The organism is Cupriavidus necator (assembly GCF_016127575.1).
Classification (GTDB): Bacteria; Pseudomonadota; Gammaproteobacteria; order Burkholderiales; family Burkholderiaceae; genus Cupriavidus; species Cupriavidus necator_D.
Genome location: NZ_CP066018.1, coordinates 1,124,674 through 1,235,927, shown reverse-complemented (window position 1 = coordinate 1,235,927; position 111,254 = coordinate 1,124,674). Strand labels below are relative to the sequence as shown.

The window sequence follows — 111,254 nt, the reverse complement described above, 5'->3', positions numbered from 1 at the left end:
GGGTCCATCGGTTTTGAGGGGGCGTTGGGGGCAGTCATGAAAAGCGACAAGAAGGTGATCCAGTTGCTCAATGGCCAGCTACGCCATGAGTTGACTGCAATCAACCAGTATTTCCTGCATGCCCGCATGTACCGGCATTGGGGGCTCGGTGCGCTGGGCAAGCACGAGTACGAGGAATCGATCGAGGAAATGAAGCACGCGGACAAGCTGATCGAGCGCATCCTGCTGCTCGATGGCCTGCCCAACCTGCAGGACCTGGACAAGCTGCTGCTCGGCGAGAACACCGAGGAGATGCTCGGCTGCGACCTGAAGCTCGAACAGGTGTCGCAGGCCAGCTGCAAGGAAGCGATCAAGTTCTTCGAGTCAGTCGGCGATTATGTCTCGCGCGAGATCGTGGTCGATATCCTTGCCGACACCGAGGAACATATCGACTGGCTCGAGGCGCAGCTGGAACTGGTGAACAAGGTCGGGTTGCAGAACTACATCCAGTCCGCGATGGGCGGCATCGGCTAGCCTTGCCGTCTCCTGCAAAGATTTCCATTTCCCGCTACACTGCGGCCCGCAGCACGTAGCGTCGCACAGACGCGGCGTCAGCGGCGGGGTGGCAGAGTGGTGATGCAACGGCCTGCAAAGCCGTATACGACGGTTCGATTCCGTATCCCCGCCTCCAGTTTTCTTTGCCTGGCACAAGTTGCCGGGCAGTCTTGCGTGCGCCCGCGCAATTTCCCCCATTTTCATACGCGTGTCACAGGGACCTTTCATGCACGGCAGCCATGTCGTGGTGCGCGTAGTTGCCGTGATCGCGAGGGCCATTTCGGACACCTCTGTTCCGTTACTTCCCCAATAGAACAACGCCACTGAATCGGGTAATGTTGCCTGCCAGGCCACATGGCCTGCGTGCAACCCGTGCCGCCGGATGGCGGCACAACCATGTCCGGGCTTCCATGGTGTCCCCGTCGCGAGGTGATGTGAGAAAGAGAGGCTCCAGATGATCAAGGACTTGCGGATCCGGGCGGCCATGCCCTCGGACGCGCCAGCCGTGGGCAGCGTGCTGGAACGCTGCGGCCTGCCCGTGGACGATGTGGCCCGCTTGCTCGAGCACTTCCACGTCGCCATCCTTGGATCGCAGATCATTGCTTGCGCTGCCGGCGAGCGTTTCGGCGAGACCGTGGTGATCCGCAGCGTTGCCGTATTGCCGGAACACCGCGACCAGGGCGTGGCCACGCATGTGGTGCGCGCCGCGCTGATGCGCGCACGCGCCAACGGCGCGCGGCGCGCGGTGCTGCTGGCCTCAAGCTGCCCGAGCTATTTCTCGCGTTACGGTTTTACGCTGGTGCCGGCCGCGAAGCTGCCGGCCGAGGTCATGTCATCGAGCGAATTCCACCGCCATACCGATACGCCGCCGCTATGCATGTGGTGCGAGTTGGACTGAACCCGCAAGCACCGCTGGCACGCCTCAGTGCGCGCCCTCGCAGCGGCTGATCTCCACCGTCACGTGCACCAGTTCCTCATGCACGGATAGCGCCTCGCGCACGCGCTGCGGGGTCAGCGCCGGATCGTGCGTGACCAGGCAGGCGATGCAGGCAAACTGCTGCCGGCCCACGCGCCAGACATGCAGGTCGGTCACACTGGTGCGCTCCTCGCCGTTGGCGTCGGCAGGGTCCAGGCCCGCCAGCACCTCGCGCACTTCTTCCACCACCGGGTGGTCCATCTCGCGGTCCAGCAGCACGGCGCCGCTCTGGCGCAGGAGGCAGACGGCCCACCTGCCGACCAGCGCGGCGCCCACCAGACCCATCACCGGATCCAGCCACGCCCAGCCCAGCCACCAGCCGCCGGCCAGCGCGACCAGCGCCAGCACCGAGGTCGCGGCGTCGGCCAGCACATGCATGTAGGCGGCGCGCAGGTTGATGTCGTGGTGGTGGCTGTGGCCGTGATCATGGTCGTGGCCGTGGTGATGGTGGCCATGGTCGTGCCCGTGGTCGTGGCCGTGCGCATGGCCGCCCAGGATCAGCGCGCAGCCCAGGTTGACCAGCAGGCCGAGCGCGGTCACGGCCATGGCCTCGCGGTAGTGGATGTCCTGCGGGCTGAGCAGCCGCTCGACCGAGCCGGCCGCCATCAGCGCCGCGATGCCAAGCAGGAACACCGCGCTGGCAAAGCCGGCCAGCACCTCGATCTTCCACGTGCCGAAGGCAAAGCGCCGGTCACCGGCGTAGCGGCGCGCGGCGGCGTAAGCGAAGGCCGACAGGCCGATGGCCAGCGCGTGCGAGCTCATGTGCCAGCCATCGGCCAGCAGCGCCATCGAGTTGAACCAAAGGCCGGCAGCGATCTCTACCACCATAGTGGCGGCGGTGATCGCCATCACCAGGCGTGTGCCGCGTTCGGCGGCGCGGTTGCCGGCGTCGAAGGCGTGGCTGTGGGTCCAGGCGGACAGGTCGTGGCTATGCATGGTCTGGTTCTGCTGCGCTGGAGAGCTGAAATCGTCACCCCGTGTGGGGCAATGCAGGCTCAAGGGTAGCAGAGCCCCGGCGCTTCGGCGGCCGCGTCCCTGACGGCTGCAGGGACAGCTGGCGCGTACTTTGTGTGCTCCCTGCGGTACAAATAGACCCTGGCTGCCAGCGGGGAATCCACGCTGTCCTTACATACATTCATGAATGGATGTATGATTTAACGAAAAATTCACACTGCCTCCACGACTTTGTTGTCCATTCCAAGATGAGTTATCGCTTTATCGCTATCTGCCTGACCGCCTGGCTGGGACTCTGCGCCACCGCGGGCTGGCTCGTCGAGCGCCTCTGGAGCTGACCGCTCCATGCTGCCCGGGTGCTACGCCGCGCGCGGCGCCTGCGCCAGGCGGTCGAAGAACTGCCACAGCTGTGGCGCATCGCCGGTGGCCACGTTGAAGCGGATCCATGGCGAATCGGTCTCGTCCGGCTCGAAATACGACCCTGGCGCGAGCCAGATGCCATACTCCAGCGCCAGCGTGGCGAGGCGGTTGCCGTGTAGCGGCCCGCCGCGGCGGCTGGCCTGCAGCCGCGCCTGCGCCGCCTCGGTCAGGCGCGCCCAGGCGAACATCCCGCCCTCGGGGCGCAGCAGCACTTCCAGCCCGTGGGCTTCCATCTTTTCCGTCACGCGATCCTGCTGCGCACGCAGCCGCTCGGCCAGCGCCGCCACATGGCGGCCGTAGTGGCCGCTGGTCAGCACCGAGTAGACCAGCCGCTCGGTGACTTCCGATGAGGTCAGGCCGACCGCCATCTTGGTGCGCGCGAAGGCCTTGGCCAGGTCGGGGCTGGCGGCCAGATAGCCGACACGCAGCGACGGCGTGATGGTCTTGGAGAAACCATTGATGTAGACCACCTGCGACAGCCCGTCCATGGCCGCCAGCATCGGCGAGCCGGCCGGCGCCAGCTCGCGGTAGATATCGTCCTCGACCACCAGCAGCCGGTGCTGCTCGGCCAGCTGCAGCACGCGGAAGGCGTTCATGCTGCTCAGGCTGGCGCCGGTCGGGTTCTGCAGCACGGTATTGATAAAGAGCGCGCGCGGGGCATGGGCGCGGATGGCATCGTCCAGCGCGTCGGTATCCAGCCCCGCCGCCGAGCGCGGCACGCCCACCACGCGCAGCCCCGCCAGCCGCAGGATCTGCAAGAGGTTGCAGTAGCAGGGCGATTCCACCAGCACCCTGTCGCCGGCACGCAGCAGTGTGCGCACCACCAGGTCCAGCGCCTGCGTGGCGCCCTGCGTCAGTACTACCTGCTGCGCCTGCAGCGGGATGCCGTACTGGCCCAGGCCGGCGGCGATATGCTCGCGCAGCGGAGCAAAGCCATACGGATGGCCGTAGCCCGACAGCTGCGCCGCCGGCACCCGCGCCGAGGCGCGCATGGCCTGGTGCAGCCCTTCCTCGTTGAGCCAGTCGCCGGGCAGCCAGCCGGCGCCGGCCTTGATCGGCACCGAGTGGTCGGCGAACACATCCGACAGCAGCCACGCTGCGTTCAGTCCCGGCGCCTCCCATTGCGGCGCGCGCGCGTGCCCGGCCGGGGCATGGCGATGTGCAACCGTATAGCCCGAGCCCGGGCGCGCCGCCAGGTAGCCCAGCGCCGTCAGCCGGCCGTAGGCCTCGGCCACGGTGAAGGTGCTGACGTGGTGGTGCTGCGCAAAGCGGCGCACCGAGGGCAGGGCGGTGCCGGCGCGCAGCGCGCGCTGCTCGACCAGTGCGGCGATGCCGGCGACGATCTGCTCGGTCAGGGTGTCGCCGTCGCGGCGGGTGCGGGTCAGGTTCAGGGTCAGCATCAGGCACTCGGGCAGGCGTGAACCTGTACAGTTTAGCGGCTGGAGGCAGGCCAGGATGCGGTGGTCTTCCGCAAAGCGAAATTTGCCGCAGTGCAGCGTGGGACGGCGTACCGCGGTCCAGAGCGGTCGTGGCACAGCGGCGGGCTGGCGGCACCCCGATGACGCTTGCCTGTACGGTTTGGCGTGTTCAAACTGCACGGTAAGGCAGTCTTGTCCGGACTGTATATTTTGTCGGCCAGACGCCGCCGGTAGAGTGGCCCTCATTGCCGCCGCGCTGCCAGTCAGCGTGCCACCAGCCAATCCGACCCGATTCCCCCTAGGAGGACGTATGGACGCCGCCAAGACCGTGATTCCCGATCTCGATGCCCTGTGGATGCCCTTCACCGCCAACCGCCAGTACAAGGCGGCGCCGCGCCTGCTGGCGTCGGCCAGCGGCATGTACTACACCACCCACGACGGCCGCCAGATCCTGGACGGTTGCGCCGGCCTGTGGTGCGTGGCCGCCGGCCACTGCCGCACGGAAATCGCCGAGGCGGTAGCGCGCCAGGCCGCCACGCTGGACTATGCGCCGCCGTTCCAGATGGGCCATCCGCTGTCGTTCGAGGCCGCCACCAAGGTGGCCGCGATCATGCCGCAGGGGCTCGACCGCATCTTCTTCACCAACTCTGGCTCGGAGTCGGTCGACACCGCGCTGAAGATCGCGCTGGCCTACCACCGTGCACGCGGCGAAGGCCAGCGCACGCGCTTTATCGGGCGCGAGCGCGGCTATCACGGCGTGGGCTTCGGCGGCATGGCGGTGGGCGGCATCGGCCCCAACCGCAAGGCGTTCTCGGCCAACCTGATGCCGGGCACCGACCACCTGCCGGCCACGCTGAATATCGCCGAGGCCGCCTTCTCCAAGGGCCAGCCGCAATGGGGCGCGCACCTGGCCGATGAGCTGGAGCGCATCCTCGCGCTGCACGACCCGTCCAACGTTGCCGCCGTGATCGTCGAGCCGCTGGCCGGCTCCGCCGGCGTGCTGGTGCCGCCGGTCGGCTACCTGGAAAAGCTGCGTGAAATCACCAGCAAGCACGGCATCCTGTTGATCTTCGACGAGGTCATCACCGCCTTCGGCCGCCTCGGCGCCGCCACCGCGGCCGAGCGCTTCAAGGTCACGCCGGACCTGATCACCATGGCCAAGGCGATCAACAACGCCGCGGTGCCGATGGGCGCCGTCGCCGTGCGCCGCGAAGTGCATGACACCGTGGTCAATTCGGCTGCGCCGGGCGCGATCGAGCTGCTGCATGGCTACACCTACTCCGGCCACCCGCTGGCCGCGGCTGCCGCCATTGCCACCCTCGACCTGTACCAGCGCGAAAACCTGTTCGGCCGCGCCGCCGAACTGGCGCCGGTGTTCGAAGCCGCGGTGCACGGCGTACGCGGCGCGCCGCACGTGAAGGACATCCGCAACTATGGCCTGGTCGCCGGCATCGAGCTGGAGCCGCGTCCCGGCCAGCCCGGCGCGCGCGCGTATGAGGCCTTCCTGAAGTGCCTGGAACTCGGCGTGCTGGTGCGCTACACCGGCGACATCCTGGCGTTCTCGCCGCCGCTGATCATCTCTGAAGCCCAGATCGGGGAACTGTTCGATACGGTGAAGAAGGCGCTGCAGGACATCAAGTAAGCGGCGCGCGCCGCATCGCATTGCCGCCGGACCTGCGGGTCCGGCCTCCCTGATTGCATGCCGGGGGCGCGCTGAATTGCGTGCCGCGGCTATCGAAGGAAATCCCAAGTGAGCATCGCAGAAAACCGGCAACTGGCCGAGATCCACCATTTCATCGGCGGCGCTGTGCGCCGCGCCGGCGGCCAGCGCCTGGCGGACGTGTTCAACCCCGCCACCGGCGAAGTCGCAGCACGCGTGGCGCTCGGCACCACGCAGGACGTGGCCGACGCCGTTGCCGCCGCCCATGCGGCATTCCCCGCCTGGGCCGACACCCCGCCGCTGCGCCGCGCGCGCATCCTGTTCAAGTTCAAGGAGCTGCTCGACCAGCACCACGACGACCTGGCCGCGCTGATCACGCGCGAGCACGGCAAGGTGTTCTCGGACGCCAGGGGCGAAGTCACGCGCGGCATCGAGGTGGTGGAATTCGCTTGCGGCATCCCCAACCTGCTCAAGACCGACTTCACCGACAACATCGGCGGCGGCATCGATAACTGGAACCTGCGCCAGCCTCTGGGCGTGGTGGCCGGCATCACGCCGTTCAACTTCCCGGTGATGGTGCCGATGTGGATGTTCCCGGTGGCGCTGGCGTGCGGCAATACCTTCGTGCTGAAGCCGTCGGAACGTGATCCGTCGCCGAGCCTGCTGATTGCCGACCTGCTGCGCCAGGCTGGTTTGCCCGATGGCGTGTTCAATGTCGTGCAGGGCGACAAGGAAGCGGTCGATGCACTGCTGGCGCATCCGGATGTGCAGGCGCTGTCGTTCGTCGGTTCGACGCCGATTGCCGAGTACATCTATACGGAGGGCACCAAACACGGCAAGCGCGTGCAGGCATTGGGCGGCGCCAAGAACCACCTGGTGGTGATGCCCGATGCGGATCTCGACCAGGCGGTCGATGCGCTGATCGGTGCCGCGTATGGTTCTGCCGGCGAACGCTGCATGGCGATCTCGGTCGCCGTGGCCGTGGGCGATGTCGCTGACAAGCTCGTGCCGCGCCTCGCCGAACGTGCGAGCTCGCTGAAGATCCGCAACGGCATGGAGTCCGATGCCGAAATGGGTCCGCTGGTGACCGCTGCGCACAAGGCGAAGGTGGAGGGCTATATCGCCAAGGGCGTGGAAGAGGGCGCGATGCTGGTGACCGATGGCCGCGGTCATACCGTACCCGGCCATGAGAACGGCTTCTATGTCGGCGGCACGCTGTTCGACCACGTCAAGCCGGACATGACGATCTACAAGGAAGAGATCTTCGGCCCGGTGCTGTCGGTAGTGCGCGTGCATGACTTTGCCGAAGCGGTGGCGCTGATCAATGCGCATGAATACGGCAACGGCGTGTCGTGCTACACCAGCGACGGCGGCATCGCGCGTGCGTTCGCGCGGCAGATCCAGGTCGGCATGGTCGGCATCAACGTGCCGATCCCGGTGCCGATGGCCTGGCATTCGTTCGGTGGCTGGAAGCGATCGCTGTTTGGCGACCATCACGCCTATGGCGAAGAGGGCGTGCGTTTCTACACGCGCTACAAGAGCGTGATGCAGCGCTGGCCGGATTCGATCGCCAAGGGCGCTGAGTTCACCATGCCGGTGGCGAAGTAAGGGGAGAGCGGGCATGAAGGTCAACCGGATCGTTGCCAACATCGCGGTCGCCGACCCGGCCAGTGCCCGCGCTTTCTACCAGGACATCCTGGGCCTGGACGTATTGATGGACCACGGCTGGATCCGGACCTACGGCAGCACCTCGACCATGACCGTCCAGCTCAGTTTCGCCACGGAAGGCGGCAACGGCACGCCGGTGCCGGACCTGTCGATCGAGGTCGATGACGTGGACGAGGCGCATTGCCGCATGCTGGCCGGCGGCTTCGCCATCGAGTACGGTCCCGCCGACGAGCCATGGGGTGTGCGCCGCTTCTACGTGCGCGATCCGTTGGGCCGGCTGGTCAATATCCTGATGCACACCTGAGCGCGGTCATTCCGCGCTGCCGGCGCGGGCTTGCCGGTAGGCCTTCGGCGTGGCCGGCTCTGCCTTGTTCCAGCACGCGCGGAAGGCCTGCACGCTGGCGAAGCCGCTTTTCAGCGCAATCTCTTCCACCGGCAACGATGACGACGCCAGCAGCTTGCGCGCGCGCGCCATGCGTAGCGTGAGCTGGTACTGCTTGGGCGTGAGGCCGGTTTCTTCGTGGAACACGCGGGACAGGTGCCGCACGCTGATGGCAAAGCGGTCGGCAAAGCGCGGGTCGGCAACATTGGTGTCGAGTTCCCGCGAGATCGCGTCCTGTACCGCATGCACCAGCGGGTTGCCGTGCGAGCGCGCGCGCAGCTGCGGGGCGAGCTGCGGATCGCCGCCGAAGCGGCGGAAGGGCACCACGTTGTCGCGCGCCACGGCGATGGCGGCTTCGTCGCCATAGGCATCGGCCACCAGACGCAGCGCCAGATCGATGCCCGAAGCCACGCCGGCTGACGTCCACACATTGCCATCGCGAACGAAGACCCGGTTCTCGATGACCGAGGCGGCGGGGTGCCGCGTGCGCAGGCGGCGGGTATGGGCGTGGTGGGTGGTGCACAGGCGGCCGTCGAGCAGGCCGGCGGCGCCGAGCAGGAAGGCACCGGTGCAGACCGCGGCAACCTGTACGTCGGCGTTCCTGCCGTCGGCGAAAGACCTTTTCAGCCAATTCACGCTATCGTGCCATGCCGGCGAACGGGTCAGTGTGTCCAGAAGTTTGCTGCCGATGGCCAGCACCACATCGCCGGAGGCGAGTCGTGCAGGCAGGCGTTCGACCTGGCTCAGTGCCGGCCCCTGGAACGAAGGGACGCTCGAATGTGGCCCGACGCAGCGCACCTTGAGTGGCCCAATACCCAGTTCCGATACGCTGGCCAGGATCTGCAGCGGACCGCCAAGGTCGAGCATGTGGACGTTGGGAAGCACCAGGAGATAAGCGGTAGTCATCGCGGCAAGGGAAGAGCGAGCGGTACGATGCCGCCATTCTCGCGCGAATCCAGCACAACACAACAGGGATGGCCGAAAAGTTGCTTTTCTGGGCCGGGTGGTTGCCATGGCCGGAGGGCGGGCTGGCTTAGCATGGCACCAGGCCTCGCACGACTGAGAGATCGACATGCCCCGCACACGCATCCCCGCCATCACCCTTGCCCTGGTCGCCATCGGCTTCGCCGCGATGTTTGTCTCGACCGCGGTCAAGGGCCTCTACCAGGTGTACTTCGTCGACCTCGCCACGCACTTCGGGCAGGGCCGTGCGCAGTTTGCCTGGTCCGGCAGTGTCTTTATGCTCGCCACCGGGCTGATGTCGCCGGTGGTCGGCGCGCTCAGCGATCGCGTCGGCCCGCTGCGCACCGCGGCCGCTGGGGCGCTGGCGGCAGGCATTGCGCTGGGTGGCGCGGCGCTGTGGCCGGGATCGCTGACGTTCTTCGTGCTGATGTTCGGCCTCGCCGGTGCGTTCGGGCTGGCGGCCATGACCTTTGTGCCGATGGGCATCCTGGTGGACCGGCTGTTCGAGGAGCGCAAGAAGGGGCTGGCCTATGCGGTGGTTACCAACGGCACCGCGATCGGCTTTATCGTGCTGTCGCCGCTGTGGATCTGGCTGCAGCCGCAGGCGGGCTGGATCACGGCGTTCGGCGTGGCCGGTGCGGTGTTTGCGTTGCCGGTGGCCGGCGCCTTGTGGCTGACTTCGCGCTGGGAGCCGGCGTCCGCACCGGCGCCATGCACGGCCGGGGCCGATGTGCCGGCATGGACGGTGGTGCGGCGTGACCCGGTGTTCTATGCGCTGGCGGCCGGCTTCTTCGGCTGCGGCGCCACCATGGCCTTTATCGACGTGCACCTGATCGCGTACTGGCAGGGGCAGGGCGTGCCGCGGCTGGCGATGGGCTATGCGATGAGCACGCTCGGCGCGCTGGAGCTGGCCAGCGGCCTGGTCTCCGGCGCGCTGGCGCTGCGCTGGGACAAGCACCGGCTGCTGGCCGCGTTCTACGCGCTGCGCTCGGCATCGATGCTGTTGCTGCTGGTGCCGGGCCTGGGCGTGCTGCCGTTTGCGGTCGGCTTTGGCGCCAGCTATCTGGGCACGGTGATCCTGACCTCGATGTTCTGCTTCGAGCGCTACGGCAGCCGGATCAAGGGCAAGGTGTTTGGCCTGCTGTTCCTCGGGCACCAGCTGGGCGCCTTCCTGACGGTGCAGCTGGGGGCGTGGTCGTTCGATGCCACGCGCAGCTACCAGCACAGCATCACGGCGCTGGTGGCGGTGACGCTGTGCTCCGCCGCGTGCTCGTGGCTTGGCCTGCGCCGCGCGGGGCCGTTGCCGGCACTTGCCAAGGGCCCGGCACACGCCGCGGTTCCCGAGGCTGCCAGCCGCTGAAGTGCCGATGCTGCCGCGGCTCCTTCTTGCCTGCGCGGCTCTCGCCCCGCTGGGGCTGGCGGCCCTGGCGGGGCCGTGGCCGCTGCGCGCGAGGATTGCAGCGCTGGCGGCACTGGCCCTTGCCGGCGCTGCACTGCTGGCGCTCGATCCGCTTGCCGCCGCCCTGGCGCGCGTGGACGGCATCCTGTCGGCGCCCGGCTGCGGCGGCTGACTTTGCCTGCGGTCAGTGCCGGCCAGCCTGGCCTTTTCTATCATTCGATGACGTGCCTGCCGCGCGCGGGCGCGCAATGTGACGCCTTCGCGCCGCGGCGGGCGTAAACTACCGCCCTTTTTCCGGGCCCGCGCGGCTTGCCGCCGCGTGCCCGGCCACAGTTGCATGGAGTCTGAATGAGCTTGTTCCGCACCAAGGACATCGACGCGATGCTGGCCGTCGCGCGCGATGACGGCCTGAAGAAGGTGCTGGGTCCAACCGACCTGGTGATGATGGGCATCGGCGCCATCATCGGCACCGGCATTTTCGTGCTGACCGGCACCGGCGCGCTGACCGCGGGGCCGGCGCTGACGGTGTCGTTCGTGATCGCGGCGCTGGCGTGCGGCTTTGCCGCGCTGTGCTACGCGGAGTTTGCCTCGGCGATCCCGGTGTCGGGATCGATCTATACCTACAGCTATGCCACGCTGGGCGAGATCGTCGCGTGGATGATCGGCTGGGACCTGCTGCTGGAATACGGGCTGGCCACGTCCGCCGTGTCGGTGGGGTGGTCGGGCTACTTCCAGTCGCTGATGGCGGGCTTCGGGCTGAAACTGCCGGCGGCGCTGACCGCGGCGCCAGGCTCGGTGCCGGGGGTGAAGTCCATGCTGAACCTGCCGGCGTGCCTGATCATGCTGGCCATCACCTGGGTAGTGTCGTACGGCGTGCGCGAATCCACGCGCATCAACAACCTGATGGTGGCGGTCAAGATCGGCGTGGTGCTGCTGTTTATCGCGGTGGGCGTGTGGCATGTGCAGCCGGCCAACTGGCAGCCGTTCGCGCCATTCGGCTTTGCCGGCATCTTCAATGCGGCGGCGCTGGTGTTCTTTGCCTTTATCGGCTTCGACGCGGTGACCTCTGCCGCGGAAGAGGTGCGCAACCCGCGCCGCGACCTGCCGATCGGCATCATCGGTTCGCTGGCGGTGTGCACGGTGCTGTATGTGGTGGTGGCCGCCATCATGACCGGCATCGTGCCGTTCGCGAAGTTTGCCGGCGTGGACCACCCGGTCTCACTGGCGCTGCAGTTCGCGGGCCAGAACTGGGTGGCGGGCTTTGTCGACCTGGGCGCGATCCTGGGCATGACCACGGTGATCTTGGTGATGACCTACGGCCAGACCCGCGTGATCTTTGCGATGTCGCGCGACGGCCTGCTGCCAGAGCGGCTGTCATCCGTGCACCCGGTGCATGCCACGCCGTATTTCGCCACCTGGATCGTCGGCATCGTGTTTGCCGCGATTGCCGCCTTCGTGCCGCTGAACGTGCTGGCCGAGCTGATCAATATCGGTACGCTGGCGGCCTTCACGCTGATCTCGGTGGCGGTGCTGGTGCTGCGCAAGACGCGCCCGGAACTGCCGCGCGCATTCCGCTGCCCGGGCGTGCCGGTGGTACCGCTGCTGTCGATCGGCTTCTGCCTGTTCCTGATGGCGCATCTGCAGGCGCTGACCTGGATTGCCTTCCTCGTGTGGCTGTCGGTGGGGCTGGTGATCTACTTCGGCTACGCGCGGCGTAATGCCGTGCTGCATAACCACGGCGGCTGAGCGCCTTCAGCCGCCGCGCCCGGCCGCGGCCTTCATGAAGGCCACCGCGCGCGGCTCGTTGGCATAGGCGGCGTTGATCCGGATCCATGCCGAGGTCTCGCCGCCCGGGCGGAAGTAGTTGCCTGGGGCCAGCGTCACGCCGTATTCCTCGCCCAGCGTCACCAGTTCGCGCGAATCCTCGATGCCGGGCGGGCGCGCCCACAGGAAGTTGCCGCCGGACGGCTGGCAGAACACCTCCCAGCCGTTGCCGGTCAGTTGCCGCACGGCATTGGCGCAGGCCTCGCGCACGCGCAGGCGCAGCCGCTCCACATACTTGCGGTAGCCGCCGCGCTCCAGCAGCGCCGCCGTGACTGCTTCCGCGAAGTGCGAACCGGCCACGCTGGTCAGCACCTTCACATCGACCAGGTCCTTGACCAGCGCCTTGTCCGCCACCAGGTAGCCGACCCGCAGCGAGGCCGACACCGTCTTGGAAAAGCCGCCGATGTAGATCACGTGCTCAAGCTGGTCCAGCGTGGCCAGCCGGTCGGTGAAGTGGGTCTGGAAGTCCGAGAAGATATCGTCCTCGACAAAGCGGAAGCCATGCCGGCGCGCCAGCTCCAGCAGCCGGAATGCCACCGGCGGCGCCAGCGTCGATCCGGTCGGGTTCTGCAGCACGCTGTTGGTGAAGAACAGCTTGGGCTTGTGCTGGCGCAGCAGCGCCTCGGTGGCGTCCGGGTCGGGGCCGTTGGCCGTGTGCGGCACGCCCACCAGCTGCACCCCATGCAGCCGCAGCAGGCCGAACAGGTTGTAGTAGCCGGGATCTTCCACGAACACGGTATCGCCGGGCTTGAGCAGATGGCGTACCACCAGGTCCAGCGCCTGGCTGGCACCGGTGGTGATCAGCACTTGCGGCAGTTCGGCGGCGATGCCCAGCTGGCGCACGCGCAGCAACACCTGGCGACGCAGTTCCGGATGCCCCATCGGCGTGGCGTAGTGGATCACGCTGTCGATCTCATTGCGCGAGATCGCGCGGATCGCCTGCGTCAGCCCCTCGACGTCGCGCCAGGTCTCCGGCACGAAGCCCCCGGCCAGCTTGAGCGTGCCGCTGGGGTGGTTGAACTGCTCGAGGATGTGGTCGGAAAGATCCTCGGCCAGGCTCGGATCGGACCATCCGCACGCCGAGCGCCCCGCCAGCGGGCTGTCCGCCACATAGAAGCCCGAACCCTGGCGCGAATCCAGCAGCCCCTGCGATACCAGCCGGTCATAGGCTTCGATCACCGGGAAGCGGCTGATGCCGTTCTCCGCCGCCAACTGCCGGATTGACGGCAGGCGTGCGCCGGGCCGTGCTTCGCGGTTGCCGATCCACGCTTTCACGCCGGCAACGATCTGCTCGGTCAGTGGAATTCCGGTGGAAGCATCTAAGATTAGTTTCATGGGCAGGCAGCCGGGGGAAGCCGGTAGGCGCAGATCGCTACAAGCGACAACTGTCAGGGAAAACTACTGAACAGTTCATCGAAAACTGTTCACAACTGTACATGGGATTGTAGTGAGGGATGCGAATAATGGAAGCGTGGCGGAGGAAGGCGCCGGCTACCGTGATCATTCGGCATCCACGGGGGCCGGCGCCGGACGCGACCGCCGGCTATGAGGAGTGGGACATGCGCGAACTACGGACTTTCGAGCTGGACGAGCCTGGGCTGCCAGTGAGCTGGCGCGCCGGTTACGGGCAGACCGTCTGCGCGGTGGCGGGCAAGTTGTGGGTGACGGTGGAAGGCAGTCCCAACGACATCTGGCTGGAGCCGGGCACTGAGCTGGCGTTGCCGGAGGGCTACCGGGTGTGGCTGTCGGGCGATGGCGCGGGCGCGCGCTTTACGCTGGCACAGGTGCCGGCGCCGTGGTCGCTGCGGCGGCTGGTGGCGTGGCTGCGGGCGATGCGGCACCGGGTGGAGGAGCACAGCACGGATGCGTTCGGGGAGTGCCCCAGGATCTGGGCCTGAGCGGACCACTCAAGCTTTGCCGGAACGGCCACCTGAGGGTGGCCTTTTGTTTGCCCGGATGCTTGCGCGGCGCCTGCCGCGGGCGCCTACTCTATAGGGACAGCCCCGTCCCATGCACGCCGGGCTCGGGGTTCCGCCCCATTGCTTTACGTTAACGTCAACGTCATATAATCGATCGGCCCCGACCCGGGGGCGCAGCCCGCGCGTTTGCGGCCAAGCCGGCACAGAGCGGTACTTCAGGCGCACGCCGCGGTGGCAGCCAACACCACAGACGGTGGAGACAATGACCGACCTTTCCGATGTGCATGATGTGCGCCGCGGTGCGCCCCAGCCCAAGCCCACCGCGCAAGGCCGCGGTCCGGTCAACAAGGTGCGCTTTGTCACGGCGGCGTCGCTGTTCGATGGCCATGACGCCTCGATCAACATCATGCGCCGCATCCTGCAGTCGCATGGCTGCGAGGTGGTCCACCTCGGCCACAACCGCTCGGTCGAGGAAGTGGTGACGGCGGCGCTGCAGGAAGACGCGCAGGGCATCGCGATTTCCAGCTACCAGGGCGGCCATGTCGAATATTTCAAGTACATGGTCGACTTGCTGCGCGAGAAGGGCGGCGAGCACGTGCAGGTCTTTGGCGGCGGTGGCGGCGTGATCGTGCCGGACGAGATCCGCGAGCTGCAGGCCTACGGCGTGGCGCGCATCTTCAGCCCCGAGGACGGCCAGCGCATGGGCCTGGCCGGCATGATTGCAGATATGGTGCAGCGCTGCGACATCGACCTGTCGCGCTATGCGCCGGCCTCGCTCGAACCCGTCACCGGCGGCGACCGCCGCGCGCTGGCCCAGCTGATTACCGCGCTGGAGAACGGCAAGGCCGATCCGGCGCTGGTGCAGGCGATGCATGCGCAAGCGGCAGCGGCATCGATCCCGGTGCTCGGCATCACCGGCACCGGCGGCGCCGGCAAGTCTTCACTGACCGACGAACTGATCCGCCGCTTCCGCCTCGACCAGCAGGATGCGCTGTCGATCGCCGTGATCTCGATCGACCCGTCGCGGCGCAAGTCGGGCGGCGCGCTGCTGGGCGACCGCATCCGCATGAACGCGATCAACCACCCGAACATCTTCATGCGCTCGCTGGCCACGCGCGAGGCTGGCTCCGAGATCTCGCAGGCGCTGCCGGACGTGATCGCCGCGTGCAAGGTGGCGGGCTTCGACCTGGTGATCGTCGAGACCTCGGGCATCGGCCAGGGCGACGCGGCCATCGTGCCGCACGTGGATCTGTCGCTCTATGTGATGACGCCCGAGTTCGGCGCGGCCAGCCAGCTCGAGAAGATCGACATGCTGGACTTTGCCGACTTCGTCGCCATCAACAAGTTCGACCGCAAGGGCGCGCAGGACGCGTGGCGCGACGTGGCCAAGCAGGTGCAGCGCAACCGCGAGCAATGGCACGGCAAGGCCGAGGACATGCCGGTCTACGGCACGCAGGCGTCGCGCTTCAATGACGATGGCGTGACCATGCTGTACCAGGGGCTGCGCGCGGCGCTGGCCGAACGCGGCCTGAAGCTGCAGCCGGGCGTGCTGCCGGCGCAGGCGGGGCGCATCTCCACCGGCCAGAATGTGATCGTGCCGCCGGCGCGCAGCCGCTACCTGGCGGAACTGGCAGACACGGTGCGCGGCTACCACCGCCGCGTGATGGAGCAGAGCCGCATTGCACGCGAGCGCCAGCAACTGCGTGAATCGAGCCGCATGGTGCAGGCCGCGCAAGGCGATGGCGCGGCGCTGGATGCGCTGGCGGCGGAGCGCGACAGCGCCCTCGGTCAGGTCGAGCGCAAGCTGCTGGCGATGTGGCCGCAGATGCGCGAAGCCTACAGCGGCGACGAGTACGTAGTGAAAATCCGCGACCGGGAGATCCGCACCGGGCTGGTTACGACCACGCTGTCCGGCACCAAGGTGCGCAAGGTGGTGCTGCCGCGCTTCGAGGACGACGGCGAGGTGCTGAAGTGGCTGATGCGCGAGAACGTTCCCGGCAGCTTCCCGTACACCGCCGGCGTGTTCGCCTTCAAGCGCGAGAACGAAGACCCCACCCGCATGTTCGCCGGCGAGGGCGATGCCTTCCGCACCAACCGGCGCTTCAAGCTGGTGTCCGAAGGTATGGATGCCAAGCGGCTGTCGACCGCGTTCGACTCGGTCACGCTGTATGGCGAAGACCCGCATGTGCGTCCGGACATCTACGGCAAGGTCGGCAACTCCGGCGTGTCGATCGCCACGCTCGACGACATGAAGGTGCTGTACGACGGCTTCGACCTGACCAGCCCGAGCACCTCGGTGTCGATGACCATCAACGGCCCGGCCCCGACCATTTTGGCGATGTTCATGAACACCGCCATCGACCAGCAGCTCGACAAGTTCCGCGCCGACAACCAGCGCGAGCCCACCGCCGACGAAGAAGCCAAGATCCGCGCCTGGGTGCTGCAGAACGTGCGCGGCACGGTGCAGGCCGACATTCTCAAGGAAGACCAGGGCCAGAACACCTGCATCTTCTCCACCGAGTTCTCGCTCAAGGTGATGGGCGATATCCAGGAGTACTTTGTCCACCACCAGGTGCGCAACTTCTACTCGGTGTCGATCTCCGGCTACCACATCGCCGAGGCCGGCGCGAACCCGATCTCGCAGCTGGCGTTCACGCTGTCCAACGGCTTCACCTATGTGGAGGCGTACCTGGCGCGCGGCATGCATATCGACGATTTCGCGCCCAACCTGTCGTTCTTCTTCTCCAACGGCATGGACCCGGAGTACAGCGTGCTGGGCCGCGTCGCGCGCCGCATCTGGGCCGTGACCATGCGCGACAAATACGGCGCCAACGAGCGCAGCCAGAAGCTGAAGTACCACATCCAGACTTCGGGCCGCTCGCTGCATGCGCAGGAGATCGACTTCAACGATATCCGCACCACGCTGCAGGCGCTGATCGCGATCTACGACAACTGCAATTCGCTGCATACCAATGCCTACGACGAGGCCATCACCACGCCCACCGGCGAGTCGGTGCGCCGCGCGCTGGCGATCCAGCTGATCATCAACCGCGAGTGGGGCGTGGCCAGGTGCGAGAACCCCAACCAGGGCAGCTTCCTGATCGAGGAGCTGACCGACCTCGTGGAAGAGGCGGTGCTGCAGGAGTTCGAGCGCATTGCCGAGCGCGGCGGCGTGCTCGGTGCGATGGAGACCGGCTACCAGCGCGGCAAGATCCAGGAAGAGTCGCTCTACTATGAGCAGCTCAAGCACGACGGCACGCTGCCCATCATCGGCGTGAACACGTTCCGCAACCCGGACGGCGACCCGACCCCGCAGAAGCTGGAGCTGGCGCGCTCCAGCGAGGCCGAGAAGCAGAGCCAGCTCGACCGCCTGCATGCGTTCCAGCAGGCCCACGCGGCCGAGGCGCCGGCCATGCTGGCGCAGTTGCGCCAGGCGGTGATCGACAACCAGAACGTATTTGCGGTGCTGATGGACGCGGTGCGGGTTTGCTCGCTGGGGCAGATCACCCATGCGCTGTTCGAAGTGGGCGGGCAGTACCGGCGCAATATGTAGAGCCGGCGGCACCGCGCAGCAAGCAGTGCCCGATTACCGCGCAGGGCGGCCGCAGTGAGGGGTCGCCCTGCGTTACACTCGAAGGCTGTGCCGGCGGCCGCGCCACGGCAAACGTATTCGAGACAACCGCAAGCCAAAGATCATGGACACCCAGTACAACCCGACCAATATCTTCGCGAAGATCCTGCGCGGCGAGCTGCCGTGCATCAAGGTCTACGAGGACGACGATACCATCGCCTTCATGGACATCATGCCGCAGGCCGACGGCCATACGCTGGTGGTGCCCAAGGAAGCCGCGGTCAACCTGTTCGACCTGTCCGAGCAGGGCGCGCAGGCCGCCATTGTCGCCACGCAGCGCGTGGCGCGCGCGGTGCGCGCGGCGTTTGCGCCCGACGGCATCTCCATCGGCCAGTTCAACGGCGCGGCCGCGGGCCAGACCGTGCCGCACGTCCATTTCCATATCGTGCCGCGCTATGCCGACAGCGCGCTGCGCGGCCATGCGCGCGAGATGCAGGACCCGGAACAGCTCAAGGGCCATGCCCAGCGCATCATCGCCGCGCTGCGCGAGCAGGGCGCCTGAGCCGCGCCTGAACCGATCAATCAGCAATCCAACCAAGCAGAGGAAGACAAGATGAGCATCAGGACAGTGGGCATCGTCGGTGCCGGCACCATGGGCAATGGCATCGCCCAGGCCTGCGCAGTGGTAGGTCTCAACGTGGTGATGGTCGACATCAGCGATGCCGCCGTGCAGAAGGGTGTCGCCACCGTGGCAAGCAGCCTGGACCGTCTGATCAAGAAGGAAAAGCTGACCGAGGCCGACAAGGCCAGCGCGCTGGCGCGCATCAAGGGCAGCACCTCGTATGACGATCTCAAGGCCACCGATATCGTGATCGAGGCCGCCACCGAGAACTACGACCTGAAGGTCAAGATCCTCAAGCAGATCGACGGCATCGTCGGCGAGAACGTGATCATCGCGTCCAACACCTCGTCGATCTCGATCACCAAGCTGGCTGCCGTGACCTCGCGCGCCGACCGCTTTATCGGCATGCACTTCTTCAACCCGGTGCCGGTGATGGCGCTGGTGGAACTGATCCGCGGCCTGCAGACCAGCGACACCACCCACGCCGCCGTCGAGGCCCTGTCGAAGCAGCTCGGCAAATACCCGATCACGGTCAAGAACAGCCCGGGCTTCGTCGTCAACCGCATCCTGTGCCCGATGATCAACGAGGCCTTCTGCGTGCTGGGCGAAGGCCTGGCCTCGCCGGAAGAGATCGACGAAGGCATGAAGCTGGGCTGCAACCACCCGATCGGGCCGCTGGCGCTGGCTGACATGATCGGCCTGGACACCATGCTGGCCGTGATGGAAGTGCTGTACACGGAGTTTGCCGATCCGAAGTACCGCCCGGCGATGCTGATGCGCGAGATGGTCGCTGCCGGCTACCTGGGCCGCAAGACTGGCCGCGGCGTGTACGTCTATAGCAAGTAAGCTGCCCGGCACTTGCCGCGTGGTACAGCGGCCGCCTGCGGGCGGCCGCAGCTTTTTCCGGGGCCGGTTCCGGTTGCCGCCAAATCCCGCTTACACGGCGTTATATGCCGAAACACTCCGCCGCATCCGGTAACAGGAATGCGCGGTAGAGTGCACCCATTCCCATTACGACAAAACAAGCTCCATGGCTCACCCGATTCTCTTTGCTGCGCTGCTCGCGGGCGCAATGTCCCTGCTGGCGGCCCGCTCGGCGATGGCGCATGTGGACGTGGGCGTGCAGATCGGCGCGCCGGTCTATGCGGCGCCGGCCCCGGTCTATGTGGCACCCCCGCCGCACGTGGTGTATGCGCCGCGCCATCACGGCTGGCATGGCGACCGTTATTGGGATGGCCGTCGCTGGTATGGCCGCCATGAGTGGCGCGGCCGCCATCACCACTATCATCGGCATCATCACTATCGCCACCACGGCCATGGGCATCGCGGTCATCACGGTCATCACGGCCATCGCGGTCATCACGGCCACTGACCGCCGCACCGGCTGAAGCGCCGGCCGGCACCACCGCCCGGCCCGGCGTTCAGCGCAGCAGCACCAGCCGCGGCACCGCGTCCGCGCCGCTCCAGACCACCGCGTTCTGTTCGTATTTCTCGCCGAGTGCCCGTGCATCCGCCAGCGACAGCCCCGGCACCAGGAAGCTCGGCTCGGCCGGCCAGCCGTTGCGTGGATGCTCTCCGGCGGCTTCGATTGCGCGCAATCCCATCCTTGCCAAGTCTTGCGCCAGCGCTTGCTGGCGCTTTGCGTTGGTGTCGTCGTCGCAGCGCAGGCTGAACGGGTTGGCGGCGGTAATGAAGGCGCTCGCTGCCACGCCCAGCGCGCGGTGCAGCGCCGCCAGCGGGGCGCTGGGTTGGTCTACCCGCAATACCATCGGCAGGTCGCCCAGCACGCGGTAGTGCGTCTCGCGATAGGCCTGCAGCGTGGCGTCGTCGATGGCGCTGGCCATGTTATTCGCCGTACTGCCGCAACCCCTCCAGGTCCAGCACCTCGATCACGCCGTAGTCCACCCGCACCAGGCCCTGCTGTTCCAGCACCTTGAGCGCCTGGTTGGCGCGCTGGCGCGAGATGCCAGCGAGCAGGCCGATCTCTTCCTGCGAGATCTCCAGCGTCTTGCCGATCCCCGGATACAGGTGCTCATTGAACAGCGACGACACCGCGCGCGCCACGCGCGAATCGATGTCGAGCAGCCGCTCATATTCCACCGCGGCGATGAACTGTCCCAGGCGTTCGTTGAACTGGGTCAGCAGGAAGCGCGTGAACGGCAGGCTGGTATCCAGCAACCACAGAAAAGTGTCGCGCGGCAGGAAGGCGATGGTGGAGCGGCGCAGCGCCATCACGTCGTACTTGCGGATTTCCGACTTGAGCACCGCGCCTTCGCCGAACCAGCCGCCGGTGGGCACGCCGGTGAAGGTGACGGACTTGCCCGAGGGCGACACCGTGGTGATCTTGACGATGCCTTCGAGCACGCCCATCCAGTGCTCGGCCATGTCACCCTTGTGACAGACGTAGTCGCCCTGGGTGTACTCGTGCACGAACATGGCGCGGCGCACGCGCTCGCGCTGCTCGGGACTCAGGTCTGCTGCCCACACGCAGCGGTCGACAAAATCGTTCAGCATGGCCTGAATTTGCTCCGGTAGGGATTAACCCGGAATTGTCACCGGCGTGACAACCCGGGTGGATGGCATGGGCTATCTTACGATCACCACGGAGCCGGGAAGTGCCGCAAAACAAGGCACCACGGGCTTGATGCGCTGCGGCATGACTGCCGCCAGGCAAAACAAGCCAAGTATAACCACCGGACCGACGCTTGACACCGCGCGTGGATCCCCACGCCGGAGGGACAGGAGACAGCGATGCAGGAATCGTCGGCGACGACCTTCCCGCGATGGCTGCTGGCGCACGCCCAGCAGCGGCCGGATCATCCGGCTCACCGCGAGAAGGATCTCGGCATCTGGCAGACATACAGCTGGGCCCAGGCGGCGCAGCAGGTGAGGGCACTGGCTTGCGGGCTGGCCGCACTCGGTTTCAGGCGTGGCATGAATCTGGCGGTGGTGGGCGACAACCGCCCGCGGCTGTACTGGGCCATGACCGCGGCGCAGGCGCTGGGCGGTGTGCCGGTGCCGCTGTACCAGGACGCCATCGCCAACGAGATGGTCTACGTGCTCAACGATGCGGAGATCGAGTTCGCCATCGTCGAGGACCAGGAGCAGGTCGACAAGCTGCTGGAAGTGGAAGCGCAGCTGGCCGAGTCCGGCCGCGCCGTGCGCCACGTCATCTTTGAAGACCCGCGCGGCCTGATGGACTACGACCATCCGTCGCTGATGTCTTATGAACAGCTACAGGAACTGGGCCGCGAGTTCGACCAGGCGCACCCGGGCTTCTATGACGAGGCCATCGCCGCCGGCCAGCCCGACGACACCGCGATCATCCTCTATACCTCCGGCACCACCGGCAAGCCCAAGGGCGTGTGCCATTCGCACTACGGCCTGATCGGCGCGGCGCGCAACGGCTGCGCCTTCGACAAGCTCAGCGCGGACGACGACGTGCTGTCCTACCTGCCGATGGCATGGGTGGGCGACAATCTGTTCTCATACGCGCAGGCGATGGTGGCGGGCTTCACGGTGAACTGCCCGGAATCGCGCGAAACGGTGATGACCGACCTGCGCGAGATCGGCCCCACCTACTACTTTGCGCCGCCGCGCATCTATGAAGGGCTGCTGACGCAGGTGATGATCCGCATGGAGGATGCCGGCTGGATCAAGCGCAAGCTGTTCCACTGGGCCATGGACGTGGCGAAGCGCTGCGGCACCGATATCCTCGACGGCAAGCCGGTATCGCTCGCGGACCGCGCGCGCTACGCCCTTGGCGAAGCGCTGGTCTACGGCCCGTTGCGCAATGTGCTGGGCATGAGCCGCATCCGCGTGGGCTATACCGCGGGCGAGGCGATCGGACCGGACCTGTTCCGCTTCTACCGCTCGATCGGCGTGAACCTGAAGCAGTTCTACGGCCAGACCGAGACCTGCGCCTATGTGTGCCTGCAGCCGGACGGCAAGGTCAAGTTCGATTCAGTCGGCCCGGCGGCGCCCGGCATGGAAATCCGCATCGCCGACAACGGCGAGGTGCTGGTGCGCGGCGTGGGCCTGCTCAAGTCCTACTACAAGCGCGATGACGCCACGCGCGAGGCCATCAACGACGAGGGCTACTTCATGACCGGCGACGCCGGCGTGATCGACGCCGACGGCCACCTGAAGATCATCGACCGCGCCAAGGACGTGGGCAAGCTGGCCGATGGCTCGATGTTCGCGCCAAAGTACATCGAGAACAAGCTCAAGTTCTTCCCGTACATCAAGGAAGCGGTGGCCTTCGGCAATGACCGCGACCAGGTCTGCGCGTTTATCAATATCGACTTCGAGGCCGTGGGCAACTGGGCCGAGCGCCGCCACCTGCCGTACGCCGGCTATGTCGACCTGGCCGCGCAGCCCGAGGTGCTGGAAATGATCGGCGAATGCGTGAACCAGGTGAATGCCGACCTGGCCAACGACCCGATGCTGGCCGGATCGCAGGTGGCACGCTTCCTGGTCCTGCACAAGGAACTGGATCCGGACGACGACGAGCTCACGCGCACGCGCAAGGTGCGCCGCGGCTTTATCGCCGACAAATACGGCGTGCTGGTGGAGGCGCTCTATGCGGGCAAGTCCGAGCAGTTCATCGAGACGCGCGTCAAGTTCGAAGACGGACGCGAGGGCAGCGTGTCGGCCACGCTGAAGCTGGTCAATGCGAAGCGCCTGCCGGTGGCGGCGCGCGCAGCATGAGCGAGGGCAGCAAGATGACGCAAGTAGCCTGGCAAGGCGCGGGGCAGCGCGAATGGGCGGGGACGGCACGCACGGATGCCAGCGGTGCCGGCAGCGGCGGCGCGATCGCACCCACGGGTCCGATGTCTCCTGCGGAACTGACGGATGACAGCGGCGCGCATCCCGGCACGCAGCGCGCGCAGCGCACCGGCGAACAGGCGCGCACCGGCGGCGAGGTGATCCTGGACCTGCAGCATATCTCGCTGTCGTTCGGCGGGGTCAAGGCGCTGACCGATATCTCGTTCGATGTGTGCGAGCACGAGGTGCGCGCCATCATCGGCCCCAACGGCGCCGGCAAGAGTTCGATGCTCAACGTGATCAACGGCGTCTATCACCCGCAGCAGGGACGCATCGTGTTCCGCGGCGAGGAGCGCAAGCAGATGCACCCGACCGCCGCGGCGCGCCAGGGCATTGCGCGTACCTTCCAGAACATCGCGCTGTTCAAGGGCATGACGGTGCTGGACAACATCATGACCGGGCGCAACACGCAGTTCCGCACCGGGCTCTTCGCCCACGCGCTGTGGTGGGGCCCGGCGCGCAACGAAGAGATGCGCCATCGCCAGAAGGTCGAGGAAGTGATCGACTTCCTCGAGATCCAGTCGATCCGCAAGACCCCGGTCGGGCGCCTGCCGTATGGCCTGCAGAAGCGCGTCGAACTGGCGCGCGCACTCGCGGCCGAGCCCTCGATGCTGCTGCTGGACGAGCCCATGGCCGGCATGAACGTGGAAGAGAAGCAGGACATGTGCCGCTTCATCCTGGACGTGAACCGGCAGTTCGGCACCACCATCGTGCTGATCGAGCACGACATGGGCGTGGTGATGGATATCTCCGACCGCGTGGTGGTGCTCGACTACGGCAAGAAGATCGGCGACGGCACGCCGGAAGAGGTCAAGGGCAACCCTGACGTGATCAAGGCGTACCTGGGCACTTCGCACTGAGGCTCTGAACCATGACGTTCTTCTTTGAAATCCTGATCGGCGGCTTGCTCTCTGGCCTGATGTACTCGCTGGTGGCGCTGGGCTTCGTGCTGATCTACAAGGCCTCGGGCGTGTTCAACTTTGCCCAGGGCGCGATGGTGTACTTCGCCGCGCTGGCGGTGGTGGGGCTGATGGACAAGGGCCTGCCGATGTGGGCCGCGGTGATCGGCGCCTTCGTGGTGATGATCCTGGTCGGCATGAGCACCGAGCGCTTCGTGCTGCGCAAGCTGGTCAACCAGCCGCCGATCACGCTGTTCATGGCGACCATCGGGCTGTCGTTCTTCCTCGAGGGCCTGGGGCCGCTGCTGTTCGGCAATGAGGTGCGCCCGATCAACCTGGGCATCGTCGACGAGCCGATCGAGTCGATCATGACCAACTTCAACATCGTGCTGTCCAAGTTCGATATTGCGGCGGCGGCCATTGCCGGCCTGCTGGTCGGATCGCTGGCGCTGTTCTTCCAGTACACCAAGGTCGGACGCGCGCTGCGCGCGGTCGCTGACGACCACCAGGCGGCGCTGTCGCTGGGCATCCCGCTGCAGAACATCTGGGCGATCGTGTGGGGCGTGGCGGGTTTCGTCGCGCTGGTGGCCGGCATGCTGTGGGGCTCGCGCAATGGCGTGCAGTTCGCGCTCACGCTGACCGCGCTCAAGGCGCTGCCGGTGCTGATCCTGGGCGGCTTCACCTCGGTGCCCGGCGCCATCGTCGGCGGGCTGATCATCGGTGCCTCGGAGAAGCTGGCCGAGATCTATATCCCGCCGGTGTTCCAGTCGATGTTCGGGGGCAACTTCGGCGGCATCGAAGGGTGGTTCCCGTATGTGTTTGCCTTGCTGTTTCTGCTGGTGCGGCCCGAAGGGCTGTTCGGCGAGAAACACATCGATCGCGTCTGACCGACTTCGCACAGGAGACTTGCCATGTTTTATCGTGAAGCCGGCCAGTTCAAGACCAGCTACGTCGCCGACAGCCAGATCTTTCCCATCCGCCAGGACCGCATCGGCTTTGCCGTGCTGATGGCGGTGGCCTTCGTGGCGATCCCGTTCGTCGGGTCGGAATATTGGTTCTCGGCCATCCTGATCCCGTTCCTGATTTTCTCGCTGGCGGCACTGGGGCTGAATATCCTGACCGGCTATGCCGGCCAGCTGTCGCTCGGTACCGCGGCCTTCATGGCGGTGGGTGCCTACGCGGCCTACAATTTCCAGCTGCGCGTGGAAGGCATGCCGGTGCTGCTGACATTCGTGATGGCGGGCCTTTCCGCGGCATTGGTGGGGGTGGCCTTCGGCCTGCCGTCGCTGCGCATCAAGGGCTTCTACCTCGCGGTGGCGACGCTGGCGGCGCAGTTCTTCGTGGTGTGGGCGCTGACCAAGTTCCCCTGGTTCTCCAACAACAGCTCGTCGGGCGTGATCACGGCGCAGCGGCTGGACCTGTTCGGCTTCGCCATCGACACCCCGCTGAAGAAGTACCTGTTCGTGCTGGCCATCGTCACGGTGCTGGCGCTGGCGGCCAAGAACCTGGTGCGCTCGGCCACCGGGCGCGCATGGATGTCGGTGCGCGACATGGACGTGGCGGCAGAGGTGATCGGCATCCCACTGATGCGCACCAAGCTGCTGGCGTTCGCGGTCAGCTCGTTCTACTGCGGCGTGGCCGGCGCGCTCTATGCGTTCTGCTACCTGGGCTCGGTCGAGCCGGACGGCTTCTCGCTGGACCTGTCGTTCCGCGTGCTGTTCATGATCATCATCGGCGGCGTGGGCAGCATCCTGGGCTCGTTCCTGGGCGCGGCCTTCATCCTGCTGCTGCCGATCTTCCTGGACAACGTGCTGCCGTCGCTGGCCGCGCTGCTGCACCTGCCATTCACCAATGCCACCGTGTCGCACATCCAGCTGATGGTGTTCGGCGGGCTGATCATCTTCTTCCTGATCGTGGAGCCGCACGGGCTGGCCCGGCTGTGGCAGATCGCCAAGGAGAAGCTGAGGCTGTGGCCGTTCCCTCATTGACGGGAGGGGGCCTGTATTACCGCAGTTCCTGTGTGAAGTTCTGAAGCTTACGCATAACGAAACGCTCCCTTGAGGGCGATGGAGACTGTCATGACCAACCTGATTCGCAATGTGCAACGCGCCGCCCTGGTGGTCAGCGCCGCGGCGGCACTGCTGGCGCCGGCGGCGCCGGCCATGGCGCAGAGCAACGAGCAGTTCGTGGCGCTGCCAAGCTACCGCGTGGGGCCGTATGGCGCCAACGGCCAGTCCTGGTATGGCGGCTTCATCGACTACCTCAACTACGTCAACCTGAAGGAAGGCGGGGTCAACGGCGTCAAGCTGTCGTGGGAAGAGTGCGAGACCGAGTACAACAACGCCAAGGGCGTGGAGTGCTATGAACGCCTGAAGTCCAAGAACGCCACCACCAAGGGCACGGCCTACCACGCCATGTCCACCGGCATCTCGTACGCGCTGGTCGACAAGACCGCTGCCGACAAGGTGCCGCTGGTGATGATGGGCTACGGCCGCACCGACGCGGTGGATGGCTCGGTGTTCCCGTATGCGTTCCCGCTGGTGACTACGTACCAGATGCAGGTCTCGGCCATCGTCAAGTACCTGGCCTCGAAGAACGGCGGCTCGCTGGCCGGCAAGAAGATCGTCTACCTGTATCACGACTCGGCCTATGGCAAGGAGCCGATCGTGGCGCTGCAGGCCGAGGCCAAGCTGGGCAAGTTCAACCTGGTGGAGATCCCGGTGGCGCACCCCGGCAACGAGCAGGGCGCGCAGTGGCTGAAGATTCGCCAGGAGAACCCCGACTACGTGATCTTCTGGGGCTGGGGCGTGATGAACCAGACCGCGCTGAAGGCCGCGCAGAAGGTGGGTTTTGCGCGCGACAAGATAATCGGCTCGTGGTGGGCCGGCTCGGAGGAAGACACGGTGCCGGCGGGTGATGCCTCCAAGGGCTACATGAGCGCCACCTGGAACGTGGCGGGCCGCAACGTGCCGCTGATCGCCGATATCGAGAAGGTGGTCTACGGTGCCGGCAAGGGCAATATGCAGGACAAGAACAAGGTGGGTTCGGTGCTGTACAACCGCGGCGTGTCGGCGGCGGTGGTGACGGTGGAAGCGGTGCGCGTGGCGCAGGCCAAGTTCGGCAAGGGCAAGCCCATGACCGGCGAGCAGATGCGCTGGGCCTTCGAGAACCTGAACCTGACCAACGCGCGCCTGCAGCAACTGGGCGCGACCGGCCTGCTGCCCGAGATCAAGACCAGCTGCGACAACCACGAGGGCTCGGGCAAGGTGAAGATCCAGCAGTGGGACGGCACCAAGTGGGTGGTGGTGTCGGACTGGATCGAGGGCAACAAGGGCCTGATCCACCCGCTGTTCAAGGCCACGGCGGCGCAGTACGCGAAGGAGAAGGGGATTACGCCGGCTTGTTCGAAGTCCTGATAGCAACCTGGCGGGCATGCGGTGCCTGGCGCCGCGTGCTCGCCTGAGCCGAACCGTCTTACCAACACGAGCCGCACCATGAGCCTTCTGTCCGTCAACAATATCGAAGTCATCTACGATCACGTGATCCTGGTGCTCAAGGGCGTCTCGCTCGAAGTACCGGAAGGCAAGATCGTGGCGCTGCTCGGCGCCAACGGCGCGGGCAAGACCACCACGCTCAAGGCCATCTCCAACCTGCTGCAGGCCGAGCGCGGCGATGTCACCAAGGGCTCGATCGAATATCGCGGCGACCGCGTCGACCAGCTCACGCCCAACGACCTGGTGCGCCGCGGCGTGATCCAGGTGATGGAAGGGCGCCACTGCTTCGCGCACCTGACCATCGAAGAGAACCTGCTCACCGGTGCCTACACGCGCGGCCTGTCGCGCGGCCAGACGCGCGACGAGCTGGAAAAGATCTACGAATACTTCCCGCGGCTGAAGACGCGCCGCAAGTCGCAGGCCGGCTACACCTCCGGCGGCGAGCAGCAGATGTGCGCGATCGGCCGGGCCATGATGGCCAAGCCCGCGATGATCCTGCTGGACGAGCCTTCGATGGGGCTGGCGCCGCAGATCGTCGAGGAGATCTTCGAGATCGTGCGCGGCCTGAATTCGCGCGAGAACGTCAGCTTCCTGCTGGCCGAGCAGAACACCATGGTGGCGCTGCGCTATGCCGACTACGGCTACATCCTGGAAAACGGCCGCGTGGTGATGGACGGCGACGCCGAGTCGCTGCGCACCAACGAGGACGTCAAGGAGTTCTACCTGGGCGTGGCCGCCAACGATGCGGACGACGGTGCCGGGCGCAAGTCGTTCCGCGATGTGAAGAGCTACCGGCGCCGCAAGCGCTGGCTGGCGTAGGCACCCGACCGATTTCATCCGGCATTGCCACCACGCGCCCAGCGGCGCGGCGGCATGCCGCATCCCATTCCCTGACGCATAGCACCATGCCAGAACACTTCGATTCGCTCGAAACCCGCGCGCCGGAAGTCCGCGAGCAGGCGCTCCTTGCCGCCCTGGCACGCCAGGTGGCCCATGCGCGCGACAACGCGCCTTACTTTGCCGAGATGCTGGGCGGCGTCGACCCGCGGCTGCTGAGCTCGCGCGCGGCGCTGGCGGCGCTGCCGGTCACGCGCAAGTCGGACCTGACCGCGCGCCAGCGCGCACTGCCGCCGCTGGGCGGGCTCAACGCCACGCCGCTGGGCAAGCTGCGCCATGTGTTCCAGTCGCCCGGCCCGATCCATGAACCCGACGGCCATGACGCCGACTGGTGGCGCGTGGCCCGCGCCATGCATGCGGCGGGCTTCCGCGCCGGCGAGCTGGTCTACAACACCTTCTCCTACCACTTCACCCCGGCCGGCATGATGATGGAGACCGGCGCGCACCGGCTGGGCTGCTGCGTGTTCCCGGCCGGCGTCGGCCAGACCGATTCGCAGGTGCAGGCGCTGGCCAGCCTGCAGCCCACGGCCTACGCCGGCACGCCGTCGTTCCTGAAGCTGCTGCTGGAGCGCGGCGACGAGCTGGGCACGCCCTGCACCAGCCTGGCCAAGGCGCTGGTCTCGGGCGAGGCGCTGCCGCCGTCGCTGCGTGCCTGGTTCCAGGCGCGCGGCGTGCGCGTGCAGCAGATGTATGGCACCGCGGATGTCGGCCTGATTGCCTATGAGACCGAGGGCGGCGATGGCTGGGTGGTGGACGAGGGCGTGCTGGTAGAGATCGTCGAGCCCGGCGGTTCCCGGCCGATGCCCGAGGGCGAGACCGGCGAGGTGGTGGTGACGGTGCTGGGCAACGGCGACTACCCGCTGATCCGCTTCGGCACCGGCGACCTCTCGGCCATCGTGGCGGAGTCGTCGCAGCGGCCCAGCCCGTGCGGGCGCACCAATATCCGACTCAAGGGCTGGCTGGGCCGTGCCGACCAGGCCACCAAGGTCAAGGGCATGTTCGTGCATCCCGGGCAGGTGGCAGACGTGCTGCGGCGGCATCCGGAGATCCGCGCGGCGCGGCTGGTGGTGACTGGCGACCCAGGCGCGGACGTGATGACGCTGCGCTGCGAGGCTACGCGCGAGGATGGTGACTTGCAGCGTGCGGTGGCGGAATCGCTGCGCGAAGTGATGCGGCTGCGCGGTGAAGTAGCTTTCGTTGCGGCGGGGTCGTTGCCGCAGGATGGGAAGCTGATCGAGGATGCGCGGCGATACGACTGAAGACAAGTCAAAGGCCCCGCATGGGCGGGGCCTTTGATGCAGGGCAGGTCAGGACTTCCCCCCCTCCACCGGCCGCGTCGGCAGCCTGACCATCCACACGCTCACCCCCACCGCACAAGCCAGCAGCGCCGCCGAAGCAAGCGGCCGCGCCCGCAGCATCCACGCGGTCGTCCCCATCGACGCCCACATCATCGACAACGCCAGGCACTTGGCCCGGAAGGGAATGCTGCGATTGCGCTGCCAGTCGCTGACCAGCGGCCCGAAGCGCGGATGTCCCAGCAGCCATTCATGGAAGCGCCGGGATCCCCGCGCGAAGCATGCCGCGGCCAGCAGCACGAATGGCGTGGTCGGCAGCACCGGCAGGAAGATGCCGATCACCCCCAGCAGCAGGAAGACCGCGCCCAGCACCACCCACATGGCGCGCAGCGCCTGCTGCCGGCGGCTCAACGTGGCGTCGGAATCGGGCGGGGTGGTGGAGCTTGGACCAGGCAATGGTTGAATGAAGGGCCGCAATAGCGGCCCGGTAAAAACCTCGGTTAGCGCGCGATACCCAGGCGCGCCTTGGCGGCATCGTACTCCGCTTTCATGCGCGCGACGATTTCGCCGGCGGTGGGGATGTCGTGGATCTGGCCCACGCCCTGGCCGGCGCCCCAGACGTCCTTCCATGCCTTGGCCTTGGAGGCGCCGCTGGAGAAGTCCATCTTGCTCTTGTCGGCCACCGGCAGGTTGTCCGGATCCAGCCCCACGTTGCTGATGCTTTCGCGGATGTAGTTGCCGTGCACGCCGGTGAACAGGTTGGTGTAGATGATATCGGCGGCGGCCGAGCTGGTGATCGACTGCTTGTACGATTCCGCCGCGTGGGCCTCCTGCGAGGCGATAAAGCGCGTGCCGACGTAGGCAAAGTCCGCGCCCATGGCCTGCGCGGCCAGCACCGCCTCGCCGGTGGCGATCGAGCCCGACAGCGCGATCGGGCCGTCGAAGATCTTGCGCACCTCGCCCACCAGCGCGAACGGCGACAGCATGCCGGCATGGCCGCCGGCGCCGGCGGCCACCAGGATCAGGCCGTCGACGCCGGCCTCGATCGCCTTCTCGGCATGGCGCATGCTGATCACGTCGTGCAGCACGATGCCGCCATAGCTGTGCACCGCGTCGATCATTTCCTTGACCGGTGCGCGCAGCGAGGTGATGAAGATCGGCACCTTGTGGTCCACGCACACCTTTACGTCGTGTTCGAGCCGCGCGTTCGAGGTATGCACGATCTGGTTGACCGCGACCGGGCCCACCTGCGCGCCCGGGTTGGCGGCCTTGAAGGTGGCCAGCTCGCCTTCGATCTGGGTGAGCCACTCGTCGAGCAGCTCCGCCGGGCGCGCATTGAGCGCCGGGAATGAGCCGACGATGCCGGCCTTGCACTGCGCCAGCACCAGCTCCGGGTAGCTGACGATGAACATGGGCGAGGCGATGACGGGCAGGGCCAGGTTCTGCAGGGCCTGGGGCAGTTGCTTGGCGGCGGGCATGGTGTCTCCTGAACTACTGACGGGCACAGTGCAGGTGCCCTAAATGAACGGTCGTTCGATTATAGGGAGTTTCAGCGCGGTCACGTTAGAAGCCCCAGTCTATGCCGGTCCGGTCACCTCGTCGAACTACCCGGCCGGAAGGGTCAGTTCCGCCAGCGCGCCGCCGCCGGGGCGGTTGGCCAGCGTTACATCGCCATCATGCAACGTTGCCACCTCGCGTGCAAAGCACAGGCCCAGGCCGGTGCTCTTGTCCGCACCGTGCGGGCGTGGCAGCGAGTAGAAGCGCTCGAACACGCGCGGCAGCGCGTAGTCGGGGATGCCCGGGCCCTGGTCGGCGACGGCGATGGCCAGCGCGCCGCCGCGGCGCTCCAGCCGCACCATGACTTTGCTGTCCGGCGGGGCGAAATCGATGGCATTCTCCAGCAGGTTGGCGATGGCCTGGCGCAGCAGGAACGGATCGCCGGCGACCAGGTCCGGGCTGGCGTCGGCGGCCAGCCGCAGCGTGACGCCGCGCTGGCGCGCGCGCGGTTCCAGCTCGCTGCCCAGTTGCGCCAGCAGCGGCGCCAGCCGCACCGGCTCGCGCACTTCCAGGCGCTGGCGCTGCTCGACATCGGCCAGTGCCAGCAGCTTGCGGATCATGGTTTCAAGCCGCCCGGATTGTGCACGGATATTGGCGACGAAGCGCTGGCGGTCCGCCGCCGGCATCTCTTCCTGCAGCAGCTCGGCGGCGCCGCCGATCGCGGCCAGCGGGCTCTTCATCTCATGGGTCAGCGTGTGGATGTAGTGCTCGACATACTGCTTGTCTTCCAGCCGCTCGCGCATGCCCTGCACCGCGCGGCCCAGCTCGGCCAGCTCGCTGCCGCCGCGCAGCGGCATCTCCGCGCGCTCGCCGGCCGCCACCGCGCGCGCATACCCGCGCAGCCGGCTAAGTCCATGCGCCAGCCACAGCGTGCAGGCCAGCCCGATCACGCAGGCAGCGCCGATCAGCAGGCCGCCGTAGAGCAGGATCTTGCGCTGGCTGCGCTCGATGAAGGGCGCCATCGCCGCATTGGGCTTGGCCACGGTCAGCACGCCGATGATGCGCTCGCCGTCCGCGTCGCGTATTGGCGCGGCCACGTGCATCACGGTGCTGGCCTCGTCGTCGGGGTCGGTGCGCGTGCTGCGTGCGCCGTACTTGCCGCGCAGCGTCAGGTAAACATCGTTCCAGCGCGAATAGTCGCGGCCCACGTCAGTACCGGTGGAGTCAAAGCGCACGATGCCGTTGGCATCGGTCACGTAGACGCGGTAGCCGATGCTGTCCTTGTGCAGGCCCGACACATCGGCATTCACCGCCACATCGCGCAGCGCCGCCATGTGCCGCGCGAAATCGCCGTCGGCAATGCGTCCGGCCTTCATGTCGTCGGCGGCAAGCGCCGCCAGCACGTGCGCGGTGTCGATCAGCGTGTCTTCCATGGCCTGGCGCACGCCGGGCTTGACCTCCTGCACAAACACGCGCAGCGTCAGCACCGTGGCCAGTCCAACGATCAGGAAGAAGCCGAAGAAGATGCGCAGGCCGATATGCATGGCGTGCGCTCAGGGTTCCAGCGAATAGCCCATGCCGCGATGGGTGCGGATGCGCTCGGCGCCGTCGGCGGAAGCCTCCCGCAGCTTGGCGCGCAGGGTCTTGATATGGGTGTCGACGGTGCGGTCGCTGGTGTCGAGTGCATCTTCCCAGACGCACTCCATCAGCTGCGCGCGCGAGTAGATGCGGCCCGGATGTGTCACCAGCCAGGCCAGCAGCAGGTACTCGTAGCGGGTCAGCTCCAGCCAGCGGCCGCGGTAGGCCAGGCGCGCGCCGTCCTTGTCGTGCGTGAAGCCGGCAACTTCGTCGCTCTTCGCCGCGGTAGCACCGCCGCCGCGCGCCCGGCGCAGGATGGCGCGCACGCGCGCGGCCAGCTCGCGCGGCGAGAAGGGCTTGACCACGTAGTCGTCGGCGCCGATTTCCAGCCCGACGATGCGGTCGATCTCTTCATGGCGCGCGGTCAGGAAGACCACCGGCGCATTGCTGAACGTGCGTAGCGTGCGGCAGACCTCGAAACCGCTCAGATCCGGCAGGCCCACGTCCAGGATTACCAGGTCGGCCGCGCCGGCGCGCATGCGCTCGAGCGCGGCGCCGCCGAGCGTGCAGTGCTCGGCCAGCATGCCGTCGGTGCGCAAGGCATAGAGGATGGTGTCGGCGATGGCCTGCTCGTCTTCCACCACCAGGATCCGCGGTTGTTCCATGCCCGGCATTTTAGTCCACTGAATCACTGAAATCGGTCGGCGCCTGCCATGTCATGCGGGCGCATCGCGTCGTTGCAAATGCTCGCAATAGCCGTGCTATTGCTGCGCCCTGCCCTTGCAGGGCGCACATGCGCTTGCAAGCGCATGCCGCTACGCAGGCGGATTGCCATGCAATCCGAAACCCCTGCTTCGCCCTAGCGCTGCATCCCGCATGACATGTCCTTCGCCTCCCATTTCAGTGATTCAGTGGACCAGCCGGTCAGGCGCTGGTGGCTGCGCGCGGCGGCGGCGCGGGATCCTCGCCTCGGCGCTTGTGGAAATAGATCTGCTCCGCCGCCCAGCGCAGCGGCGGCGAGTACAGCATCAGGTCGAAGGGCCAGTCGCACTGGAAGCGGTCGAACATCCAGCGCAGCGCACGTTTGGCGCGAAAGCGCGGCGCGCCGGCGGTGGCGACCGCTTCCGGGGCCGGGCCGCCGCGCAGCAGGTGCGCGGCCACGGCCTGGCCGACCGACTCGCCATGGGCAAAGGCATAGTGGATGCCCCCGGCGGTGACCGGCGACACGATGCCGGCGGCATCTCCCGTCAGGATCACGCCGTCGCGCGCCAGCGGGAAGGCCGGGCCGCCGCATGGGATCAGCCCCGCGCGCGTCGCCGCAGGCTGCGCCAGTTGCGGCAGGCCGGCGCGCTCGCGCACATGCGCCAGCAGACCGTCCAGGTCTGGCGCGCGGCCGTGCCGAGGCAGGTAGCGCAGCGCCAGGCCGGCCTGCACGCCGGTGGGGTTCTGCGCGATCCAGCCGATATAGCCGGGTGCGAAGCGCCGGGTGATGAAGCAGTGCAGCGCGCCCGGCTCGGGCAGCGCCAGTCCCGGGAACTCATACTCCACGCCATACAGGAAGCTGTGCACGCGCCCCAGCCCGGCACACTGGGCCACGCGCGATTTCGCGCCATCCGCGCCGACCAGATAGCGCGTATTGCCCACGCCGGTCACATGCCAACCGCCGTTGCGCGGCACCGCGCCCACGAACGCCTGGCCCAGGCGCAGCTCGACCCGGTGGCGCACCAGCTCGGCGGCCAGCCAGCGCATCAGGCGCGGCGTATCGGTGGTGTGGAAATAATAGCCGGGCGCACTCAGGTCGATGCTGCGCAGCCTGGGCGAGTACAGCCGCACCTGCTCCACGCGGTGCACGCAATCGGCCGGCGCGCGGCCCAGCCAGGTCTGCTCGATGGCTTCCTTGACCAGGATGCCGGTGGTGTGGAGCTTGTCGCCGGGATCGGTCTTGCGTTCCAGCACCAGCACGCGCAGGCCGGCGCGCGCCGCGGCCAGGGCGCAGGCGGCGCCGGCAAAGCTGGCGCCGGCGATGACGATGTCGTAGTCGAAGGAGGGCATGGCGGGTCCCGGAGATGGCAGGGCTCCAGTCTGGCCAGCGGGGGTGAGGGGAATGTGTGGCGAGTGTGAAGTGGCGGGGCGGGGTGCACAACCCAAAAAAACGCCCCGCATACGCGGGGCCGTCAATTACCACGAAGATTGATACACACGGCGGGCACCTGCCAATGCCGCAGCCGCCATCGAAGAATAGGCCGCCAATGTGACGGCGGCATGGCAGCGCAATGAAGGCAGCATGACATCACAGCCCGTAGCGCTTGATTTTGTCATAGAGCGTGGCCTTGCCGACTTGCAGCAAGTCCGCCGCCTGGCTGACAGCGCCGCCGGTGCGTGCCAGTGCATCCGCAATCACCGCGCGCTCGAAGTGCTCCATCCGCTCTCGCAGCGGCGCGGTTTCATCGGGGCCCGCGGCCTGCGCACCTGCCTGCCCGCCCTCCGGCACGCCCAGCACCATCCGATCCGCCGCATTGCGCAGCTCGCGCACATTGCCCGGCCAGGGACGCTGGGCCAGTGCCTGGCGTTGCGCCTCGGACAGGATCGGCGCCGGCCGCTGGTAGCGCACCGCGGACACCAGCGAGAAATGCTCGAACAGCGGCACGATGTCCTCGCGCCGCTCGCGCAGCGGCGGCAGCGCGATGGTGACCACGTTCAGCCGGTAATACAGGTCCTCGCGGAAGCTGCCCTGTACCACCAGCGCATCCATGTCGCCCTTGGCCGCGGCGACGATGCGCACATCGATCTTCACCGAGGCATTCGACCCCAGCCGCTCCAGCGAGCCTTCCTGCAGTACCCGCAGCAGCTTGACCTGCAGCGCCAGCGGCATGCTCTCAATCTCGTCGAGGAAGAGCGTGCCGCCCGAGGCATGCTCGAGCTTGCCGATGCGGCGCTTGCCGGCCCCGGTGAAGGCGCCGGCCTCGTGGCCGAACATCTCGCTCTCGAAGATGGCCTCGGGCACCGCGCCGCAGTTCAGCGCGATAAACGGGCCTTCGGCGCGGCCGGACAGCGCGTGCAGGCTGCGCGCCACCAGTTCCTTGCCGGTGCCGGTCTCGCCGTTGATCATCACCGGCACGTCGGTGGGCGCGACATTGGCCACCAGCGCGCGCACCTGCCCGATCGCGGGCGAGCGGCCGATGATGCGCGTGCCCGCCGCGGGGCCGGCCAGTTCGCGGCGCAGCGCCTGGTTTTCCAGTTCCAGCGCGCGGCGTTCCAGCGCGCGGCGCACAGTGTCGGTGAGGCGGTCGGCGCCGAAGGGCTTTTCGATAAAGTCGTAGGCGCCTTCGCGCATGGCTTGCACGGCCATGGTGATGTCGCCGTGGCCGGTCACCAGGATCACCGGCACGCCCGGCGCGGCGTTGCGGCAGTGCTGCAGCAGGTCCAGCCCGCTGGCGCCGGGCAGGCGCACGTCGGTCACCACCACGCCGGCAAAGGCGCCGTGCAGGTGCGGGATCGCGGCCTCGGCGGAGGGCAGCGCCAGCACCGCGAAGCCGGCCAGCTCCAGGCTCTGCGCGGTGGCCTGGCGCACCAGCGGCTCGTCTTCGACAAACAGGACACGCAGACCGTCTTGCATGGCAATACTCATTGAGAGGCGGAAACCGATGGCGCCGGATCGATGGCGGGGGCGCGCGCCAGCACCAGCGTGAACTGCGCGCCGCCGCCGGGCACGTTGGCCACGCTCAGCTGGCCGCCGAACTCGCGCACGATCGACGACGAGATCGCCAGCCCCAGCCCCAGACCCTGCCCGGTTTCCTTGGTGGTGAAGAAGGGTTCGAACAGGCGCGGCAGCGCTTGCGGCGCGATGCCGGTGCCGTTGTCGCGCACGACGATGGTGACGGCGTGGTCTTCTGCCTGCACCTCGAGATCGATCTGTCCCTGCGCCGGTGCGGCCGCCGCAATCGCATCCAGCGCGTTGCCGAGCAGGTTCAGCAGCACTTGCTCCAGCTTCAGCTCATCGGCGCGCACGGCCAGCCCGGGCAGGGCGTCCAGGCCGGTGACGTTGACGGTGACCGCGCCAAGGCGCGGTGCCAGCAGCGCCAGCACATGATCGACCGCGGCGCGCAGCGCGACCGGCCGGTGCACCGGGCGCGCCTTGCCGGCGAACAGCTTGAGCTGCCCGGTGATCTTGCCCATGCGCTCGGTCAGGTCGGCAATGGCGGTCAGGTTGCCTTCGGCCGCGGCCAGCTGGCCGCGCTCCAGCAGCACGCGGGTGTTGTCCGAGAACGTGCGCAGCGCCGCCAGCGGCTGGTTCAGCTCATGCGTGATGCCGGCCGCCATCTGCCCCAGCGCGGCCAGCTTGCTGGCCTGCACCAGTTCGTCCTGGGCCGCGCGCAGCTCGCTTTCAGCACGGGTACGCTCGGCCACTTCATCTTCCAGCTTTTCATTGATCGCCATCAGGTCGGCGGTGCGGGCCTCGACGCGGCGCTCCAGCTGGTCGTAGGCGGCCTCAAGCAGGCGGCGGCTGTACTGCATGTCGCGCGCGCGCTGGCGGCGCTGGCGCCAGTTGACCAGCAGCAGGCAGATGCAGGCATAGGCCAGCGCCGCCGCCACGGTGGCGTTGCGCGCATTGGCCAGCACCGGCTCCAGCGGCGCCATCACCTGCATGGTCCAGCCAGCCGCGCCGACCGTGCGGTCCAGTTCCAGGTAGCGGACGGCGCGTTCGGCGCCGTCCGGGGCAGAGGTGGTCTTGCTGGCGGGCGATTCGTCGCGCACGCGCACCAGCCGCGCGCCGTCGGCCAGCGTGGTGTCCGCCAGCCAGCGCGTGACCGGCGAGGTCAGCGGCTCCAGCGGCAGCGGCGTCACCGCGCGGCCGTGGTACTGGCGTGTCTTTTCCATCTCGGCCTGCAGCGGCGGCGGCAGCGGGCGCAGGGTGCGGTACTGCCAGGCCGATACTGACGACAGGAAGATCACGCCATGGTCGTCACTGACCATCAGCGGCTCGGCGCCGCTGCCGGCGCGCTGGAACCACTCCAGGTTGAGCTTGACCACGGTCACGCCGATGACCTTGCCGCCGGACTCGACCGGCTGCGCGAGGTAGTAGCCGGGCTCGTCGCTGGTGATGCCGATGGCATAGAAGCGCCCCATCTTGCCGCCCGCGGCGGTCTGGAAGTAGGGGCGGAAGCGGTAGTCTGTGCCGACAAAGCTGCCGGGCTGGCCGTGGTTGCTGGCCGCCAGCGCAATGCCGTTGGCGGCGATCACATAAGTGGCCGAGGCATGCGCGCGGCGGTTGACCTCCGCCAGGTACTGGTTGGCGGCGGCCACGCGTTGCGGGTCGTCGGGGGAGTCCAGCAGCCCGCGCACGAAGGGGTGCAGCGAGACCAGCGCGGGCAGGAATTCGTAGCGGTCGAGGGTGCTTTCCAGCGTGGCGGCGTAGCGGTCGGCGCGCGTGGCCGTGCTTTGCTGGAGGCTGGCCAGGCCGCGCTGGACCGAGACCAGCCAGGTCAGCGCGCACAGCAGCAGGAGACCCGCGGCCAGCGCCACGGCAAAGCCCCACCACCGCCCGCTGCCGACGTCCGGCGCGTGGGCCGGACGGGTGGCGGCGGGGTCATGCACGGCGAGAAAATCGTCTGAGTGGGTCATCGGCGCGCGCGGGGGCTGTCGCGCCGATGATACCTGCTGGCGGGCGGCCGGGGCAGCCGTCCGCGCAGCGGTGGTGGCGCCCTCAGCGGACGCCCTGGCCCACGTCGGCAAGATCCGCCACATCGCCGCTGCCGCCGTTCAGCACGCTGGCCAGGCGCTTGCGGTCAAGCTCGCGCTCCCATGCCGAGACCACCACCGTGGCCACGCCGTTGCCGATGATGTTGGTCAGCGCGCGGCACTCGCTCATGAAGCGGTCGATGCCGAGGATCAGCACCATGCCCGCCACGGGGATGGTCGGCACCACCGCCAGCGTCGCGGCCAGCGTGATGAAGCCCGAGCCGGTCACGCCGCTGGCGCCCTTGGAGGTGATCATCGCCACCGCCAGGATGGTCAGCTGCTGCATCAGCGTCAGCTCGATGCCGGTGGCCTGCGCGATGAAGATCACCGCCATCGTCATGTAGATGTTGGTGCCGTCCAGGTTGAACGAATAGCCGGTGGGCACCACCAGGCCCACCACCGAGCGCGAGCAGCCGAGCTTTTCCAGCTTCTCCATCATGTGCGGCAGCGCCGCTTCCGACGAGCTGGTGCCCAGCACGATCAGCAGCTCTTCCTTGATGTACGAGATGAAGCGCACGATGCTGAAGCCGGTCATGCGTGCGATCGTGCCCAGCACCACCAGCACGAAGATGATGGCCGTGAAGTAGAAGGTGCCGATCAGCTTGAGCAGCGGCACCAGCGAGCCCAGGCCGTACTTGCCGATGGTGAAAGCCATCGCGCCGAAGGCGCCGATCGGGGCCACCTTGGTGATCACGTGGACGATATGGAAGAACACCTTGGAGACCTGCTCGATCAGCTGCACCACGATGCGCGCGCGTTCGCCGAGCACGGCCAGCGCGGCGCCGAAGAACAGCGACACCAGCAGGATCTGCAGGATGTCGCCGTTGGCGAAGGCGCTGAAGACCGTGTCCGGGATGATGTGCATCAGGAACTCGACCGTGCTCTGGCCGTGCGCCTTGGACACGTACTGGGCAATCGCCTTGGTGTCCAGCGTGGCCGGGTCGATGTTGAAGCCCACGCCCGGCTTGAGCAGGTGCGCGGCGCCCAGCCCGATCAGCAATGCGAAGGTCGACACCACCTCGAAGTACAGCAGCGCCTTGCCGCCGACGCGGCCGACCTTCTTCATGTCGCTCATGCCGGCGATGCCGGTCACCACGGTGCAGAAGATGATCGGGCCGATGATCATCTTGATCAGCTTGATAAAGCCATCGCCGAGCGGCTTCATGGCCACGCCGGTGTCGGGCCAGTAGTGGCCGAGCAGGATGCCGACGCAGATGGCGAACAGGACCTGCACGTACAGGATCTTGTAGAAGGGTTTTCTCATGATGTCGTCCTCGGTGTTGACCGTACCCGGGCGCTATCGCTCGGGCCGCGCGCCGTCACGGTTGCGGCGCGTTCAGGGACGGGAATTCGCAACCGCCGTGCCAGTCAAACCGGCATTGCTAACTGGTTGATTCACAAGGAAACACCGGCCCGGCACGGGCGCGCGGCCTCCGGGATTCCGGAAATCCGGACGGCGCGACTCCGGGGTTTCGGAATGCCGGATGCATCGCAGGTGCGCGAAGCGCCACCCGATGGGGGCCGGCGGCAACTTAGACCGCCGTGCCAGGGCGCCGCCATCGCGGCCATGCCGCCGCGACACCGTATAATTCCGAGCTTCCGTTCAATGCCGTCCGGGCCGTGCCGCCGTCCGGGGCCGCCTTCTCACACCGTACGCATGAGCAGCTACTACCAGCACCACGTCTTCTTCTGCCTGAACCAGCGCGAGGCCGGCGAGAACTGCTGCGCCAACCACAACGCCCAGGCGATGCAGGAATACGCCAAGAAGCGTTGCAAGGAACTGGGCATCGCCGGCGGCGAAGGCCGCGTGCGCATCAACAAGGCAGGCTGCCTGAACCGTTGTGAACTCGGCCCGGTGCTGGTGGTCTACCCCGAGGCCATCTGGTACACCTTTGTCGACGAGCACGACATCGATGAAATCATCGACAGCCACCTGATGAAGGGCAAGCCTGTCGAACGGCTGATGGTGGACCGCTGAACCAACCGAAGCCGGCGCATGCCGGCTTGTTGCTTCCCTGTTTTGCCGCTTTGCCGTATTGCTCCGCCGCCCGCCAGCCGGACGGTTTTTTCATTTTTGCCCGGGCTTCCCGCCGGGCGCTGGCTTCACCGCCATCCTGACCGCCATCATGAACGCGCATACCCAGGTACTTTCCATCGCCGGTCCCGCCGGTGCGATCGATCTCTCGGTAGACCTGCCGCAAGGTGAGCCGCGCGGCCTGGCGCTGGTAGCGCATCCGCATCCGCTGTTCGGCGGCACCAAGGACAACAAGGTCGCGCAGACGCTGGCGCGCAGCTTCGTGCAACTGGGCTATGCCACGGTGCGCCCCAACTTCCGCGGCGTCGGCGGCAGCGCCGGCGAGCATGACAACGGCATCGCCGAGCAGGACGACCTGCTGGCCGTGGTGGCCTGGATGCGCCAGCAGACCGCGTGGTCGGCACAGGCCGCAACGCTGCCGCTGGCCATGGGCGGGTTCTCGTTCGGCAGCTTCGTCACCACCCACGTGGCGCGCCGCCTGGCCGAGGCCGGCACGCCCGCGCAGCGCCTGGTGCTGGTGGGCACCGCCGCCAGCCGCTGGCAGGTAGCCGAGGTGCCGGCCGACACCATCGTGATCCATGGCGAACAGGACGACACCGTGCCGCTGGCCAGCGTGTTCGACTGGGCCCGCCCGCAGGAGCTGCCGGTGATCGTGATCCCCGGCGCCGACCATTTCTTTCACCGCAAGCTGCACCTGATCAAGCAGCTCGTCGTCAATGCGTGGGACCGGTGAGGCCGGCACGCCGCCACCCGGACCATCCCCGCGCCACCTTCTTACTGTCGGAAAACAGAAACATGCTGAATCGAGCCACGACACGCCTTTCGTCCGCTTTTGCTCCCGCCGCCATCGCCGCCGCCATCGTGCTGGCCGCCGCGCCTGCCGCCGTCCTGGCGCAGGGCGTGCCGATGCCGCAAGTCGCAGCCAAGTCGTGGATGCTGTATGACGTGACCAGCGGCCAGGCCCTGGCGTCGCAGAATGCCGATGCGCGCATCGAGCCGGCCTCGCTGACCAAGCTGATGACCGCCTACCTGGCGTTCGAGGCACTCAAGGAAAAGCGCCTGACGCTGGACCAGGCGGTGGTGCCGACCAGCGTGGTGCTCAAGGTCAAAAGCGACGAGTCGCGCATGTTCATCGAGCCCAACAAGCCGGTCACCGTGCAGGACCTGCTGCTGGGCCTGATCGTGCAGTCGGGCAACGACGCCGCGCTGGCGCTGGCCGAAGCCGTGGGCGGCTCGGAAGAGGGCTTCGTCGCGATGATGAACCGCGAGGCCCAGCGCATGGGCATGAAGAACACCCACTTCACCAACACCGACGGCATTCCCGACCCGAACCACTACACCACCGCGGTCGACCTGGCCACGCTGACCACGCGCCTGATCAAGGACTTTCCCGAGTACTACGCCATGTACTCGCAGAAGGAGTTCACCTATAACAAGATCAGGCAGCCCAACCGCAACCGCCTGCTGTACATCGACCCGACCGTGGACGGCGTCAAGACCGGCCACACCAAGTCCGCCGGCTACTGCCTGATCTCGTCGGCCAAGCGGCCGCTGGCCAACGTGCCGGACGGCTCGCGCCGCCTGATCTCGATCGTGATCGGCACCACCACCGAACAGGTGCGCACCCAGGAAAGCCTGAAGATCCTCAACTACGGCTTCCAGTTCTTCGACACGCTGCGCCTGTACGACAAGGGCCAGGTGCTGGCCACGCCGGACATCTACAAGGGCAAGAGCGGCACGGTCAAGATCGGCGTGCAGAACGAGACCTTCGTCACCGTGCCCAAGGGCACCGGCGGACGCCTCAAGCCGGTGCTGGAGCGCCAGGAACTGCTGATCGCGCCGATCTCGGCAGGCCAGCAGGTGGGCATGGTCAAGCTGATGGACGGCACCAACAAGGTGGCGGAGTTCCCGGTGGTGGCGCTGGAAGAAGTGCCCGAGGCCGGCTTCTTCGGCCGCCTGTGGGACACCATCCGCCTGTGGTTCAAGCGCAAGTGACCTGAATGCGCGTAAGCCGGCGCGCCATGCGGCGCGCCGGTTTCGTGCCGGAGAATCCGACATGACAACCGACAAGCAAGGCAGCAACAAGCCGGGCGACATCCCGCCGGAGCAGTCGCTGATCGAATACCCCAGCCACTTTCCCATCAAGGTGATGGGCGCGATGCAGGACGGCTTTGCCGAGGCCATCGTCACGCTGGTGCAGGAGTTCGATCCCGACTTCCACGCCGGCAAGATGGAAATGCGCCCCTCCAGCGGCGGCAACTACCTGGGCCTGACCGTGACGGTGTGGGTCACCAGCCGCGAGCAGCTCGACGACTTGTATCGGGCGCTGACTTCGCATCCGATGGTGAAGGTCGTCCTCTAACCTGTCCTTCCCGCATTGTTTTCTCCCCTCTCCCGCGCGCGGGAGAGGGGAGTCGCCTTGATGCGTTCGCGCCAGTTTCAATTGCTGGTGGTCTGCAGTTTCCCCATACCAACATGAACACCATCACCCTGAAACCCGGCAAGGAAAAATCCCTGCTGCGCCGCCACCCGTGGATCTACGCCACCGGCATTGCCACGACCGAAGGGCGCTGCGAGCCGGGCGCGACCGTGATCGTGCGCGCCGCCGACGGCCGCTTCCTGGCCAAGGCCGCCTACAGCCCCGAGTCGCAGATCCGCGCGCGCGCGTGGACCTTCGATGAAAACGAGCCGGTCGACCACGCCCTGTTCAAGCGCCGCGTGGCCGCGGCCGTTGCCTACCGGCGCCAATGGGTGAAGGACAGCGACGCAGTGCGGCTGATCTTCGGCGAATCCGACCGGCTGCCCGGCCTGATCGTCGACTACTACGGCAACGGTGATAAGGGCCAGCTGGTGTGCCAGTTCAATTCGGCCGGCGTGGAACACTGGAAGACCGCGATCGTGCAGGCACTGGTCAAGGAAACCGGCTGCCCCAACGTCTATGAGCGTTCCGACGCCGCCGTGCGCCAGCGCGAAGGCCTGGAGCTGGTGACCGGGGTGCTGGCCGGCGCCGAGCCGGATCCGGCGCTGTCGGTCACCGAGCACGGCGTGCGCTACTACGTCGACGTGCGCAACGGCCACAAGACCGGCTTCTATGTCGACCAGCGCGACAACCGCAAGCTGGTGGGCGACCTGGCCGCCGGGCGCGAGGTGCTGAACTGCTTCTGCTATACCGGCGGCTTCTCGCTGGCGGCGCTGCGCGGCGGCGCCACCTCGGTGACCTCGATCGATTCGTCGGGCGAGGCGCTGAAGATCGCCGCTGGCAATGTCACGCTCAACGGCTTCGAACCCGAGCGTGCCACCTGGCTCGATGCCGACGTGTTCAAGACCCTGCGTGAATTCCGCGCCGAGGGCCGCCAGTTCGACCTGATCGTGCTGGACCCGCCCAAGTTCGCCCCGTCGGCGCAGCATATCGACCGCGCCGCGCGCGCCTACAAGGAAATCAACCTGGTCGGCATGCAGCTGCTGCGCCCGGGCGGGCTGCTGTTTACCTACTCGTGCTCGGGCGCGATCAGCATGGAGCTGTTCCAGAAGATCGTGGCGGGCGCGGTGACCGATGCGCGCGCCGATGCACGCATCCTGCGGCGGCTGTCGGCCGGCACGGATCACCCGATGCTGGCGGCATTCCCGGAAGGCGAGTACCTCAAGGGTTTGCTGCTGGAGAAGGTAGCGTAAGACGGATGTGTGGCGCTGGTCAGCGCCACATATTCCGCATCCGGCTGGCCAGGTCCACCGGCGCCAGCGCGGGTCTGGCCGGCCCTTCGCCCGGCATCGGCGGGGGTGGCCACGAGCGGCTGTAGAAGTTGGGCATCACGCGGTTGGGCAGGAAGCGCGTGCGCGACGCATACACATGCCGGTCGCCGAAGCCCACCTGCTGGTGCACGTAGAAGCGCTGCGGCACCACGATGTCCAGGTGGTCCCTGGCCCGCGTCATTGCCACATAGAGCAGCCGCCGTTCTTCCTCGATCTCTTCGGTGGTGCCGGTCGCCAGGTCGCTCGGCATGCAGCCGTCAACCGCATTGAGCACGTACACCGCCTTCCATTCCTGGCCCTTGGCCGAGTGGATGGTCGACAGGATCAGGTAGTCCTCGTCGCGCGAGGGCACGCCGGATTCGTCGCTGGAGGCGCTGGGCGGGTCCAGCGTCAGTTCGGTCAGGAAGCGCTCGCGCGCGCCGTAGGTGGCGGCGATGCGCTCCAGCTGCTGCAGGTCGGCCTGGCGCGCGGCGGCATCGTCGTGCAGGCGCTCCAGGTGCGGCGCGTACCAGGCCAGCACTTGCTCGAACTCCGACGGCCACGGCGAGGTGGGCGCCATCAGCGCGCGCGCCAGCGCCAGCAGGTCGGCCCAGGCGGGCGCTGCGGCCGGCGGCGGCTCGAATTGCTCCAGCGAGAACAAGGGCTCGGTGGCCAGCGCCAGCGCATCGAGCACGCGCGCCGCGGTCTTGGGGCCGATGCCGGGCAGCAGCTGCAGCGTGCGGAAGCCCGCCATGCGGTCGCGCGGGTTCTCCAGCCAGCGCACCACCGCCAGCGCGTCCTTGACGTGGGTCGATTCCAGGAATTTCAGCCCGCCGAACTTCACGAACGGGATATTGCGCCGGGCCAGCTCGATCTCTACCTGCGCGCTGTGGTCGGCGGCGCGGAACAGCACCGCCTGTGCCATCAGCGTCAGGCCGGCCTCGCGCCGCGCCAGCACCTGCTCGACCACGTAGCGGGCCTGGTCGGCCTCATCGTTGACCACGATCACGCCGGGCTTTTCGGCCGAGGCGCGCTCGGACCACAGGTCCTTGGTATAGCGCTCGGCCGCCAGCCCGATCACGGCGTTGGCGGCCTGCAGGATCGGCTGCGTCGAGCGGTAGTTCTGCGACAGCGTGACCTGCTGCGCGGCCGGCGTGAACTGCGCCGGGAAGTCCAGGATATTGCGCACGGTGGCGCCGCGGAAGGCGTAGATCGACTGCGCGTCGTCTCCCACCACGGTCAGGCCGCGGCCGTCCGGCCGCATGGCCAGCAGGATCGACGCCTGCAGCGCATTGGTGTCCTGGTATTCGTCGACCAGCACGTGGTCGAAGCGCGCGCCCATGTCCTGCGCGATGGTGGGCTCGGCCATGGCCTGCGCCCAGTACAGCAGCAGGTCGTCATAGTCCAGCACATGCTGCTTCTGCTTGGCCTCGACATAGCCGGCGAACAGGGTGCGCAGCGCATCCGCCCACATCGCGTAGCGCGGGAACTGCTGCTTGAGCACGTCTTCCAGCGGCGCCTGGGTGTTGACCACGCGCGAGTAGATCGCCAGGCAGGTTTCCTTCTTCGGGAAGCGGCTGGCGGTCTCCGACAGGCCCAGGTCGTGGCGCACCACGTGCATCAGGTCGGCGGCATCGCCGCGGTCGCTGATGGTGAAGGCGGGCGACAGGCCCAGGGTCTCGGCGTATTCGCGCAGCAGGCGCGCGCCGATGGCGTGGAAGGTGCCGGACCACTGCAGCGCCGCGCGCCCCGCGCCGGTCTGGGTGCCGAGCGCCTGGTCGACGATGCGCTCGACGCGCCGTCCCATCTCCGCCGCGGCGCGGCGCGAGAACGTCAGCAGCAGGATGCGTCGCGGATCGGCGCCGGCCAGCACCAGGTGCGCGACCCGGTGCGCCAGCGTATTGGTCTTGCCCGAGCCGGCGCCGGCGATGATCAGCAGCGGCGCGTCGCTGCCGTGTTCCACCGCGGCGCGCTGCTCCGGGTTGAGCCGGGACAGGTAGGCGGGGACATCATCGGCTCCAGGGGCAGCGAGGTCGGCGGCGGGGGCTAGGTCCAAAGTCACAGGCGGGGCTCGGGGAAGGCTCGGAAAACTCAGAAAAAGGCTGGCGCCAACTGTATATCCATACAGGGATGTCGCGCAACCTGCTGCCCTAGCGATCGTGCGCAAAAACAGAAAAAGGTGCTCGATGAGCACCTTTTCGCTGCGGTTGCCGCGGGAGCGTTACGCGGACTTTGCCAGCGCGCCATCCAGCAGCTTGTGCAGCGCATCCCACTCGGGCTCGCCCACATAGCGCTTCAGGATGCGGCCGTCCTTGTCGACCACGAAGGTGGTCGGCGTCAGCTGCACATTGCCGAAGGCCCTGGCCGCGGTGCCGTCGGAATCCATCGCCACCTTGAACGGCAGGCCGCGCGTCCTGGCGTAGTTCATTACATACATGGGCGGGTCGTAGTTCATCGCCACGGCGACGAATTCCAGCCCCTTGCCCTTGAACTGCTCATAGGTGCGGACCATGTCAGGCATTTCCTTGACGCAGGTGGCGCAGCTGGTGGCCCAGAAGTTGATCATGTAGACCTTGCCCTTGAGGTCGGCGGTGCTGACCTTCTCGCCCGACAGCAGCGTGAAGGTGGCCGCCGGGGCCGTATTGGCCGGCGCCAGCGCGCGGTAGCCGAACCAGCCCAGCAGCGCGAGCACGACCACGGCCGCGACGATGGGCCAGGGCTTGCGGGAGGATTTGGTGGCAGGGGCAGCAGTGGTCATGGAATCCGGGTCAGGCAGGTTCGGTCAGCAATGGGACATTCTAATGCCGCAGGCGTTCGCGCGCTGCGCGGGGCCGGGCTGCGGCAATCCGCCGCAAGCGTCCCGATCGATTCAGCGCCGGACGGCGGCGCGTGCCTGGTCCAGCGCCTGTTCCAGGTAGGCGCCGTAGAAATCCGGCTGCATGCCGCGCAGCGGGCCGGCGGCGGCGCGGCCCTGGCGGTCCAGGAACAGCACCGTGGGCGCCACCCGCACCTGGTGCGCCCGGGCCCACGCGCGCGCGGTGGTCAGGCTGCCGTCGGCATCGCGCAGCGGGGTGTCGGCGGTCATGTCGAGCTCGCGCACGGCAATCTCGCCGGCGGCGGCCTGCGGGCCCAGGTAGTTGCGGCGCACCGCGTCGCAATAGCTGCAGCCCGGCATCGACACCAGCACCACCAGCGGCTCGCCGCGGCGCGCGGCCTCGGTGCCGTGGGCGGCCAGGTCGGTGGCCGGCGGCAGGTGGGCGGGGCTGGCCGCGGCTGCGGGCATGCCGGCCGCGGCTGCGGGCATGCCGGCCGCGGCTGCCAGCAACGCACCCGCGGCCACCCAGCGCAGGCTGGCTATGGCGAAGGCGTGGCGGGCAATGAGGGCGGCAGGCATGGCTGGAACGTGGGGGCAGGGCGGTAGCGGGAGCGGCGCAGCAAGCACTGAAGCGCCGCTTTCGGGATAATACCGGTTTCCGCCCGCAGGCGATGGCGTCCGCCAGCGCCGCCCGCAGCCTGCGCGCGCCGTCCCCCATGGATTCCCGATGCGTCTTGTGCCGCCCCCGCCGAGCTTTCCTGCCGCTGTCCGCCGCCCGCTGCTGTGCTGTGCCGCCGTGCTGGCATTCGCCCTGTGCGCCTGTTCACCGCGCTATGACTGGCGCACCATCCAGTCCGGCGAGGGCGCCTACGCCGCGCTCTATCCGGGCAAGCCCACCAGCGCCGCGCGCGACGTGACCATTGCCGGGCGCAAGCTGCCGATGACGATGGAAGCTGCGCGCGTCGACGACACGCTGTTCGCCGTGGGCGTGGTGACGCTGCCCGCCGATGACGAAGCGCTGCGGCGCGAGGCGCTGGCGGCGATGCAGGCCGGCCTGCTGGCCAACCTCGGCACGCCGTCGGGCGAGCCGCGCGCGCGGCCCGTCACCGTGATGAGCGCCGACCGTCCGGGCCGCCCGCTTGCCGGCGTGGAAGTGCAGGCCAGCGGGGTGTCGCCGCAGGACCAGTCGCCGCGCCGGCTGACGGCGCGCCTGGTGGCGGTGGGTACGCGCGCGTACCAGGCGGTGGTGCTGGAATCGGGCGATGCCGCGCGCGACGCGCGCCAGGCCGAGCAGGTGGAGCAGTTCCTGGGCGGCTTCCACCCGTTCTGACGCGCCGCGTCGCAGGAAAGATTGTTGGTGCCGTGGCTGCGGGAGCGTGGCCCCGGCATGGTTGTCGTCAAAGGAGAGTGGGATGCGTTGGGAAGTATGGTTGGCTTTTTTCGCCGCGTGCTGGGTGATCGCCGTGTCGCCGGGGTCGGGCGCGGTGCTGTCGATGAGCCATGGGCTCTCGTACGGGCTGCGCAGGACCACCACCACCATCTTTGGCCTGCAGGCCGGGCTGGTGATCGTGCTGCTGGTGGCGGGCGGCGGCCTGGGCGCGCTGCTGCTGGCCTCGGAGCAGGCCTTCATGGTGGTCAAGACGATAGGCGCGCTGTACCTGATCTACCTCGGCGTGCAGCAATGGCGCGCGCAGGTGGAGAGCGGGGCGGACCAGGGTGGCAGCACCGCCCCCGTGCGCGTAGCGGTGATGAGCCGGCGCCGGCGCTTTGCCACCGGCCTGCTGACCAATGTGACCAACCCCAAGGGCATCATCTTCATGGTCGCGGTGCTGCCGCAGTTCATCGATCCCAACCGGCCGCTTGCGCTGCAGCTGGCGATCCTGGCGGCCACCATGTGCTGCGTGGACCTGGTGGTGATGCATGGCTATGCGCTGCTGGCGTCGCGCATGCAGGGGCTGTTCCGTAATGCGCGCGCGGTGCGCTGGCAGAACCGCTTCTTTGGCAGCGTGCTGATGGCGGTGGGCGCGGCGCTGTTCTTCGTGCGCCGGCAACACGCCTGAGCGGCGTCTGCATCAATACTGGCGCGCACCGGCCGGGTTTGCTTCAATGAGGAGGAAACCCGGCCACGGAGACCCCGCATGCCCGCCTTGCCGAACCCCCACGCCGGTGCGCGCCTGCAGCCGCGCCATACCGTGCCCCCGGTCGAAGAGCCCGGGCCGCCGGGCATCCCCCCGGACTTGCCGTTGCCGCCAGAGGAAGATCCGACCCCGCCCCCGGTCGAGCCGCCGGTTGCCGGGCGTGCCGGGCACTACTGCTTCAGCTCGTAGAAATCGTTCAGGCAGTAGCCGTCGGTCAGTTCGACCGGCTGGTCGCCATGGGTGTAGCCGGTGCGCAGGATATGCAGCAGCGGCTCGCCGGGCGCGATCTGCAGGCGCGCGGCCAGTGCTTCGCCGGCGACGATCGCGCGCAGCCTTTCGGTGACGCGCAGCACCGGCTTGCCGATCCGCTCCAGGTAGGCGTACAGCGATTCGCCGATGGCGCTGGCGTCGGGCAGCACGGCCAGTGCCAGCGTGGTGACATCCATCCAGAAGACCTGCCCGTCGGCCTTGCGCAGGCGGGTCAGGCTGACAATCTCTTCCCCTTCCTGCAGCGCCAGCGCCGCAGCCTCCTGGGGCGTGGCGCGGCGGCGTTCGAACGCCACCAGTTCGCTGGCCGGCGTCATGCCGCGCCGGCGCGCCAGCTCGCTGAAGTTGTCCAGCCGCGCCGCCTTCTGCTCAGGGCGCGGCGCGACAAAGGTGCCCGCGCCGCGGCTGCGCGTGATCGCGCCTTCCTCTGCCAGCACCTGCAGCGCGCGCCGCGCCGTGACGCGTGAAATCTCCAGTGAATCCACCAGCGTGCGCTCGGACGGCAGCGCGTCGCCAACCCGCCATTGGCCGGCCTGGATGGCCGCGGCCAGCCTGCGCGCCACTTGCAGGTAGATCGGCGTCGCCTCCGCTTCGTCCGGCTTGAGAGCCTGCAGCCGTTGATCCATTGCGAATCCTCGTAGGTACCAGAGTGTGGAGGTGATGATACCACTTTAGGACATTTGACGTCGATGGTGCGGCATTGCGTCATCTGGGCGATAACATCGCCATCGCTTCGCTTTACGTCAATTGGTATTGAAATGGTTCTGCTGATTATGGCGTCGGAAAATGCTGCTGTGATTTGGAAAAATCTTACCTATCTCCGTGGGTTATGGTGATTAAGGCGAATGTGAGGACCATCCAAGGACTGTTTTGCCTTGCCTCAATAAAGATGCCACTTAGATACAATATTGTTGTAGTGGTTTTCACTGGTATTTTTATTGTCGGTTGCCGTCTATCTTTCGCCTGACCCTGGCGCCGTCGCATTTCTGCACCGGCCGCCGCGACTTCTGGAAGCAAAATGGCTGAGACGAGCGAAACCCTGTTGCTGCGGGCTCCGGTGAGCGGAGTGCTGCTTCCCCTCGCGGCCGTGCCGGACCCGGTCTTTGCCGACGGCATGTTCGGCGACGGCCTGGCCATCGACCCCCTGAGCGACACGCTGGTGGCGCCTTGCGACGGCACCATCGTCCACCTGGCCGCCACCGGCCACGCCCTGACGCTGCAGGCTCCGTGCGGGGCGCAGGTGCTGCTCCATGTCGGCATCGATACGGTGTCGCTGCGCGGCGAAGGCTTTGCGCCTTGCGTGGCGCAGGGCGCTGCCGTGCGCCAGGGGGATGCGCTGATCCGTTTCGATGTCGACCGTGTCGCGCAGCAGGCGTCGAGCCTGGTGACGGTGATGGCAATCGCCAATGGCGATGCCTTCACGGTCGCCGGCAGGACCGGCGCGGCGCAGGCCGACGCGGGCCGCACGGTGCTGCTGCAGGTGCGTGCCGCGGGTGCCGCGGCGCCCGCGCAGGAAGACCACGCGAGCGCAGCCGAACAGCGGCGCACGGTCACGCTGGCCTGCCCCGGCGGCTTGCACGCGCGGCCCGCGGCACGGGCGCGCGAAGCCGCGCGCGGCCTGGACGCCGCCGTCGCATTGCACTACGGCGGCCGGCAGGCGAGCCTGGCCAGCCTGGTGTCGCTGCTGGGCCTGGCCGCCGACGAGGGCGCCGCGGTCGAGCTGGTGGCGACCGGCCGCGATGCCGGTGCCGCGCTCGATGCGGTCGCATACGAACTGCAGCGCGCCGGCGTGGGCGAAGAAGAACCCGTGCCCACGGTGGCCGCACCGATTGCGCAGCCTGGGCCGGGCGCCGGCCTGCCGGCGGATGGCATCCCCGGCGTGGCTGCCGCCCCCGGCATCGCGATCGGCACGCTGCACTGGTGGCGCGAGACCACGCCGGAGCCGGCCGAGGCCGGCCAGGGGATTGCTGCCGAGCGCGAGGCCCTGCGCGCCGCGCTGGCGGCCATCGACGCCCAGCTGGCGCATGAGAGCGAAGCCGCCACCGCACGCCGCGCCGGCGCCGAGGCCGGCATCTTCGCCATGCATCGCGCGCTGCTGGAAGACCCGGCCCTGCAGGCCGCGGCCGAGACCATGATCGCCGCCGGCAAGAGCGCGGGCTTTGCCTGGCGCGAGGCCACCCGGGCCGAAGCCGCCATGCTGTCCGCGATGGCCGACCGCCGCATGGCCGAACGCGCTGCCGACCTGCTGGACCTGGGCAAGCGCGTGCTGCGTGCGCTGGCCCCGGCGGGCAGTGCCCCGGTCCAGCTGCCCGCACCGGCCGCCGACGGCGATGTCATCGTGCTGGCCGCCGGGGAATTCACGCCGTCCGACCTGACCGGACTGGACCGCACCCGGGTTGCCGCACTGGTGATGGCGCGCGGCGGCCCGACCTCGCACGCGGCCATCATCGCGCGTCAGCTCGGCATCCCTTGCCTGGTGGCTCTGGGCAGCGCGCTGGAGCGCCTGCAGGACGGCACGCCGGTCATCGCCGACGGCGACAGCGCCCGCCTGCACGCCTGCCCCGATGCGCATTTGCTGGCCGCCGCCGCCAGCGCCGTCAGGCTGCGCGCGCAGCAGCGCGAGGCCGACCTGCGCGCCGCGCACGCCGCGGCCAGCACCCGCGACGGCGTGCCTATTGAGGTGGCCGCGAATATCGGCAGCCTCGACGACGCCCGCAATGCCGTGGCGCATGGTGCCGACGCGGTCGGCTTGCTGCGCACCGAACTGCTGTTCCTGCACGGCGACGCAGCCCCCGCGGCGGCGGACCACACCGCCAGCTGCCAGGCCATTGCCGATGCCCTGCAGGGCCGCAGCGCGATCGTGCGCACGCTTGATATCGGCGCCGACAAGGACGCCGCCTGGCTGCACCTGCCTGCCGAAGACAACCCCGCCCTGGGCCTGCGCGGCGTGCGCCTGGCGCAGGTGCGCCCGCAACTGCTGGACGACCAGCTGCGCGGCCTGCTTGCAGTGCGCGCGAGCGGGCCGCTGCGCATCCTGCTGCCGATGGTCAGCGAGGTCGGCGAACTGCTGGCCTGGCGCGAACGCATCCGTGCGCTGGCGGCCGAAGCCGGTACCGATCCCGAGATCGAGGTCGGCGTGATGATCGAAGTCCCTTCCGCCGCGCTGCTGGCCGACCAGCTGGCCGAGCACGCCGATTTCTTCTCGATCGGCACCAACGACCTGACCCAGTACACCCTGGCCATTGACCGCTGCCAGCCGGAGCTGGCGGCACGCATGGATGGCCTGCATCCCGCGGTGCTGCGCATGATCGCCGCCACCACCGAGGGCGCCGCGCGCCACGGGCGCTGGGTAGGCGTGTGCGGCGCGCTGGCGGGCGACCCGCTGGCCGTGCCGGTGCTGGTCGGGCTGGGCGTGACCGAGTTGTCAGTCGACGCCGGGCTGGTGCCGGGCGTCAAGGCGCGCGTGCGCGCGCTCTCGCATGCCGATTGCCGGCAGCGCGCAGGCGAATTGTTGCGGCTGCCGTCAGCCGCCGCGGTGCGCGACGCGTGCCGCCGCTACTGGCCGGCATAAGCGCCGGTCGACCACAACCCAATACGCGCCACGCGCGCACAGATTCGGAGAACGCCAATGAAGATGGACCTGCTGCCCAGGGTGCAACGCCTGGGCGCCACGCTGATGCTGCCGATTGCCGTGCTGCCCGTGGCCGGCCTGCTGCTGCGCCTGGGCCAGCCCGACGTATTCGACATCAAGCTGATGGCCGAGGCCGGCAACGCGGTCTTTGCCAACCTGGCCCTGCTGTTCGCGATCGGCGTGGCGGTGGGCTTTGCGCGCGACAACAACGGCGCGGCGGCACTGGCCGGCACCATCGGCTACCTGGTGCTGACCACGGTGCTGAAGACCATCGACAAATCGCTCGACATGGGCGTGCTGGCCGGCATCGTCGCCGGCGCGGTGGCGGGCGGGCTCTACAATCGCTATCGCAATGTCGCGCTGCCACCCTATCTGGGCTTCTTTTCCGGCAAGCGCTTCGTTCCCATCGTCACCGCGCTGTGCTGCCTGCTGCTGGGCATCGTGCTGGCCTATGCGTGGGCGCCGGTGCAGGCCGGCATTAACGCGGCCGGCGCGTGGCTGACCACGGCGGGCTCGGCCGGCGCCTTGGTGTTCGGGCTGCTGAACCGGCTGCTGCTGGTCACCGGGCTGCACCACCTGATCAATACCCTGGCGTGGTTCGTGTTCGGCAACTACGCCGATCCGGCCACGGGGGCGGCGGTATCGGGCGACCTGCACCGCTACTTTGCCGGCGACCCCGGCGCAGGCCTGTTCATGACCGGCTTTTTCCCGGTGATGATGTTCGGCCTGCCCGCGGCCTGCCTGGCGATGTACCACGAGACGCCGCCGGCGCGGCGCGCGCTGGTTGGCGGCATGCTGTTCTCGATGGCACTGACCTCGTTCCTGACCGGCATCACCGAGCCGATCGAGTTCAGCTTCATGTTCCTGGCGCCGGTGCTGTACGGCCTGCATGCGCTGATGACCGGCCTGTCGATGGCGCTGTGCCATGCGCTCGATATCCGGCTGGGCTTCACCTTCTCGGCCGGCGCGATCGACTATGTGCTGGGCTACGGGCTGTCCAGCCGCGGCTGGCTGGCGATTCCGCTGGGGCTGGCCTATGCGCTGGTCTATTACGGGCTGTTCCGCTTCTTTATCCGCCGCTTCAACCTGCTGACGCCGGGCCGCGATGAAGTGGTGCCCGTGGCGGCCGCCGGCGGTGCCGCGCAGCCGGCCGCGGGCAGCGTGGCGCAACAGTATGTCGAAGCGCTGGGCGGCCCTGCCAACCTGGTCGTGGTCGATGCCTGCACCACGCGTCTGCGGCTGAACGTGGCCGACATCGGCGCGGTGTCCGAGCCGCGGCTCAAGGCACTGGGCGTACGCGGCGTGCTCAAGCGCCCGCCCAATGTGGTGCAGGTGGTGATCGGGCCGCAGGCCGAGCAGGTTGCCGGTGATATCCGCGCGGTGCTGCAGCAGGCGCCGCAGGCCACGGCCGTGGTGGCTGCTGCGCCCGCCGTTGCTACCCAGGCGTCCGTGCCGGCTGCCGGTGCTTTCGATCCCGCCTGGTGGATCGATGCGCTGGGCGGCGCCGCCAATATCGCCTCGGTCGGCGTGGTGGCACTGACGCGGCTGCGCGTGGTGGTGCGCGAGCGCGCCCGGGTGCGCGCCGACCACCTTGCGGGCAGCCAGCTGATGTGGATCGGCGATGACACCGCCCATATCGCCTTCGGCCATGCGGCAGACGGACACGCTGCCGCCTTCGAGCGCGCCCTGCAGGCCATGCCCACCTGACCCCCGCCGCCGCAGCCGTGCGGCTGCGGTCGACCTTCCCCATCGGCAACAACAACGACGGCCGCGACGACAGCCGCGCCGGTGGATACCGTCTGCTTATCCAGGAGTCATTGATCGTGAAACGCATTGCACTGACGGCGCTGCTCGCAGCGTCGGCCGGGGGCGCCTGCGCCCAGTCCGCCGGCACCGGCATCACCTTGTATGGCCGCGCCGTGGCCGGCCTCGACTATGTCAACGGCATCGCCCGCCCGGGCGGCGACGTGGACACCTTCCGCTTCGGCAGCAACCAGTACGGCGTCAGCTTCTGGGGCATGCGCGGCGCAGAAGACCTTGGCGGCGGCCTGCGCGGGGTCTTCAACCTGGAGGGCATGATCACCTCCGGCACCGGGCGCTCCGATCCGCTGTTCAACCGGCGCGCGCAAGTGGGCCTGGCCAGTAACGACTGGGGCACGCTGCTGCTGGGCCGGGCCATGAGCCTGACCGACGACGAGAGCGGCGCGATCGACCCGATGGGCCTGCAGGCCAGCTCGGTCGCGACGCTGGTCTATGGCCGCAACTGGGGCTCGCGCACCAATGCCGTGACCTACAACTCGCCGGTGTGGGGCGGGCTGAGTGTGCGCGCGCAGGCCGGCAGCGACGGCGTGGCGGGCAGCTTCAACAGCGGCAAGCAGTTGAGCGCGGCCGTCAAGTACGCGCAGGGCAACCTGAGCCTGACCGGCATCTACGAGGAACTGCGCGACACGCAGGGCCGCATGGACAACCTGTATGTCAACTCGCGCCAGTACACGCTCGGTGGCAGCTATGCGCTGAACAACCTGCGCCTGTTCGCCGGCTATAACCTGACCGTGTCCTCGGGCGATACCGTGGCCACGCCGGAGAACCCCTACGCCGCCACGCGCAGCCAGATGGCATGGGTCGGCGCCAACTACCGCCTGCTGCCGGCGCTGACGCTGCTGTCCGGCGTCTACTACGCCACCCTGAACAATGGCGGCGGGCATGGCACGCTTGTCACACTGGGCGCAAAGTATGACTTGTCGAAGCGCACCTCGCTGTATGGCACGGTGGCGTCGGTGTTCAACTCGCGCAATGCCACCTTCTCGGTGGAGGCGTCGCCGGACACCATGCCGGGCGCCGGGGCGAACCAGCAGGGCGCCTATGCCGGCATCATCCACCTGTTCTGACGGTGGCTGGCCGGTGATCTGAATGTATTGGAGAGTATTGCCATGAAAGGAAACATCCTGACGCCGGCCGGCTGGATCTTCGGAGAGATCCATGCCGGCCCGGACGGACGCATCGCGCGCATCGAGGGCGTGCCCGCCTCGCCTGAGCACAACGATGCCCCGTACGTGCTGCCGGGGTTTGTCGACCTGCTCAACCACGGCGGCGGCGGCAAGGACTTCATGGATGGCGAGGCCGCGGTGCCGGTGATCCTGCGCGCGCATGTGCGCTTTGGCACCACCAGCCTGCTGGGCAGCACCATGACCTCGCCGCACGACGTGCTGCTGCCCGCACTGCAGGCGCTGAACCGCGCCTGCGCGCAGCGCCCGCCCGGCGCGGCGCGCATGCTGGGCGTGCACCTGGAAGGGCCGTATATCAACCCCGGCAAGCTGGGCGCGCAGCCCGATACCTCGGCCACTGCCACGCCGGAAGAACTGGAGCAGTACCTCGGCGCCGCGCCGCTGAAGGTGGTGACGCTGGCGCCCGAACTGCCGGGGCATCTGGACATCATCCGCCTGCTGGTCGCGCGCGGCGTGCGCGTGCAGCTGGGCCACACGCTGGGCACCTATGAGGACGCGGTGGCCGCGCTGGATGCCGGCGCCAGCGGCTTCACCCACCTGTTCAACGCGATGACCCCGCTGCAGCACCGCGCGCCCGGCATGGTGGCGGCAGCGCTGGCCCATGCCGAGTTTGCCGAGCTGATCCCCGACCTGCTGCACGTTCATCCGGGCGCGATCCGCGCCGCGCTGCGCGCGATTCCGCGGCTGTATGCGGTGACGGACGCCACCGCCGCCGCGGGCATGCCGGACGGCGTGTACCACCTGGGCAGCCAGACCGTCTACAAGGTCCACGGCAGCGTGCGCCTGGCCGATGGCACGCTGGCCGGCAGCGTGCTGACCATGGACCAGGCGCTGCGCAACTTCGTGTCGATCGGGCTGGACCTCGCCGATGCGTCGCGGCGCGTTTCGCTGTATCCGGCCCAGTACCTGGGCATGTCCGACCGCGGCATGCTGGCACAGGGCTGCTGGGCCGACGCGGTCGTGCTGGACCGCGCGCTCTTGGTGCGCACCGTTTATGTCGAAGGAGAATGCTGTGTCGAGAATGCTTGAAGAGGCGCTGAGCGCGCCGGCCGTGGTGGCCGCGCAGTTGGCGCAGGCGCCGCGCGTGGCCGCGCTGGCTGCGCAACTCGCCGCGCAGGCCTGGCCCGCGGCGCTGACCGTGGCGCGCGGCAGCTCGGACCATGCCGCCAGCTACTTCGCCACGCTGGTCACGCGCCGGCTGGGCGTGCCGGTGGCCTCGCTGCCGATGTCGACGGTGACGCTGCACGACAGCGCGCTGCGCGTGGCCGGGCAGCTGGCGGTGGCGTTCTCGCAGTCGGGCCGCAGCCCCGACCTGGTCGAGACCATGCAAGCGCTGCGCGACCGCGGCGCCGCCACCGTGGCGCTGGTCAACGCGCCCGATTCGCCGCTGGCGCAGGCGTGCGCGCATGAACTGCCCCTGCTTGCCGGCCCCGAGCAGAGCGTGGCCGCGACCAAGAGCTATATCGCCATGCTGTCGATGTCGGCGCTGCTGGTGGGGCATCTCGAGGCCGCACGCAGCGGCGAGCACGAACTGGTCGATGCCTGCGCAGGCTTGCCGGCCGCGCTGGCGCAAGCGGCCGCGCAGGACTGGTCGGCGCTGGTGCCAGCGCTGCGCGACGTCGAGCGCATGATCGTGCTGGGCCGCGGCGCGGGCCTGGCGATCGCGCAGGAAGCGGCGCTCAAGCTCAAGGAGACCTCCGGCATCCAGGCCGAGGCTTTCTCCGGCGCCGAAGTGCGGCATGGCCCGATGGAAATCATCGGCGACGGCTACCCGCTGCTGGTGTTCGCGCCGCGCGGACCGGAACAGGCGGGACTGCTGGCGCTGGCCGCCGAGATGCGCAAGCGCGGTGCGCGCGTGCTGCTGGCGGCGCCTCCTGGCACGGTTGATGCGGAGCTGCCCCTGGAGTTGCCGCTGGTGCCGGCCGGCCATCCGCTGCTCGATCCGGTCTGCGCCATCCAGGGCTTCTATGTCGCGGCGCAGGCGCTGGCGCTGGCACGCGGCCGCAATCCCGACCAGCCGCAGTACCTGCGCAAGGTGACCGAGACGCGCTGAGCCGGCCCATACCGCCCCAATACCGCCCCATGCCGCCCCGGCAAGCAAGGAGTCCGTCATGCAAACCACCCGAACCGCCTCTTCTTCCGGCACTGCCGACGCGCGGCCACTGGACCTCGTCATCTTCGGCGGCGCCGGCGACCTGTCGGCACGCAAGCTGCTGCCATCGCTCTACATGTGCCACCGCGACGGCAACCTGCCCGACGGCACCCGCATCATCGGCGTGGGCCGGCACCGCTGGGACCGCGAGGCCTTTGTCAATTTTGCCGATGAAAGCGCACAACCCTTTGTCGAAGCGCGCTATCTCGAGCCGGCCAAATGGCAGACCTTCCTGCAGCGGCTGGATTTCGTGCACGTTGACGCGTCGCAGTCCGGGGACTATCCGGCGCTGGCCGCGCAACTGCGCCAGGAGGCGCTGCGCATCTATTACATGGCGATGCCGCCGGGCTTGTTCGCGGCCACCTGCGACAACCTTGCCAGCCATGGCCTGATCGCCAACGACACCCGGCTGGTGCTGGAAAAACCGCTGGGCGTGGACCTGGCCTCGGCCATCGGCATCGGCGAGGTGGTCAGCCGCTACTTCAGCGAGGACCGCACCTACCGGATCGACCACTACCTGGGCAAGGAAACGGTGCAGAACCTGATGGCGCTGCGCTTCGGCAATTCGATCTTCGAGCCGCTGTGGCGCACGCCGTTCGTGCGCAGCGTGCAGATCACCGTGGCCGAGACCGTGGGCGTGGGCACGCGCGGCGGCTTCTACGACGAGGCCGGCGCCATGCGCGACATGGTGCAGAACCACCTGCTGCAGCTGGTCAGCATCCTGGCGATGGAGCCGCCGGCAGCGCTCACCTCCGATGCGGTGCGCGATGAGAAGCTCAAGGTGCTGCGCTCGCTGCGGCCGATGTCGCCCGAGGACGTACGCCGCAATACCGTGCGCGGCCAGTACACCGCGGGCGCCATCGCCGGCGAGCTGGTGCGCGGCTACCTGCAGGAAGAAGGCATTCCGCCAGACAGCCGCACCGAGACCTTCGTCGCGATGCGCGCCGAGCTCGGCACGTGGCGCTGGAACAAGGTGCCGTTCTACCTGCGCACTGGCAAGCGCATGCAGGAGCGCGTGACCGAGGTGGTGATCAACTTCGCCGAGGTGCCGCATTCGATCTTCGATGCCGGCAGCACGCTGCAGCCCAACCGCATGGTGATCCGGCTGCAGCCGGAAGAGTCGGTGCGGCTGACGCTGATGGTCAAGCAGCCAGGCGAGGGCATGAAGCTGAAGCCGCTGAGCCTGGCGCTGAACCTGGACTCGGCCTTCACCACCCGGCGCGCCGAAGCCTACGAGCGCCTGCTGCTCGACGTGATACGCGGACGGCTGGCGCTGTTCGTGCGGCGCGACGAACTGCAGGCCGCCTGGACCTGGGTCGACCCGATCCTGGAAGCGTGGCGCCAGCAGGACGAAGGCCCGCGCCCCTATACCGCCGGCACCTGGGGCCCGGCGGCTTCGTCGGCGTTCATGGCGCGCGAAGGCGTGCAGTGGTCTGAGGAGGCGTGATGCGGCTGACCGAACGCGGGCTGCGACGCTGGCTTCGCTTGTAGCTTAGGCCGAGGCATTCAACCGCCCGCCATCCGCAACGCCCGCCGGTACTGGATCGCCTCGCCCACATGCGTGGCGGTCAGCACCTCGGCACCTTCCAGGTCCGCGATGGTGCGGGCCACCTTCAGCACGCGGTAGTACGACCGCGCCGACCACGCCAGCCGCGTCATCGCGCCGCGCAGCAGTGCCTGCGCCTGTGCTTCCATCGTGCAGTGCTGTTCGATCTCGCGTCCGCCCAGTTCATTGTTGGGCTTGCCCTGCCGGGCCAGCTGGCGCTCGCGCGCGGCCAGCACGCGGGTGCACACCACGGCGCTGGGTTCGCCAGGCGGGCCGTCGAGCATCTCGCCCTGGTCCTGCGCTGGGACTTCCACCTGCAGGTCGATGCGGTCGAGCATCGGGCCGGAGATGCGGGACTGGTAGCGCCGCACCTGGTCGGGCGTGCAGCGGCAGGGGCGGTCGGGATGGCCGAGGTAGCCGCACGGGCAGGGGTTCATCGCCGCGACGAACTGGAAGCAGGCGGGGAAGTCGGCGTGGCCGGCGGCGCGGGCGATGGTAATGCGGCCGGATTCCAGCGGCTCGCGCAGGACTTCCAGCACCCTGCGGTCGAATTCGGGCAGCTCGTCCAGGAACAGCACGCCGTGGTGCGCCAGCGAGATCTCACCCGGGCGCGGGTTGCCGCCGCCGCCGACCATGGCCGGCCCCGATGCCGTATGGTGCGGCGACCGGAACGGGCGCTGGCCCCATAGCGCGGTGCGGAAGCCGCCCGGCGTCAGGCTCATGACCGCGGCGGACTCCAGTGCTTCCTGCAGCGTCATCGGCGGCAGCAGCCCGGGCAGGCGCTGCGCCAGCATCGACTTGCCGGTGCCCGGCGGGCCCACCAGCAGGGCGGAATGCTGGCCGGCGGCGGCCACTTCCATGGCCCGGCGCGCCTGGGCCTGGCCGCGTACGTCGCGCATGTCGGGGCCGCGGTCCGTGGCGGCGGGCAGCAACGCCGGCATGGAGCGGGGCAGCCGCGCGTCGGGCAGGGGGCAGAGATGGTCGCACGCCTGGCGCAGCGTCGCGGCGGCATGCACCGCCAGGTCCTCGATCAGCGCGGCTTCGGCGCCATTGCCTGCGGCCACCAGGAAGGCGCGCGGCGCCTCGCCGGCGGCGGCGCGGGCGGCGTTGTCGCGCGCCAGGCCCATGGCCATGGCCAGCGCGCCGCGCACGGGGCGCAGTTCGCCGGACAGGGACAGCTCGGCGGCGAACTCATGAGCATCCAGTGCCTCGGACGGGATCTGGCCGCTGGCGGCCAGGATGCCCAGCGCGATGGCCAGGTCGAAGCGGCCGGATTCCTTGGGCAGGTCGGCCGGGGCCAGGTTGACGGTGATGCGGCGGTTGGGGAACTCGTAACCGCTGTTGAGGATGGCGGCGCGCACGCGCTCGCGGCTTTCGCGCACGCCGGTGTCGGCCAGGCCGACGATGGTGAATGCCGGCAGGCCGTTGGCGAGGTGGGTCTCGACCCGCACCGGCGGCGCGGCGATGCCGGTCAGTGCCCGGCTGCGTAGGACGGCAAGGCTCATGTCATCGAACTGTTAACGAAAAAGGCCGCCAGGAGTGGCGGCCTTCAGGCGGCGGGTTGGATCGGGCAGGACCGGCGTGCTCACGCGCCCCCGGTCGAGTCCACCGAGCCGGCGCCGGGCGTGATGCCGGCGCGGCGCTCAAGCTCCGCCACGCGGCCCTCCAGTTCCTCCAGGCGGGCGCGGGTGCGGGCCAGCACCTGCGACTGGACGTCGAATTCCTCGCGCGTGACCAGGTCCAGCTTGGCAAAGCCCTGGGTCATCATGCTGCGCACGTTCTTTTCGATGTCCCTTGCCGGCGAGTTGCGCAGCGCCTCGCTGACCTTGTTCTGCAGGTCGTTGAAGAGATCGGTCGGTTTCATGGTTTCTCCTTTGCGCACCTAACTGGTGCCAATCCGGGTGGGCATCTGGCGTTTAGCGCGCTTTCGCACAGGAATTGGGCGCCCCGATTGCGGGCGCGCGGCCTGGGTGTCGCGCACGCGGCCACCGTCAGGACTCAATTATCGCCCGTGAGGCACGTGGGCGAAAGCTCCGGCGCATCCGCGTTCACACCTTTTAACCTGATCTGGCTTCGCTGCAGGGCAGATTCAAGTCTGGCTTTGGTCACGGCACGCCATCACGGCCAACATGGGCCGCCGATTTCCGAAGAGCTGGCATGGCAGTTGCAGTAGTTGGTGCGCCAGCGTCATTGAATCACCGAAATCCAAGAAACGAAATCCGAGCCTCAGGAAAAAAGGAGAAGAAACCCATGAAGAAGTTGGCCCTTGCAGTCAGCGCGCTTGTCCTGACCAGTGCCGCCGCCACCGCCCACGCGCAAAGCACGGACGCGGCGGCCCCGGCACCGGCCGCCGCCGCTGCCGAGCCGGCATCGCCGCATACGTTCACGGCCAACGTGTCGCTGGTCTCGGACTACCGCTATCGCGGCATCAGCCAGACCAACCTGCGCCCGGCCATCCAGGGTGGCTTTGACTACGCCCACGAAAGCGGCTTCTATCTGGGCAACTGGAACTCCAGCATCAGCTGGCTCGAGGATGCCAACCCGGCGGTCTCGGCCCCGGTCGAGATGGATTTCTACGGCGGCTTCAAGAACACCTTCAAGGTTGCCGGCACCGAGTTCAGCTATGACCTGGGCGTGCTTGAGTACTACTACCCGGGCGGCTACAACAACCCGCGCCCGTACACCACCGAGCTGTACGCCGGCATCGGCTGGGGCCCGGTGTTCCTGAAGTACTCGCACTCGGTCACCAACCTGTTTGGCTGGGCCGACAGCAAGAACAGCGGCTACATCGACCTGAGCGCCAACGTGCCGCTGAACTTCTGGGACCTGACCCTGAATGCGCACGTCGGCTACCAGGACGTCAAGCACAACAGCGACGCCTCGTACACCGACTGGAAGATCGGCCTGACCAAGGACCTGGGCAAGGGCTTCGCGCTGGCGGTTGCCTATGTCGACACCAACGCCAAGGAAGTGGCCTACACCAGCGCCAACCGCGGCCGCTACCTGGGCAAGGCCACGGCCTGGGCCTCGATCACCAAGACTTTCTAATCATTGCCGCAGGCCGGGCAGGCAGCGCCGGCCTGCCCCGAGGAGAAATCGGATGAAACTCATCATCGCAGTCATCAAGCCGTTCAAGCTCGACGAAGTGCGCGAAGCGCTGTCGGACGTGGGCGTGTCCGGCATTACCGTGACCGAAGTGAAAGGCTTCGGCCGCCAGAAGGGCCACACCGAGCTGTACCGCGGCGCCGAATACATCGTCGACTTCCTGCCCAAGGTGAAGATCGAGGTGGCGGTGCCCGACGACGTGGTCGAGCGCGCCATCGAGGCGGTCGAGAAATCGGCCCGCACCGGCAAGATCGGCGACGGCAAGATCTTCGTGGCACCGATCGAGCAGGTCATCCGCATCCGCACCGGCGAGACCGGCGGCGATGCCCTGTGACCCGAGACAGCACATCACAAGAGGTTAAGCACATGAAAACCTGGTTCAAGCGATTCCTGACGGCCGGCGCGATGGCGCTGGCCATCGGCACGGCGGGCGTGGGCATCTCCACGCCGGCCGCCGCACAGGACAAGCCGGCCGCCGAGGCATCTGCCCCGGCCGCCTCCGCCGCCCCCGCTGCAGCCGCTGCCGAAGCTTCGGCGCCGGCTGCCGCCGCGGCCGCACCGGCCGCCGCCCCCGCGGAAGCGGCCGCCGCGCCGGCCGCACCGGTGCCCAACAAGGGCGACACCGCCTGGCTGCTGGTCTCGACCGCCTTCGTGATCCTGATGACGCTGCCCGGCCTGGCGCTGTTCTACGGCGGCCTGGTGCGCTCCAAGAACATGCTGTCGGTGCTGATGCAGTGCCTGGTGATCTTCTCGCTGGTGGCGCTGCTGTGGGCGATCTATGGCTACAGCTTTGCCTTCACCGAGGGCAACGCCTTCTTCGGCGGCACCGACCGGCTCTTCATGAAGGGGCTGACGGTCGAGGCCGTGGCCGCCACCTTCAGCAAGGGCGTGGTGGTGCCGGAACTGGGCTACTTCGCCTTCCAGTGCGCCTTCGCCTGCATCACCTGCGGCCTGATCATCGGCGCCTTCGCCGAACGCGCCAAGTTCTCGGCCGTGCTGGTGTTCGTGGTGCTGTGGTTCACCTTCTCCTACATCCCGATGGCCCACATGGTCTGGTTCTGGCCGGGTCCGGACGCCTACACCGACGCTGCTGCCGGCGCCGCCGCGACCGCCAAGTCGGGCTGGCTGTTCCAGAAGGGCGCGCTCGACTTCGCCGGCGGCACCGTGGTGCACATCAACGCGGCCGTGGCCGGCCTGGTGGGCGCCTACATGTTCGGCAAGCGCATCGGCTTCGGCCGTGAGGCGATCCGTCCGCACAGCCTGACCTTCACCATGGTGGGTGCCTCGCTGCTGTGGTTCGGCTGGTTCGGCTTCAACGCCGGCTCGGCGCTGGAAGCCAACGGCTCGGCCGCGCTGGCCTTCGTCAACACGCTGCTGGCCACCTGCGCAGCAGTGCTGGCGTGGACCTTCGGCGAGTGGATCGGCAAAGGCAAGCCGTCGATGCTGGGCGGCGCCTCGGGCGCGGTGGCTGGCCTGGTGGCGATCACCCCGGCGGCCGGCTTTGTCGGCCCGATGGGCTCGATCGTGATGGGCCTGATCGCCGGCCTGCTGTGCCTGTGGGGAGTGACCGGCCTGAAGCGCATGCTGGGCATGGACGACTCGCTGGATGTGTTCGGCGTGCACGGCGTGGGCGGCATCGTGGGTGCGCTGCTGACCGGCGTGTTTGCCGCGCCCAGCCTCGGCGGCACGGGCATCTACGACTACGTGGCCAACAAGGTGGCGGACGACTACTCGATCGCCGGCCAGCTGTGGATCCAGTTCGAAGGCGTGCTGACCACCGTGGTGTGGTCCGGCGTGGTCGCCTTCGTGGCCTACAAGCTGGTGGACATGCTGATCGGCCTGCGGGTGCCGGAAGACGAAGAACGCGAGGGCCTGGATATCACCTCGCACGGCGAGACCGCGTATGAAGTCTGAGCGCAAAAGTGTTGTGCTGGAGAGCTGATTGGGAATCTTCTCTCAGGAGTTTTCGCCCGGCCGCGTGCCGGGCTTTTTTCTTTCCGGCATTGCCTGAGATTGCATACATTTGGCGGTCAGCCATGGCCGAACAACGCGTGCCGCGAATGCTTCGGGGGGATTTCCGAGCTTCCTCGCAAAATCCGCCAGCCGAGCGCCGGCAAGGGCTGGCTGGCGATTCCCCCGCGCGCTGCGCGGGCTTTTCGCAAAGTGCTTAACTCCGATCTTAAAAAGCTTCAATTGTCTTTAATGTGCGGGGCACATACATTGCCAGTGAGGCAGTTTCCTCCACCTGCAGAACGCTCCCCGTATCTGTCAGGCCATTTAAGAGCGCGGCATTGCCGCGCTTTTTTTTTTGCCGGTGCGGCCGGCTCTTTATTTCGCGCCGCCCATCCCCATATCGTTATCCCTCAGGCCCGGCCATGCATATCCTTATAAGGGGTGTGCCAGCGCCTGGTTGGCCGTTCCTCTACAATCGGGGCGAACGATTAAGACGACGATTTATAGGATGGATATGGTCCCGCATCTCATCACCGCGCTGAACGGTCCGCTGCTCGAACTGGAAAAGAAAATCCTGGACGCCACGCCGTCCATCGAGCGCTGGTTCAGGCTGGAATGGCAGGAGCATACCCCTCCGTTCTATTGCTCGGTGGACCTGCGCAACGCCGGCTTCAAGCTGGCGCCGGTCGACACCAACCTGTTCCCGGGCGGATTCAACAACCTGGCCCCGGAAATGCTGCCGCTGGCGGTGCAGGCGGCGATGGCGGCGATCGAGAAGATCTGCCCGGACGCCAAGAACCTGCTGCTGATCCCCGAGCGGCATACCCGCAACATGTTCTACCTGCAGAACGTGGCGCGGCTGTCGCTGATCATGCGCCAGGCGGGCCTGAACGTGCGCCTGGGCTCGCTCTCCGAGGAAATCACCGAACCGACCCCGATCGAGCTGCCGGACGGCCAGACCCTGGTGGTCGAGCCGCTCGCGCGCCTGGGCACCAGGGGCCGCCGGCTGGGGCTGAAGGACTTCGACCCCTGTTCGATCCTGCTGAACAACGACCTGTCGGCCGGCATCCCGCCGATCCTGGAAAACATCAACGAGCAGTACCTGCTGCCGCCGCTGCATGCCGGCTGGTCCACGCGCCGCAAGAGCAGCCACTTTGCCGCCTATGACGAGGTGGCCAAGAAGTTCGCCAAGCTGATCGACATCGACCAGTGGATGGTCAACCCGTACTTCGCCCGCTGCTCCGGCGTGGACTTCCACGAGCGCGTGGGCGAGGAAGAACTGGCCGACGCGGTCGAGGGCGTGCTCAAGAAAATCGCCAAGAAGTACCGCGAGTACGGCATCAAGGAAACCCCGTACGTGGTGGTCAAGGCCGATGCCGGCACCTACGGCATGGGCATCATGACCGTGCGCGATCCGTCCGAGGTCAAGGGCCTGAACCGGAAGGAGCGCAACAAGATGAGCGTCGTCAAGGAAGGCCTTGAGGTCAGCGACGTCATCATCCAGGAAGGCGTGCACACCTTCGAGAAGGTCAATGAAGCGGTGGCTGAGCCGGTGGTGTACATGATCGACCGCTACGTGGTCGGCGGCTTCTACCGCGTGCACACGGGCCGCGGCAACGACGAGAACCTGAACGCGCCGGGCATGCATTTCGTGCCGCTGGCGTTTGCGCCCAACGGTATCCCCGACTCCCACGCCAAGCCCGGCGCGGCGGTGCCTAACCGGTTCTACATGTACGGCGTGGTGGCGCGATTGGCGCTGCTGGCGGCGTCCCTGGAACTCGAGAAAACCGACCCGAACCCGATCCTGTGACGAGCCCCATGCGCATCCTCTTCATCACTGACCCGCTGGAGACCTTCAAGACCTACAAGGACTCCACCTACGCCATGATGACCGAGGCCGCCGCGCGCGGCCACGAGCTGTACTGGTGCTTGCAGCCGCAACTGACCCTGTCCGGCCGTGTGGTCGAGACCATGGCCACGCGACTGCACCTGACCGGCGACGACCACGCCTGGTACCGCGAAGGCAACAGCGCGCTGGAGCCGCTGTCGGCATTCGACGCGGTGCTGATGCGCAAGGACCCGCCCTTCGACATGGAGTACGTCACCAGCACCTGGCTGCTGGAGCTGGCCGAGGCGCAGGGCGCGCGCGTGTTCAACAAGCCGCGCGCGATCCGCGACCATTCCGAGAAGCTGGCGATTGCCCAGTACCCGGAATTCATCACGCCGACGCTGGTTACGCGCGACCTGGCACGCATCCGCGACTTCCACGCCGAGCACCGCGACATCATCGTCAAGCCGCTCGACGGCATGGGCGGCATGGGCGTGTTCCGCGTCGGCGCGGACGGCATGAACCTGGCCGCGATCGTCGAGACTTTGGGCCACGACGGCGCCCGCACGCTGATGGTGCAGCGCTATATCCCGGCGATCAAGGACGGCGACAAGCGCATCCTGCTGATCGGCGGCGTGCCGGTGCCATATTCGCTGGCGCGCGTGCCGATGGCCGGCGAGGTGCGCGGCAACCTGGCTGCCGGCGGCACCGGCCGCGCGCAGGAACTGAGCCCGCGCGACCGCGAGATCGCCGAGGCCCTGGCGCCGGGGCTGTGGGAGCAGGGCCTGCTGCTGGTGGGCCTGGACGTCATCGGCGACTACCTGACCGAGGTCAATGTGACGAGTCCGACCTGTTTCCAGGAGATCACCCAGCAAACCGGCTTCCATGTCGCGGCGATGTTCATCGACGCGCTGGAGCACGCCGTGGACGCGGCCGGGCGCTGAGCCTGGCCGGCAGCGGGAGCGCGGGGGGCCGCCTGCTACAATCGGGGCAATCCAACGGATTCACCATCATGGCAGGCATTCTGATCATCGCGCACACCCCGCTGGCTTCGGCGCTGCGCGATTGCGCCGCCCACGTCTACTGCGGCCAGCCGCAGCGGCTGGAATCCATCGACGTCCTTCCCGATGCCGACCCCGCCGTCGTGCTGGCCGAGGCCAGGCGCCGGCTGGCGGCCATCTGCGAGGACAACGGCGCGCTGGTCCTCACCGATATCTTCGGCGCCACCCCCGCCAATATTGCCGCACGCCTGGCCGAGCCGGGCCGCGTGCGGGTGCTGGCCGGCGTCAACCTTCCCATGCTCGTGCGCGCGATCTGCTACCGCGGCGAAAAGCTCGACCAGCTTGCCACCAAGGCCCTGGCCGGCGGCTCGCAGGGTGTGCTGCAGGTCGGCACCACGACTGTCCAGAACCAAACCGCAAACCATCCCGACAAATATGCTGCAGAGGGACACCACCATCATCAATAAACTCGGCCTGCATGCGCGCGCGTCCGCCAAGCTGACCCAGCTCGCCGGCAACTTTGTCAGCCAGGTCAAGATGTCCCGCAATGGTCGCCAGGTCGACGCCAAGAGCATCATGGGCGTCATGATGCTGGCCGCCGGGATCGGCTCGACGGTGACCCTCGAGACCGACGGCCCCGACGAGCAGGAGGCGATGGACGCGCTGCTGGCGCTGATCGCCAACCGCTTTGGTGAGGGAGAGTGAGGCCGGCGGCCTCGACCCGAATTCTTAAACGTTCCTGACGGAGCGGTACATGCCTTTCGCCCTGCACGGCATCCCGGTCTCGCGCGGCGTCGCCATCGGGCGCGCGCACCTGCTTGCGCCCGCGGCGCTGGACGTGTCGCACTACCTGGTCGATGAAGACCAGCTCGACGCCGAGGTCGAACGGCTGCGCGCAGCGCGCGCCGCGGTGCGGGCGGAGCTGGCCGCGCTCAAGCGCGACCTGCCGCGCGATGCGCCCGAGGAGCTGGGCGCATTCCTGGACGTGCACGCGATGATCCTCGACGACGAGGCGCTGGCGCGCGAGCCCGAGGCCCTGATCCGGGGCCGCCGCTACAACGCAGAGTGGGCACTTACCACGCGCCTCGAAGAGCTGATGCGCCAGTTCGACGAGATCGAGGATGAATACCTGCGCGAGCGCAAGACCGATATCCGGCAGGTGGTCGAGCGCATCCTGAAGGCGCTCGCCGGGGCTCCGGTGCTGGTGCCCGCGCCGGTGCCGGCGCTGGCCGCCGACGGCGAGGCCGCGACCGGGGTGATCGTGGTGGCCCACGATATCGCCCCGGCCGACATGCTGCAGTTCCGCCATACCGTCTTCCACGGCTTCGTCACCGACATGGGCGGACGCACCTCGCATACCGCCATCGTCGCGCGCAGCCTGGACATCCCGGCCGCGGTCGGCGTGCAGAGCGCGAGCGAGCTGATCCGCCAGGACGACTGGATCATCATCGACGGCGATGCCGGGCTGGTGATCGTCGACCCGACCGCCATCATCCTGGAAGAGTACCGCCACCGGCAGAGCGAGCGCGCGCTGGAAAAGAAGCGCCTGCAGCGGCTGCGGCATACCCCGGCGGTGACGCTGGACGGGCTGGAAATCGACCTGCTGGCCAATATCGAGATGGCCGAGGACGCCGGCGCGGCGCTGGCGGCCGGCGCGGTCGGCGTGGGCCTGTTCCGTTCCGAATTCCTGTTCATGAACCGGCGCGACGAGTTGCCGGGCGAGGACGAGCAGTTCCAGGCCTACCGCGGCGCGGTCGATGCCATGCACGGGCTGCCGGTGACTATCCGCACCATCGACATCGGCGCCGACAAGCCGCTCGATGCCCGCGGCGATGAATTCGAGACCGCGCTGAACCCGGCGCTGGGCCTGCGCGCGATCCGCTGGTCGCTGTCCGAGCCGGGCATGTTCCTGACCCAGCTGCGCGCGCTGCTGCGGGCTTCGGCCTTCGGCCCGGTGCGGCTGCTGGTGCCGATGCTGGCGCATGCCAGCGAGATCGACCAGACCCTGGCGCTGATCGCCAAGGCCAAGCGCCAGCTCGACGAGCGCGGCGAGGCCTATGACCCGGGCATGAAGGTCGGCGCCATGATCGAGATCCCGGCGGCGGTGCTGCTGCTGCCGCTGTTCCTGCGCAAGATGGACTTCCTGTCCATCGGCACCAACGACCTGATCCAGTACACGCTGGCCATCGATCGCGCCGACAACGCGGTGGCGCACCTGTTCGACCCGCTGCACCCGGCGGTGCTGCAGCTGGTGGCGCGCACCATCCGCGAGGCCAACCGCGCCGGCGTGCCGGTGGCCGTGTGCGGCGAAATGGCGGGCGACCCGTCCATGACCCGGCTGCTGCTGGGCATGGGGCTGCGCGAGTTCTCGATGCACCCGGCGCAGCTGCTGCGGGTCAAGCAGGAGATCCTGCATGCCCACTGCGAACGGCTCGAGCCGCTGGTCGACCAGGTCCTGCAGGCCTTCGATCCCGAGGAGCAGGCGGCCGCCCTGCGGCAGCTGGCACGACCCTGAGGCCATCAGGGTTTTCTGATGCGGAAAGGCGGCTGGTGCAGCACTTCTGCAGGCCGGAAAGTGCCGCCTCAGCCGCCTTCCTTTTGCATCCTGTGGCGTCTACCCGACCTCTCCCAATGTGGCTTAATGGGAATTGTTATCATTATTGATCTCTGATATTCTGACGTTCATTCGCAGTGGCATGCCGGTGCCACGCGCCCCAACGGAGGGACTTGTGTACGTCTGCATCTGCAACCAGATCACCGATCGTGAGATTCACGGTGCTGCGCACCTGGGCATCGAAACCCTCGACGAACTGGCCGAAACGCTTGGCGTCGGCACCTGCTGCGGCCGCTGCCGCGAGTGCGCGCACCAGGTGTTGCAGGAAGGCGTGGCGGCGGTGCGCAATGTCACCGTTGCGACCCTCGCCAACATCCAGGTTGTGGAGATTTCTTCCTGTTCCGCGTCGGGCCCATGTACCATAATGGACACTCGGGACCCGGCAGTCGCGAACGACCAGCGCAAGGCGCTGGTGGCCTGAACGCGCCCATGAACTGAAGACCAGTTCACGGCGCGCTTTTGCGCTTTTTCCTTTTTCACTGACTGCACGGCGCCATTGGCGCCGTTTCGTGTTTTTGCGCGGGCCCGGTGCAACAGGAGCCGCCAATGAAAGGTGACAAGAAGGTCATCCAGCATCTGAACGCCCAGCTCAAGAATGAGCTGACCGCGATCAACCAGTATTTCCTGCACGCCCGCATGTATCGCCACTGGGGCCTGAAGAAGCTCGGCGACGTGGAGTACAAGGAATCGATCGGCGAAATGAAGCACGCCGACCGCCTGATCGAGCGCATCCTGATGCTGGACGGCCTGCCCAACCTGCAGGATCTGCACAAGCTGCTGCTCGGCGAAGACACGCCCGAGATGCTCAAGTGCGACCTGAAGCTGGAGCAGACCGCGCACGCCACCGTCAAGGAAGGCATCGCCTACTGCGAATCCGTAGGCGATTACGTCAGCCGCGAAATCCTGGTCGATATCCTCACCGATACCGAGGAACATATCGAATACCTGGAAACGCAGCTGGACCTGATCGACAAGGTCGGGCTGCAGAACTACCTGCAGTCGCAGATGGAGCCGGGCGAGCAATAAGCCGGTTTCCGGCGTGGCCGCTCTCGATGAGCGGCCGCCCCAGCGCGCGGCGCCGTTCGGCTCCGCCTTGTTGCTCGCCTGCAGGCAGTAACTCTTCTCATTCCGATTCCTGTTCTTTATCCAGGCGTCCCTGGCGGGCAAAGGCTCCTGTCCCGCCACGGCGCCGCGCAAATCTCACCCTACGATTAATGATGCGCCCTGACACCGCGGACTTCCGCACCCTGTTCCTCAGCGGCGTGGCCATGCTTGACGTGCGCGCGCCGCTGGAATTCGCGCGCGGGGCCTTCCCCGGCGCGGTCAACCTGCCGCTGATGGATGATGCCGAGCGCCACGAGGTGGGCCTGTGCTATGCGCAGAAGGGCCAGCAGGCGGCAATCGAACTTGGCCACCAGCTGGTGTCCGGGCTGCGCAAGGCCGCGCGGATCGCAGCCTGGGCGGAGTTTGCGCGCGCGCATCCGGACGGCTACCTGTATTGCTTCCGCGGCGGGCTGCGCTCGCAGCTGGTGCAGCAATGGCTGCATGCGGCCGGTGTCGATTACCCCCGCGTGACCGGCGGCTACAAGGCCATGCGCGGCTTCCTGATCGAGACCACCGATGCCGCGGCGGCCGAGCAGCAATGGTTTGTGCTGGGCGGCCTGACCGGCAGCGGCAAGACCGATGTGCTGGCCGACGTGCCCGCCGCGATCGACCTCGAAGGCCATGCGCGGCACCGCGGCTCGGCCTTCGGCCGGCGCGCGCTGGCGCAGCCGCCGCAGATCGATTTCGAGAACGCGCTGGCCATCGACGTGCTGCGGCATATTGACGCAGGCTGGCGCGCGCTGCTGGTGGAGGACGAGGGCCGCTTTATCGGCAGCCGCGACGTGCCGCAGGTGCTGACGCAGCGCATGCAGGCCAGCCCGCTGGTGTGGCTGGAAGCGTCGTTCGACGAACGCGTGGAGCGCGTGCTGCGCGACTATGTGCAGGGGCTGGCGGCGGAGTTCATTGCCGAGAAGGGCAGCACGGAAGGCTTCGAAGCCTACGCCACGCGCCTGCGCGAGGCCATGGCCGGGATCTCGCCGCGGCTGGGCGGTGCCCGCTACGGCAAGCTGTCGGCGTTGCTGGACCAGGCGCTGGCGCAGCAGGCGGAGCGGGGCGAAGTGGATCTGCACCGCGGCTGGATCGAAGTGCTGCTGCGCGAGTACTACGATCCGATGTACGCCTTCCAGCGCGAACAGCGCGAGGCGCGCATCGTCTTTCGCGGTGACCGCGCCGCAGTCACCGACTGGCTGCGGGCGCACACGGCGCAGCGGGGCTAGTCTGCCGATTCAGTGCCCGGCGCAGACCGGGCAATCCGGCGTGCGTGCCAGCCGCATCGTGGTCCATTCCATCGACAGCGCATTGACCATCAGCAGCCGGCCCGCCAGGCTCTCGCCGACACCCGCGAGCAGCTTGAGCGCCTCGGCCGCCTGCACGGTGCCGACCATGCCGACCAGCGGCGCGAACACGCCCATGGTGGCGCAGGCCACTTCCGGCGCGGGTTCGGCCGGCGGGAACAGGCAGGCGTAGCAGGGCGCGTCGGGCTGGCGCCGGTCGAACACGCTGATCTGGCCATCGAAGCGCAGCGCCGCGCCTGACACCAGCGGCACCTTGTGGCGCACGCAGGCGCGGTTGACTGCCTGGCGCGTAGCGAAGTTGTCGCAGCAATCGAGCACCACGTCGGCGCTGGCGACGAGCTGGGCAAGCTCTGCATCGCCCACGCGCGCGGGCACCGTCACGATCTCCAGCCCCGGGTTGATGCGCAGCATGCCTTCGCGCGCCGAATCCACCTTGGGCCGGCCCACGTTGGCGGTGGTGTGGATGATCTGGCGCTGCAGGTTGGTCAGGTCGACTTCATCGTCGTCGACCACCGTGATGCGGCCCACCCCGGCCGAGGCCAGGAAGGGCAGCGCGGCCGCGCCCAGGCCGCCGGCACCGATCACCAGCGCATGGCCGGCAAGCAGGCGCCGCTGGCCCTCGATGCCGAGCTCGTCCAGCAGGATGTGGCGCGAGTAGCGCAGCAGTTGTTCGTCGTTGAGGCCGTCGTCGCTCATGAGGTAATCCCTCGAGTGCTGAAGGGGAGGGCGGTTTTGGGTGCTCCAAAGCCGCCCGAGCTAGCCCAAGCAAGGTGTTCTCCCTCTCCCCTCATGGGGAGAGGGTTGGGGTGAGGGGTGGTTTAGCTAGGAGCCACATCACCCGGAGCCAACGGTGTTAACCCACCGCCCTCAGCCTTTGACGCTCCTGCCCTCTCCCCCTGCCCCTCTCCCGCAAGCGGGAGAGGGGAGCAAACCGGCAGCCTGAACAAAGCCCCAGGCTCTCAGGGTGCCTTGCCCGTCGGCGTGCCCAGCGGCTCGCCGATCGGAGCGCTGGCCGGCGGCTGCTTGCCGGGGGCCGGCACCGCCGGCTTGGCTGCCGGTGCGCTGGCGCCCTTGGCGCCGCTCTTGCCCGAGGGCTTGGCCGCCTTGCCGTTGTCGGCCGGCGGATTGGTTTCCAGCTTCGACTTGGAGCGCTTGACCGGCTGGCCGTTGAGCTGGGCGATGGCCTGCTGCAGCATGAAGTCGTCGGCCGTACCGAATTCAACCGGCTTCTTGCGGCGGTCCTTCTCGCGCTCTTCCGGCGTCTTCTTCGCGTTCTCTTCTTCCAGGCGGCGCAGTTCGTCCACGCGGCGCTGCTCGCGCTCGGTCATTTCCGGCTGTTCCGATTCCTGCTTGTTGTGCAGGTGGCGCTCGGTGTCGATTTCGCGCGTGATCAGCGCGTCGTCCGGATCGCCTTCGGGGTTCTGGTCGACCGGGATGTCCGGACGGATGCCCTTGGCCTGGATCGACTTGCCGCTCGGCGTGTAGTAGTACGCGATGGTCAGCTTGATGCCGGTGTCGTTGGTCAGCGGGCGCACGGTCTGCACCGAGCCCTTGCCGAAGGTGGTCTTGCCCATGATCTGCGCGCGGTGATGATCCTGCAGCGCGCCCGCCACGATCTCGGAGGCCGAGGCCGAGTAGGCGTTGGTCAGCACCACCATCGGGATCTTCTTGTAGAGCGCGGGCAGGTCCTTGAGCGGATCGTCTTCGAGCGACGACAGGCGGTAGTTGTTGTACGTCGCCTTGTACACGCGCTTGGCATCGGGCACCTGGCCGTTGGTGGACACCACCGTGGCGTCTTCCGGCAGGAAGGCCGCAGCCACGCCGACCGCGCCCTGCAGCACGCCGCCGCCGTTGTTGCGCAGGTCCAGCACCAGGCCCTTCATGTTGGGGTTCTTCTGCGCCAGTTCGGCCAGCTTGCGGGACAGGTCGGCGATGGTGCGTTCCTGGAAGCTGGTCAGGCGGATCCAGCCGATATTGTTGTCCAGCATCTTGGCCTTGACCGACTGCACGCGGATCTCGGCGCGCGTGATCGAGACCGGGAAGGTGCGTTCCTCGCTCTTGCGGTAGATGGTCAGCGTGACCTTGGTGCCGGGCTCGCCGCGCATGCGCTTGACCGCCTGCTCCAGCGGCAGGCCGCGCACGGGCTTGTCGTCGATGCGGGTGATCAGGTCGCCCGGCTGGATGCCGGCGCGGAAGGCAGGGGTGTCCTCGATCGGGTTGATCACCTTGACCAGGCCTTCTTCCTGCGAGATCTCGATGCCCAGGCCGGCGAAGCGTCCGCGCGTGCCTTCTTGCAGTTCCTTGAAGTCTTTCTCGTCGAGATAGGACGAATGCGGGTCGAGGCTGGCGACCATGCCCTTGATGGCTTCGGTCAGCAGCTTCTTGTCATCGACCGGCTCCACGTACTCGCGCTTGATCTGCCCGAAGATATCGGCCATCAGCCGCAGCTGGTCAAGCGGCAAGGGCCCCGATGAATTCTGGGCGGTCGCCGAAATCTGCAGCGTGGCGAGCACGCCGGCGACGAGGCCGACAGAAACCAGGCTGATGTTCTTGAGGGTCTTGCGCATGAGGGCTGCCTGAACGTGTACTCGAAGTACTGGTGTACGGTATGGGGATTATGCCGGCTGCGGCCGCCCGGCGCCGGGCGGTTTGTCGGACAGTATAAGTGCGAGTGGTGGAAAGGGCCTGTCCCGTCCCGGCTCAGGGTGGGCGGCCGCACATCCGCGCGCGGCCGCCCGGGCGGGCTTCAGCGTGCCTTGCCCTGGCTGGCCACGGCCGCCAGCGAGGCGGCGATGGCGTCCTGGTCACCCAGGTAGTAGTGGCGCAGGGGGCGCAGGTCGGCGTCCAGCTCATAGACGAGCGGGGTGCCGTTGGGGATATTGAGTCCGACGATATCGTCATCCGAGATCTGGTCCAGGTATTTCACCAGCGCGCGGATGCTGTTGCCATGGGCGGCAATGACCACGCGTTTGCCCGATTGGATGTCGGGGGCAATGGATTCGTTCCACAGCGGCATCACGCGGGCCACGGTGTCCTTCAGGCATTCGGTCAGCGGGATCTCATTGCGCGGCACATTGGCGTAGCGCGGATCGTCGTACGAGGCACGCGGATCGGTGGGCTCCAGCGCGGGCGGCGGCGTGTCATAGCTGCGGCGCCACACCAGCACCTGCTCGTCGCCGAACTTGGCGGCCGTTTCTGCCTTGTTCAGGCCGGCCAGCGCGCCGTAGTGGCGCTCGTTCAGGCGCCATTCGTTGCGCACCGGGATCCACATCAGGTCCATTTCATCCTGCACATGCCACAGCGTGCGGATGGCACGCTTGAGCACCGAGGTATAGGCCACGTCAAAGCCCAGGCCGGCATCCTTGAGCAGCTTGCCGGCCTGGCGCGCCTGGTCGGCGCCGGTTTCGGTCAGGTCGACGTCGACCCAGCCGGTAAAGCGGTTTTCAAGGTTCCACGTGGATTCGCCGTGGCGGATGAGGACGAGCTTGTACATGCTGCTGCTTCCAGAGAGTAGGTAACCTGCATGCGTCCGCGCCGTCACCTGGAAGGGCTGATGGGTTCCTTGTGGACATCCCATGTCTCAGACAGGCGACAATGGCGGATGGCCATGCGACGGCAGGGCCTGGACGCCAAACCGCGTATTTTATAATGCCGCCGACCCAACCTACCGGAATGCCAACGTGAATTTCTTCGCCGACTACAACAACCTCGCTCTGATCGCCCTTGCCGTGGTCTCGGGCGGCCTGCTGGCCTGGCCCGCGATCTCGCGCAGCACCCGCGGCAAGACCGTCAATACGGCCACCGCGACCCAGCTGATCAACAAGCGCGGCGCGGTCGTGGTCGATATCCGCGAGCCCGCCGAGTATGCCAAGGGTCACCTGCCGCAAGCCAAGAGCGCTCCGCTGGCCGACCTGCCCTCGCGCGCGGCCGGCCTTGCAAAGGACAAGGCTGCCCCCATCATCGTCGTGTGCCAGACCGGCCAGCGCTCGGGCAAGGCCCAGGCAGCGTTGAAGGAAGCCGGTTACAGTGAGATCTACGCGCTCGAGGGCGGCATCGCCGCCTGGCAGCAGGCAGGCCTGCCGCTGGTGAAGTAATCCCGGGCAGCACCGCCGTATCCGTCACAAGGCGCGCCCCCGGCCAGGCCGGGCCGCGCGCGCATTGCATTCAAGGAGAACCCGCATGGCCCGTGTCGTCATGTACAGCACCGTGGTGTGCCCGTATTGCCTGATGGCTGAACGCCTGCTCAAGTCCAGGGGCGTGGAAACGATCGAGAAGGTCCTGATCGACCGCGAACCCGGCAAGCGTGAAGAGATGATGGCCCGTACCGGTCGCCGCACCGTGCCGCAGATCTACATCGACGAGACCCACGTGGGTGGCTTCGACGATCTCTCGGCGCTGGACCGCCAGGGCGGCCTGGTGCCGCTGCTGGCCGCCTGAGCCGGTTGCGCCGGCGCTGGCGCGGAATCGTCTGATTCCGCGCCGCGCTGGTTCCGGCTTACCCCCGGCGCGGGTGAATTCGCCACCCGCGTCATGTACCATATGCGTTTTTCAAGCGGGCACCGGCCAGCCTTGCACGATGCAAGGATTGCGGCCGCCGCGCCCGATGCACACCAGCCCATCCTCCCGGAAGCCTTTCATGAGCGACCAGCAAAACACCCAGCAGGACGATCAACCCTTCTTCAACATCCAGCGCGTCTACCTGAAAGACATGTCGCTGGAGCAGCCCAATTCGCCCGGCATCTTCCTGGAATCGGAAGCCCCGTCGGTGGAAGTGCAGGTCAACGTCGGCGCTTCGCAGCTGCAGGAAGGGATCTTCGAGGTGGTGGTGACGGGCACCGTGACGACCAAGGTGCAGGACAAGGTTGCCTTCCTGGTGGAAGCGCACCAGGCCGGCATCTTCGATATCCGCAACGTGCCGGTGGAGCAGCTGGACCCGCTGCTGGGCATCGCCTGCCCGACCATCCTGTACCCGTACCTGCGCGGCAATATCGCTGACGTGATCACCCGCGCCGGCTTCCAGGCCATCCACCTGTCGGAAATCAACTTCCAGGCGCTGTATGAGCAACGCCTGCAGGCCGCCATGGAAGAAGCCCAGGGTGCCGAAGGCGGCAACAGCGGCATCGTGATGCCCGACGGCAGCCAGGCCCGCCACTGATTCCGGCGTCCTGAGCCATCATCGAAACGGGGCTGCGGCCCCGTTTTGCCTTTGGGCTACCATCGACTGCGTCCATCCTCGGATCAAGCTGCCATGAAACTGACCTTCCTCGGTGCCGGTGCCTGGGGCACCGCCCTCGCCAGCCATGCCGCGGCCGCCAATGACGTGGTGCTGTGGGGGCGCGACCCCGCGCAACTCGCGGCCATCGCGGCCACGCGTGAGAACGCCGCCTACCTGCCCGGCGTGACGCTGTCCGAGAGGCTGGCGGTGCAGGCAGACTTCGAGCAGGCCGTGGCGCATGCCGCCGACGATGCCGACGGCATCGTGGTGGTGGCCACCCCGGTGGCGGGCCTGCGCGAGATGACGCGCCGGCTGGCCGCGCGCGGCGCCAGGCCGGTGTCGATGCTGTGGCTGTGCAAGGGCTTCGAGTCCGGCACCCACCTGCTGCCGCACCAGATGGTGCGGGCCGAACTCGACGCCGCCGGGCGCACCGAGGGCTTTGCCTACGGCGTGCTGACCGGCCCCAGCTTCGCGCGCGAGGTGGCGCTGGGGCTGCCGTGCGCGCTGACCGTGGCAGGCAACGAGCCGTCGCTGGCCGAACGCGCGCAGGCGGCCTTCCACCATCATGCGATGCGCATCTACGGCAGCGACGACCTGACCGGCGTGGAAGTCGGCGGTGCGGTCAAGAACGTGCTGGCCATTGCCACCGGCGCCAGCGACGGGCTGGGCCTGGGCCTGAACGCGCGCGCCGCGCTGGTGACGCGCGGGCTGGCCGAAATGACGCGCCTGGGGCTGGCGCTGGGCGGCCGGGTCGAGACCTTCATGGGCCTGGCCGGCGTGGGCGACCTGATCCTGACCGCCACCGGCGACCTGTCGCGCAACCGCAAGGTCGGCCAGCAGCTGGCGGCGGGGCAGAGCCTGGAGCAGATCCTGGCCGGTCTGGGCCACGTCGCCGAGGGCGTGCGCTGCGCCCAGGCTGTGGCAGAGCTAGCCTCGGCTTACGGTGTCGAGATGCCGATCGCCCGCGCGGTCTGCGCGGTGCTGTTCGACGGGCTGAGCGCCGCCGATGCGGTGGCGCAGCTGCTGCAGCGCGACGCGCGCGACGAATGATGACTCGCGTATCCAACTTCTGATCCTCCGCACCGCATGCCCACACGACGACAAGCGCTGATCGCGCTGGCTGCCGCCTGCGCCGCCGGGACTTCCGGCGGCGTCTTCGCCCAACCCTGGCCCGCGCGGCCGATCCGCATGGTGGTGCCGTTCCCGCCGGGCTCATCGCCCGACCTGATCGCGCGCATCGTGACCGAAAAGCTGGCCGCCGCGCTGGGCCAGCCGGTGGTGGTGGAAAACCGTCCCGGCGCCGGCGGCAATATCGGCACCGGCATGGTGGCGCGCGCCGCTCCGGATGGCTACACCCTGCTGTTCACCATCAACGGCCCGCTGGTGACCGCGCCGACGCTGTCGCGCAACCTGAACTACGACCCGTTCCGCCAGCTGGCGCCGGTCACGCTGGTGGCGACCTCGCCCAACGTGCTGGTGGTGGATGCACGCCTGCCGGTGCACAACCTGCGCGAGTTCGTCGCGCTGGCACGGGCCAAGCCGGGTGAGTTGAACTATGGCTCGCCCGGCAACGGCAGTGCCTCGCACCTGGCGATGGAGCAACTCAAGGCGATGGCGGGCATCGACCTGCAGCACGTGCCATACCCCGGCTTCCCGCAGATCACCACGGCGATGGTGGGCGGGCAGGTGCAGGCGGGTTTCATGGTGCCGGCGATCGCGATGCCGCAGGTCAACGCGGGCAAGCTGCGCGTGCTGGCCGTGACCACGACGGGGCGCACGGCGGTGTTGCCGTCGGTGCCGACAGTGGCGGAATCCGGCTACCCGGGCTTCGAGGCGATTTCCTGGCAGGCGGTGCTGGCGCCGGCGGGCACGCCGCAGGCTGTGATCGACCGGCTCTACCGCGAGCTGGTGGCGATCATCGGCAGCGCCGACGTGCGCGACAAGATGCGCGCGCAGTATTTCGTGCCGGCCGGCACCGCGCCGGCCTCGCTGCGCCAGACCATGGTGAGCGAGAAGGCGCGCTGGGACAAGGTGATCCGCGCCGCCGGCGTGCAGCCGGAGTAGGCGCTGGCCGGGCGGCTCAGCTGCCGCCTTCGAACCCGTTCTGGCGCCACGCCTCGAACACCACCACGGCGACCGTGTTCGACAGGTTCAGGCTGCGGTTGTCGGGCCGCATCGGCAGCCGGATGCGCTGCGCGGGCGGGAACCAGTCGCGCCGCTCCGGCGATAGCCCGCGTGTTTCGGAACCGAACACGAACCAGTCCCCGGGGCGGAACGCCACCTCGCCGAACGGTGTCGAGCCGCGCGTGGTCAGCGCGAACATGCGCGCCGGGTCGGGCTGCTCGCTGGCCATCAGCGCGTCCCAGCTTTCATGCACGCGCATGGTGGCGTACTCGTGGTAATCCAGTCCCGCGCGGCGCATGCGCGCGTCTTCCAGCGGAAAACCCAGGGGTTTGACCAGGTGCAGCTGCGCTCCGGTGTTGGCGCACAGGCGGATCACATTGCCGGTATTGGGCGGGATTTCCGGTTCGACCAGGACGACGTTGAACATGATGCGGGGGATGGCGGGCGCACTGCGCCCTTCGTCAGAACGGTGCGCAGCTTACCGCGCGCACCGGCCACTGTCATCCAAAGCTACGGCGTGCGCAGCGCGACGATCACGCTGACGCGAGCCGCGCCATGCGCCTTGAGCACGCCGGCGGCCTCGTGCAGGGTGGCGCCGGAGGTCATCACATCGTCTACCAGCGCCACGTGCATGCCGTCCAGCCGCGCGGCGCGCGCCAGCCTGAAGGCGCCGCGCAGGTTCACCTGACGGGCGGCCAGGTCCAGCGCACGCTGGCTGCCGGTGTCGCGCTGGCGCTGCAGCAGCACCGGGTCGGCGCGCAGGCCCAGGTGGCGCGCCAGCGGCCGCGCGATTTCCCAGGCCTGGTTGAAGCCGCGCGCGGCCAGCCGCTGTGGCGACAGCGGGATCGGCGCCAGCAGGTCGGGCGCGGGCTGTCGGGCCCAGGCCCCCTGCAGTCCCGCGGCCAGCCTGGCCGCGAGCCAACCCGCCAGCGGCAGGGCGTGGCCGAACTTGAGCGCCAGCACCAGCTGGTCCTGCGGCGAAGCGTAGTCGCCCAGCGTGTGGGCTTGGTCGTAGGCCGGGGGCGATGCCGCGCAGGCCGGGCAGTGGAAGTGGCGCCCCTGCGCCAGCGCGCAGGCGGGGCAGCGCCGCACCGGGCGCAGCAAGTCGGCGGCACAGGGCGCGCAGACCACCTGCCGCTGCACCGCGCCGCACAGCGCGCAGGCGCTTGGCAGCAGCAGTTCGGCGGCGCCGGCCAGCGCCTTGCCGGCGGCGCCGGCAGCCAGCGCGGCGCGCGCGTATACTTGCCGTCCGGCCGCGGCCCATCGGGCGCGGCGGCCGCATTCATCCGGCGCTCGGGCCTGATCCTGTATCTGTCCCCGCGCCGGTTCCTGGTTTTCTTGCTGCCCTGTCTGCCCGTGTCCCTGCATGCCGCTGATTCCCCCGATGCCTTCCTGCCGCCCGCGCGCCTGACCCGGCTCGCCTTCGACCGGCGCAGCCGGGGCTTCGGCCAGCTGGACTTCCTGCTGGGCGAGATCGGCCGCCGCATGCAGGAGCGCATGGAAGTGATCCGCCTGGCGCCGCAGCGCGCGCTGGATATCGGCTGCGGCCACGGCCAGGGCCTGGCCGGGCTGCGCGCGCGCTTCCCGGATGCGCAGATTGCCGGACTGGACATCTCCGGCGCGATGCTGGCCGAGGCCGGCCAGCGCGACCCGCAGCGCCGGCCCGGCTGGATCGGCCGCATGCTGGGCAAGCGGCCGCTCTTTGACCTGGTCCAGGCCGATCTTGCCACACTGCCTTTTGCGCCCGCGAGCTTCGACCTGCTGTGGTCCAACCTGGCGCTGCACTGGCATCCGGAGCCGCACCGCGTGTTCCCGGAGTGGCACCGCGTGGCGCGCGACGAAGGGCTGGTGCTGTTCTCGCTGTTCGGCCCGGACACCCTGAAGGAGCTGCGCGCGGCCTTTGCCGAAGTCGACCAGGCACCCCATACGTTGCGCTTTGTCGACATGCACGATATCGGCGACATGCTGGTGCACAGCGGCTGGTCCACCCCGGTGATGGACATGGAGACGCTGACCGTGACCTACGAGTCCCCCGCCACGCTGCTGCGCGAGGTGCAGGCCTTCGGCGGCCTGCGCGGGCCGGTCGGGTCGCTGCCGCAGGGCCTGCGCGGCCGCGGCTGGTACCAGGCGCTGGCGCAGGCGCTGGAGCGGCGGCGCAACGCCGACGGCGTGATCCCGCTGACCTTCGAGATCGTCTACGGCCACGCCTGGAAGCTGGCCCCGCGTGGCGGCCAGGCGGTCGACGACCAGGGCCGCGCGGTGGTGCCGCTGGACCAGATCGGCCGTGCAAGGCCGCGTCGGACAAGTTAAAACAGAGTTAACTTGCGCCGGTGCTGGATTGCCGCAAACATAGCGCCGGCGCGGCGGGCAGGGCGATGGCGGGGCCCTTCCCTATGCACAGAATCAAGCAGCGCGCAAGCCGTCCGGTCAAGGCGCGCCCTTGTCCGTGTATGGGAAGCGCCCTATAATGCGCCAGTTTGTCGCAGTGGTCCCCTGGCACAAGAACGTCCTGGTTTTGCACTTGCACTGTGCGGCCCGGACGCCATCGTCCCGGGTGTGCATCCGATGCAGAGTGGTTGGCGATGCAAGACTTGGGTATCGCATTCCAGACGGCAGGTGGTGACTCCGGCGGAAATCTCGACGGACCTCCCCCCGCGCCCCACGACTGGCTGATGAAGCGGAATTGCTCGCTGAGTCCACGCCAGGTCGGCTGGTTTTACCTCTCGATCCTCACGGTTTCGCTTGCCATCGCGTTGTTTTTTGCGTGGCAAGGGTCCTGGCTCGTACTGCCGTTCGCGAGCATCGAGCTGATCGGGCTGGGCATCGCACTGCTGGTGTATGCGCGCCATGCGACAGACTATGAGCGCGTCAGCATCACCGACGGCACGCTGGTCGTGGAGACAGCCAGCGCCGGACGGGTGACGCGTCAGGAATTCAATCCGCGCTGGGTGCGGATCGAACTGGGTGAATCGTTCCGCGCGCTGGTGACGCTGCGCTCGGGCGGGCGTGAGGTACAGGTGGGGTGTCACGTGGACCCGTACCGGCGACGCAAGTTCGCGCAGGAGCTCGCAGCGGCCTTGCGCCGCCTCTGAGAGGCGGCGGTGGCGGCGGCGGGGACAGATTTGAATCTGTAAATTGGGTAGATAACAAATGAAAATGTGGAAGAAGGCATCCGCAGTTTGTCTGGCCGGCGCGTCCCTGCTTGCCAGCCAGGCGGCGTCCGCGGTCAGCGACATGCCGGGCGGCCCCGCCGTGCGCCAGCTCAACCTGACCGAGCCGGTTACCAAGATCGCCGAACAGATTCACTGGCTGAACTGGATGATGTTGATCATGTGCACGGTGATCTTCGTCGCGGTATTCAGCGTGATGTTTTATTCCGTCTTCAAGCACCGCAAGGCCAAGGGTGCCAAGCCGGCTGCCTTCCACGAGAGCATCACGGTCGAAGTGATCTGGACCATCGTCCCGTTCATCATCGTGATTGCGATGGCCCTGCCGGCCACCAAGACCGTGGTGGCGATGAAGGACACCACCAACTCCGACATCACCATCAAGGCCACCGGCTACCAGTGGAAGTGGGGCTATGACTACCTGAAGGGCGAAGGCGAAGGCATCTCCTTCGTGTCGACCCTGACCACCCCGCGCGAGCAGATCAACAACGAGCAGCCCAAGTCGAATACCTACCTGATGGAGGTGGACAACGAGCTGGTCGTGCCGGTCAACAAGAAGATCCGCATCGTCACCACCGCCAACGACGTGATCCACGCCTGGATGATCCCGGCCTTCGGCGTCAAGCAGGATGCGATCCCCGGCTTCGTGCGCGACACCTGGTTCAAGGCCGAGAAGATCGGCGTGTACCGCGGCCAGTGCGCCGAGCTGTGCGGCAAGGAGCACGCCTTCATGCCGATCGTGGTGCGCGTGGTCTCGGACGCCGACTACACCAAGTGGGTCGACGGCAAGAAGAAGGAGCTGGCGGCCAAGGCCGACGATCCCAACAAGACCTGGACGCTGGACGAGTCGAAGGTGCGTGGCGAGAAGGTCTACGCCGCCAACTGCGCGGTCTGCCACCAGCCCAACGGCAAGGGCGGCGGCGCCTTCCCGGCGCTGGACGGCTCCAAGCTGGTCAATGGCCCCAAGGCCGGCCAGATGCACATCATGCTGGAAGGCAAGGCTGCCATGCCGTCGTGGAAGCAGCTCTCGGACACCGAGCTGGCCGCGGTCATGACCTATACGCGCAACGCCTGGAGCAACAAGACGGGTGAAGTGGTCCAGCCGAGCGACTTCGTGGGCGCCCGTGCGGGCAAGTTCCCCGAGGGCGGCGGCGCGGCAGGCGGCGCAGCGCCGAAGGCCGAAGCCAAGCCGGCCGACAAGGCTGACAAGCAGGCCAGCCTCGCGGGCAACCGCGTCGCGGGCTGACCCGCTGAAGACAGAACAGGATTAGAGGAGCATTTGCGATGAGTACTGCTACCCCGGACGCGCTCGCCCATCCGCACGATCATGCGCATGACGACCACGCGCACGACCACCCGCATGGCTGGCGCCGCTGGCTGTTCGCGACCAACCACAAGGACATCGGTACGCTGTACCTGCTGTTCTCGTTCATCATGCTGCTGTCGGGCGGTTTGCTGGCACTGCTGATCCGCCTGGAGCTGTTCGAGCCGGGCCTGCAGTTCTTCCGCCCCGAGCTGTTCAACCAGTTCACCACCATGCACGGTCTGGTGATGGTGTTCGGCGCGATCATGCCGGCCTTCGTCGGCTTCGCCAACTGGATGATCCCGCTGCAGATCGGCGCGTCCGACATGGCGTTCGCGCGCATGAACAACTTCAGCTTCTGGCTGATGCCGCCGGCCGCGCTGCTGCTGGCCGGCTCGTTCCTGGTCCCGGGCGGCGCCACCGCCGCCGGCTGGACCCTGTACGCGCCGCTGTCGGTGCAGATGGGCCCGGGCATGGACATGGCCATCTTCGCGATGCACATCATGGGTGCGTCGTCGATCATGGGCTCGATCAACATCATCGTGACCATCCTCAACATGCGCGCCCCGGGCATGACGCTGATGAAGATGCCGATGTTCTGCTGGACCTGGCTGATCACCGCCTACCTGCTGATCGCCGTGATGCCCGTGCTGGCCGGCGCCATCACCATGGTGCTGACCGACCGCCATTTCGGCACGAGCTTCTTCTCGGCCGCCGGTGGTGGTGACCCGGTGATGTACCAGCACATCTTCTGGTTCTTCGGCCACCCCGAGGTGTACATCATGATCCTGCCGGCGTTCGGGATCGTCTCGCAGGTGGTGCCGGCGTTTGCCCGCAAGCGCCTGTTCGGCTACAGCTCGATGGTGTACGCCACCGCCTCGATCGCCATCCTGTCGTTCATCGTGTGGGCCCACCACATGTTCACGACCGGCATGCCGGTGACCGGCCAGCTGTTCTTCATGTACGCGACCATGCTGATCGCGGTGCCCACCGCCGTGAAGATCTTCAACTGGATCGCCACCATGTGGCGCGGCTCGATGACCTTCGAGACCCCGATGCTGTTCTCGATCGGCTTCATCTTCGTGTTCACCATCGGCGGCTTCACCGGCCTGATGCCGGCCGTGGCCCCGATCGACATCCAGCTGCAGGACACCTACTTCATTGTGGCGCACTTCCACTATGTGCTGGTGGCCGGCTCGCTGTTCGCGCTGTTCGCGGGCTTCTACTACTGGGGTCCGAAGTGGAGCGGTTTCATGTACAACGAAACCCGCGGCCAGATCCACTTCTGGGGGTCGATCATCTTCTTCAACGTGACCTTCTTCCCGATGCACTTCCTGGGCCTGGCCGGCATGCCGCGTCGCTATGCCGACTACCCGACCCAGTTCGCTGACTTCAATGCGATCGCGTCGATCGGTGCGCTGGGCTTCGGCCTGATGCAGGTGTACTTCTTCTTCTTCGTGGTGCTGCCGTCGTACCGCGGTGGCGAGAAGGCCGCCGACAAGCCCTGGGATGGCGCAGAGGGCCTGGAGTGGACCGTGCCGTCGCCGGCGCCGTTCCACACCTTTGAAGTTCCCCCGCAGGTCCGCTAAGGCGCGGCCAGCGTAATCAGGCAGCGGGAGGCGGCAGCGTCGCCTCCCGCGCCGGCAAGCAACAGAAGCAGCTATGCAGTCTCCAGACAAAAGCCCATCACGCCCGGACCAGAAGGCCGCCAACCGGCGCCTTGGCCTGATCCTGCTGTCGATCGTGGTGGTTTTCTTTCTGGGGTTCTTCGCCAAGATGATGTTTCTTGGCTGAGGCGGCAGGGTAGCGAGATGAGCATCGACCAGCAGGCTGGCAGGGAAGCGGACAAGCGGTTCAACCGCGGCATGATGCTGCGCCTGGTCGTGATCGTGGCCGTGATGTTCGGCTTCGGCTATGCGCTGGTGCCGCTGTACAAGAAGATCTGCGAGATCACCGGCATCAACGTGATCACCACGCGCGAGCTGCACGGCGCGGTGAAGAACACGCAGGTCGACAAGAGCCGCACCATCACGGTGGAGTTCGACTCCAACGCGCGCGGGCCCTTCGCCTTCCGGCCGGTGAAGAACAGCATGGAAGTGCATCCGGGCGAGATGGCGACGATCGTCTACGAGGTGGCCAACGGACAGCCGCGCGATATTTCGGCGCAGGCCATCCCGAGCTACGCGCCCAAGCAGGCGACCCAGTATTTCATGAAGCTGGAGTGCTTCTGCTTCAAGCAGCAGACGCTCAAGGCGAAAGAGGCGCGCGAGATGCCGGTGGTGTTCGTGATCGATCCCGCGCTGCCCAAGGATGTGAAGAATATTACGCTGTCGTACACCTTCTTCGAGGTGGGTGCGCCGGTGGCGCAGGCGCCCGAGGGCCAGCTGGCGCCGCAGCCGGCAACGGCCGGCAAGGGCATCTGAGGCGGCCGCGGTGCATGCCGGGGCGGAGGAGGACGGGCAATGGATGAGATGAAGGACGCGGTCAAGCGCAAGATGTCGTTCGGGCAGACCATGCGCGCGGTGCTGTGGTCGTTCATCGGCCTGCGCAAAGGCGCCGAGCACGAGCGCGACATGGCCCGGCTGAACCCGGTGCATGTGGTGATCGCCGGAGTGATCGCGGCGGCCATCTTCATCGCGGTGCTGGTGCTCATCGTGCGCACCGTGGTGGGGCAGGCAGCGGGATAGCAGGGCAGGAAGGGTAGACAACAAAAGCAGTCGCAGAACAAAGCAACCGCGGCGGCGGGGCTGGCCCGGAGGAGGGGACGGCCCGCAGTGCCAAAGCGCGGATCACGAATACTGAATCAAAGACTCTGAGCTGGAGATAAAAGAATGAGTGCGAATCGCGCAAACGCTCCGTACTACTTCGTACCGGGCCCGTCGCGCCACCCGATCACGGCAAGCTTCGGCCTGCTGATGACGGGCGCGGGTGCCGCCGGTTGGGTAAACGGGCAGCCCTGGGCGCCGTACCTGTGCGGCCTCGGCCTGCTGTGGTTCCTGTTCGTGCTCAAGAGCTGGTTTGGCGACGCCATCAGCGAGTCCGAAGGCGGCATGTACGGCAAGAACATCGACCTGTCGTTCCGCTGGTCGATGGGCTGGTTCATCTTCTCGGAGGTGATGTTCTTCGCGGCCTTCTTCGGCGCGCTGTTCTATGCCCGCACCATCGCCATGCCGTGGCTGGGCGACCTGAACAACAAGATCCTGTGGCCCGACTTTGCCGCGGTATGGCCCAACACCGGCCCGGCCGGCGTGGTGGAAAGCTTCCAGACCATGGGTCCGTGGCCAATCCCGACCATCAACACCGCGCTGCTGCTGATGTCCGGCCTGACGCTGACCTGGGCGCACCACGCGCTGCTGGCCGGCAAGCGCAGCCAGCTGATTCAGGGCCTGTCGCTGACCATCCTGCTGGGCGCGGTCTTCATGTGCTTCCAGGTGTACGAGTACATGCACGCCTACTCGGAACTGAACCTGAAGCTGACCTCGGGCATCTACGGCTCGACCTTCTTCCTGCTGACCGGCTTCCACGGCTTCCACGTGACCATGGGCGCGATCATGCTGGCCGTGGTGCTGGTCCGCGTGCTGAAGGGCCACTTCACGCCTGACCACCACTTTGCATTCGAAGGCGCCGCCTGGTACTGGCACTTCGTTGACGTGGTGTGGCTGTTCCTCTACGTCGTGGTGTACTGGCTGTAAATCCGGCTGCCGTACCCGCCGGCGCGCCCCCCGGGGGCCGCCGGCGCCAACGCAAAAGAGAAACGCCGCAGGAGGTTGTCCAGCCTGCGGCGTTTGTCTTTTGCGGGCCTGGTGCCCGCGTCCTGGCGTTCAGGGTGCCATGCGGATGCCCGTGCTGTGGATCCAGCCCATCCAGTTCGAGAACAGGATGAACAGGAACAGCGCCATCGAGAACCCGACGCGCAGCATCAGCGAGCGCATCATGTTGGGCGTCGTGCCGCGGTCGCGCATCATGAAGAACAGGGCGGAGGCCAGGCTGGCGATGATCAGGATGAAGGCAACGATGATGACAAAGCGCATGGCGGGGCAGGTCGGGGCCAGGAGCGACGGAAAGACCCATTATCGCACCAGCCCGTTGCCGCTGGCCGCTGCACTGGTGATGATCGCCGTGACCTGCGCGCTGGGCAACTGGCAGCTCAACCGCGCGCACGACAAGGAGGCGCGCGCGGCGCGGCTGCAGGCGCTGTCGGCGCAGCCGCCGGTGGTGCTGGGCACGGCCCCGCTGCCGCAAGTTGTGACCGACCGCACGGTCCGCGTGACCGGGCGCTTTGACACGGCCCGCACCGTCTTGCTGGATAATCGCCCCCACGGCAATGGCAGCAGCCCCGGGGATAGCCGCGCCGGCTTCCTGGTGCTGACGCCGCTGCGGATTTCAGCCGCCTCGCCGGCGCCCGCAGGTGCCGCCGGCGCCATGCAGGCGGTGCTGGTGCTGCGCGGCTGGCTGCCGCGCGATGCCCAGGACCGCACCCGGATTGCGCCGTTCCCCACGCCCGAGGGCGAGGTAACGATCGAAGGCACGGCACTGGCGGCCGTGCCGCGGGTCTATAGCCTGGGCCAGGACGCCGCCGGCAGCAAGATCCGCCAGAACCTGGACCTCGCTGCCTATGCGGCTGAAACCGGCCTGGCGCTGCACCCGCTGGTGCTGGAGCAGCGCAGCGACAGCGGCGATGGCCTGGCGCGCGACTGGGCCCCGGCCGACCTGGGCGCGGACCGGCACTACGGCTATGCCTTCCAGTGGTTCGGGCTGGCCGCGCTGACGGTGGTGCTGGTGGTCGTGCTGGGCTGGCGCCGCGCGCGCCGGGTGGCAGCACCGTAACTCGAATGAACCAGGCGCATGCGCTCGCCGAAGACAAAGGACAGACGTACTCCATGGCACAGCAAGACTCCGCCCCGGCCGCCGCGGCCTCGCCGCCGGATACCCGCATCGATGCGCGCACGCGCCGTGGCCGCCTGCAGATGCTGATGCTGTTGCTGGTGTGCGCGTCGCCGGTGATCGCCTCTTACTTCACCTATTACGTCATCAAGCCGCGTGGCGGCGCCACCAACTACGGCGCGCTGGTCGACCCGCAGCGGCCGATGCCGCCGGTGCGCGTCACCGATGAGCAGGGCCGGGCCGTGCCGCTGGAGCAGTTCCGCGGCAAGTGGCTGCTGGTGACCACCGACCCGTCCGCCTGCGACGAGGCCTGCGCGAAGAAGCTCTTCACCATCCGCCAGATCCGCGCCGGGCAGGGCCAGGACCGCGAACGCATCGTGCCGGTGTGGCTGGTGACCGACGACGGCAAGATCGACGAGCGCCTGAACGCCGCCTACAACGAGCCCTACGCGGGTGTGCGCTTCCTGCGCATCGACCGCCAGGCCGCGCAGCAGTGGCTGCCGGCCGAACCCGGCAAGCGCGCCGAGGACACCCTGTTCCTGGTCGACCCGCTGGGCAACCTGATGATGCGTTTCCCGCAGGATCCGGACCCCAAGAAGATGAGCGGCGACCTGAAGAAGCTGCTCAAGGTCTCGCGCATCGGCTAAAGGGGACGGCATGCTGCTGCAACTGGCCATCATCGGCATCCTGATCGCGCTGTTCCCGCTGTCCTACGTGCTGGTGAAGGGGGACCGCAACAAATACCGCAAGCTCGCCTGGATCACGGCGTTCCTGACGCTGGACCTGATCATGTTCGGCAGCTTCACGCGCCTGACCGACTCCGGCCTGGGCTGCCCCGACTGGCCCGGCTGCTACGGGCACTCCAACCCGCACGCCGCGATGGAGCCGATCCGCGCGGCCGAGACCGCGCTGCCCAGCGGCCCGGTGACGCTGGCCAAGGCGTGGATCGAGATGATCCACCGCTACTTCGCCATGGCGGTCGGGGTGCTGATCATCACGCTGATGGTGCTGGCGTGGGTCAAGCGGCGCGAGCTGAAGCAGTCGCCGTGGTTCGCCACCGGGGTGCTGCTGCTGGTGTGCGTGCAGGGTGCGTTCGGCGCTTTCACCGTGACCCTGAAGCTGCAGCCGATCATTGTGGTCACGCACCTGATGCTGGGCATGGTTTTGCTGGCCGTGCTGATCCAGCTGGGCTCGCGCAACGATCCGCCGCACCCGGTCGCGGCGCGGGCCGCGCGGCTGCGCTGGCCGGTGCGCATCGGCCTGCTGCTGCTGGTGATCCAGATCTTCCTGGGGGGCTGGGTCAGCACCAACTACGCGGTGCTGGCCTGCACCGACTTCCCGCTGTGCAATGGCCAGCTGGTGCCCGAGATGGATTTCCGCCACGGCTTCACCCTGTGGCGCCAGCTGGGCATGACCGCCGATGGCGACTACATCCCGCACGCGGCGCTGGTGGCGATCCACTGGGTGCACCGCGGCTTTGCCTTTGTCGTGCTGGGCTACCTGGCGTGGCTTGGCCTGCGCGCGCGCAGGCTTGAAGGGCTCGCGCGCGCGGCCGGCTGGCTGCTGGCCACGCTGGTGCTGCAACTGGCCACCGGGATGTCCAATATCGTGTTCGACTGGCCGCTGGTGGCCGCGGTTGCGCACAACGGCGGCGCGGCGCTGCTCCTGCTGCTGCTGGTCCGCCTCCACTACAATACAGGGCTCGCAGGGCTCACCATGCGGGCCGCCGGCGCCCCCGCTGCCGTGCCGAACGCCGCCCGCGCCACATGAAAGACAAGACCCCTTCCGTGGTTACCGCTACCCACCCCCATTCGCTGGGCAAGTTGAGCCGGATACGGCACCTTGCCCGACAATATGCCGCCCTGACCAAGCCGCGCGTGACGCAGCTGGCCGTGTTCTGCGCCATCATCGGCATGTTCCTCGCCACGCCCGGCATGGTGCCGTGGCGCGTGCTGATCGGCGGCGCCGCCGGCATCTGGCTGCTGGCCGGTGCGGCCTTTGCCATCAATTGCCTGGTCGAGCAGAAGATCGATGCGCTGATGCGCCGCACCGCGTGGCGCCCGTCGGCCACCGGCGAGATCACCACGCCGCAGACCCTGGTGTTCTCCGCCATCCTGGGCGGCGCCGGCATGTGGCTGCTGCACGTCTACGCCAACGACCTGACGATGTGGCTGACCTTTGCCACCTTCCTCGGCTACGCGGTGGTCTACACCATCCTGCTCAAGCCGGCCACGCCGCAGAACATAGTGATCGGCGGGCTCTCGGGGGCGATGCCGCCGGCGCTGGGCTGGGCCGCGGTGGCGGGCGAGGTACCTGCCGAGGCCTGGTTCCTGGTGCTGATCATCTTCACCTGGACCCCGCCGCACTTCTGGGCCCTGGCGCTGTACCGCCGCGCCGACTACGCCAAGTCCGGCCTGCCGATGCTGCCGGTCACGCACGGCGAGCGCTACACGCTGCTGCATATCCTGCTGTACACGCTGATCATGATCGCCGCGACGCTGCTGCCCTTTGTCTACGGCATGAGCGGCTATATCTACCTGGCGGCCGCGCTGGCGCTGGGCGCGGGTTTCCTGGCCTACGCCTGGAAGATGTACCGTAACTATTCGGACGAGCTGGCGCAGCGCGCCTTCCGCTTCTCGATCCTGTACCTGTCGCTGCTGTTCGCCGCGCTGCTGGTCGACCACTACTTCAAGTTCGTGCCGCAGGTCTGACCTGTGGCCGACCGGCTGCGGCATCTTGTCGCGGCCGGTGCAGCGTGGCGGCACGATCGGCGATACTGCGTGATGTCGCCGCCCTCCGGTGCCGCTGTTTCCTCCCACCCCTGACCGGTTTCCGCCGCATGCCCCGCCTAAGCCCCGCCTCCGGCCTGTTCGCCGCCTTCCGCCGCTTTTCCCTGCTGGCCGCGCTTGCGCTGGCCGTGGCTGCCTGCGGGCAGCAGAAGGCCTCGTTCCGCAATGTCGACATCACCGGCGCGGCGGACTTCGGCAAGGACTTCTCGCTGACCGACCATCACGGCAAGGTGCGCACCATCGCCGACTTCAAGGGCAAGGCGGTGGTGATGTTCTTCGGCTACACCCACTGCCCGGACGTGTGCCCGACGACGATGGCCGAACTGAAGGCGGTGATGGAGAAACTGGGCCCGGATGCCGACCGCGTGCAGGTGCTGTTCGTCACGGTCGACCCGGAACGCGACACGCAGGCGCTGCTGGCGCAGTACGTGCCGGCCTTCGATGCGCGCTTCCTGGGGCTGCGCCCGGCCGACGAAGCCGCACTGCAGAAGTTGACCAAGGACTTCAAGGTGTTCTACGCCAAGGTGCCGGGCAGCTCCCCGAACAACTACACGGTGGACCACTCCGCGGGCAGCTATGTGTTCGACCCGGACGGCAAGCTGCGGCTGTTCATCCGCCACGGCCAGGGTCCGGATCCGATCGCGCACGACCTGAAACAGCTGCTGTCGTGACGTGAAAGGGTGGGAAGGGGTGCGGCATAAGGTCGCACTCACCCTCTCGCGGGCAACAAAAAGGCCGGTCCAGTGGACCGGCCTTTTGCATGGCTGGGGGTGCGGATCAGGCGAACGCCTGCAGCGCCCCCTTCATCTTCTTCATGGCCGCGGCCTCGATCTGGCGGATGCGCTCGGCCGAGACGCCGAACTCGTCAGCCAGCTCATGCAGCGTGGAGCCGCCCGAGCCATCGTCTTCGACGTGCAGCCAGCGCGCCTCGATGATGCGGCGGCTGCGTTCGTCCAGCTTGCCCAGCGCTTCTTCCAGGCCCTCGACCTGCATGCGGTCGTGGCGCTTGGCTTCCAGCACGCGGGTGGGCTCGTTGTGGTTGTCCGCCAGGTAGGCGATGGGGGCGAATTCCTCTTCGCCGTCGTCGATCTGGCCTTCCAGCGCCAGGTCGCCGCCCGACAGGCGGGTTTCCATCTCCATCACTTCTTCGGGCTTGACGTTCAGCTCGCGCGCCACGGCCTCGACCTGCTCCGGCGTGAACGTGTGCGCGCCCTGCTTGTGGCTGCGCAGGTTGAAGAACAGCTTGCGCTGGGCCTTGGTGGTGGCCACCTTGACCATGCGCCAGTTCTTCAGCACGTATTCGTGGATCTCGGCCTTGATCCAGTGCATCGCGTACGACACCAGGCGCACGCCCTGGTCGGGGTCGAAGCGCTTGACCGCCTTCATCAGGCCGATATTGCCTTCCTGGATCAGGTCGGCGTGGGGCAGGCCGTAGCCCAGGTACTGGCGGGCGATCGACACCACCAGGCGCAGGTGGGACATCACCATCTGGCGGGCAGCGTCAACGGAATCGTGGTCGCGGAGCTCGCGCGCCAGGCGCTGCTCTTCCTCCGCGGTCAACAGCGGAATCCGGTGGACAGCCTGGATATAGCTGTCGAGGTTGCCAACGGTGGCCGGGAAGGTCAGCGCGAAGCTGCCCGTGCTCCGGGGTGCCGTCGGCAGACGGTTATTCAGGGTTTGGTCGGCAGACAAGACTGCGTTCACTCAATGGCTCCTTTCGCATCCGGCGGTTCGGTTGCCGGGGTGCCGCGCCTGTTGGGGCGGTGGCACTGCAACACATATTAGCACTCAGGCCGGGTGAGTGCTAATTGGAGCCCCGATGGTCGTGATAGTTCCTCTCGATTGCTCTTGCTGCTGGCATAGCTACCTATCAATTCGAGCGGCGGGAACGATACCCACGGTTCGGCGCACTGGATGTTAGAGCGGTGCCGGGCACGGGGGTTCTGCCCGCTGCTGCAATGATTTGTTGCAGCAGCGGCTACACTCGACCAAGCTGCGGCGCGCTGGCATCCTTGCAAGCCTCTCTCATTCCACCGGAGGAGTTATGTCTGCTATCGAACACTTGCTCAAGCCGCATGTGCGCGACCTGGGCGATTTTACCGTGCGCCGGCTGTTGCCCGCCGCCGCCACCCAGACCGTTGGTCCGTTTATCTTCTTTGACCATATGGGGCCGGTGCAACTGCCGCCGGGCGGCGGAGCCGACGTGCGCCCGCATCCACATATCGGACTGGCCACGGTCACTTATCTGTTCGAGGGCGAGATCATCCACCGAGACAGCCTGGGCAGCGACCAGGCGATCCGCCCGGGCGATGTCAACTGGATGACCGCCGGGCACGGCATCGTGCACTCGGAGCGCTCGCCCGAGCATGTGCGCCCCGCCGGGGCCCGCCTGCACGGCATCCAGACCTGGGTGGCACTGCCGCAGGAGCATGAGGGTGCCGAGCCGTCGTTTTTCCACCATCCCGCCGCCACGCTGCCACGGATCGAGCGGCCGGGTGTGCGCATGGTGGTGATTGCGGGCGATGCCTTTGGCCAGGTCTCTCCGGTCAAGGTCTTCAGCCGCACCCTGTACGTGGCGATCGAGCTGGATGCGGGCGCGAGCGTGGAGATCCCGGCCGATCATGCCGAGCGGGGCATCTATCCGGTGGACGGGGCGGTGGCGCTCGACGGCGAGCCGCTGCCGGCCGAGCATATGGTGGTGCTCACGCCGGGCCAGCCCGCAACGCTGACGGCCACGACGCCGTCGCGCGTAATGCTGCTGGGCGGCGACCCGACCGACGGGCACCGCTTCATCTACTGGAATTTCGTTGCCAGCAGCAAGGTGGCGATCGAGGCCGCCGCCCAGCGCTGGGAGGACGATCAGTTCCCGCACGTGCCGGGCGAGACCGAGCGCATCCCGCTGCCCCCGCGCAAGCCCTGACAGCGGTCCCGGGGCTGGCTCAGACCGGGCTGGCCCAGGTCACGCGAGTGCCTTGCCGCAGGCATTCGCGGATGGCCTCGACCTGGATAGCGATCGGTGCCGGCACCGGCGCCGCGCCGTCCAGCACGCGCCGGATCCAGGCCACGGTCTGGCCGGCGTCGCTGCCGGGCGGCAGTTCAGGCACTTCGGCCAGCGAACCAACAGCCGGATCGACCAGCGTCTGCTGGTGCCCCTCGTGCAGCCAGTCGATGCGGCTGGTGCGGCGCGCATCGGCCACCACTTCGCCCTCGGTGCCGCGTGCCAGCAGCACGTTGGCGGGTTCATGCGAGAAGTAGTCGGTCAGCGTCTCGCGGTATTCGGGGTGGGTGTAGCTGTACAGGCGCAACCCTTCCGCGGGCGAATGCTCGCCCACCGGCTGCAGCATCTTGGCCACCGTATGCGCCGAATTGCGCAGGCCGATCACGGTGCGCCGCTCCAGCAGCTGCGACAGCCCGGGCGACAGCACATCCACCGGCAGCACCGCCAGCGGCCCGAGGTCGCTGCTCTCGCGCAGCCGTGCCGAGGCGTCGCCGGTAGTCGCGCACAAGGGCACGCCCAGCGCCTCGAACAGCGCCATGCTGGTCACGCGGCCATTGAACAGGCGCGTGCCGTGCACCAGCACGGGGACATCTTCGCGCGCCAGCAGCAGCGCCAGCAGCGGCACCAGGTTGGGTTGCTTGCGCGCACCGTTGTAGCTGGGGATCACCACCACCTGCCGGTCAGGCGGCGCCGGCAGCGGCTGGCAGTGCGCATGGGCGGCTTCCAGCATGCCGGCCAGCTCGTGCGGGGCCTCGCCCTTGATGCGGTAGGCCATCAGGATGGCGCCGAGCTCCAGGTCCGAGACGCGCCCGGCCAGCATGGCGTCGAACAGGGCCTGCGCGTCTTCGCGCGGCAGCGCCCGCGCGCCGTTGACGCCGCGGCCGATCTCCTTGATATAGCGGGCAGCAGGGAAGGACGTGGCTGGCGTGGTCATGGCGGCGTGGGGGTAGTCTGTTCTGGGTTCATGATAGCGGAGCCAGGCCGCCGCGCCCATCGCCGCCTGTGCCACATAGGGCCGCCCACCGGCACGCGGCCGGCGGGCACTACGCGGCTTCCTGCAGCGCCGGGTTGCGCTGCTTGCGGTAGAGGAAGTCCAGCACCGCGGTGCGGCAGGCGTGGTAGGCCTTGTCGTCGGCCAGCGCGACGCGGTCGCGCGGACGCGGAAGCTCCACCTTCAGGATCTCGCCGATGGTCGCGGCCGGACCGTTGGTCATCATGATGATGCGGTCGGCCAGCAGCACGGCCTCGTCGACGTCGTGGGTCACCATCACCACGGTGCTGCGGGTGCGCGCCACGATCTTGATCAGCTCGTCCTGCAGGTGCGCGCGCGTGAGCGCATCGAGCGCGCCGAAGGGCTCGTCCATCAGCAGCACCTTGGGCGCCATCGCCAGCGCGCGGGCAATGCCCACGCGCTGCTTCATGCCGCCGGAGATCTCATGCGGATACTTGTTCTCGGCGTGCGTCAGGCCCACCAGCGCCAGCGTGTCGTGCGTGCGCGCCTTGAGCTGCGGCTTGCTCTCGCTGGCGGCGAAGACGCGCTCCACGCCCAGGTAGACGTTCTCGAAGCACGTCAGCCACGGCAGCAGCGAATGGTTCTGGAACACCACCGCGCGCTCCGGCCCCGGCCCGGCGATCTCGCGCCCGGCGCAGATCAGCGCGCCGGTGGTGGGCGTGGCCAGTCCCGCGACCAGGTTCAGCAGCGTGGACTTGCCGCAGCCTGAATGGCCGATCAGCGTGATGAACTCGCCCTCGGCGATATGCAGGTTGATATCGCGCAGGGCGACGAACGGGCCCTTGCGGGTCTTGAAGGTCTGGCCGACGTTTTCGATGCTGACGAACTTGTCCATGGCGATTCTCCCCGCGTGTCAGTTGGTGCCGTAGCTGAAGCGCCGGGCCAGCGCCAGCAGCGCATGCTCGAGCAGCAGCCCGATGATGCCGATCACGAAGATCGCGATCACGATGTGCTCGACCTTCAGGTTGTTCCATTCGTCCCACAGCCAGAAGCCGATGCCGGTGCCGCCGGTCAGCATCTCGGCCGCGACGATCACCAGCCACGCGGTGCCGATCGACAGCCGCACGCCGGTCAGCATGTAGGGCAGCACCGCGGGGAACAGCACCCGCGTGAACACCTTCCATTCCGACAGGTCCAGCACGCGCGCCACGTTCAGGTAGTCCTGCGGCACGCGCGTGACGCCGACCGCGGTGTTGATCACCATCGGCCAGATCGAGCAGATGAAGATCGCCCAGATCGCGGCCGGGTTGGCGGCCTTGAACAGCAGCAGGCCGATCGGCAGCCACGCCAGCGGCGAGACCGGGCGCAGCAGGCTGATCACCGGCGCGGTCATCGCGTTCAGGAAGGCGAAGCGCCCGATCAGGAAGCCGGCCGGGATGCCGACCAGCGCGGCCAGGCCGAAGCCCGCCGCGACGCGCGCCAGCGATGCCAGCACGTTCCAGCCGATGCCCTGGTCATTGGGCCCGTTGCGGTAGAACGGGTCGGCAAACAGCGGCACCGCGGCGTTCCATGTGGCCTGCGGCGTGGGAATGGCCGGGATCATCGTGGCGATGCCGTGCCAGGCCAGCACGAACAGGGCAAAGCCCAGTACCGGCGGCACGGCCTTGAGCACCAGCGCGGCGACCGCCTCGCGGCGTTGCGCGCGCCGTGCCTGCGCGGCGATTTCCTGCTCGCGCCGGCGCGCCCGCTCCTTGGTGTCGGGGTCGGCGCTGGCGGCTACGGTTGCACCATCGGGCGTGGGGTGGGCTATGGCATTCACGTCTGGCTCCTTTCGTCAGGGGCACTGCGGATCAGTGGGGGAAGGCTTGCGTCAGGCCTTGATCTTGAAACCGTCGGCGTAGGCCTTGGGGTCCTTGCCGTCCCAGACCACGCCGTCGATCAGCTTGGCGCTGCGCATGTCGCTCTTGGGCAGCGGCACCTGCGCGGCGGCGGCGGCCTGCTTGTAGACGTCGATGCGGTTGACCTGCCGGGCCACGGCGAGATAGTCCGGATGTTCCTTCAGCAAGCCCCAGCGCTTGTGCTGGGTCAGGAACCACATGCCGTCGGACAGGTACGGGTAGTTGGCGGCGCCGTCCTGGTAGAACTTCATCGCGTCTGGGTCGTCCCAGGTCTTGCCCAGGCCGTTGGTGTAGCGGCCCAGCATGCGGTCCAGGATGATGTCCATGTCGGTGTTGACGTAGGACTTGGCGGCAATGGTCTCGGCGGTCTTGCGGCGGTTGGAGGCCGACGCATCGATGAACTTCGATGCCTCCAGCACTGCGGCCACCATCGCGCGCGCGGTGTTGGGGTATTTCTGCACGAACTCCGCGGTGGTGCCCAGGGTCTTCTCGGGGTGGCCCTTCCAGATGGCCTGCGTGGTCTCGGCGGTGAAGCCGATCTTGTCGGCGATGGCGCGCGCGCCCCAGGGCTCGCCCACGCAGAAGCCGTCCATATTGCCCACGCGCATATTGGCCACCATCTGCGGCGGCGGCACCGTGATGGCCTTGGCGTCCTGCATCGGGTTGATGCCGTTGGCCGCCAGCCAGTAGTACAGCCACATTGCGTGCGTGCCGGTGGGGAAGGTCTGGGCGAAGGTGTAGTCGCGCTTCTCCTTCATCATCAGCGCCTTCAGGCTGGCGCCGTCCTTGACGCCTTTCTCGGCGAGCTTGGACGACAGCGTGATGGCCTGGCCGTTGTGGTTCAGGTTCATCAGCACGGCCATGTCCTTCTTCGGGCCGCCGATGCCCAGCTGCACGCCGTAGATCAGTCCGTACAGCACGTGCGCCGCGTCCAGCTCGCCGTTGACCAGCTTGTCGCGCACGCCGGCCCATGAGGCTTCCTTGGTCGGCGTGATCTTGATGCCGTATTTCTTGTCCAGCCCGAGCGTCGCGGCCATCACCACCGAGGCGCAGTCGGTCAGCGGGATAAAGCCGATGCGCACGTCGGTCTTCTCGGGCGCGTCCGAGCCCGCTGCCCACGCACCGGCGCGCACCAGCGGATCGACCAGCGTCATCACGCTGGCGCCGGCGATGGTGGCAAGCGCGCGGCGGCGGCCGCTGCTGGCCGGCACGGCGTCGGCAGCCGCGTCGGGAACGTGGACGGCTGCGTGCAGCGGCTTGGCAATCCTGAGGCGAGAGGGCATTGCATGGCTCCAAGAAAAAAGGCGTCCCCTCCGCGACCGGCTTCGCCAGAAGACCGGTGCGGCGCAGGGACGCCGTTGTCCGTGGCGTGACGCAGCCCGCGTTGGCCGTGTCCGCCGAAATTGTTGGTCGGCCGCCGTTGGCCGATACCTGCATAACGCAAGGCGTGTGCCAGCCTGTGCAGTGCAGCATTCGAGGGCGGATTTGTGACGGATCGGGGGGAAATGATCGGATGTGGTGCGCGCGCGCTGGCCGCCGCCACATTCGGGGGAGCAGGGGAGGGAGGTGACGCAGTGCGGCAGCGCCAGGAGCGTGCATTGCACCAGTCGCGTGCGGCGGCGCACCACGGCTGGCAGGCGGGAGCGGCTCAGCCCATCACGTCGATCACGCGCTGGGCCGCGTCCACCAGCTTCAGGCCGCGCTCCATCGCCATGCTGCGCAGGCGCTTGTAGGCCTCGTCCTCGCTGAGGCCGCGCGCCTGCATCAGCAGTCCCTTGGCGCGCTCGACCACCTTGCGCTCGGCCAGCTTGAGCCGGGTGGCATCGAGCTCGGCGCGCAGCTGCTGATCCAGTTCGAAGCGTGTGTAGGCCACGTCGAGCACGGTCTTGACGCGCTCGGCGCGCAGGCCGTCGACGATATAGGCGGTGATCCCCGCCGTCAGCGCTGCCTTGATGCGCTGGCTGTCGTCGTTGTCGGTGAACAGCACGATCGGGCGCGGCGCATGCTGGGTCGAGACGCAGACATGCTCGATGGTGTCGCGCGCGGCGGATTCAGACGCGATGATCAGCATGTCGGGCTGGGTGGCCGTGATCACATCCGGCAGGCGCAGGTCGGCATCGACGATCTGGATCTCGGTAAAGCCGGCGCTGACCAGCCCGCCGCGGATGGTCTCGACGTTCAGCGGGTCGGCGTCATGCGGGTCGCGCACGAGCAGGATCCGCAACACCCGGCCGCCGGCAGTGGGCGGGGCAGGTGCGGCAGCGGTGGGCGATGGGGGCGGGTGGCGTCGTGTCATGGCTAGGCTCTGTTGCAGTGCGCCATGCAAGATTCGCGCCGGGTAAGTATCCGGCACCTGCGCCAGTTCGGTGCGCTGGCGCTGCGAGGATGCCTGGATTCATTGTATGCGGTCGTACGCAGAGCCAACTCTCGCGGTGTATCCTGTTGCCCTGCTGCGCCGGGCGCGTCTGCTGGCGACGCCGCGCATGGCTGCTTCCTGCAACCCTGCCCACCCGCGCCGCAGCACCGATCAGAACAATCTGGAGAGATGCATGACCGAATTCGTGTTCGCTCCGGCCGCGCCCGTTGGCGTGCCGGTGCGCGGCAGCAATGCTAGTTTCCCGGTACGGCGCGTGTACTGCGTCGGCCGCAACTATGCTGCCCACGCCCGTGAAATGGGCTCGGACCCCGACCGCGAGCCGCCGTTCTTCTTCTGCAAGCCGTCCGACGCGGTCAGCTACGTCGCCGACGGCACCGAAGGCGCCTTCCCGTACCCGCCGGGCACCAGCAACTGCCACTATGAAGTGGAGCTGGTGGTGGCGATCGGCAAGGGCGGCCGCGACATCCCGGTCGACAAGGCAGCCGGCCACGTGTTCGGCTACGCCGTGGGCCTGGACATGACCCGCCGCGACCTGCAGAACGAATCGAAGAAGACCGGCCGCCCCTGGGAGACCGGCAAGGCCTTCGACCAGTCCGCGCCGATCGGCCCGATCGTGCCGGTCTCGGCCATCGGCCATCCGCAGAAGGGCGCAGTGACGCTGGCGGTCAACGGCGTGGAGAAGCAGCGCGGCGACCTGTCCGACCTGATCTGGTCGGTGCCGGAGATGGTGTCGTACCTGTCGAAGCTGTTCGAGCTGCAGCCGGGCGACCTGATCTTCAGCGGCACGCCCGAAGGCGTGGGCCCGGTGGTCAAGGGCGATGTCATGCAGTGCCACGTCGGCGGCGTGGGCGATCTCACCATCAAGGTAGTCTGATCCGATGCTAAAGCTTTACAGCTATTTCCGCAGTTCGGCCTCATTCCGCGTGCGCATTGCGCTGGAACTCAAGGGGCTGTCCTATGACTATGTGCCGGTGCACCTGCTGAAAGAAGGCGGCCAGCAGCTCAAGCCGGAATTCCGCGCCGTGAATCCCGACGGACTGGTGCCGGCGCTCGCCGACGGCGAGCACGTGCTGCAGCAATCGCTGGCCATCGTCGAATACCTGGACGAGGTCCATCCCGAGCCGAAGCTGCTGCCCGGCACGGCGCTGGACCGCGCCTATGTGCGCGGACTGGCCCAGGAGATCGCGTGCGAGATCCACCCGCTGAACAACCTGCGCGTGCTGAAGTACCTGAAGCACACCGTGGGCGTGACCGACGAGGTCAAGGACGCGTGGTACCACCACTGGATCGAGCTGGGCTTTGCGTCGCTGCAGGCCAACCTGGAGCGCGGCGGCAAGGCCGGGCGTTTCTGCTTTGGCGATACGCCCACGCTGGCCGATATCTGCCTGGTGCCGCAGGTATTCAACGCGCAGCGCTTCAATATCGACCTGGCCCGCTACCCGGCGATCGCCAGGATCTATGAAACCTGCATGGAGCTGCCTGCTTTCCAGAAGGCGGAGCCGAAGGCGCAGCCTGACGCGGAATAAGCGTTCGCCACCGGGCCTTACCCCAGCAGCGCTTCGGCGAACTCATCCGCCTTGAACGGCTGCAGGTCCTCCACCTTCTCGCCCACGCCAATGAAATAAACCGGCACCGGGCGCTGGCGCGCGATAGCCGCCAGGATGCCGCCCTTGGCGGTGCCGTCGAGCTTGGTCACGATCAGGCCGGTCAGGCCCAGCGCGTCGTCGAAGGCGCGGGTTTGCTGCAGGGCGTTCTGGCCGGTGTTGGCGTCGATCACCAGCAGCACCTCGTGCGGCGCGCTCGGCATGGCCTTGCTGATCACGCGCTTGACCTTCTTGAGCTCTTCCATCAGGTGCAGCTGCGTCGGCAGGCGGCCGGCGGTGTCGGCCATGACGATGTCGATGCCGCGCGCCTTGGCCGCATTGACGGCGTCGAAGATCACCGCCGCCGGGTCGCCGCTTTCCTGCGCCACCACGGTGACGTTGTTGCGTTCGCCCCAGATCGTCAGTTGCTCGCGCGCGGCGGCGCGGAAGGTATCGCCGGCGGCCAGCAGCACCTTCTGGTCATAGCGCTGGAAGTGCTTGCACAGCTTGCCGATGCTGGTGGTCTTGCCGGCGCCGTTGACGCCCGCGATCATCATCACCAGCGGCTGCTCGCGGCCCAGCGCCATGGTTTTTTCCAGCGGGCGCAGCAGCTGCGTCAGCAGCTCGCGCAGCGCCGCCTTGACGCCTTCGGCGGTCTCGATGCGCTCGGCCTTGACGCGCTTGCGCAACTCGCCCAGCAGGTACTCGGTGGCTTCCACGCCGGCATCTGCCATCAGCAGCGCGGTTTCCAGTTCTTCGAACAGGGCCTCGTCGACCTTGACGCCGACGAACAGCGTGCCGATGTTGCGGCTGGTCTTGGACAGCCCGGTACGCAGCCGATGCATCCAGCCCAGCTTCGCTTCAGCGGTCTGGGCGGGCGGCGGGACCAGCTCGAGCGCTTCGGCCGGTGCGGGCGCCGGCAGGGGGATCGGGGCCGCCACGGGCGCTGGGGCAGGGGGTGGCACTTGCGCCGGGACCGGTGCCGGTGCGGGCGCAGGGACTGGCGCAGGCGTGGGGGCCGGTGCCGGTACGGGGGCGGGGACCTCGACCGGAGCGGGGGCCGGGGCTGGCGCCTCGGCGGGCGCGGGCTCGGCCTTGCGCTTCTTCCAGAAACTAAACATTGGGGAATGGAGTCAATACCGGGGCCGATACCCTGGCGGCAGCCAAATGCCAGCAGGCAACCGGTTATAAATCAATGGGTTACGCAGGCATCGCGATGGCTGGGGAGAAAGCGTTGTGGTCCCGGCCGGCGATTGCGTATAGTTCGCTACATGGCAGATTCATGCGCGCAGTCTTGCGCACGTGAGTCGATCGGCAAAATTCTAGCAGACGGGGTCGCATGAACCATTGCGCTGTCCTGGCCGCTGCGGGCGCACAAGGCACCAAAGCCTGCGTCGCAACGCGCTTCCAACGCCTTTCACCTTCCTCCAAACCGCTTCCCGCCCGCGCCGCGCGTCTCGCGCGGCGAGTCATTCCCACGCTGCTGCTGGCCTTGCTGCCGTGGTCGATGCCGGCAGGGGCGCAGGGCGTGGTGGCTTCGCCGATGCCCGGCACGCAGACCGCCCCGGCCGGCGCGACCGCGCATGGCACGACCGAATACCGCCTGTCCAACGGGCTGCGGCTGATCGTCAAGGAAGACCACCGCGCGCCCACGGTGGCGCACCAGATCTGGTACCGCGTGGGCGGCATCGACGAGGTCAGCGGCACCACCGGCGTGGCGCACATGCTCGAGCACATGATGTTCAAGGGCACGCCCAAGGTCGGCGTGGGCGAGTTCTCCAAGCAGGTGGCCGCGCTGGGCGGGCGTGAGAACGCCATGACCAACCGCGACTTCACCATGTACTACCAGCAGATCGGCAAGCAGTACCTGCCGAGGATGATGGAGCTGGAGGCCGACCGCATGGCCAACCTCGTCATCACCAAGGACGAGTTCGAACGCGAGATGAAGGTGGTGATGGAAGAACGCCGCCTGCGCACCGATGACTCCGCGCGCGGCACCGTCTATGAGCAGTTGCTGGCCACGGTCTACACCGCCGCCGCGTACCGCCACCCGGTGATCGGCTGGATGGACGACCTGGTCAATATGCGCGTGGACGACGTCAAGGAGTGGTACCGCCACTGGTACGTGCCCAACAACGCCATGGTGATTGTCACCGGCGACGTCAAGGCCGAGGAAGTGCGCGCCCTGGCCGAGCGCTATTACGGCAAGCTCAAGCCGCGTACGCTGCCGCTGCGCAAGGACCAGGAAGAGCCGGCGCAAAAGGGCATCAAGCGCATCTGGGTCAAGGCGCCGGCCGAGAACCAGTACATGGTGATGGCCTACAAGGTGCCGCGCCTGCGCGATATCGAGAAGGACGTCGACCCCTACGCGCTGGAGGTGCTGGCGGCCGTGCTCAACGGCTACGACAACGCACGACTGACGCGCGAACTGGTGCGCGAGCAGCGCCTGGCCGACGACGTCAACGTCGGCTATGACAGCATCAACCGCGGCGAGTCGCTGTTCGTGCTCGACGGCACGCCCGCCACAGGCCACAACACCGACGAGATCGAGCGCGCGCTGCGCGCCGAGGTCCAGCGCATCGCCAAGGAGGGCGTGTCGCCGGAGGAGCTCAAGCGCGTCAAGGCGCAGGTGGTGGCCGGCCAGATCTACAAGCGTGATTCGGTGTTCGGGCAGGGCATGGAAATCGGCGTGTCCGAGATCTCGGATATCTCCTGGCGCCAGATCGACCGCATGCTCGACAAGATCAAGGCCGTCACGCCGGCGCAGGTGCAGGCCGTCGCCGCGAAGTATTTCAACGACGACAACCTGACCGTGGCCACGCTGGTGCCGCAGCCGATCGATCCGAACAAGCCCAAGTCCCAGGCCCCGTCGGGCCTGCGCCACTGAGGAAAGGCGATGACTCAGTCCGTCACCACCCCGCAGCGTGCGCTGCGCAAACTGGCCGGCGCCGCATTGGGCGCCGTGGTCCTGCTGGCTGCGCAACTGGCGCAGGCCGCGATCCCGATCGAGCACTGGACCGCGTCAACCGGCGCCAGGGTGTTCTTTGTGCATAGCCCGTCGATCCCGATGCTCGACGTCAATATCGACTTCGACGCCGGCAGTCGCTATGACCCGCCGGGCAAGGCCGGGCTGGCCACGCTGACCGCCGCGCTGCTGGACAAGGGCGCCGCGGCGCTGGAAGGCCAGCCGGCGCGCGATGAAGCGAAGATCGCCGATGGCTTTGCCGATACCGGCGCCGCCTTTGGCGGCGCCGCCGGCGGCGACCGCGGCGGCATCGGGCTGCGCACGCTGACCGCCCAGCCGGAGCTGGACCAGTCGGTCGCGCTGGCCGCGCAACTGATCAAGGCGCCGACCTACCCGGACGCTGTGGTCGGGCGAGAGAAGCAGCGCCTGATCACCGCCATCCGCGAAGCCGACGCCAAGCCCGGCGTGATCGCCGACAAGGCGCTGGCCAAGGCCATGTATCCCGACCATCCCTACGGCGTGGCCGCGACCCCGGACAGCGTGGCGTCGATCACGCGCGACGACATTGTCAGGTTCTGGCGCGACAACTACGGCGCGCAGCGCGCGGTGGTGACGCTGATCGGCGCGGTCGACCGCAAGCAGGCCGAAGCCATTGCCGAGCAGCTCACGCGCGGGCTGCCGCCCGGCAGCGCGGCGCCGGCCATGCCGCAGGTGCGCCTGAACATCGCCCCGAGCGAGCAGCGCATGCCGCATCCGGCACAGCAGTCCAGCGTGGCCATCGGCCAGCCGGCCATTGCCCGCGGCGACCCCGATTACTTCGCGCTGCTGGTGGGCAACTACGTGCTGGGCGGCGGCGGCTTCAGCTCGCGCCTGACTGACGAGGTGCGCGAGAAGCGCGGCCTGACCTACGGCGTGGACAGCTACTTCGCGCCGTCCAAGCAGCCGGGTCCGTTCGGCATCAGCCTGCAGACCAAGAAGGCGCAGACCGACGAAGCGCTGGCGCTGGTGCGCCAGGTGCTGGCGCGCTTTGTCGCCGAGGGCCCGACCGAGAAAGAGCTGCGCGCGGCCAAGGACAACCTCATCAACGGTTTCCCGCTGCGCATCGACAACAACCGCAAGCTGCTGACCAACGTCGCCAATATCGGCTGGTACGGGCTGCCGCTGGATTACCTGGACACCTGGACCGCCCAGATTGGCAAGGTCACGCGTGAGCAGGTCAGGGCCGCTTTCCAGCGCCATGTGCGCCCGGACAATATGGCGACGGTGATCGTCGGCGGCCCGGTCGCAGCGCCTGCGACTGCCGCCAGACAGTGATGCCGGCGCCGCTTGGGCCCGTCATGAGCGCCGGGGCTCCGGCGCGTGCGGCGAACCGGCCCGCAGGCTCTACAATCACGGGATGAATTCGCGTTCCCGATTGCCGTCGCCCGCCACCGGCGGGCGACCCGCCTCTCCTGCCGCTGCCAGCGGCGGGCGTTCCCCCGTTTCCGCGGCGCCACGCCAGGCACCGCGCCAGGAGCCGTCCCAGGTCCGCATCATCGGCGGCCGCTGGAAGCGCACCTTGCTGCCCGTTCCCGATGCCCAGGGCCTGCGCCCCACGCCCGACCGCGTGCGCGAGACGCTCTTCAACTGGCTCGGCCAGGACCTGTCCGGGCTGGAATGCCTGGACCTGTTCGCCGGCTCCGGCGCGCTCGGCTTCGAGGCCGCCTCGCGCGGCGCCGCCGCGGTCACGCTGGTCGAGTCCAATGCGCGCGTGGCCAAGCAGCTGCGCGACAACCAGTACCGGCTCGACGCGGCTCAGGTGCGCGTGATGCAGGGCGATGCCTTTGCCATTGCCGCGCAACTGCCCGATGCCAGCTTCGACGTGGTCTTCCTGGATCCGCCCTTCGCCGAGGACTGGGTCGGGCCGGCGCTGGAGCACGCGGCGAGGCTGTCGCGGCCCGGCGGCGCAGTCTATGTCGAGACCGACCATGCGCTGACCGGTGCCGACGCGCCGGTGCCGGCGTCGCTTGAAATCGTGCGCCACGCGCGCGCCGGCGCGGTGCATTTCCACCTGCTGCAGCATCGCGTGCCGGGCAACGGCGCTGCCTGATGCACCAGTCTGGGGCGATGGTCCGGGTAGGCCTGTTCTGCAATGAGGAAGGTCCCCTTCCTCAATGGGAAACGGCTTCATAGCTGCGCTGCGGCAAAACGGTGCGCCGGGCGGCTTCCAAGTGGCGCATTTGGGGTTACACTACGCCGCTGTTACAACGCTCGCGACGCAGCACCCACGCCGGTCCGGCCGGCGCAAGAGGCGGCCCAAGGCCGGCAGCGGGCAGATCAAGGAGGAAGTATGGTCATCGCGGTCTATCCCGGCACGTTCGATCCAATGACCCGGGGACACGAGGATCTGGTCCGCCGTGCGTCGAACATCTTCGACGAACTGGTGGTCGGCGTGGCGCACAGCCCCAACAAGCGCCCGTTCTTTTCGCTCGAAGAGCGCATCGGCATTGCCCGTGAAGTGCTCGGGCATTATCCCAATGTGCGCGTCGAAGGCTTTTCCGGCCTGCTCAAGGACTTTGTGCGCAACAACAATGCGCGCGTGATCGTGCGCGGCCTGCGCGCGGTGTCCGACTTCGAGTACGAATTCCAGATGGCAGGCATGAACCGCTACCTGCTGCCCGACGTGGAAACCATGTTCCTGACGCCGTCGGACCAGTACCAGTTCATCTCCGGCACCTTCGTGCGTGAGATCGCGGTGCTGGGCGGCGATGTCAGCAAGTTCGTGTTCCCGTCGGTGGAACGCTGGCTGCAAGAGAAAATCGGCAAACCGGAATAAAATAGCAGACACAGATACGTCGAGTCGCGGCCAGTCGGGCGCGGGCGTGTCCGCAGGAAGGAAACACCATGGCGCTGATGATCACTGACGACTGCATCAACTGCGACGTTTGTGAACCCGAGTGCCCGAACGAAGCCATTTCGATGGGGCCCGAGATCTATGAAATCGACCCCAACAAGTGCACCGAGTGTGTCGGGCACTTCGACGAGCCGCAATGCCAGCAGGTCTGCCCGGTCGCCTGTATCCCCAAGGATCCGAACCGCGTCGAAACGCATGAGGTCCTGATGCAGCGCTACCGGCTGCTGACGGCCGCCAAGCACGCGGCCTGACCCGCAGCTTCAGCCAGGCAAAAAAAGCCCCCGGCACCGCAAGGTGACGGGGGTTTAACTTTTCCCCAGTTACTGCTGGTACTACCTACTGCACTGCGCGGTCACGCACCGATCGGCTTGCCGTCGCCACGGCGCACCACGATGGTGGACGAGCGCGGCGGCTTGGCCGCGTCCGGCCACGCGCCGGTGGGGTGCTGGATGTTGATGAAGCAGGTGGTCAGGTCCGGCGTGTAGGCGATGCCGGTGATTTCGCAGCCGGTCGGGCCGACCAGGAAGCGCTTGGACTGACCCGTCGGCGAGATGTAGTACATGCTGTTGTTGCCGAACGTGCTGGTGTAGGTGGCGCTGGTGCTGGAGTCGGTCTGCACCCACAGCCGGCCCTGCGGGTCGACGCGCAGGCCGTCGGGGCTCGAGAACGTGTCGCCGTTGATGTTGCCCTTCAGGTTGTCGGTGGCCAGCGACGGGTCGCCGGCCTGCAGCAGGATGCTCCACGTGAACGTGGTCGCCAGCGGCGAATTTCCGGCTTCGTTCCACTTGACGATATGGCCGTGCAGGTTGTTCTTGCGCGGGTTGGCGGCGTCGGTCTGCTGGCGGCCGCTGTTGTTGGTCAGCGTGCAGTACAGGGTTTTGTCCGGTGCGGCCGTGATCCACTCGGGGCGGTCCATCAGCGTGCCACCGGCCACGCGCGCGGCCGACTTGGTGTTGATCAGCACGTCGGCCTGGCTGGCGAAGTCGACCGTGGTCGGCGCCGGCGAGACGGCCGACTGGGTCCAGTTGCCCGGATCCGAAGCGCCCACGGTCAGGCCGTTCTTGCCCTGCGTCAGCTCGATCCACTGGCCGCTGCCGTCGGCGTTGAACCTGGCCACGTAGAGCGTGCCGCTGTCCAGCAGGTTGGCATTGGCGGCGCGGTTGTTCGGATCGAAGGCCTTGCTCGGGATAAATTTGTAGATGCAGCCCGGCGTGCCGTCGTCGCCCATATAGAAGGCGACGTTGTTGCTGGCGTCGGTCAGGAAGGCGACGTTCTCATGGTCGAAGCGGCCCATCGCGGTGCGCTTGGCCGGCGAGCCCAGCGTGCCGTACGGATCGACTTCCACCACCCAGCCGTAGCCGTTCTCGGCCTGGGTCGGGTCGATGTAGTTGTCCGTGCTCTCTTCGCAGGTCAGGTAGGTGCCCCACGGGGTATGGCCGCTCGAGCAGTTGTTGAGCATGCCGACTACGGTCGATCCCACCACCGAAGCAGCCGGGCCGCCCACGCGGTACAGCGTGTTGCCGGTGTAGCGCTTGTTGTAGATCGAGTCGCGCTTGACCTGCCACTTGCCGCTGGCTGCCAGTTCCACTTCGATCACCGAGATGCCGACCGCCGACAGCGCGATGCGCTTCTGCTCGGGGCTGGCCGTGGCGGCGTCATAGGTGCCGCCCGCGAACAGGATCTTGTAGTCCGGCAGCTCGTGGTTGATGGCGAGCAGGCCGCCCTTCTGCGGATCGACACCCGGCAGCGCGAAGTAGTGCATGCCGTCGTGGTTGCCGCCGGCCTGGCGCTCGGTTTCGGCCGAGGACTGGAACGCGCCGGCATAGCCGGTGGCACCGGCTTCGACCGGGTCGCCGGCGGAGAACAGCACGTCGACGCTGTAGCCATTGGGCACGACCACGGCATCCGCGGTCGACTTGGCGACCGGCTCGAAGGTGACGTCGTAGCTCGGGGCGGCCGCGGCGGGCGCTGGGGCCGGAGCAGGTGCGGGGGCCGGTGCCGGTGCGGGATCGTCATCGCCGCCACAGGCGGCCAGCAGGCCGCTGCCGAACGCCGAGGCCAGCGACAGGCCCAGGCCGCCGCGCAGCACCCGGCGGCGGGCCGGGTTGGCGGCTACGATGTCTTCGAGCATCTGGCCGGGCACGTCAGCGTCGGGCTTGGCAGCGCGACTGGCGGCCCGCGCTTGATCGGTCAGGTACGACATGGGCTTTCCTCCTGTGGGTTGTCATGCGCATCGGCCACCATGCGATACCGACGCGATTGGAAACCACGGAATGTATGTGCCGCCCATGGCACTTTGATGACATATTGTCTGCAACAGCAGTCTTGGGCCGCCAAACCACGACGGGCCGCAGATGCGGCCCGTTTTCATACGCTTGTCGCAGGAATATGCGTATTTGTCAGCGCGTGGTATGCAGCTGCGCCATGGCGCGTTCAGCATCGCCGCGTGCCAGCAGGCCGAGCGGCTCGATGCAGCGGTCGATGGCGGCATCGATGGCTTCCTGCTCCTCGCGCCGCGGTGGCTTGAGCACGAAGTTGACCACGTCCTCGCGGCCCGCGCCGGCGCCGCCGGGCGCGTTGCGCGGATGGCCCACGCCCAGGCGCAGGCGCCAGTAGTCCTGCGTGGACAGGTGGGCCGAGATGTCCTTGAGCCCGTTGTGGCCGCCCGCGCCGCCGCCGCGCTTGAGCTTGGCCGCGCCCGCCGGCAGGTCCATCTCGTCGTGCGCGACCACGATCTCGTCGGGAAGGACCTTGTAGAAGCGCGCGAGCGACACCACGGCCAGGCCGGAGCGGTTCATGAAGGTCGACGGCTTGAGCAGCCAGATGTCCTGGTCCCACAGCCGCGCACGCGCGGCCAGGCCGTGGAAGCGGCCTTCCACGCGCATCGTGGCGCCGCCCATGCGGGCCAGCTGGTCCACCAGCCAGAAGCCGGCGTTGTGTCGGGTGGCCTCGTACTCCGCACCGGGATTGCCGAGGCCGACGATAAGCTTGATCATGCGTTTGACTGGGTCGTTGGCGCGCAAGGCTGCGCCACAAGCGCCAAGGATACCGAAAAACCGGCAGACGGCTGCCGGGCGAAAAAAAACCGCCGCAAGAAGCGGCGGTTTCTTCGTGGCGCGGCCGGCAGGCCGCGACCGCTGCTGCAGCTTAGGCAGCCGGCGTTTCGCCAGCGGCTTCGCCGCCTTCGGCAGCTTCCGACACGGCTCCAGCCGGTTGCGAGATGCTGGCGACGGCCGGGTTGTCGTCACCGTGGGTGATCACGGTCACGCCCTTCGGCAGCTTGATGTCCGACAGGTGGACGGTCTGGTTCAGCTCGACGGCGGCCAGGTCCACTTCGATGAACTCGGGCAGG

The 111,254-nt window shown here is 67.7% G+C and carries 107 protein-coding genes and 1 tRNA gene (1 of these 108 running past the window's edge); 72 read left to right on the top strand and 36 right to left on the bottom strand.

Annotation, left to right across the window (positions count from 1 at the left end; genetic code table 11):
* Nucleotides 1-36 precede the first annotated feature (36 nt).
* From bfr (I6H87_RS05715) to I6H87_RS05705, 3 genes are all read left to right on the top strand, one after another.
* Nucleotides 37-513, top strand: coding sequence for a bacterioferritin (gene bfr, locus I6H87_RS05715; protein ID WP_010813355.1), 477 nt, complete (start codon nt 37-39; stop codon nt 511-513).
* An 82-nt stretch (nt 514-595) separates the two neighbouring features.
* Nucleotides 596-670 (top strand) — tRNA-Cys (locus I6H87_RS05710).
* A gap of 318 nt (nt 671-988) precedes the next feature.
* Nucleotides 989-1,432, top strand: coding sequence for a GNAT family N-acetyltransferase (locus tag I6H87_RS05705; RefSeq protein ID WP_010813356.1), 444 nt, complete (start codon nt 989-991; stop codon nt 1,430-1,432).
* 24 nt (nt 1,433-1,456) lie between these two features.
* Here the strand turns inward: I6H87_RS05705 and dmeF are convergent, their stop codons facing one another.
* Both dmeF and I6H87_RS05695 read right to left on the bottom strand, forming a co-directional pair.
* A complete protein-coding gene (dmeF, locus tag I6H87_RS05700) occupies nt 1,457-2,446 on the bottom strand; it encodes a CDF family Co(II)/Ni(II) efflux transporter DmeF (RefSeq protein ID WP_011614438.1) in 990 nt (329 codons plus the stop codon).
* 377 nt (nt 2,447-2,823) lie between these two features.
* The gene (locus I6H87_RS05695) at nt 2,824-4,284 is read right to left on the bottom strand and encodes an aminotransferase-like domain-containing protein (RefSeq protein ID WP_011614439.1); all 1,461 of its coding nucleotides are present in this window, start codon (nt 4,282-4,284) and stop codon (nt 2,824-2,826) included.
* Nucleotides 4,285-4,612: 328 nt separating this feature from the next.
* Between I6H87_RS05695 and aptA the strand changes: the two genes are divergently transcribed.
* The 3 genes from aptA (at nt 4,613) to I6H87_RS05680 (ending at nt 7,934) form a co-directional block, all read left to right on the top strand.
* Nucleotides 4,613-5,944 (top strand): omega-aminotransferase AptA, encoded by a 1,332-nt coding sequence (gene aptA, locus I6H87_RS05690; protein ID WP_010813359.1) that lies wholly within the window; start codon nt 4,613-4,615, stop codon nt 5,942-5,944.
* A gap of 108 nt (nt 5,945-6,052) precedes the next feature.
* Nucleotides 6,053-7,570 (top strand): CoA-acylating methylmalonate-semialdehyde dehydrogenase, encoded by a 1,518-nt coding sequence (locus I6H87_RS05685; RefSeq protein ID WP_011614440.1) that lies wholly within the window; start codon nt 6,053-6,055, stop codon nt 7,568-7,570.
* Nucleotides 7,571-7,583: 13 nt separating this feature from the next.
* The gene (locus I6H87_RS05680; protein ID WP_011614441.1) at nt 7,584-7,934 is read left to right on the top strand and encodes a glyoxalase superfamily protein; all 351 of its coding nucleotides are present in this window, start codon (nt 7,584-7,586) and stop codon (nt 7,932-7,934) included.
* 6 nt (nt 7,935-7,940) lie between these two features.
* On the opposite strand, the gene I6H87_RS05675 is transcribed toward I6H87_RS05680, so the two are convergent.
* Nucleotides 7,941-8,918, bottom strand: coding sequence for a GlxA family transcriptional regulator (locus I6H87_RS05675; protein WP_011614442.1), 978 nt, complete (start codon nt 8,916-8,918; stop codon nt 7,941-7,943).
* Between the two features lie 166 nt (nt 8,919-9,084).
* On the opposite strand from I6H87_RS05675, the gene I6H87_RS05670 reads away from it, so the two are divergent.
* From I6H87_RS05670 to I6H87_RS05660, 3 genes are all read left to right on the top strand, one after another.
* On the top strand, nt 9,085-10,335 hold the full coding sequence (locus tag I6H87_RS05670; RefSeq protein ID WP_011614443.1) for an MFS transporter: 1,251 nt from the start codon (nt 9,085-9,087) through the stop codon (nt 10,333-10,335).
* A gap of 7 nt (nt 10,336-10,342) precedes the next feature.
* On the top strand, nt 10,343-10,546 hold the full coding sequence (locus tag I6H87_RS05665) for a hypothetical protein (RefSeq protein WP_010814888.1): 204 nt from the start codon (nt 10,343-10,345) through the stop codon (nt 10,544-10,546).
* Nucleotides 10,547-10,722: 176 nt separating this feature from the next.
* On the top strand, nt 10,723-12,120 hold the full coding sequence (locus tag I6H87_RS05660; protein ID WP_010814887.1) for a branched-chain amino acid transporter BcaP: 1,398 nt from the start codon (nt 10,723-10,725) through the stop codon (nt 12,118-12,120).
* Between the two features lie 6 nt (nt 12,121-12,126).
* Here I6H87_RS05660 and I6H87_RS05655 read toward each other — a convergent pair whose 3' ends face one another.
* On the bottom strand, nt 12,127-13,533 hold the full coding sequence (locus I6H87_RS05655; protein WP_010814886.1) for an aminotransferase-like domain-containing protein: 1,407 nt from the start codon (nt 13,531-13,533) through the stop codon (nt 12,127-12,129).
* Between the two features lie 224 nt (nt 13,534-13,757).
* Here I6H87_RS05655 and I6H87_RS05650 point away from each other — a divergent pair, with 224 nt between their 5' ends.
* From I6H87_RS05650 to I6H87_RS34255, 5 genes are all read left to right on the top strand, one after another.
* Complete coding sequence (locus I6H87_RS05650) at nt 13,758-14,096, top strand: DUF2917 domain-containing protein (RefSeq protein WP_010814885.1); 339 nt, start codon at nt 13,758-13,760, stop codon at nt 14,094-14,096.
* Between the two features lie 283 nt (nt 14,097-14,379).
* On the top strand, nt 14,380-17,670 hold the full coding sequence (icmF, locus tag I6H87_RS05645; protein ID WP_011614445.1) for a fused isobutyryl-CoA mutase/GTPase IcmF: 3,291 nt from the start codon (nt 14,380-14,382) through the stop codon (nt 17,668-17,670).
* 142 nt (nt 17,671-17,812) lie between these two features.
* Complete coding sequence (locus tag I6H87_RS05640) at nt 17,813-18,250, top strand: HIT family protein (RefSeq protein WP_010814883.1); 438 nt, start codon at nt 17,813-17,815, stop codon at nt 18,248-18,250.
* Nucleotides 18,251-18,301: 51 nt separating this feature from the next.
* Complete coding sequence (locus I6H87_RS05635; RefSeq protein ID WP_010814882.1) at nt 18,302-19,156, top strand: 3-hydroxybutyryl-CoA dehydrogenase; 855 nt, start codon at nt 18,302-18,304, stop codon at nt 19,154-19,156.
* Between the two features lie 184 nt (nt 19,157-19,340).
* Nucleotides 19,341-19,682, top strand: coding sequence for a hypothetical protein (locus tag I6H87_RS34255; RefSeq protein ID WP_010814881.1), 342 nt, complete (start codon nt 19,341-19,343; stop codon nt 19,680-19,682).
* Between the two features lie 49 nt (nt 19,683-19,731).
* Here the strand turns inward: I6H87_RS34255 and I6H87_RS05625 are convergent, their stop codons facing one another.
* Complete coding sequence (locus I6H87_RS05625) at nt 19,732-20,154, bottom strand: DUF3293 domain-containing protein (RefSeq protein ID WP_010814880.1); 423 nt, start codon at nt 20,152-20,154, stop codon at nt 19,732-19,734.
* A gap of 1 nt (nt 20,155) precedes the next feature.
* Entirely contained in the window at nt 20,156-20,824 is a 669-nt protein-coding gene (locus tag I6H87_RS05620) for a Crp/Fnr family transcriptional regulator (protein WP_010814879.1), read from the bottom strand.
* Nucleotides 20,825-21,061: 237 nt separating this feature from the next.
* Here I6H87_RS05620 and I6H87_RS05615 point away from each other — a divergent pair, with 237 nt between their 5' ends.
* The 7 genes from I6H87_RS05615 to I6H87_RS05585 all read left to right on the top strand — a co-directional run bounded on the left by I6H87_RS05615 (nt 21,062) and on the right by I6H87_RS05585 (nt 29,686).
* A complete protein-coding gene (locus tag I6H87_RS05615; RefSeq protein ID WP_010814878.1) occupies nt 21,062-23,020 on the top strand; it encodes an AMP-dependent synthetase/ligase in 1,959 nt (652 codons plus the stop codon).
* 14 nt (nt 23,021-23,034) lie between these two features.
* Nucleotides 23,035-23,997, top strand: a complete 963-nt coding sequence (locus I6H87_RS05610) for an ABC transporter ATP-binding protein (protein WP_037025387.1) — start codon at nt 23,035-23,037, stop codon at nt 23,995-23,997.
* A gap of 11 nt (nt 23,998-24,008) precedes the next feature.
* Nucleotides 24,009-24,923 (top strand): branched-chain amino acid ABC transporter permease, encoded by a 915-nt coding sequence (locus I6H87_RS05605; protein ID WP_010814876.1) that lies wholly within the window; start codon nt 24,009-24,011, stop codon nt 24,921-24,923.
* A 24-nt stretch (nt 24,924-24,947) separates the two neighbouring features.
* Nucleotides 24,948-26,024 carry a branched-chain amino acid ABC transporter permease gene (locus I6H87_RS05600; protein ID WP_010814875.1) on the top strand — a complete coding sequence of 359 codons (1,077 nt, stop codon included), beginning with the start codon at nt 24,948-24,950 and terminating at the stop codon, nt 26,022-26,024.
* Nucleotides 26,025-26,114: 90 nt separating this feature from the next.
* Nucleotides 26,115-27,452, top strand: coding sequence for an ABC transporter substrate-binding protein (locus I6H87_RS05595; RefSeq protein WP_010814874.1), 1,338 nt, complete (start codon nt 26,115-26,117; stop codon nt 27,450-27,452).
* Between the two features lie 78 nt (nt 27,453-27,530).
* Complete coding sequence (locus I6H87_RS05590; protein ID WP_010814873.1) at nt 27,531-28,349, top strand: ABC transporter ATP-binding protein; 819 nt, start codon at nt 27,531-27,533, stop codon at nt 28,347-28,349.
* A gap of 86 nt (nt 28,350-28,435) precedes the next feature.
* Nucleotides 28,436-29,686, top strand: coding sequence for a phenylacetate--CoA ligase family protein (locus I6H87_RS05585; protein ID WP_011614446.1), 1,251 nt, complete (start codon nt 28,436-28,438; stop codon nt 29,684-29,686).
* 48 nt (nt 29,687-29,734) lie between these two features.
* Here I6H87_RS05585 and I6H87_RS05580 read toward each other — a convergent pair whose 3' ends face one another.
* The 8 genes from I6H87_RS05580 to I6H87_RS05545 all read right to left on the bottom strand — a co-directional run bounded on the left by I6H87_RS05580 (nt 29,735) and on the right by I6H87_RS05545 (nt 39,800).
* Nucleotides 29,735-30,103, bottom strand: coding sequence for a YbaN family protein (locus I6H87_RS05580; protein ID WP_011614447.1), 369 nt, complete (start codon nt 30,101-30,103; stop codon nt 29,735-29,737).
* Between the two features lie 119 nt (nt 30,104-30,222).
* Entirely contained in the window at nt 30,223-31,200 is a 978-nt protein-coding gene (locus tag I6H87_RS05575) for an NAD(P)H-dependent flavin oxidoreductase (protein ID WP_010814870.1), read from the bottom strand.
* 126 nt (nt 31,201-31,326) lie between these two features.
* Nucleotides 31,327-32,763 (bottom strand): two-component system sensor histidine kinase CreC, encoded by a 1,437-nt coding sequence (gene creC / locus I6H87_RS05570; RefSeq protein WP_011614448.1) that lies wholly within the window; start codon nt 32,761-32,763, stop codon nt 31,327-31,329.
* 9 nt (nt 32,764-32,772) lie between these two features.
* Complete coding sequence (gene creB, locus I6H87_RS05565; RefSeq protein WP_011614449.1) at nt 32,773-33,471, bottom strand: two-component system response regulator CreB; 699 nt, start codon at nt 33,469-33,471, stop codon at nt 32,773-32,775.
* Between the two features lie 250 nt (nt 33,472-33,721).
* Entirely contained in the window at nt 33,722-34,849 is a 1,128-nt protein-coding gene (locus I6H87_RS05560) for an NAD(P)/FAD-dependent oxidoreductase (RefSeq protein ID WP_010814867.1), read from the bottom strand.
* A 238-nt stretch (nt 34,850-35,087) separates the two neighbouring features.
* A complete protein-coding gene (locus I6H87_RS05555) occupies nt 35,088-36,413 on the bottom strand; it encodes a sigma-54-dependent transcriptional regulator (RefSeq protein ID WP_041687124.1) in 1,326 nt (441 codons plus the stop codon).
* Between the two features lie 8 nt (nt 36,414-36,421).
* Nucleotides 36,422-38,419 (bottom strand): sensor histidine kinase, encoded by a 1,998-nt coding sequence (locus tag I6H87_RS05550; RefSeq protein ID WP_011614451.1) that lies wholly within the window; start codon nt 38,417-38,419, stop codon nt 36,422-36,424.
* Between the two features lie 82 nt (nt 38,420-38,501).
* Nucleotides 38,502-39,800, bottom strand: a complete 1,299-nt coding sequence (locus tag I6H87_RS05545) for a dicarboxylate/amino acid:cation symporter (RefSeq protein WP_010814864.1) — start codon at nt 39,798-39,800, stop codon at nt 38,502-38,504.
* Nucleotides 39,801-40,193: 393 nt separating this feature from the next.
* Here I6H87_RS05545 and I6H87_RS05540 point away from each other — a divergent pair, with 393 nt between their 5' ends.
* The 5 genes from I6H87_RS05540 (at nt 40,194) to I6H87_RS05520 (ending at nt 44,243) form a co-directional block, all read left to right on the top strand.
* Nucleotides 40,194-40,514, top strand: a complete 321-nt coding sequence (locus tag I6H87_RS05540) for a (2Fe-2S) ferredoxin domain-containing protein (RefSeq protein ID WP_010814863.1) — start codon at nt 40,194-40,196, stop codon at nt 40,512-40,514.
* Between the two features lie 148 nt (nt 40,515-40,662).
* A complete protein-coding gene (locus I6H87_RS05535; protein ID WP_010814862.1) occupies nt 40,663-41,304 on the top strand; it encodes an alpha/beta hydrolase in 642 nt (213 codons plus the stop codon).
* A 62-nt stretch (nt 41,305-41,366) separates the two neighbouring features.
* Entirely contained in the window at nt 41,367-42,566 is a 1,200-nt protein-coding gene (locus I6H87_RS05530) for a D-alanyl-D-alanine carboxypeptidase family protein (RefSeq protein ID WP_010814861.1), read from the top strand.
* A gap of 61 nt (nt 42,567-42,627) precedes the next feature.
* Nucleotides 42,628-42,933, top strand: coding sequence for a YbeD family protein (locus I6H87_RS05525; RefSeq protein ID WP_010814860.1), 306 nt, complete (start codon nt 42,628-42,630; stop codon nt 42,931-42,933).
* A gap of 113 nt (nt 42,934-43,046) precedes the next feature.
* Nucleotides 43,047-44,243, top strand: a complete 1,197-nt coding sequence (locus tag I6H87_RS05520) for a class I SAM-dependent rRNA methyltransferase (RefSeq protein ID WP_010814859.1) — start codon at nt 43,047-43,049, stop codon at nt 44,241-44,243.
* A 19-nt stretch (nt 44,244-44,262) separates the two neighbouring features.
* On the opposite strand, the gene I6H87_RS05515 is transcribed toward I6H87_RS05520, so the two are convergent.
* The 3 genes from I6H87_RS05515 to I6H87_RS05505 all read right to left on the bottom strand — a co-directional run bounded on the left by I6H87_RS05515 (nt 44,263) and on the right by I6H87_RS05505 (nt 47,694).
* Entirely contained in the window at nt 44,263-46,362 is a 2,100-nt protein-coding gene (locus tag I6H87_RS05515) for an ATP-dependent helicase (protein ID WP_011614452.1), read from the bottom strand.
* Between the two features lie 159 nt (nt 46,363-46,521).
* Nucleotides 46,522-47,058 (bottom strand): TlpA disulfide reductase family protein, encoded by a 537-nt coding sequence (locus tag I6H87_RS05510; RefSeq protein ID WP_010814857.1) that lies wholly within the window; start codon nt 47,056-47,058, stop codon nt 46,522-46,524.
* Nucleotides 47,059-47,169: 111 nt separating this feature from the next.
* Nucleotides 47,170-47,694, bottom strand: a complete 525-nt coding sequence (locus I6H87_RS05505) for a SoxW family protein (protein WP_011614453.1) — start codon at nt 47,692-47,694, stop codon at nt 47,170-47,172.
* A 148-nt stretch (nt 47,695-47,842) separates the two neighbouring features.
* Between I6H87_RS05505 and I6H87_RS05500 the strand changes: the two genes are divergently transcribed.
* From I6H87_RS05500 to I6H87_RS05490, 3 genes are all read left to right on the top strand, one after another.
* Nucleotides 47,843-48,445, top strand: coding sequence for a hypothetical protein (locus I6H87_RS05500; RefSeq protein ID WP_010814855.1), 603 nt, complete (start codon nt 47,843-47,845; stop codon nt 48,443-48,445).
* An 82-nt stretch (nt 48,446-48,527) separates the two neighbouring features.
* Nucleotides 48,528-49,175 (top strand): LysE family transporter, encoded by a 648-nt coding sequence (locus I6H87_RS05495; protein WP_010814854.1) that lies wholly within the window; start codon nt 48,528-48,530, stop codon nt 49,173-49,175.
* 78 nt (nt 49,176-49,253) lie between these two features.
* On the top strand, nt 49,254-49,442 hold the full coding sequence (locus tag I6H87_RS05490) for a hypothetical protein (RefSeq protein ID WP_081050386.1): 189 nt from the start codon (nt 49,254-49,256) through the stop codon (nt 49,440-49,442).
* Here I6H87_RS05490 and I6H87_RS05485 read toward each other — a convergent pair.
* Nucleotides 49,424-50,146 (bottom strand): GntR family transcriptional regulator, encoded by a 723-nt coding sequence (locus I6H87_RS05485; protein ID WP_010814853.1) that lies wholly within the window; start codon nt 50,144-50,146, stop codon nt 49,424-49,426. The two genes, I6H87_RS05490 and I6H87_RS05485, sit on opposite strands and share 19 nt — an antisense overlap.
* A 392-nt stretch (nt 50,147-50,538) precedes the next feature.
* Between I6H87_RS05485 and ptsP (I6H87_RS05480) the strand changes: the two genes are divergently transcribed.
* The 6 genes from ptsP (I6H87_RS05480) to zwf all read left to right on the top strand — a co-directional run bounded on the left by ptsP (I6H87_RS05480) (nt 50,539) and on the right by zwf (nt 59,755).
* Complete coding sequence (gene ptsP, locus I6H87_RS05480) at nt 50,539-53,091, top strand: phosphoenolpyruvate--protein phosphotransferase (RefSeq protein WP_011614454.1); 2,553 nt, start codon at nt 50,539-50,541, stop codon at nt 53,089-53,091.
* Between the two features lie 57 nt (nt 53,092-53,148).
* Entirely contained in the window at nt 53,149-54,858 is a 1,710-nt protein-coding gene (gene nagE, locus I6H87_RS05475; protein ID WP_011614455.1) for an N-acetylglucosamine-specific PTS transporter subunit IIBC, read from the top strand.
* A 116-nt stretch (nt 54,859-54,974) separates the two neighbouring features.
* Entirely contained in the window at nt 54,975-56,039 is a 1,065-nt protein-coding gene (locus tag I6H87_RS05470) for a porin (RefSeq protein ID WP_011614456.1), read from the top strand.
* Between the two features lie 42 nt (nt 56,040-56,081).
* Nucleotides 56,082-57,185 (top strand): N-acetylglucosamine-6-phosphate deacetylase, encoded by a 1,104-nt coding sequence (nagA, locus tag I6H87_RS05465; protein WP_010814849.1) that lies wholly within the window; start codon nt 56,082-56,084, stop codon nt 57,183-57,185.
* Nucleotides 57,178-58,209, top strand: a complete 1,032-nt coding sequence (locus I6H87_RS05460; RefSeq protein ID WP_010814848.1) for an SIS domain-containing protein — start codon at nt 57,178-57,180, stop codon at nt 58,207-58,209. The genes nagA and I6H87_RS05460 overlap by 8 nt, the downstream gene beginning before the upstream one ends.
* A 58-nt stretch (nt 58,210-58,267) precedes the next feature.
* Nucleotides 58,268-59,755: a glucose-6-phosphate dehydrogenase gene (gene zwf, locus I6H87_RS05455; protein ID WP_010814847.1), complete on the top strand. Its 1,488-nt coding sequence runs from the start codon at nt 58,268-58,270 to the stop codon at nt 59,753-59,755.
* Nucleotides 59,756-59,814: 59 nt separating this feature from the next.
* Here zwf and I6H87_RS05450 read toward each other — a convergent pair whose 3' ends face one another.
* The gene (locus tag I6H87_RS05450) at nt 59,815-61,359 is read right to left on the bottom strand and encodes a YifB family Mg chelatase-like AAA ATPase (RefSeq protein WP_011614457.1); all 1,545 of its coding nucleotides are present in this window, start codon (nt 61,357-61,359) and stop codon (nt 59,815-59,817) included.
* Nucleotides 61,360-61,439: 80 nt separating this feature from the next.
* Nucleotides 61,440-61,718: an accessory factor UbiK family protein gene (locus I6H87_RS05445; RefSeq protein WP_010814845.1), complete on the bottom strand. Its 279-nt coding sequence runs from the start codon at nt 61,716-61,718 to the stop codon at nt 61,440-61,442.
* A 386-nt stretch (nt 61,719-62,104) separates the two neighbouring features.
* Here I6H87_RS05445 and I6H87_RS05440 point away from each other — a divergent pair, with 386 nt between their 5' ends.
* The 11 genes from I6H87_RS05440 (at nt 62,105) to mnmH (ending at nt 72,676) form a co-directional block, all read left to right on the top strand.
* A complete protein-coding gene (locus I6H87_RS05440) occupies nt 62,105-62,902 on the top strand; it encodes a TorF family putative porin (RefSeq protein ID WP_010814844.1) in 798 nt (265 codons plus the stop codon).
* 52 nt (nt 62,903-62,954) lie between these two features.
* Nucleotides 62,955-63,293 (top strand): P-II family nitrogen regulator, encoded by a 339-nt coding sequence (locus I6H87_RS05435; RefSeq protein WP_010814843.1) that lies wholly within the window; start codon nt 62,955-62,957, stop codon nt 63,291-63,293.
* A 32-nt stretch (nt 63,294-63,325) separates the two neighbouring features.
* On the top strand, nt 63,326-64,873 hold the full coding sequence (gene amt, locus I6H87_RS05430; RefSeq protein ID WP_011614458.1) for an ammonium transporter: 1,548 nt from the start codon (nt 63,326-63,328) through the stop codon (nt 64,871-64,873).
* Nucleotides 64,874-65,426: 553 nt separating this feature from the next.
* Nucleotides 65,427-66,722 carry a glutamate--cysteine ligase gene (gene gshA / locus I6H87_RS05425; protein ID WP_011614459.1) on the top strand — a complete coding sequence of 432 codons (1,296 nt, stop codon included), beginning with the start codon at nt 65,427-65,429 and terminating at the stop codon, nt 66,720-66,722.
* Between the two features lie 8 nt (nt 66,723-66,730).
* The gene (gshB, locus tag I6H87_RS05420) at nt 66,731-67,684 is read left to right on the top strand and encodes a glutathione synthase (protein ID WP_010814840.1); all 954 of its coding nucleotides are present in this window, start codon (nt 66,731-66,733) and stop codon (nt 67,682-67,684) included.
* Nucleotides 67,685-67,752: 68 nt separating this feature from the next.
* Nucleotides 67,753-68,208 (top strand): PTS sugar transporter subunit IIA, encoded by a 456-nt coding sequence (locus I6H87_RS05415; RefSeq protein ID WP_010814839.1) that lies wholly within the window; start codon nt 67,753-67,755, stop codon nt 68,206-68,208.
* Nucleotides 68,177-68,446, top strand: a complete 270-nt coding sequence (locus tag I6H87_RS05410) for an HPr family phosphocarrier protein (RefSeq protein WP_010814838.1) — start codon at nt 68,177-68,179, stop codon at nt 68,444-68,446. The genes I6H87_RS05415 and I6H87_RS05410 overlap by 32 nt, the downstream gene beginning before the upstream one ends.
* Before the next feature lie 49 nt (nt 68,447-68,495).
* The gene (ptsP, locus tag I6H87_RS05405; RefSeq protein ID WP_011614460.1) at nt 68,496-70,256 is read left to right on the top strand and encodes a phosphoenolpyruvate--protein phosphotransferase; all 1,761 of its coding nucleotides are present in this window, start codon (nt 68,496-68,498) and stop codon (nt 70,254-70,256) included.
* 214 nt (nt 70,257-70,470) lie between these two features.
* On the top strand, nt 70,471-70,776 hold the full coding sequence (locus I6H87_RS05400) for a (2Fe-2S)-binding protein (protein ID WP_010814836.1): 306 nt from the start codon (nt 70,471-70,473) through the stop codon (nt 70,774-70,776).
* A 125-nt stretch (nt 70,777-70,901) separates the two neighbouring features.
* Nucleotides 70,902-71,381, top strand: a complete 480-nt coding sequence (gene bfr / locus I6H87_RS05395) for a bacterioferritin (protein ID WP_010814835.1) — start codon at nt 70,902-70,904, stop codon at nt 71,379-71,381.
* Nucleotides 71,382-71,572: 191 nt separating this feature from the next.
* Nucleotides 71,573-72,676 (top strand): tRNA 2-selenouridine(34) synthase MnmH, encoded by a 1,104-nt coding sequence (gene mnmH / locus I6H87_RS05390; protein WP_010814834.1) that lies wholly within the window; start codon nt 71,573-71,575, stop codon nt 72,674-72,676.
* 9 nt (nt 72,677-72,685) lie between these two features.
* Here the strand turns inward: mnmH and I6H87_RS05385 are convergent, their stop codons facing one another.
* The 3 genes from I6H87_RS05385 to gpmA form a co-directional block, all read right to left on the bottom strand.
* Nucleotides 72,686-73,450, bottom strand: a complete 765-nt coding sequence (locus tag I6H87_RS05385; protein ID WP_010814833.1) for a HesA/MoeB/ThiF family protein — start codon at nt 73,448-73,450, stop codon at nt 72,686-72,688.
* Nucleotides 73,451-73,713: 263 nt separating this feature from the next.
* Nucleotides 73,714-75,321 (bottom strand): S41 family peptidase, encoded by a 1,608-nt coding sequence (locus tag I6H87_RS05380; RefSeq protein WP_011614461.1) that lies wholly within the window; start codon nt 75,319-75,321, stop codon nt 73,714-73,716.
* Nucleotides 75,322-75,500: 179 nt separating this feature from the next.
* Nucleotides 75,501-76,247 (bottom strand): 2,3-diphosphoglycerate-dependent phosphoglycerate mutase, encoded by a 747-nt coding sequence (gpmA, locus tag I6H87_RS05375; protein ID WP_010814831.1) that lies wholly within the window; start codon nt 76,245-76,247, stop codon nt 75,501-75,503.
* A gap of 187 nt (nt 76,248-76,434) precedes the next feature.
* Here gpmA and I6H87_RS05370 point away from each other — a divergent pair, with 187 nt between their 5' ends.
* The 5 genes from I6H87_RS05370 (at nt 76,435) to I6H87_RS05350 (ending at nt 80,033) form a co-directional block, all read left to right on the top strand.
* Nucleotides 76,435-76,848, top strand: coding sequence for a rhodanese-like domain-containing protein (locus I6H87_RS05370; protein WP_010814830.1), 414 nt, complete (start codon nt 76,435-76,437; stop codon nt 76,846-76,848).
* 85 nt (nt 76,849-76,933) lie between these two features.
* Nucleotides 76,934-77,191 (top strand): glutaredoxin 3, encoded by a 258-nt coding sequence (grxC, locus tag I6H87_RS05365; RefSeq protein ID WP_010814829.1) that lies wholly within the window; start codon nt 76,934-76,936, stop codon nt 77,189-77,191.
* 199 nt (nt 77,192-77,390) lie between these two features.
* On the top strand, nt 77,391-77,909 hold the full coding sequence (gene secB, locus I6H87_RS05360) for a protein-export chaperone SecB (protein ID WP_010814828.1): 519 nt from the start codon (nt 77,391-77,393) through the stop codon (nt 77,907-77,909).
* Between the two features lie 93 nt (nt 77,910-78,002).
* Entirely contained in the window at nt 78,003-79,019 is a 1,017-nt protein-coding gene (locus I6H87_RS05355; RefSeq protein WP_011614462.1) for an NAD(P)H-dependent glycerol-3-phosphate dehydrogenase, read from the top strand.
* A gap of 36 nt (nt 79,020-79,055) precedes the next feature.
* Nucleotides 79,056-80,033 carry a Bug family tripartite tricarboxylate transporter substrate binding protein gene (locus I6H87_RS05350; protein ID WP_010814826.1) on the top strand — a complete coding sequence of 326 codons (978 nt, stop codon included), beginning with the start codon at nt 79,056-79,058 and terminating at the stop codon, nt 80,031-80,033.
* A gap of 16 nt (nt 80,034-80,049) precedes the next feature.
* Here the strand turns inward: I6H87_RS05350 and trmL are convergent, their stop codons facing one another.
* Both trmL and I6H87_RS05340 read right to left on the bottom strand, forming a co-directional pair.
* Nucleotides 80,050-80,520 carry a tRNA (uridine(34)/cytosine(34)/5-carboxymethylaminomethyluridine(34)-2'-O)-methyltransferase TrmL gene (gene trmL / locus I6H87_RS05345; RefSeq protein WP_011614463.1) on the bottom strand — a complete coding sequence of 157 codons (471 nt, stop codon included), beginning with the start codon at nt 80,518-80,520 and terminating at the stop codon, nt 80,050-80,052.
* Nucleotides 80,521-80,603: 83 nt separating this feature from the next.
* A complete protein-coding gene (locus tag I6H87_RS05340; RefSeq protein ID WP_011614464.1) occupies nt 80,604-81,461 on the bottom strand; it encodes a ComF family protein in 858 nt (285 codons plus the stop codon).
* Between I6H87_RS05340 and I6H87_RS05335 the strand changes: the two genes are divergently transcribed.
* The 8 genes from I6H87_RS05335 (at nt 81,450) to I6H87_RS05305 (ending at nt 88,255) form a co-directional block, all read left to right on the top strand.
* Complete coding sequence (locus I6H87_RS05335) at nt 81,450-82,403, top strand: methyltransferase domain-containing protein (protein ID WP_011614465.1); 954 nt, start codon at nt 81,450-81,452, stop codon at nt 82,401-82,403. The genes I6H87_RS05340 and I6H87_RS05335 overlap by 12 nt on opposite strands.
* A gap of 272 nt (nt 82,404-82,675) precedes the next feature.
* Entirely contained in the window at nt 82,676-83,185 is a 510-nt protein-coding gene (locus I6H87_RS05330) for a DUF2244 domain-containing protein (RefSeq protein WP_011614466.1), read from the top strand.
* Nucleotides 83,186-83,243: 58 nt separating this feature from the next.
* Nucleotides 83,244-84,506: a cytochrome c oxidase subunit II gene (gene coxB, locus I6H87_RS05325; protein WP_011614467.1), complete on the top strand. Its 1,263-nt coding sequence runs from the start codon at nt 83,244-83,246 to the stop codon at nt 84,504-84,506.
* Nucleotides 84,507-84,544: 38 nt separating this feature from the next.
* Nucleotides 84,545-86,152 (top strand): cytochrome c oxidase subunit I, encoded by a 1,608-nt coding sequence (gene ctaD / locus I6H87_RS05320; RefSeq protein ID WP_010814820.1) that lies wholly within the window; start codon nt 84,545-84,547, stop codon nt 86,150-86,152.
* A 73-nt stretch (nt 86,153-86,225) separates the two neighbouring features.
* Entirely contained in the window at nt 86,226-86,357 is a 132-nt protein-coding gene (locus tag I6H87_RS34250; RefSeq protein WP_010814819.1) for a cytochrome oxidase small assembly protein, read from the top strand.
* Between the two features lie 17 nt (nt 86,358-86,374).
* Nucleotides 86,375-86,986, top strand: coding sequence for a cytochrome c oxidase assembly protein (locus tag I6H87_RS05315; protein ID WP_010814818.1), 612 nt, complete (start codon nt 86,375-86,377; stop codon nt 86,984-86,986).
* Between the two features lie 39 nt (nt 86,987-87,025).
* Nucleotides 87,026-87,250, top strand: a complete 225-nt coding sequence (locus tag I6H87_RS05310) for a DUF2970 domain-containing protein (RefSeq protein WP_010814817.1) — start codon at nt 87,026-87,028, stop codon at nt 87,248-87,250.
* 144 nt (nt 87,251-87,394) lie between these two features.
* Nucleotides 87,395-88,255: a cytochrome c oxidase subunit 3 gene (locus I6H87_RS05305; protein ID WP_010814816.1), complete on the top strand. Its 861-nt coding sequence runs from the start codon at nt 87,395-87,397 to the stop codon at nt 88,253-88,255.
* Nucleotides 88,256-88,384: 129 nt separating this feature from the next.
* On the opposite strand, the gene I6H87_RS05300 is transcribed toward I6H87_RS05305, so the two are convergent.
* The gene (locus tag I6H87_RS05300; protein ID WP_010814815.1) at nt 88,385-88,594 is read right to left on the bottom strand and encodes a twin transmembrane helix small protein; all 210 of its coding nucleotides are present in this window, start codon (nt 88,592-88,594) and stop codon (nt 88,385-88,387) included.
* Between I6H87_RS05300 and I6H87_RS05295 the strand changes: the two genes are divergently transcribed.
* The 5 genes from I6H87_RS05295 to I6H87_RS05275 all read left to right on the top strand — a co-directional run bounded on the left by I6H87_RS05295 (nt 88,593) and on the right by I6H87_RS05275 (nt 92,907).
* The gene (locus I6H87_RS05295; RefSeq protein WP_051398455.1) at nt 88,593-89,390 is read left to right on the top strand and encodes an SURF1 family protein; all 798 of its coding nucleotides are present in this window, start codon (nt 88,593-88,595) and stop codon (nt 89,388-89,390) included. The genes I6H87_RS05300 and I6H87_RS05295 overlap by 2 nt on opposite strands.
* A 53-nt stretch (nt 89,391-89,443) precedes the next feature.
* Nucleotides 89,444-90,094, top strand: coding sequence for an SCO family protein (locus I6H87_RS05290; RefSeq protein ID WP_010814813.1), 651 nt, complete (start codon nt 89,444-89,446; stop codon nt 90,092-90,094).
* A gap of 10 nt (nt 90,095-90,104) precedes the next feature.
* Nucleotides 90,105-91,217, top strand: coding sequence for a COX15/CtaA family protein (locus I6H87_RS05285; protein ID WP_011614470.1), 1,113 nt, complete (start codon nt 90,105-90,107; stop codon nt 91,215-91,217).
* Nucleotides 91,214-92,158: a heme o synthase gene (gene cyoE / locus I6H87_RS05280; RefSeq protein ID WP_041687128.1), complete on the top strand. Its 945-nt coding sequence runs from the start codon at nt 91,214-91,216 to the stop codon at nt 92,156-92,158. Before I6H87_RS05285 ends, cyoE begins: the two co-directional genes overlap by 4 nt.
* A 128-nt stretch (nt 92,159-92,286) precedes the next feature.
* Nucleotides 92,287-92,907, top strand: coding sequence for an SCO family protein (locus I6H87_RS05275; RefSeq protein ID WP_010814810.1), 621 nt, complete (start codon nt 92,287-92,289; stop codon nt 92,905-92,907).
* Between the two features lie 106 nt (nt 92,908-93,013).
* Here the strand turns inward: I6H87_RS05275 and rpoH are convergent, their stop codons facing one another.
* Entirely contained in the window at nt 93,014-93,940 is a 927-nt protein-coding gene (gene rpoH / locus I6H87_RS05270; RefSeq protein ID WP_011614472.1) for an RNA polymerase sigma factor RpoH, read from the bottom strand.
* Between the two features lie 340 nt (nt 93,941-94,280).
* Here rpoH and I6H87_RS05265 point away from each other — a divergent pair, with 340 nt between their 5' ends.
* A complete protein-coding gene (locus I6H87_RS05265; RefSeq protein WP_010814808.1) occupies nt 94,281-95,156 on the top strand; it encodes a pirin family protein in 876 nt (291 codons plus the stop codon).
* A gap of 19 nt (nt 95,157-95,175) precedes the next feature.
* Here I6H87_RS05265 and ybiB read toward each other — a convergent pair whose 3' ends face one another.
* The 5 genes from ybiB to I6H87_RS05240 all read right to left on the bottom strand — a co-directional run bounded on the left by ybiB (nt 95,176) and on the right by I6H87_RS05240 (nt 100,380).
* The gene (gene ybiB / locus I6H87_RS05260) at nt 95,176-96,168 is read right to left on the bottom strand and encodes a DNA-binding protein YbiB (RefSeq protein ID WP_010814807.1); all 993 of its coding nucleotides are present in this window, start codon (nt 96,166-96,168) and stop codon (nt 95,176-95,178) included.
* 109 nt (nt 96,169-96,277) lie between these two features.
* A complete protein-coding gene (locus I6H87_RS05255) occupies nt 96,278-97,081 on the bottom strand; it encodes an ABC transporter ATP-binding protein (RefSeq protein ID WP_010814806.1) in 804 nt (267 codons plus the stop codon).
* An 18-nt stretch (nt 97,082-97,099) separates the two neighbouring features.
* Nucleotides 97,100-98,005 carry a nitrate ABC transporter permease gene (ntrB, locus tag I6H87_RS05250; RefSeq protein ID WP_010814805.1) on the bottom strand — a complete coding sequence of 302 codons (906 nt, stop codon included), beginning with the start codon at nt 98,003-98,005 and terminating at the stop codon, nt 97,100-97,102.
* Nucleotides 98,006-98,056: 51 nt separating this feature from the next.
* Nucleotides 98,057-99,367: a CmpA/NrtA family ABC transporter substrate-binding protein gene (locus I6H87_RS05245; RefSeq protein WP_010814804.1), complete on the bottom strand. Its 1,311-nt coding sequence runs from the start codon at nt 99,365-99,367 to the stop codon at nt 98,057-98,059.
* A 365-nt stretch (nt 99,368-99,732) separates the two neighbouring features.
* Nucleotides 99,733-100,380 carry an ANTAR domain-containing response regulator gene (locus tag I6H87_RS05240; protein ID WP_037025353.1) on the bottom strand — a complete coding sequence of 216 codons (648 nt, stop codon included), beginning with the start codon at nt 100,378-100,380 and terminating at the stop codon, nt 99,733-99,735.
* Between the two features lie 253 nt (nt 100,381-100,633).
* Here I6H87_RS05240 and I6H87_RS05235 point away from each other — a divergent pair, with 253 nt between their 5' ends.
* Both I6H87_RS05235 and maiA read left to right on the top strand, forming a co-directional pair.
* The gene (locus tag I6H87_RS05235; RefSeq protein ID WP_011614475.1) at nt 100,634-101,335 is read left to right on the top strand and encodes a fumarylacetoacetate hydrolase family protein; all 702 of its coding nucleotides are present in this window, start codon (nt 100,634-100,636) and stop codon (nt 101,333-101,335) included.
* Between the two features lie 4 nt (nt 101,336-101,339).
* The gene (gene maiA, locus I6H87_RS05230) at nt 101,340-101,987 is read left to right on the top strand and encodes a maleylacetoacetate isomerase (RefSeq protein ID WP_010814801.1); all 648 of its coding nucleotides are present in this window, start codon (nt 101,340-101,342) and stop codon (nt 101,985-101,987) included.
* A gap of 17 nt (nt 101,988-102,004) precedes the next feature.
* Here the strand turns inward: maiA and ftsY are convergent, their stop codons facing one another.
* Nucleotides 102,005-103,165 (bottom strand): signal recognition particle-docking protein FtsY, encoded by a 1,161-nt coding sequence (gene ftsY / locus I6H87_RS05225; protein WP_011614476.1) that lies wholly within the window; start codon nt 103,163-103,165, stop codon nt 102,005-102,007.
* A 218-nt stretch (nt 103,166-103,383) separates the two neighbouring features.
* Between ftsY and I6H87_RS05220 the strand changes: the two genes are divergently transcribed.
* The 5 genes from I6H87_RS05220 (at nt 103,384) to I6H87_RS05200 (ending at nt 108,153) form a co-directional block, all read left to right on the top strand.
* Nucleotides 103,384-104,931: a M16 family metallopeptidase gene (locus tag I6H87_RS05220; RefSeq protein WP_010814799.1), complete on the top strand. Its 1,548-nt coding sequence runs from the start codon at nt 103,384-103,386 to the stop codon at nt 104,929-104,931.
* A gap of 9 nt (nt 104,932-104,940) precedes the next feature.
* Nucleotides 104,941-106,323 (top strand): M16 family metallopeptidase, encoded by a 1,383-nt coding sequence (locus tag I6H87_RS05215; protein WP_010814798.1) that lies wholly within the window; start codon nt 104,941-104,943, stop codon nt 106,321-106,323.
* 82 nt (nt 106,324-106,405) lie between these two features.
* Complete coding sequence (gene rsmD, locus I6H87_RS05210; protein ID WP_011614477.1) at nt 106,406-107,098, top strand: 16S rRNA (guanine(966)-N(2))-methyltransferase RsmD; 693 nt, start codon at nt 106,406-106,408, stop codon at nt 107,096-107,098.
* Nucleotides 107,099-107,338: 240 nt separating this feature from the next.
* The gene (gene coaD / locus I6H87_RS05205; RefSeq protein ID WP_010814369.1) at nt 107,339-107,824 is read left to right on the top strand and encodes a pantetheine-phosphate adenylyltransferase; all 486 of its coding nucleotides are present in this window, start codon (nt 107,339-107,341) and stop codon (nt 107,822-107,824) included.
* A 68-nt stretch (nt 107,825-107,892) separates the two neighbouring features.
* A complete protein-coding gene (locus I6H87_RS05200; RefSeq protein ID WP_010814370.1) occupies nt 107,893-108,153 on the top strand; it encodes a YfhL family 4Fe-4S dicluster ferredoxin in 261 nt (86 codons plus the stop codon).
* A 101-nt stretch (nt 108,154-108,254) separates the two neighbouring features.
* Here the strand turns inward: I6H87_RS05200 and I6H87_RS05195 are convergent, their stop codons facing one another.
* The 3 genes from I6H87_RS05195 to I6H87_RS05185 all read right to left on the bottom strand — a co-directional run.
* Nucleotides 108,255-110,105 carry a PhoX family protein gene (locus tag I6H87_RS05195; protein WP_011614478.1) on the bottom strand — a complete coding sequence of 617 codons (1,851 nt, stop codon included), beginning with the start codon at nt 110,103-110,105 and terminating at the stop codon, nt 108,255-108,257.
* A gap of 196 nt (nt 110,106-110,301) precedes the next feature.
* Nucleotides 110,302-110,898 carry an aminoacyl-tRNA hydrolase gene (gene pth, locus I6H87_RS05190; protein ID WP_010814372.1) on the bottom strand — a complete coding sequence of 199 codons (597 nt, stop codon included), beginning with the start codon at nt 110,896-110,898 and terminating at the stop codon, nt 110,302-110,304.
* A gap of 151 nt (nt 110,899-111,049) precedes the next feature.
* On the bottom strand, nt 111,050-111,254 hold the 3' end of the coding sequence (locus I6H87_RS05185) for a 50S ribosomal protein L25/general stress protein Ctc (protein WP_010814373.1). It continues 413 nt past the right edge of the window; 205 of the gene's 618 nt are visible here — the last part of the coding sequence; its start codon lies off the right edge, out of view — the gene reads right to left on this strand; the stop codon is at nt 111,050-111,052.

Coding starts and splice junctions, on each gene's coding strand:
- I6H87_RS05660 (WP_010814887.1), top strand. CDS start 10,723: ATGAGCTTGTTCCGCACCAAGGACATCGACGCGATGCTGGCCGTCGCG.
- I6H87_RS05450 (WP_011614457.1), bottom strand. CDS start 61,359: ATGAGCCTTGCCGTCCTACGCAGCCGGGCACTGACCGGCATCGCCGCG.
- I6H87_RS05545 (WP_010814864.1), bottom strand. CDS start 39,800: ATGAGAAAACCCTTCTACAAGATCCTGTACGTGCAGGTCCTGTTCGCC.
- ptsP (WP_011614460.1), top strand. CDS start 68,496: ATGCCTTTCGCCCTGCACGGCATCCCGGTCTCGCGCGGCGTCGCCATC.
- I6H87_RS05435 (WP_010814843.1), top strand. CDS start 62,955: ATGAAACTCATCATCGCAGTCATCAAGCCGTTCAAGCTCGACGAAGTG.
- I6H87_RS05215 (WP_010814798.1), top strand. CDS start 104,941: ATGACTCAGTCCGTCACCACCCCGCAGCGTGCGCTGCGCAAACTGGCC.
- I6H87_RS05595 (WP_010814874.1), top strand. CDS start 26,115: ATGACCAACCTGATTCGCAATGTGCAACGCGCCGCCCTGGTGGTCAGC.
- nagA (WP_010814849.1), top strand. CDS start 56,082: ATGAAAGGAAACATCCTGACGCCGGCCGGCTGGATCTTCGGAGAGATC.
- gpmA (WP_010814831.1), bottom strand. CDS start 76,247: ATGTACAAGCTCGTCCTCATCCGCCACGGCGAATCCACGTGGAACCTT.
- I6H87_RS34255 (WP_010814881.1), top strand. CDS start 19,341: ATGGCTCACCCGATTCTCTTTGCTGCGCTGCTCGCGGGCGCAATGTCC.
- I6H87_RS05550 (WP_011614451.1), bottom strand. CDS start 38,419: ATGACCCACTCAGACGATTTTCTCGCCGTGCATGACCCCGCCGCCACC.
- I6H87_RS05350 (WP_010814826.1), top strand. CDS start 79,056: ATGCCCACACGACGACAAGCGCTGATCGCGCTGGCTGCCGCCTGCGCC.
- zwf (WP_010814847.1), top strand. CDS start 58,268: ATGCAAACCACCCGAACCGCCTCTTCTTCCGGCACTGCCGACGCGCGG.
- I6H87_RS05255 (WP_010814806.1), bottom strand. CDS start 97,081: ATGGACAAGTTCGTCAGCATCGAAAACGTCGGCCAGACCTTCAAGACC.
- I6H87_RS05240 (WP_037025353.1), bottom strand. CDS start 100,380: ATGACACGACGCCACCCGCCCCCATCGCCCACCGCTGCCGCACCTGCC.
- I6H87_RS05340 (WP_011614464.1), bottom strand. CDS start 81,461: ATGCAGGGACACGGGCAGACAGGGCAGCAAGAAAACCAGGAACCGGCG.
- I6H87_RS05245 (WP_010814804.1), bottom strand. CDS start 99,367: ATGCCCTCTCGCCTCAGGATTGCCAAGCCGCTGCACGCAGCCGTCCAC.
- I6H87_RS05555 (WP_041687124.1), bottom strand. CDS start 36,413: ATGCAAGACGGTCTGCGTGTCCTGTTTGTCGAAGACGAGCCGCTGGTG.
- coxB (WP_011614467.1), top strand. CDS start 83,244: ATGAAAATGTGGAAGAAGGCATCCGCAGTTTGTCTGGCCGGCGCGTCC.
- I6H87_RS05415 (WP_010814839.1), top strand. CDS start 67,753: ATGGCAGGCATTCTGATCATCGCGCACACCCCGCTGGCTTCGGCGCTG.
- creC (WP_011614448.1), bottom strand. CDS start 32,763: ATGCATATCGGCCTGCGCATCTTCTTCGGCTTCTTCCTGATCGTTGGA.
- I6H87_RS05220 (WP_010814799.1), top strand. CDS start 103,384: ATGAACCATTGCGCTGTCCTGGCCGCTGCGGGCGCACAAGGCACCAAA.
- I6H87_RS05675 (WP_011614442.1), bottom strand. CDS start 8,918: ATGACTACCGCTTATCTCCTGGTGCTTCCCAACGTCCACATGCTCGAC.
- I6H87_RS05380 (WP_011614461.1), bottom strand. CDS start 75,321: ATGCGCAAGACCCTCAAGAACATCAGCCTGGTTTCTGTCGGCCTCGTC.
- I6H87_RS05530 (WP_010814861.1), top strand. CDS start 41,367: ATGCTGAATCGAGCCACGACACGCCTTTCGTCCGCTTTTGCTCCCGCC.
- I6H87_RS05290 (WP_010814813.1), top strand. CDS start 89,444: ATGGCACAGCAAGACTCCGCCCCGGCCGCCGCGGCCTCGCCGCCGGAT.
- maiA (WP_010814801.1), top strand. CDS start 101,340: ATGCTAAAGCTTTACAGCTATTTCCGCAGTTCGGCCTCATTCCGCGTG.
- I6H87_RS05495 (WP_010814854.1), top strand. CDS start 48,528: ATGCGTTGGGAAGTATGGTTGGCTTTTTTCGCCGCGTGCTGGGTGATC.
- I6H87_RS05615 (WP_010814878.1), top strand. CDS start 21,062: ATGCAGGAATCGTCGGCGACGACCTTCCCGCGATGGCTGCTGGCGCAC.
- cyoE (WP_041687128.1), top strand. CDS start 91,214: ATGAAAGACAAGACCCCTTCCGTGGTTACCGCTACCCACCCCCATTCG.
- I6H87_RS05195 (WP_011614478.1), bottom strand. CDS start 110,105: ATGTCGTACCTGACCGATCAAGCGCGGGCCGCCAGTCGCGCTGCCAAG.
- I6H87_RS05655 (WP_010814886.1), bottom strand. CDS start 13,533: ATGAAACTAATCTTAGATGCTTCCACCGGAATTCCACTGACCGAGCAG.
- I6H87_RS05460 (WP_010814848.1), top strand. CDS start 57,178: ATGCTTGAAGAGGCGCTGAGCGCGCCGGCCGTGGTGGCCGCGCAGTTG.
- ctaD (WP_010814820.1), top strand. CDS start 84,545: ATGAGTACTGCTACCCCGGACGCGCTCGCCCATCCGCACGATCATGCG.
- I6H87_RS05535 (WP_010814862.1), top strand. CDS start 40,663: ATGAACGCGCATACCCAGGTACTTTCCATCGCCGGTCCCGCCGGTGCG.
- I6H87_RS05275 (WP_010814810.1), top strand. CDS start 92,287: ATGCCCCGCCTAAGCCCCGCCTCCGGCCTGTTCGCCGCCTTCCGCCGC.
- I6H87_RS05640 (WP_010814883.1), top strand. CDS start 17,813: ATGGACACCCAGTACAACCCGACCAATATCTTCGCGAAGATCCTGCGC.
- I6H87_RS05330 (WP_011614466.1), top strand. CDS start 82,676: ATGCAAGACTTGGGTATCGCATTCCAGACGGCAGGTGGTGACTCCGGC.
- I6H87_RS05410 (WP_010814838.1), top strand. CDS start 68,177: ATGCTGCAGAGGGACACCACCATCATCAATAAACTCGGCCTGCATGCG.
- coaD (WP_010814369.1), top strand. CDS start 107,339: ATGGTCATCGCGGTCTATCCCGGCACGTTCGATCCAATGACCCGGGGA.
- aptA (WP_010813359.1), top strand. CDS start 4,613: ATGGACGCCGCCAAGACCGTGATTCCCGATCTCGATGCCCTGTGGATG.
- I6H87_RS05625 (WP_010814880.1), bottom strand. CDS start 20,154: ATGGCCAGCGCCATCGACGACGCCACGCTGCAGGCCTATCGCGAGACG.
- I6H87_RS05680 (WP_011614441.1), top strand. CDS start 7,584: ATGAAGGTCAACCGGATCGTTGCCAACATCGCGGTCGCCGACCCGGCC.
- I6H87_RS05520 (WP_010814859.1), top strand. CDS start 43,047: ATGAACACCATCACCCTGAAACCCGGCAAGGAAAAATCCCTGCTGCGC.
- mnmH (WP_010814834.1), top strand. CDS start 71,573: ATGCGCCCTGACACCGCGGACTTCCGCACCCTGTTCCTCAGCGGCGTG.
- I6H87_RS05385 (WP_010814833.1), bottom strand. CDS start 73,450: ATGAGCGACGACGGCCTCAACGACGAACAACTGCTGCGCTACTCGCGC.
- I6H87_RS05485 (WP_010814853.1), bottom strand. CDS start 50,146: ATGGATCAACGGCTGCAGGCTCTCAAGCCGGACGAAGCGGAGGCGACG.
- I6H87_RS05300 (WP_010814815.1), bottom strand. CDS start 88,594: ATGCGCTTTGTCATCATCGTTGCCTTCATCCTGATCATCGCCAGCCTG.
- I6H87_RS05585 (WP_011614446.1), top strand. CDS start 28,436: ATGCCAGAACACTTCGATTCGCTCGAAACCCGCGCGCCGGAAGTCCGC.
- ptsP (WP_011614454.1), top strand. CDS start 50,539: ATGGCTGAGACGAGCGAAACCCTGTTGCTGCGGGCTCCGGTGAGCGGA.
- I6H87_RS05490 (WP_081050386.1), top strand. CDS start 49,254: ATGCCCGCCTTGCCGAACCCCCACGCCGGTGCGCGCCTGCAGCCGCGC.
- rsmD (WP_011614477.1), top strand. CDS start 106,406: ATGAATTCGCGTTCCCGATTGCCGTCGCCCGCCACCGGCGGGCGACCC.
- I6H87_RS05610 (WP_037025387.1), top strand. CDS start 23,035: ATGACGCAAGTAGCCTGGCAAGGCGCGGGGCAGCGCGAATGGGCGGGG.
- grxC (WP_010814829.1), top strand. CDS start 76,934: ATGGCCCGTGTCGTCATGTACAGCACCGTGGTGTGCCCGTATTGCCTG.
- I6H87_RS05620 (WP_010814879.1), bottom strand. CDS start 20,824: ATGCTGAACGATTTTGTCGACCGCTGCGTGTGGGCAGCAGACCTGAGT.
- I6H87_RS05575 (WP_010814870.1), bottom strand. CDS start 31,200: ATGCCCGCCGCCAAGCAACTGCCCCAGGCCCTGCAGAACCTGGCCCTG.
- I6H87_RS05670 (WP_011614443.1), top strand. CDS start 9,085: ATGCCCCGCACACGCATCCCCGCCATCACCCTTGCCCTGGTCGCCATC.
- I6H87_RS05635 (WP_010814882.1), top strand. CDS start 18,302: ATGAGCATCAGGACAGTGGGCATCGTCGGTGCCGGCACCATGGGCAAT.
- nagE (WP_011614455.1), top strand. CDS start 53,149: ATGAAGATGGACCTGCTGCCCAGGGTGCAACGCCTGGGCGCCACGCTG.
- I6H87_RS05525 (WP_010814860.1), top strand. CDS start 42,628: ATGACAACCGACAAGCAAGGCAGCAACAAGCCGGGCGACATCCCGCCG.
- I6H87_RS05665 (WP_010814888.1), top strand. CDS start 10,343: ATGCTGCCGCGGCTCCTTCTTGCCTGCGCGGCTCTCGCCCCGCTGGGG.
- I6H87_RS05500 (WP_010814855.1), top strand. CDS start 47,843: ATGCGTCTTGTGCCGCCCCCGCCGAGCTTTCCTGCCGCTGTCCGCCGC.
- pth (WP_010814372.1), bottom strand. CDS start 110,898: ATGATCAAGCTTATCGTCGGCCTCGGCAATCCCGGTGCGGAGTACGAG.
- I6H87_RS05265 (WP_010814808.1), top strand. CDS start 94,281: ATGTCTGCTATCGAACACTTGCTCAAGCCGCATGTGCGCGACCTGGGC.
- I6H87_RS05705 (WP_010813356.1), top strand. CDS start 989: ATGATCAAGGACTTGCGGATCCGGGCGGCCATGCCCTCGGACGCGCCA.
- ybiB (WP_010814807.1), bottom strand. CDS start 96,168: ATGACCACGCCAGCCACGTCCTTCCCTGCTGCCCGCTATATCAAGGAG.
- I6H87_RS05285 (WP_011614470.1), top strand. CDS start 90,105: ATGCTGCTGCAACTGGCCATCATCGGCATCCTGATCGCGCTGTTCCCG.
- I6H87_RS05310 (WP_010814817.1), top strand. CDS start 87,026: ATGGATGAGATGAAGGACGCGGTCAAGCGCAAGATGTCGTTCGGGCAG.
- I6H87_RS05315 (WP_010814818.1), top strand. CDS start 86,375: ATGAGCATCGACCAGCAGGCTGGCAGGGAAGCGGACAAGCGGTTCAAC.
- I6H87_RS05295 (WP_051398455.1), top strand. CDS start 88,593: ATGGCGGGGCAGGTCGGGGCCAGGAGCGACGGAAAGACCCATTATCGC.
- creB (WP_011614449.1), bottom strand. CDS start 33,471: ATGCCGGGCATGGAACAACCGCGGATCCTGGTGGTGGAAGACGAGCAG.
- I6H87_RS05540 (WP_010814863.1), top strand. CDS start 40,194: ATGAGCAGCTACTACCAGCACCACGTCTTCTTCTGCCTGAACCAGCGC.
- I6H87_RS05355 (WP_011614462.1), top strand. CDS start 78,003: ATGAAACTGACCTTCCTCGGTGCCGGTGCCTGGGGCACCGCCCTCGCC.
- bfr (WP_010814835.1), top strand. CDS start 70,902: ATGAAAGGTGACAAGAAGGTCATCCAGCATCTGAACGCCCAGCTCAAG.
- dmeF (WP_011614438.1), bottom strand. CDS start 2,446: ATGCATAGCCACGACCTGTCCGCCTGGACCCACAGCCACGCCTTCGAC.
- ftsY (WP_011614476.1), bottom strand. CDS start 103,165: ATGTTTAGTTTCTGGAAGAAGCGCAAGGCCGAGCCCGCGCCCGCCGAG.
- bfr (WP_010813355.1), top strand. CDS start 37: ATGAAAAGCGACAAGAAGGTGATCCAGTTGCTCAATGGCCAGCTACGC.
- icmF (WP_011614445.1), top strand. CDS start 14,380: ATGACCGACCTTTCCGATGTGCATGATGTGCGCCGCGGTGCGCCCCAG.
- I6H87_RS05605 (WP_010814876.1), top strand. CDS start 24,009: ATGACGTTCTTCTTTGAAATCCTGATCGGCGGCTTGCTCTCTGGCCTG.
- I6H87_RS05600 (WP_010814875.1), top strand. CDS start 24,948: ATGTTTTATCGTGAAGCCGGCCAGTTCAAGACCAGCTACGTCGCCGAC.
- I6H87_RS05580 (WP_011614447.1), bottom strand. CDS start 30,103: ATGTGGGTGGTGCTGGGCGCGGTCTTCCTGCTGCTGGGGGTGATCGGC.
- I6H87_RS34250 (WP_010814819.1), top strand. CDS start 86,226: ATGCAGTCTCCAGACAAAAGCCCATCACGCCCGGACCAGAAGGCCGCC.
- I6H87_RS05510 (WP_010814857.1), bottom strand. CDS start 47,058: ATGACCACTGCTGCCCCTGCCACCAAATCCTCCCGCAAGCCCTGGCCC.
- amt (WP_011614458.1), top strand. CDS start 63,326: ATGAAAACCTGGTTCAAGCGATTCCTGACGGCCGGCGCGATGGCGCTG.
- gshA (WP_011614459.1), top strand. CDS start 65,427: ATGGTCCCGCATCTCATCACCGCGCTGAACGGTCCGCTGCTCGAACTG.
- I6H87_RS05650 (WP_010814885.1), top strand. CDS start 13,758: ATGCGCGAACTACGGACTTTCGAGCTGGACGAGCCTGGGCTGCCAGTG.
- I6H87_RS05440 (WP_010814844.1), top strand. CDS start 62,105: ATGAAGAAGTTGGCCCTTGCAGTCAGCGCGCTTGTCCTGACCAGTGCC.
- I6H87_RS05200 (WP_010814370.1), top strand. CDS start 107,893: ATGGCGCTGATGATCACTGACGACTGCATCAACTGCGACGTTTGTGAA.
- I6H87_RS05305 (WP_010814816.1), top strand. CDS start 87,395: ATGAGTGCGAATCGCGCAAACGCTCCGTACTACTTCGTACCGGGCCCG.
- I6H87_RS05235 (WP_011614475.1), top strand. CDS start 100,634: ATGACCGAATTCGTGTTCGCTCCGGCCGCGCCCGTTGGCGTGCCGGTG.
- gshB (WP_010814840.1), top strand. CDS start 66,731: ATGCGCATCCTCTTCATCACTGACCCGCTGGAGACCTTCAAGACCTAC.
- trmL (WP_011614463.1), bottom strand. CDS start 80,520: ATGTTCAACGTCGTCCTGGTCGAACCGGAAATCCCGCCCAATACCGGC.
- I6H87_RS05695 (WP_011614439.1), bottom strand. CDS start 4,284: ATGCTGACCCTGAACCTGACCCGCACCCGCCGCGACGGCGACACCCTG.
- secB (WP_010814828.1), top strand. CDS start 77,391: ATGAGCGACCAGCAAAACACCCAGCAGGACGATCAACCCTTCTTCAAC.
- I6H87_RS05560 (WP_010814867.1), bottom strand. CDS start 34,849: ATGCCCTCCTTCGACTACGACATCGTCATCGCCGGCGCCAGCTTTGCC.
- I6H87_RS05590 (WP_010814873.1), top strand. CDS start 27,531: ATGAGCCTTCTGTCCGTCAACAATATCGAAGTCATCTACGATCACGTG.
- I6H87_RS05445 (WP_010814845.1), bottom strand. CDS start 61,718: ATGAAACCGACCGATCTCTTCAACGACCTGCAGAACAAGGTCAGCGAG.
- I6H87_RS05505 (WP_011614453.1), bottom strand. CDS start 47,694: ATGCCTGCCGCCCTCATTGCCCGCCACGCCTTCGCCATAGCCAGCCTG.